Genomic DNA, 115,343 nt, shown 5'->3' on the forward strand with positions numbered 1-115,343 from the left:
TAGTAAGTGGTTGTTAAGTTTGGGTTAAGGAAGTCAAAGAGATGAAATCTAACTCTGAATCTGTAGTAAGTGGTTGTTAAGTTTGGGTTAAGGAAGTCAAAGAGATGAAATCTAACTCTGAATCTGTAGTAAGTGGTTGTTAAGTTTGGGTTAAGGAAGTCAAAGAGATGAAATCTAACTCTGAATCTATAGTAAGTGGTTGTTAAGTTTGGGTTAAGGAAGTCAAAGAGATGAAATCTAACTCTGAATCTATAGTAAGTGGTTGTTAAGTTTGGGTTAAGGAAGTCAAAGAGATGAAATCTAACTCTGAATCTGTAGTAAGTGGTTGTTAAGTTTGGGTTAAGGAAGTCAAAGAGATGAAATCTAACTCTGAATCTGTAGTAAGTGGTTGTTAAGTTTAACTGAAGTTGAACTATATTCAGGGATTTGAGTGTGATTTTTTATTTGGTCGCCAGTTAATTCAACTAAGGTTAAACTTGTGAGAGTTTGTAATAATATAACTATATTTATTGGATTTTAAGTTCAACTTAAATTTAACTAAAGGGGAGGGGATCTAAATGCAAGTCTATAATATGGAATTTTTAAACATATGGTTGATTGGGATTTTGATATTTTCTTAACTATTAGAATAATAGCTTTTAATTTTTTATTAAATATACGACTTTAGAACTTCCTTTATTGTAAAAATAATCAATAAAAGTAATTAAATTCATTTAATTGTAATTCATAAACATTTATGTGGGTCAAATGAATACGAAAACAGACTTTAACTAAATGTAAAAAAAAGGGACTGTGTTCTATTTGAAACTGAAAGAAAGTTTGATAAGCTGAATTGTAAATATAACCAATGTTTTTACACTATCAATGAAGTGGAAGTGAAGCGATGACTAAAACAATTATTTTTGATTTTGATGGCACTCTAGTTGAATCAGGACAGGTAGTATTTGATCTTTTTAATAGCTTTGCTGATAAATATAAGTACAATAGAATGCCTCAAGAACAAAGCGATTATATTCGTACAATTACATTTAAGGAACGCTTTAAAAAGTTTAATGTTCCATTATTTAAAATTCCGATGTTAACGATTGATATTGTAAAGAAGTACAAAGAAATGATTCCAGATCTTGAGACAATTGGAGACATTAAACGTGTGTTACACGAGTTGAAAGAAGAAGGGTTTAAGTTAATTCTTGTTTCCGCAAATTCGAAAGAAAATATTAGAAAATTCTTAGAACTGAATAAGATGGATTATTTTGAAGAAATCCTTACTTCTCATCGATTCTTTGGAAGGCATGTCACACTCAATAATTACATAAAAAAAACAAAGACACCAAATAAAGATGTTATATTTGTCGGTGATGAACATCGTGACATTGTAGCCTGTAAGAAAAGTAATATCAAAATTATATCAGTGACATGGGGGTATGATTTCGAGGTGCTTTTAAATGAAGCAAATCCTGATTTCATTGTAAGAAAACCAGAAGAAATCTTAAGCGTTATTCAAGAGGTTGTCTAAATGATTACTTTGTTCCTAGTGAGTGGTGTTTTTGCGATTATCTGTTATAAGTATGATCCAAAATCACCGCCTTTAAGATGGGTAGTATTTCTTTTGATTTGTGGTTCATTAGCTGGTTTATCCCGTGCTATCATTGAAACTTTTATACCTGCTTTAAATAGGAATGATATAAATTCAGAGTGGATTAACACATTACTATATTATTTAAGGATTATAACGGGATTTGTTTCTATCTATTTTTGTCCATATGGCATTTTGATGCATGCAATTATATATAGTACAAAGCTTAAAGCCAAAATCACAAGGGTTTTAAAGTGCGCGTTATTAATTCCTATACTATTTATGCTTAAGACAACTGTCTACGTACCTGACATCATACCTGATTTTGATAACATGATCTACTGGGCTGTTCCTTATATCATTATTGCTTGTATTCTTCACCTTTATGGATACTTTACGGAAAAGGACAGACAACAAAAAAAAAGTCGATTTATAACATTATCTCTGATGTTTCCAGTGATATTATCAGCTCTTATTTTAAATTATATTATGCGTGTATTTAATAGTGGCAATCAAGAATGGCGATATATTATTTTTTTCATTGTCGCTTCATTCTTTGTCTTTATTTGGAAAGCTCTTAGTGCAGCTGGTTCTTTGAATGGAATTAAGCTTAGGTATGAAAGACAAGCACATGAAAGAACAAGACAAGCAGTCAACCAGGGGGCAGCTTTAATAAATCATGCTATAAAGAACCAGATATATAAGATTGATACTAGCTTACATACTATTGATTTAAGTCATTTAGATGACTCATCTAAAAAGTCTGTTCAAATTATTGATAGAAGTGCAAAACATTTAATGGAGATCATAGAACGAATGCACCATAAGACTCAAGAGATTAAAATTGTTAAGAGTAAAAATAGTTTGATCGATCTTCTAGAGGCCAGTTTAGAAAATGAAAAATCAGAGTTGGATAAAAAGAGTATAGAGGTTACTAAAGTATATACAGTCAAAGAACCTTACGTTTTTTGCGATAAAACACATACATTTGAGGTGTTTTTAAATATACTAAGAAATTCAATTGAAGCAGTAGAGGGAGATGGAAAGATTAAGATCTCAATCTTACAAAAAAACACTAAGAATGTAATGGTGCGCTTTTCGGATAATGGAATTGGTATTCCTCAAGATCACTTAAGGCATGTTACTGATCCATTTTTTAGTACTAAACAAAATAAAAGTAAAAATTATGGTATGGGCTTAAATCAGTGTAATGAGGTCATGTATAAGACAGGTGGTAGTCTTAAAATAGATAGTAAGGTCAATGAAGGTACAACACTCACGCTAATATTTCCAATACATTTGAAAAAGGATGATGTATATGAAGAACATGATTCGCGTCGTGCTAATTGAAGATGATCCAGATTGGCTCAGTATCATGGAAAATATCATTGGAAAAGAAGAAGACATGATGCTAGTAGGGTGTGCCCAAACACAAAGAGAAGGTATAACACTTTCTCATGCTCTAAGCAATATTGATATATTCCTTGTAGATATTAATTTATCCGGTGCTAATCTCGATGGGATATATACGGCATTAGAGTTAAAACGTAGCAAGACATCTAAAGTTATTATGTTAACATCTCTGTCAGACGAGGAAGTTATTCAGCAAGCTTTTACAGCCGGAGCAACAAATTATATTTTAAAAAAGGATGCTGTTCGTATACCTGAAATTATTCGTTCTACCTACCATACTGAAACGAATCCAGTCGAGGTGTTGTTAAAAGACTATCGCCGTATGAAGACAGAAGAGCAGCTTAAGGATTTAACAAATGCAGAAAGAGAAATTTTTGAATATATTGAAAAAGGATACTCTCGTAAAAAAATTACGCTAGAGACACATAAATCCGACAATACACTGAAAACACATTTTAAAAACATCTTCAAAAAATTATCGGTATCTAATACAAAAGATCTTATAAATAAAGTGAAAACTGGCGGCCTAAAGTGACTTGTTAAATTAACAAGTCGCTTTTTTTGTTTGCAAAAAGGGTGATATTTCGTCACCCCTTGTTTAAAAAAGGGTGAAAAAATATCACCCCATTTCCAAAATAGGGTGATGAAAAATCACAGTATGCAAGTTTTCAGAACTTATATATCCTATATTTAGGAGTTACTTTTCATGGATTCTAGAAGGTCTGTAAAAAGCTTTCTTTCCTTTTCTCCCATTTGTTCAAATGCTTTTATTACGGGAGATAGGTTAGTTAATACAGGTATTATGTCTGTTGTAAGTAAGCTCAAAATGACTTTGATTTCTGATGGTGACAAGTCATTTAGGATGTTAAATAATTGTTCTTTATTTGGGTTATCTGTTTTAAATTCTTTTGAAATATCATCTGGAAGCACGTCATATAGGGTAACTCCTAATGCCTTACAAATCCTTATTAACGTTTTAATATCAGAAGTTGAATGACCGTTTTCGATCTTGCTTATCGTACCTTGTGAAGTATTAGAAAGCTCGGCTAATGTAGTAGTCGACATAAATATAGACTTTCTAAAGCTTTTAATGTTATTTCCAAGTTCGAGGTTAAATTGATCCATAAATTCATCCACCAATTGCAAAATTTTTTAATTTTATTATATCAGAAATAAACAAAGGGTGTTTTTGGTAAAAAATATTAAAAATAGAATAAAAAGTGTTGACTAAACTATTCGATATAGAATATACTGTGTTCAAGGAGGTGCTGGAAATAAAGACCATACGAGAAAAAAGGAAAGAGAGAAATTGGAGCCAAACCTATCTAGCTCAATTATCAGGAGTCCCGCAACCTACTATTTCTCAAATCGAAAATGGGACTCGTCAATATCCTACGTTTGAAAATATGAAGAAAATCGCAGAGGCATTGGATCTTAAGTTAGAAGATATTTTCTTACCGCGTCACAAGGATATGAACTAAGTTTTAGAATATTTAACGAGGGGCGATGAACATGGAAGCACAAAAGCGACTAGCATTCTATGATATATCAGATGCACGGGCGAAAAGTGCCAAAACCTTTGATGGAAAGTTGTATACGTTAAAAGGAGGGGTAGCTGTAGAAAAAGGAACGGGCGATGTCAAACGTGTAGCTGATATTTATTATGAAGTACGCTCAGTAATGGATCAGGCTCATACCATCGTCGCCAAGCGCAGAAAAAAAGATGAAGAATTGAAGGAAGTTTTACAAAAGACCTGTTAGTTCTTAGATGCAGCATACAAGCGATTTTGAAACGTGCCGAGAGCACGAGAAGTAGTACCTTGACAATTACATATTGCGTGCCTCCCCTAAACGGATCACAAGGGGGTGAAGGTATACGATAATAAAAAGGTTCGATGAGTGCGTCCTAAAACTCATCGGTGATCTAGCACCAAAACAGTGACGGTGTATCCATGATCTGTGAAGAGTGGTGGCGTGAGGGTGAATCCGAAGAAGCGACAACATTCCAAACAGTAGATACACGAGGTTCTTCGTACATGCCGAAAACGTTGTGCATTATTGGGCTTAGTGAAAACTATGCATGCCAATATAGGGTTTGCCCTTCCAGCCAGAAACGGGTATATATTTCCTTTCATAGCCTTGAAAAGACAGAGATGATCGCTAAACCTATGGTAAAATATTACTCTCGGTAGGCTTCAGAATCGCTTGTTATGTCTGAATATTAAGAGCAAAGGAGAATGGTTATGAAAAACAAAAAATGGTTACTTTCTGCCGTGGCAGGAATCGTTGTGGCTCTTGGAATAGGCACAGCGTTTGTCTCTTCCTACAATTCAAGTGAAGTGAAAGGAAATGGTGAACTAGAAGAATTACATCCACTAGAAATGAAAAAATTCATGAAAGAAGATGGTACAGGATTCGTTCTCTATTCTTTTAATGCAAACAAACGAGAAGTAAATATGAATGAGGTGAAAAAAGCTTTAAAGGAAAATGAGGTCGATGGAAAAGAAATATACAGCAATGATCCACTCTACGATCAAGATAAAGATCAAAGTTATTATGGTTTAACACAATATCCTGATACTTTAGCTGTCTATAAAAATGGAAAACTAAAACAACAAATTGAGTTTAATGATTACGATCCATCTCAGTTAAAAACAGAACTTTCTCATTTTATTGAAACCTCAAAAGAACTGTATTTCGAAGAATAAGAGATTTGCTTTGAAAGGTGGTGTTATCTTGACGATCTCCCAAAAGGAATTAAAGAAATCCAAAGATCTCGTAGAAAAGTTGCTGAAAGTCAATGGAAACAAATACAATGACTGGCTACATCAACAACACCAACAGTTTATTGAAGAAAATCAGGATTTAATTCTTCAAGCATTAAGTGCCTTTACAGGTGAAGAAGAGGAGGAGGAAAAAAACGAACCGAAAACAGCTGAACAAGTTCCTGTAAGACCACAAAGTATTCCCGTAACGCAAAATTTATGAAAAGAGGAGTGAAATACATGTTAGATTTATTAAATAGCGTGGATGTGACGCAGTTAACTTCGCATTTAACCCTTGGGGCGGCCGATGGTATGAACGGCCTCATCGAAAGTGGAAAGTCTATTATCAAATGGTTGCAGCGTATTGCGATGGTTGCCGCAGCTCTTGGCTTTTGTATAGGTGGTTATCACTTAATTTTAGGTGGAGAACGAGGTCGTCATAAATGTATCGCATGGTTTGTTGGAGGCGCAGTTGGTTTAGTGGTTGTTATGGGTGCTTATGCATTAGCTGAAGGTGTTAATACAAATATCCGATTCGGAAGCTAAGAAAGCTATACAGTTAATTGTATAGCTTTTTTCTATGCTCATTTTTAGACGAAAGGAATGGAGAAACATGCTGTCTGTCATGTTTATAAAAAGTGAGACAAAAGAGTTAAAGCCATTTCAAAAGTTATCGATTCCAGAAGCATGCGAGATAACAGAAACAGTAGAAACACAGTATCGACGTACTAGAAAAAAGGCTCATGCCGATTTTTTTATCCTCGATGAAGAAGATCAAGAGGTATATGCAGGAACATTGTCCATTGGATCGGGGCATGCTCGTCATGTAGTCGATCATATTAAGAAAAAGTTAAGTTCTTTAAAAATGGACGATATACAGGAAGCTCGAAAGAGAAGTTTTGTTGAACAATTGGAAAAGGAAGTACCGGACCATCTGAAAACAACAGATGGTTCGTTTTCTTTAGAGGAAGAAAAAGAGAATCATATGCAAACGACTCAAACACCTGTCCTTTCTATTCGTAATCGAAGGTTGATCTATGGAGGAGGGATTTTATCCCTTCTTATCCTTTCAGCAACGTGTTTTTCGACGGTAGCTACTTCTCAAGATCGAGCTGAAACCATTCAAGGTTTACAAAAACAAGTCAAACTCGAACAAAAAATAACAGGGACTTATGAAAGAGCACTCTTAGGGGATTCAGAAGGGGCTTTAAAACAGCTTTCTTCTATTGATCAACAAAGCCTTACGAAAGAACAAAAAAACGTTTATATGAGTCTTCTCGTCGATCAAAAAAAGTATAAGGAAGCTGTTAAGCTTCAGGGAAACCATCCAGAAGTAGTGGAAAGCGTGATTTCAAAGAAGGGAGATGTTCAGGCGTTAAAAGAGTTTCAACAAACGTTTCCTTCGCCAAATGGAGCCTTTGATCTTGCCTATCACGAACAACGATGGGAGGACATGATGAGCCAATCAGGAGTAGACATGACCGACAAACGATATGAAATGAAGGCTTATGGCTATTTGAAGTTAGATAAAGTAAAGGAGGCCAAAGAAGAGGCAGCACATATTCAAAACCAAAAATTGAATCAAAAAATAGAAACCTATGAAAAAACGAAAAAGGAGATAGAAGAAACGAAAAAACAAGTGGATGAAGAGAACAAGAAAGAAAAAAAGGATGAAAACAAAATCAAGTCGTTAACGGATCAACAAAAGAAACAAGAAGAACTCCTAAAAAATCTATAAGAAAGGATGAACAGGATGTATACACAAACAAAAGTGAAGAACCAGAAGCAAGCCTTTGTCGTAGGGGTCGAGTACTATGAAGAAGATTTATTCCTCGAAATTGAATTAGGCAGCTTTCATACCACTCAACTTCATGCCCAACGCATTGCGAACAGTGTTCATAATGTCATTCTTTTAGAAAATCAGATTGTACTTATCTTTAAAAATGCCGATTCAATCATTCTTACAGATGATTTTCTAAAATATGCGTTTAAGTTTCGATTATGCACAAAGCCAACGATGCCACCTCTAGATATCTCCAAGCTTACTCAACAAGAAAAAGACGACTTAGTTTGTAATGAAGCCTATATGGTGACAGAAGAGGATATGAAAGAGGTACAATGGGACATTAACACGGCTTTTCGTTACCTTCAACACAAGTATGAGGCAAGAGATCAAACGTTCTTTTCTCTTTCATCGAGTGCCTACTATGTCATTCCTACTTCTGAAGAGATTGACCAGGGGGGAATAAGAAATGCAACCTAATAAATCCATCAAATATGTGGTCGCTGAAAAACAAGTACTTATTCCTTTAAGTGCTTGTTTTTTTGTGTCTATTCTACTCATCTTAAACTTTTTGTTTAACATGATGCGGAATCTTGTTCAAACAACGTTTAGCGATGTATTTGAACCGCAGCCGTTTCATTTGGACACATCTTTTTTGACAGAGATTCATCTTCAACAGTACTCGCCTTTATATGGAGCCATGTGTCTAGTAGCTGCCTTATTAACGGCCAAATTCGCTTACAACATTCGATCTAACTTCAAAGATTTAAACCACAATCAAAAAGGGTCGGGACGCTTTACAACAAGATATGAACTGAAAAAGCAATATCGAAAAGTACCTGAAAAAACGACAACGTATCAAGGTGGAGGTGGCGTACCTGTTTCACGTATTCAAACCTATGACCTCATTCAAACATGGAAAGAGTACAAAGCTTTAAAGGGAATACAGAAGCTTCTCCATACACATCGATTCTTTACAAAGAAAAGCTACATGCTGATTGATGACACACCCGTTAATAATTTGATCATTGGGATTACACGATCAGGAAAAGGGGAAACCTTTGTTTTCCCAACAATTGATATCTATTCACGAGCTGAGAAACAACCTTCTCTTATCTTAAATGATCCAAAGGGAGAGCTCCTTGCAGCTTCTAAAAAAACGTTAGAGGAAAGAGGCTATCACGTTGAAGTTTTAAACTTACTCAATCCATTAGAATCGATGAGTTATAACCTGTTAGAAATGATTAAAGAAACATATAAAGATGGTGATTATTCAACAGCTCAAGCATTATGTAACACGTTATCCTATACCCTTTACTACAATCCAAATGCGAAAGATCCGTTCTGGCAACAATGTGCCATGAGTTTATGTAACGCTATGATTCTCGCTGTTACAGATAAGTGTATTAAGGAAAAGGCAGAGAATAAAATCACCATGTACACGGTGGCAAATATGTTGTCAGAGTTGGGATCAAAAGAGATTGTCATTAATAAACAAGGTGATACCCAAAATGCGTTAGACATGTACTTTGATGGTCTTCCAACAGAAAGTGTCGCCAAAATGCAGTATGCCACATCGAACTTTTCAAAAGGCACGACAAGAGGCGGAATCTTTACTCAAACGATGAATGGATTATCTATTTTTACGTTTGATGAAATCGCCAAGATGACCTCTAAAAACAGCGTCGATTTAAAGCGTGTGGGCTTTGGAAAAACCATCAAAGGAACAGCAGCACCTCTTACTCGCTTAGAAATGACCTTTCCAGATGGTCAAACAGAAACCATTAAAACGGACGCCAAAGGACTATTTGAAGTCAACTTTACAAGTGAAGTAAAGCAGAATGATGAAATTATTCTAGCTGAAAAGATGAGTGATAAAATTGTTACTTCATCGAGACTTGAAACTGTTATTAGGGTAGATAAAATCACAAAAGAGACAGGAGCTACAACGTTTACAGTGGAGAAACAGCATCCAACCATCCATGTAAAGGAAGTAACATATTTTATAAAACCAATCGCCATTTTTATGGTCACACCAGATTATGATTCAAGTAACCATGTAATAGCCTCTATTTTTGTCCGACAGTTATATTATGTGCTTTCTAAGAATGCCTCATTGGCACGAGGAAACAAGTGTCATCGAGAAGTAGTGGTGTTGTTAGATGAATTCGGCAACATGCCGGCAATCGAAGGAATGTCCAACATTATCACGGTTTGTTTAGGACGAAATATACGTTTCAACTTAGTGATTCAAGCTTATGCGCAACTAAAAAATAAATATGGAGATGATGCTGAAACGATTGAAGGAAACTGTGGGAATACCATCTATATTTTGACTAATAACTATGAAACAGCTAAAACCATCTCGCAAAAATTAGGAGACGGTACCATCAATTCTACCTCTCGAAGTGGAAAAGGATTATCAACAGATAAAAGTAAAACAGAGGGAGTTGATGGGAAACCGTTATTAACGCCAAATGAATTAATGGAACTTAAAGAAGGAGAAAGCGTGGTTGTACGTGTTGTAAAACGTCAAGACAAATCACGTAGACGCATTAAAGCTCACCCAATTTATAACACTAAAAAAACAGCTCTTAAATATCGATGGGAGTATCTTGGAGATGACTTTAATACAGATCGCTCCATTTTAGATATCGATATTGAATCATTGCATAAGGAAGTAGATCCACGAAAGTTAATTATCGCCAACTTCTTTACCTTTCAACAAAAACAACAAAAAAAGGAGTCGGTTAAAAAAGAGCAGGAATCACTTGATACCCCATTCTCCTCTATGACTTATGAAAACTGGGGAACTAAATCAGTCAAAGAGTTTTTTAGTGAAGATCCTAGCGTCTTTGAAATTCTGAAAACAGAGTTGCCAGGTGTTATGAATAAAACAATTGAAGAAATCCAACAGCAAGCAATGGATGACTTCGTAGATGAGTTTAAGATACTATCTCAAAACGATCAACTGGATTCTAATGTGTATCAACTTGTTGAAACGAAAATTGAGACAACGCTTGCTAAGTTACAGGGCGAAGTTGAAACACAGGAAGCCTAACATAAAAAAGGAGGAGAAAAAATGAATAGTGTTTCAAAGGAATTAGAGCGTATTTTAGAGGACTATGCACCGATTGTGAAGGAAGGGCAACAGGTGTTAATTGGCTTGCTAGATGGCACTATATATTTGGAAAAAGGGCAGGAAGGAGAAGCACCTGTCCAAATTCGTGTTTCTCCTCTAGATGAACGATTAGAAATAACCGTTGATACGTTGTTTCAAGGCATGTAATACGTGCATAAGGAGATGAGCAGATGAAGGATGAAGAAATTCTTGAAAAGCTACATGAGTTTTCGGAGTATTTAGATGTTGGAAATATCCTCACTTATTTATTACGGAAATTGGGTTGGGGATGTATTCAAGTTCTTTCATTTCTAGTAGATGGATTAGAAGGGATTACAGATAGTATCTTAGGAGTTAAGACATTTTTTAATTCACCCGATATTCAAGACTTTATTACGAAGATTCAACCATTTTTATATGTATTACTGGCTTTTTCCTTTCTGTATATCGGCTACATGTTAATTATTCAGAAAAAAGTCAATCGGGAACAAATAATGATTAACATTTTTATTTCAATGGCAGTCTTACTTTTACTAAACACAAGCATGTTAAAGGCGGATAAATTTACCGATCAAGCCATTGAAGCCGTGGATTTAAATGAAAAAGGAACCGTAAGTGAAAAGATTATTAAAAGCAATATAACGGATGTAGCGCAGTTCGATCTTACCAAGTGGAAAAGTCCCGAATTAAAAGAACCAAATAAAGTACCACAAAAAAATATCATGGTGATTGATATTACAGAAAAAATAGATGGGAAGTTTGAAGTATCTAAAGGAAAGTCATTATCAGACAAAGGAAAGAAGATAGTAGAAAATAAAGCAGCTTTGACACCCGATGGAAAAGAAGGATTAGTTGAATTAGATAATGGATGGTTTGATTTCTTTCCAGAACTTTATTACCGATGGTCATGGAACTTCTGGACAATTGCGATTTCCCTATTTGTTATAGGGATGACGTTGTTATTTACGTCTATTAAGTTAGCAAAATTATGTTACGAGCTAGGATTCAATGCGATTTTAGCCCAATTAGTTGCGCCTGCCGATGTAGCAGATGGACAGAAGTTAAAAGCCGTTCTGAAAAACATCCTAAATACATTTCTCGTAACGATTATGATCTTTATATCCATGAAGGTGTATTTGATGGGAACCGTTTTTATTAGCGATAAGCTAGAAGGTATTCCGTACCTTATTGCATTAATCGCCTTTAGTATTGCCGTCGTAGATGGCCCAATTATGTGTGAACGTCTCTTTGGGATTGATGCAGGATTAAAAAGTGGTTGGGGTGCTCTGGCAGGAGGATTTGCGATGGCAAAAGGTCTTGAAAGTGGCATAAATATGATGGGCAGAACAGCAAAAGGAGGAGCCAACCTTGCCAAAGGAATTGGTGGTATAGGAAAAGGTCTTGGGAGTGGTGCTCTTCAAACAGCAGCAGGAGTTGGAGGTCTTGGAAAAGGGTTAGCTACACAAGGAAATAAAGAAAAACAGCCGGCTCTGCATGAAGAAATGAAAAAGGCAGGAATGGCAGGTGAGAAAGGAAACGCTACTTCTAAAGGTCAAAACGCAGGAAATGATCAGAAAGCTTCACAACAGGGATTATCCTCTACTGAAAAACAAGAAGGGGGCAAAAATACTGAAGGGAATTCTTCGGAAGGAAAAGGAGCAGGTCAAGGAAGTTCTTTACAGGATGAGATGCAAGCAGCAGGTGTTTCCACTGATAGTCAGGGATCAACTTCCTCTGTAGAAGGCGGAAATACATCTCTACATGATGAAATGCAGGCTTCTGGCTATAGTGAAAGTGCAAATGAAGGTACTGGATCTTCTGTAGAAGGTGGAAGTGCTTCTCTACATGATGAAATGCAGGCTTCTGGCTATAGTGAAAGTGCAAATGAAGGTACTGGATCTTCTGTAGAAGGTGGAAGTGCTTCTCTACATGATGAAATGCAGGCTTCTGGCCAGAGTGGAAGCACAAATGGAGGCAGCTCCTCTGTAGGGAAAGCAAGTGCTCCTCTTCATGGTGAAATGCAAGCCTCTGGTCAGAGTGGAGGAACAAATGGAGGCAGCTCTTCTATAGGAAGTACAAGTACGCCTGTTCATGAAGAAATCCAAGCTTCCGGTTACGGCGGAAGTACAAGTGAAGGCGGATCTTCTATAGGAAGTACAAATACACCTGTTCATGAAGAAATTCAAACTTCCGGTTATGGTGGAAGTACAAGTGAAGGTGGCTCTTCTGTAGAAAACGTAAGCTATCCTACACCAACAAGAGGACCTTCTGTTTCCATGCCAAAAGGGATGGATCAAGCACAAGCACAAGTGGCAGCTACAGAGGAACCTCGTCAAGTAAAACAACCAATTGAACAAGATACCGTTCCTGCTTCAACAGAAGACATTCCAATGCCACATCAACATCGAACAGAAACACGTAATATTGCACAAGTGGTACGGGATAATGTCAAAGAGAGCGTAGGAAAGGTAAAAGAACGTATTGATAACTCACAAACAATCCATAAAACAAAACGTTCTTATCAAATTGGGCGAAATACCGGACGAGATTTACGAAACCTTGGATCAAAAAAGCGAAATAAACAAGATGAGAAGTAACAGGAGTTACTTCTCTTTTTTATGGAAAGGAGAAGGATTATGGGAAACTATAACATTCCGAAAGAAATCTCTACGGAATTAAAGATTAATAAATCTCTTTATCTCTTTGATTTGTTGTTTATTATTGGCTTACTGATGGTCACGATGATGTTACGCTTTTTTATTCATCCAACGCTTCAAATTCCCTTTTACATCTTCATGGGCGTATTTGGGCTATTGATGATCGTTAGACCAAGTACGAACCCTAAAAAACGGATGTATGAGGCGTTATTGCTTACATTGGTACGAAAGAAGAGCACGTATTGTGCAATAGATCGAGATCAAGAATAAAGGAGGGTATGATTGATGGCATTATTTGATGAAAGAATCCTAGAAAAAGAGAAACCTATTTTAAAAGAAAAAAAGACAAGTACATCCCTTCTCTTTGATGAAAAGGAACTGGATAAACAGATTGCTCGTACAAAGAAAAAGAATCCTTTTTCTCTGTTACAACCTTCAAAGGTCAAAAAGGAAAAAGAGAAGCTACCGGAGGTAAAGAAAAGTGTGGCTGACATCATTCCCATTATCGATCAAACGGATAGTGGGTTATTTCAACTAAAGGATGAGGGAGGCTTTTTTGGGATCTGGCAGCTTCAGAGTACAGATATCAATGCCATGCATGACCAAGAGGCAGGACGCAATATCTATACATTGGCGAAAACATACCAGGGCGATAAAGATTCATTTAAAATTATCTCATTAAACTTGCCTGTTTCAACACAAAAGCAACAACAGTATCTTGAGAAAAAGATTCGAGAGGCTAACAATGCGTTATCGCTCCGATTCTTACGAAAGAAATTAAAAGAACTTCAATATTTAGAATGGGGGCGAACCAATCGAGAATACTTTCTTTTCCTATATGGACCGACTGAACTTGCTGTAAAAGAGCGAAAAGATCAATTTATGCGAGATATTCAACTGGCTGTCCCTCTGTTACCTGTTTCGGATGAAAAACAAATGAACCTTCTTTACAAACTCTACAATCAAAACGCCAAGCTTGGTAATAAACAATAAGAAAGGATGATAAAAGCATGATAACTTTACCTTTTGGTAAAAAAGAGAAAACACCTCAAGAGATCAAGCAGAAAAAAGGATACAATCCTTATTTTGTGGCACAGATTCAACCACAAGGAGGCGTGAGCTTTAAAGAAAACCTCGTTCGGAACGGAGATGGATATTCAACTTGCATTCATATTTATGAGTACCCAACGAACGTGAATGATTTTTGGCTGGAACCGATCATGAATATGCCCAATGCCATTACGACCTTAGATGTGGTAAGCGATGAACGAAAACAAGTCGTAGAAGCCATTAATAAAAATATGTCCGAACAAAATGCACGGCATGTAAATGCCAAAGAAAACATTGATCGTATGGATGCCCAAGAACAGTATTTAGATATGAAAGAGCTATACCGTCAAGTCACGAATGGTGAAGTGATCAAACGAATACACCTTCGCATTTATATTGCAGAAAAAACGATTCCTGACTTAGAAAAGCGATTAAAAGAAGTCATTCATCACCTTGAAACGCATAACTTCAGAGGATCCATTTTCTTAAATGAACAAGAGTATGAGTGGGAATCATTAGTGACGCATTTTGACATACAGAAGAAATACCCTAATAAGCGAAAAGGAAAGGAAATCCCCGCATTAGCACTAGCCGGAGGGTTTCCTTTTCATTTTACTCACTTAGATGATCCATACGGCACGTATCAAGGAACAACCCGTACAGGTGGCAGCGTCATCTTTGATTTGTTTCATAAAGACCAACAACGAAAAAGTTATAATGCGGTGTTGATGGGCTTAATGGGCGCAGGTAAATCCACGTTTTTAAAGAAAGTCACCACAGATAATGCGATTAAAGGCTATAAGATTCGAGGATTCGATATTGTAGGAGAGTTCGAAAGTCTCGTCAGAGAATTAGGAGGAAAACAGATTGCCCTAGATGGATCGGAAGGGCAAATTAATCCTTTACAGGTATTTAAAACACATGAGCACGAAATAAACAGTTTTACGCAGCACCTATCCAAACTAACTGTTTTTTATCGTTTTATTGCACCAGAAGCAAAAGACGATGAATTAAAAGAGTATGAAAAGCTACTTCGTAAACTTTATATTCAAAAACAGTTATGGAACGATGAAAAAGGCGCAAGCAATCACATTACAGGGCGTTCACCAGAAGCCTATCCAACGTTCAGTGAGTTTCTACACCTCATTCGACAAGAGTTATATACCAATGAGGAAACAAGAGAACACCATCCGAACTTAGGAGAGTATCGAAAACGTAGACTTGAGCTAATCGAGCTGAACATTGAAAACTTGGTTGAAACATACGCTCATTTGTTTGATGGGATTTCTACCATTGAAGATTTCAACGATGAACAAGTCGTATTTTTCTCCATCCGTCATTTATCAAAATTAAAAGATGAAATTGCACAAGCACAGCTTTTCAACGTCATGAGTTTATTATGGGATGGTATGCTGCAGAATGGTGAACCTCAACTAGCTGCCTATACAAAAGGGACGTTAGCCTTTGAAGATGCCATTCGTTACTTAATTGTGATCGACGAGGCTCATCACATAGTCAACACGAAAAGAGGCAATGAACATGCCTTAGATTTCCTAACAGAGTTCAGTCGAGAAGCACGTAAATACTTTGCAGGTTTGATCTACGCCAGTCATTTAATCAGTGACTTTGTGCCAGACGGTTCGGAACAAACAGCGATTGAAAAAATTAAAAAGCTTTTTGATTTAACACAATATAAATTCATCATGCAGCAAGATGATAATAACTTAGATACGATTCAACGAGTGTTTAAAACAGGGATTACGGACAGCGAATTGGCTGAAATTCCGAAGCTACCAATTGGGGATGTGCTGCTTTGTATTAAGTCCGTAAAAAACATTCTCTTTCATATTGAAATCGATGAGGAAGAAAAAGTGCTGTACGGTGGAGGTGCATAAGTCTTGCATATCGTTTTACAGCTCATTCCAAAAAAATATTTGATTGGAGGCACGTTGATCCTGTTAGGATTATCGGGCCTCTTAATCATGAGTACGATTGTAGCGATTACAGGTGAATTTGAAAAAGATAGTCAACAAAGTGAGGTAACAGAGATTGAAGGTGGGGGCATTGGCGTAGGAACGGCTAATGTGTCACCGCAGGTCATGAATTATCAACCCTTGCTTGAAAAGTACGCACAAAAACATGGGCTAGATGCTTCCTATGTGCCAATTATGATGGCACTCATGATGCAAGAAAGTGGAGGAAGAGGAAACGATCCCATGCAATCCTCTGAGTCTAAATGTGGAAGCGTAGGGTGTATTCAGAATCCTGAAGCGTCTATCGATCAAGGCGTAAAGCATTTTAAAGATGTGTTAGAAAAAGCGAAATACGATTTAAAGCTTTGTCTTCAGTCGTACAATTTTGGCCCTGGCTTTATCAATTTTGTTATGAAAAATGGTGGTCAGTACACAAAAGAATTAGCGATTAAATTTTCTCAAATCCAATATCAAAAGGTAAAACATACAGGGAATTATCATTGCGTAAGACCTGAAGCTATACCCTATAACGCATGTTATGGGGATTTTTTGTATACGGATGCCGTGCTGAAATATTACACAGGAACGATTACAGCTGACGGAAAACCGGCTGCTCCTGCGAGTAGTGGAAGTGGTGGTAAATCGGGTGTAAAAGTGATTGACGCAGGCAAAACGTTGATTGGTAAAACACGTTATGTATTTGGTGGTGGACGTTCTCAATCTGATATTAACGCAGGACGTTTTGATTGTTCAAGTTTCGTCAGATGGGCATTCGAGCAAGTAGGAGTGAATGTCGGTCCAATGTCAGGGGTAACAACCGATACACTCAAAACACAAGGGCAAGCAATCAATCCAAAAGACATGAAGCCTGGAGATGTGGTGTTTTTTGATACCTATAAGATAGACGGACACGTCGGCATATATGTTGGAAATAATCAGTTTTTAGGCTGCCAAGGAAAAACAGGTGTAGCCATCGCAAGTATGGCAAAAGGAACGTATTTTGGTGAACGATTTAATGGAAGAGTAAAACGATTTTAAAAGGAGAAAAGGCGATGAAAAATAAAGCAGCACTACTATTTGGAGCGCTTGCCGTTGTGGTGGCAGGCGTGACCATTTTCAATATCTACCTTAACCATAATATCTCCAACACAACAGCTTCGAAACAAATTCAAGTCACAAATGACAGCTTAAAAGAAGAAAATAAAGAGTTAAAAAAACAACTAAGTGAAGTTCGCCCTTCTGCCCAAGAACAACAAAAACGAGATTACTTGAATACGGTGAATCAATTCATCGATGTGTCTTATCATCGTGAAAAAGAGGGATTTGAGGAACGGAAGAAGGTCGCAAAATCGATCATGGACAAAGAGCTTTACGAGCAATTTTATCCTTCTGAAAAGTTCGTATATGGAGATAGTTACACTTCGATTCCAAACGATTTACAGCTTTATGTACAACAATATGATGGAGGGCAAGAAGAGGTTGAAGTCATTGCAGAATTTACAAATCATCTTGTCATAAAAGATGAAAACGTCGACGACCAGACGCATGACATTATTAAAGTTTCTCTACGAAAAGAAGAGAATAAATGGATGGTTTATAGTATCGAAGAATTGAAAACAGAAATCATGAAATGAGGTGGTAGAAGTGGCATTTAAAAAGCAATTGGAAGATTATCGATTTAATTTAAATCGCAATCGGTCATGGAAGTATACAGCGATGTTGATTTTTTTCTTTATCGGTTTTTTATCCTTACTGACATCGAAATTTTATTTAAAAACAGAAGATCCGTTGTATCATACGAATACCTATGAGGCGGTTTATTCTGACATAACAGGAACCGTAACCATTGAAAATCGTGTGTATCATCCGGCTAACAATTCACTGGATATGGTCATCAAAATGGATCAACCCGATGAAGAGGAAGTAAGCTTTGTCGCACAAGAAAAAGCGAATCCAAACATCAAATTACCCGTTCAGTTATTGTATGAAGATGATGGCTATTATGTCGTAAGAATCAGCGATTTGTCTTCAAATTGGGAAGCACTCGCCTTTGATCTGTATCAAGAAAATGAAGAAAAAGAAACGGTAAACGTGGATGACGTAACGAGTGATTCAGAAACAGGTTCAACAGAGGATATAGATGCTCATGCGTTAATTACCACGCTCTATTCTGACCAACGAAAAACGAAAAGTGAAGAAAGAAAAGGAACCAAAAACAAACAAGATTATGCACTTTTAGTCAATGAGTTAGAAAAAGATTTTGTCAAAAAGAAAATGAAAAACTATGAAAAAGCAATTAAGGTAGAAGTCAAACATAAGCGTCAAACGCAACAAGAAATGAACGAGTTACAACGTGATATGAAGTACCAAGTACAGGAGGAAAAAGCCGATACGGAATCAAAAATTGCGATGAAAAAGGATGCCATTCAATCAAGTGATGCAAGCATTCAGCTTTATAAAGATGAACAAAAAAGCTTACAAGAAAAGCTCCAAAAATTGAATGAAAAGCAACAAGATTTAGCCATGAAGTGAAAAAACACATTGGGACGTTGAGGGGACATTTACGAATTTGAGGGGGCGTTGAGGGGGTTAGTGGCAAATTTGTTGAAACGTCTGAGGGGACGTTGAAGGGTCGGATAGTTGATTTGAGGGTACGCTGAGGGGGTTCTTGGAGAACTTCTTGTGATATCACGGTTTTGCTAGGCTCTGCCTAGCCTATCACGCTTCGTGATAGCAAAAACCCCTTATGCTCTTCTCTCTATTATTTGAGGAACACCCCAAATTTCAGGGAAGGAATGAATATAGTGGATATAATCATACGAAATATTAAATCAGCAGCAGTTAAAGAAATTGATGAATTAGCAAAAGAACACAAGGTATCAAGGCAAGAATTTTTAAAAAGTCAGCTTGAAACGCTGGCTTTTTTCCGTAAACAAACAGACCGTGAAAATGAGCTTGAAAACTTGATTGAAAAGAATATTAAGATGATGGAAAAGTGTGCTGTTTCTATGGAAAACATGAATCATATTTTGCTTGAAATGATTGGAGATCCAGAAGAATAATACAGATCCCTTAGAAACATTCAATTGGGTTAACGGAGGTAAACAGATGTGCTAGAAAAAACAAATGGTTCAACAGTTGTACCAGGCGTTGTATTAAAAACAAAATTCATTACAGCTTCTCATAAAGCCTTTCAAGAGTATGTTGATTATGTTGATCGTGAAGAAGCAAAAAGAGAACTTGGAGCGCATGAGAAATTGTTTTCTCTTTATCAGGATTATATGGATAATCCTGATAAGACTTCCTCCTTATTTACCCAACATTCTGAACGATTGACAGGGGAACAGAAAGAAGAATTAAAAAAAGGTTTTGAGAAAGCGCAAAGAAATAACAGTATTATGTGGCAAGATGTCATTACATTTCATAATCCTTGGCTTGAAGAACAGGGTTTATATGACTCACGTACCCATACAGTGGATGAAAAAAAGTTAATGCAAATAACAAGACAATCCATGAACAAAATGCTTGAAAGGGAAAAGTTAGATGGTTCAGCTATTTGGTCAGCAGCTATACACCACAACACGGACAATATCCATATTCATATTGCAACAGTTGAACCAGATCCTACACGTAGTCGGGGAAAAAGAAAGCCAAAAACATTGGATGTCATGAAGTCAACCGTTGTTAATCAAATTATGGATCGAGGAGAAAATCAGAATAGAATTAATCACTTAATCCGTAAAGAAATGGTTGGCCAAAAGAAACAGGATTCTTCTTTTGCATGGCGCAATCGAGAATTAAAACCCTTGTTTTTAATGGTCTATAATCATCTTCCTCAAGATAAAAGGCAGTGGCAATATGGCTACAATACCATTAAGCCACTGAAACCTTATATTGATACATTGAGTGAAAAATATATTAAAAAATATCATCAAAAAGAGTATCAGCAATTAATAAAGAACTTAGATAAAGAAGTAAAAGAATTAAAGAAAGCATATGGAGAGGGAACGAGGGATAAAGGACGCTACGAAAAATATAAGCAAACGAAAATAGATGATTTATATAAGCGAATGGGAAATGCATTTTTGCAAGAAATGAAAGCTTATGATCGAAAGCAGCAAGACGTAAAACGCCTGTTGGATAGAAAGCAATCTGGAAATCAAACAGTGAGATATAAGCAGCAAGTACCTGTACATTTTTCACTTCGGAAAATAGAAAAAGCGTTTAAAAGTGACTATGAAAGTTGGAAAAACCAACAGCATTATGAACGAATGCAACGTGCAACAGAACGTGATCGTAACCAACAAAACGACTATGAAAGGGGATATTAACCGATGGAGAAGCAACGAATGAAGTTAGCTATTGAAGATGAGTCAAAAGCGTATATTGAATCATTTAAAGAGGAGCATGGATTACGCTACACCGGTGATGCCATTGCACAAATTTGTAAAGAACATGAAGCAGCTAAAAACAATGAATGGTCATTAAAGTATATTACGGAAGTAGTGAGTCATCATCTCCATGAGTCCTTAAAAAATGAGTTTCAAACTTTACGAGAAGAGATTCATGTATTAAAAGGTGAGATGACAAAAACAAAACTAGGAGCGAACGCAGCAGATAAAAATACACAAATTTTAATTGAATATATGAACGGTCTTTTCTTCCATCATGGATTTAAAGGATTGATGACCACTAGTATGCAGGAGATGGATAGTACAAGAGTAGCGAGAGAAACAGTTGAGAAACGAATTGCGAATCAGCGTCAAAAACGGATTGATTGGGAAGAATCGAGAGGGAAACAACAATCTCATTGATTGTTTCATATAAAAAGAGATTTAACTACTAAAAGGAGGAATTAATCATTATGCTTTTTAACAAAGATTTAGTGTTAGCTTCGATTAAAGCTGTTGGAGAGGATCATGCTATTGTTCAGTATCGAGATCAGGAAGTAGAGGTGAATTTAAGTCCAGAAGAAGCGAAGGAGTTTCATCAATATGTGGTGCATCAAGAGAATATGTTGGTGCCTATGAATATTAAAACACAGAAGCTTTTTGTGGATTTAGAGGAACCTTGGTATGAACAAGAATTAGAAGAGCTCAAGGGGATCTCCTATGAAGAAGAGGAGGAAGAAAATGAGTAGAACCTATGCGAAAAAATCCATCGAAGATAAGCGTAAAGAGGTGGAAGAGTTAACGAATGGGATGGAGAAAAAGGTTGAGCAGCATTTTCATTCTGTCGAAGAATTAAAAGACTACTTATCTTTTATGGGTAAGTTTTATCAGTACTCCATGTTGAATTCGGCTCTCATCCAAAAACAGTTTAGAGGTGCGCAAGCTGTTGGGTCATTTAAGTTTTGGAAAGATAAAGGGTTCTCTGTCAATAAAGGAGAGAATGGTATTAAAATTCTTGTACCAAACAAAACCGTTCCCAAATTTAAGGATGAAAAAGGAAAATGGAAGTCGGTTAATAAAGCCACTCCTCAAGAAAAAAAACTCATTCAAGAGGGGAAAAATGAAGTCACTCAAGGTCAACTATATTTTTCAGTCGGCAATACGTTTGATATTAGTCAAACGAATGCGAAAGCAAGTGATTTACCTAAGATATTTCCCAATCGTTGGTTAGAAGGAAACGTGGAGGACTACACGGTGCTTTATAAAGGGATGGAAGCCATTGCGAAAAAAAACGGTATTTCCATCATTGCACCTAAAGAAGAACTGGGCAGCGCAAAAGGCGCGTGTTATCCACTAACGAAGGAGGTTGCGTTAAATCCTCGTAACTCTGAACGTCAAAATGTAAAGACGCTTCTTCACGAAATGACGCATGCTAAGCTGCATACGGCTGAATCAAGAGCAAACTATACGGATGCGGAAAGAGAATTTCAAGCAGAAATGACAGCTTATACGGTTTCTTCTTATTTTGGGATTGATACGAGCGAGTATTCGCTTAATTACCTGTCACACTGGACAAAAGGAAAGAGCTTTGAAGATAAAACTAAGCTTTTAAAAGAAGTACATGAAACGTCCTTTGGCTTTATTGAAACAATAGAAGAAACGTTGGTAAAAGAACGAGAAAAAAATCATTCTTCAGAAAAAAAGGATGAAAAACAGCAGCAGACAGATCCTCTTTCTTCTGAAAATGAGAAGGGGATCATCAATGATCAAGTTCAAGAACCACCTCTTACTTTTCAAGAACGTGTTGAATTGGATAATCAAATGCAATTCCAAACACCTACAGATACCATCCAAGAGAAAAAAGAAGAACAGGAAATCAAAAGGAAAGGGAGCTTAAAAAGCTCCCTTTTTTATCGTCCAAATACTACTTTAATGGAGGAATATACGATGAAAAAAATTACGTCTCTTTCAAATGATCAATTTAAAGCGCTTGTTTCTAATAAACGAGAATTAAAGAAGTTTATGAAGCACCCACAAAATGAAAAAATTGAGGCAGATTGGGCGAACATTAGTGAGAAACAGCTGGAAGACATCCCTTCTGGTTCTGTTTATTTAACACAATCAGCTCTAGGAGAGAAAAAACCACAGGTTTTACTTGTTTCTACGGATGAAAAAGGACAAAAACAAGCCTATAAAAGTGAAGCAACAGTGGATTTTTTGAGAAGTCATGATGTGAATCCTGTTTTAGAGAAAGATCGAGAAACGCAGCTTAAAACAAGCTATCTTACATTTTTACAAGCCCATGAAAAAGAAAAGCCTCAAGATATTGATAGCATGTTAGCCCGTGTGAATGCAGAAAACGATTATGTCATGTTGAAATCAAGTGCCTTAAAGGAAAAACAATTCACCTCTGACCAATTGAAAGGTATGGAGAATGAGCTTTCTCATCAGTTTCAAGCACGTAAACAGACACAAGAGAAGGACCGATATCAAGAAGATTATAAACAAGAAGTACTAGAAGCTATGCAGCAGCCTAGTGAAGAAACACAGTATAAGCAGCTATTTAAACAAAACTTGTTAGCCCAACTAGGCATATCAGATGAAAAAGCTTCTTCTAAAGAAGCGAAAGAGGAAGCTAAAGCAGAAAAGGGTCCTGTCGAAAAGCAGCTCAAGCAAGAAACACCTCAAGAGAAAGAACAACGTTTGGCCAAAATGAAGGAGTTTGAACAAAAGCATTCCTTTGATAAGGTGTACAAATTGAAAAAAGAGGTGCTGCAGGAATTAAAAGAGCTGAATTTGACTGATTCTCAACGTCAGAAGTTAGCGAAGCTTGAAAAGGCGTTGGACACAGAGAAAAAGGATCACGATAAGCAGAAAAAAGAAGAGAAATCGCAAAGTGGATTTACAAAGTTTTTTGCACGGAACAGTGGAGCATTTTCTTCAAAGAAACGGGACCAGACACAAGAAATGGAACGATAAAACAAGCAAAAGGTGAAAAGAAATGAGAGGGCTGAAAAGCCCTCTTTTTTCATAGGGTGAAAGAGAAGGAGGGATTAGGTGGGAGAACGAAAACACGTCAATGAGGGGGAAATCATGAAAGCGCGAGATGTTGATTTGTTGTCGTATCTGGAAGCCAAAGGCGAAACCTTTGTAAAAGAAGGAAAGTATTATCGTCATACGGAACATGATAGCTTACTCATCAAAGGAAATATGTACGCTTGGAATAGCCGGAATGAAACAGGGTATGGAGCGATCAGTTTCGCTCGAATGTATTATGGGATGTCCTTTCCACAAGCTGTATTAGATATTAATAAAGGCAATTATAAAGAGCTTTCACAGTCACATGGGCAACCGTCGGTTTCACCATCAAAAGAGCCTTTTCGCTATCCAAAAGAGTTAGAAGTAAAGGATCAAAGCAAAATAAAGGATTATCTCATAAGGGAACGTAAAATAGATTCTCGGTTGGTTGACTGGCTTCTTCAAAAAGATTTAATCGCCCAGGACAAACGGAACAATGTGGTGTTTAAATGGCGTGAACATGGAGGTAAAGGAAAAGTAATTGGGGCGGATCGACAAGGCACAGCTTCGATAAGTAATAAGCGTGGTTCCTTTAAACAAGTCTTACCGAACGATAACCCCCATACAGGCTTTTCAGTTGACGTTGGTCGCCCAAATAAAATTCATTTTTTTGAAAGTCCAATTGATTTGCTTTCTTATTGGAGTATACAAGAAAACCAATTGCAGAATACACGCCTTATTAGTATGAATGGCTTAAAGCCTAAAACGGTTGCTCAATCTTATATCGAAGCTCGAAGAGAAGGCTTAGGCATCAAAGAAATGGTATTAGCTGTCGATAATGACCAAGGGGGAAAAGAATTTATTGACAAAATGAACCAAATCGTTAATGCTGATTTAATAAGAGCAGATATTCCAAAGGGAGCGAAAGATTGGAACGACGCATTAAAGAAGAATGGAAAAAACATTCAACCTGTAGCATCACGTCTCCGGAATAAACAAACTGAACAGGAGCTTTCAATGAATGGATAAAGTGTTTCAAGGTGTATTTTACCTCTTTCTTATCATGATTTTAGTGAAACTTTCTCAATTTGCTTACCGTGTCCTTCGTGAACGGAGGTACATGAAAGAGTTAGCCCAATCGGGCATGCCCTATATTGATAAAATGGATGGTTATCAATTCGAAATTTACTTGCAGGCTCTTTTCCAACAGCTAGGATATAAACCACAAGTGACCAAAAAGTCTGGTGACTTTGGGGCTGATTTAGTGATGAAAGGCAAAGAAAAGATTGTCATTCAAGCTAAACGATACGGAATTAAAAATCGAGTCAGTATTTCAGCTGTACAAGAAGTGTATGGGGCAAAAGCGTATTATAAAGCGAATCAGGCGTGGGTTGTAACCAATAGTTATTTCACAAAACAAGCAAAAGAGCTTGCAGCTGCATGTGGTGTGACTTTAGTGGATCGTGCGGATCTTCAAAAGTTTATTAATGAAGTCAATCCTGTTTTCAAGGCAGGAGAAATCTTTGAAAATATCACACCAGAACCTCGTAAGTGTCCGAAATGTGGGCAGGATCTAGTCGTACGAGATGGGAATGGTACTCGTTTTTTTGGTTGTTCCTCTTTCCCTTCTTGTCGTCATACAGAGAAAATTAACAAGGAAGTAAGTAAGAGCAGACCTTCAGTATAGTAAGGTCTGTTTTTTCTTGCTCTAAATAGGTGCTGAAATTTAGTTATACGCAAAATACAAGTTAATTTCGTCAGAGAGCGTTTCTCTGCATGTCAAAAGCGTTGATTAACTAGGTTTGTATTCAGAAATGATTGTCTCGAGAAAGCACCTTTCTAATTAGAAGGTGTTTTTTCGTTTCTTATAAAAATATAAAAAAGAGGAGAGTTTTTATGAAGAACATTTTTTGATAATATTTAAAATCAAGATGATGGTTGCTAACGTATTAATTTGTTAAACAATGAAAAGACAACTTTCCTTCAATGCCAAGGGAGCATACCATTTTAAGGTAGCTTTCTTAATTTGCTGTAAATAAGGTGGTCAAACGTTCCACGCTTATTTAAAAATAAAAAACCAAAACAAAACTTAAAACCCAATCAATAAATAGGAAGAGATACTTCCTTTAATATAGAAAGCATAGTAATGGCGTCTTTTTAAACATCAAAAAATATTCGTAAAATAAACTATACGTACGAACAACTTTTAAATGTCACACTTAAGTTATTATATTACCAACGCTTTACAAAAGTATATATTTTCATATAATGGTTAATAGAGTGAAAAATCACGGTTTGGTTGGTAGTCCAGACGTATTAGTTGAATCATACTAATATTAGTAGCCTTCCCCCCTCGGGATGTCCATCACTCTGTTATATAGTTAGAGGGGGTTTTCTGATGAAATTAACACTTTACTTTGATGGCCAGTTTTGGGTAGGAATTGTTGAAGATAATCAAGATGGGGTTTTAAAAGTTTGTAAACATATTTTTGGCAAAGAGCCAAAAGATGAAGAAGTATTATACTTTGTAAACCACATAATGATGAGATTACTTGAACGGGTTACAACAGGTGTAAAGGTTAATCAAAAGAAAGAACAGCATATAAATCCTAAACGATTAGCACGTGCTGTAGGAAAGGAAATGAAGCAAAAAGGCGCTTCTACCAAAGCTCAAGAGGCACTGAAATTAGAGCTTGAAGATAGAAAAGTAAAGCGAAAAGTGCTTTCTCGCGAGCAACGAGAAGAGGAAAAAGAAAAGAAAAGACAATTAAAGGTAGAAAAGCGCAAGAAAAAACACCGTGGAAGATAAAAAACATCCTATACGGTGTTTTTTCTATAACAGCTATTACTTTAACTAGTATGTGTCAAATTTTGTCTTACACGAATTAAATAATCAGTAAAATTATTCTTTTCTTTTATGCTAAACCCTTTAAGAGCTATATCTTCCACTTGTTCGTGTATAAACCAAAGTTTAGCTAGAATTTCTTTTCCCTTTTGAGTTATATATATTTTCTCACCATTATCTGTTACTAATTCATTTAAAATGAGTATATTTAAGGTTTCTGTAATAGAATCCTCGTCGTAACCAATTAGTTCTTTTAATTCAGTTTTTTGGAGTTTTTCATTGGAGTTTAATACCATAAGAAGAATAATTTGATTAGCGTTATATTCACTAATACTTTTTAGCTTTTTATCGTATAAATTCTTAATTATTTCTAAAGTTTCCCCCATTTCTCTTCCAATAGAGTTATTAATTTTCTCAGTTAACATAGTAATTGCCTCTTTCATTTTTAATTCATATATACTAATCCCAGCTGCTACACCAACATTTAAAGACTCTACTGAGCTTGACATTGGAATCTGAATAAGTTTATCAGCATTTTCTTTAATATCCTTAGAAATCCCATTAGTTTCATTTCCAAGAACAAGTGCAATGGGCTTTTTGGCTAATTCAAAAATAGATTGTATAGAGTCCCCATATGGACTAGTTGCAATTACTTGATATCCTCTTTTTTTTAATAAGTCTATAGTTTCTTTGGGAGAAGAAAGCTTTAGAAAACTTGAATTAAATACAGATCCTCTCGAAGAATCTATAGTTTTTTGATAAAACGGATCAAACTCCTTATTAGTGGTAACAAATTCATTTATGCCATAAGCATTGGCGGTACGAATTATTGTTCCAATATTTCCATGATCCTGTACTCCATCAAATACTATCGTAAAGTCTGTTAGTATCGTTTTCTTTGAATAGTTAGCTACACCTATACATGGAATTACATAATTAGTACCTGAAATTTTCTTTAACAACCCTTCGGAAACCCTAAAAATAGTAGTGTTATATTGGTCATAATCAGTAGCATCTAATTTTTCACTAATAAAAATATGGTCAATGTTTACGTTGAAATTAATGGCCCAGTCCAGTTGTATGGCTCCATATAACAAAAATCTGTTAGTTTTATTACGAAATTTACTTTGCGATAATTCCCTCGCTTCTTGAATAAAAGGGTTTTTCAGTTTTTCAATCTTCTCTATATTCCTCACTATAAATCAATCCTTTGGATAACGTACAATATTTACTTTTCTACCAATTTAAGAACTTAATAAATGTACTTCTTAGTCAACAATCTTAATTGTATTAATTAACAATAAAATACATTATATTACTTTAATGGTATATATTCAAATTTTTTTTAGTTCTGATAAAGAATTCAATAGATAAATTTACGTAATTGTAGGTAAAATTAACTATTAAGCATACCTCTGTTAGGTTTTTATTATATAAATATATTTTTTATATTAAAAAAACATGATTTTATTCCATTGAAACGTTAAATTTTATTATTATAAAAAATAAACACCAACCAGGGAATTAGTAATATAATATCAATTTTAAAGAAAAATATTGATAAAATTAGAAAAATGATACATAATTTCCCATGTTGTGATTTTTCAAACGGAAAAGGAGTGAGTAAAATGGCCTACTTAAATATCATTAATGATAATTTGGAGATTTATGATATGAATAATATTTCTCTGATTATGAGAAAATTTGGTATTGAGATTGGTAAGTTTGATATAAATGAATTAGTTTTAGAATACCAAAAGAAAGATACTTTAAATGAAAATGAGAGAAACAAATTAATAAGTTCTTATTCTCATATAGTAGAAAAATTCAAAGATAAATCTGGATACCGTTCGGATGTAGTATGTTTTTATCCTGAATTTGAACATTTAGATTTTATACTTAAAAAGTTTTCGCCTATTCATTTTCATTATGAAAATGAATACTGGTATTTTGTTGATGGTGAAGCTAAATTTGGATTTTTAGGCACCGACGGCACAAAGTTCGAAGTAGTAGTGCAGAAAGGTGAATATATTCAAGTACCTGAAGGGTTATGGCAATGGTTTGAATTAACTGACAAGAGAAGAATGAAATCTATGCGATTTTTTTATTCAACTAATTCAATTCCTTTGCGTTCAGCTATTAAAGTTTAATCATCTTCAATATAGAATAGGTGAACAATTATTTATGGAGAGTTTTTCTAATAATTTTACTATAGAAGCAATTTGTGCTGTTAGAGCCTCATACAAATATGAATTAAAAGATTCTTATTCAGAATCAATTATTGAATTCTTACCAAAAGCTCAAAAAAATTGTGAAATACTTAACAAAATTTCAAGAGGAAAGTTTTCGCGAACCATTTTATTAAGAAGTTTATTCTTTCGAAAGGTAATGATTGAGGCAGCTCACTCAGTAAGTCAAATAATCATACTGAATGCTGGATTAGATCCTAAACCCTTATCTATTGATTCGTTAAAAAAAAGCACCAAGATTTTCTATGTTGATAGTTCTTATTTATGTGATTTTACAAAAAATATTTTTAATCAACTGAATATTTGTGTTAACAATATCAATTTTATACCTTATAGCTTTAATGGCGATTCGGTAAAGCTAATAGAAGAACTAAAGAAAGTTGAAGTAGATTTCTCTTCTCCAACTTTAATCTTATGGGAGGGAGCCTCCTACTATTTTGAACCTGAAATAATATATCAGTTGATTTCAAATATTTCAAAAGAGTTCGAAAAATTAAATTTCGCTTTTGATTTCCTTAATAAGTGTGATTATTTTAAAAATAACGCTCCTATCACATTGGCAATAAAGAAGAAATTAGAGTTTCTAGAATCTATTGGAGAACCATGGAAAGGTTTCGTTGAACTAAGGAAAATGCTAATGATATTAAACAAGTGTGGGTTCCATAGTATAGAGGTAAAGTCTAGAGAGAAGTTAGAAGAAGAGCTATTAAATTATGTAAAGATGACCAAGGGTCAAAGGTTTTTTGCAAACATATCAAATTATTAAATTTGAAAAGAGGGATTGAATGTCGATTATTGGAACAGATAGCAAAACATTCGTAAAAAAACTAATGGAAGAAGTAACTAATGATCAGATTGAGAAAGCAGAGAAAATCACTTTAGAACTTGAAGAAGGGGAGGAACTCCCTGAATTTGTTATAAAGCATTGGCTTAATTTTGCTGTTTATTATGAAAAAGCAGCAACATATTTTATTGGTGATTGGTTAAAATCGACCAAGGAAGTAGATGCCCTTGTGAACTTTGCTCACCAAATAGAAGATGAAGCTAATCATTATGTGTGGTTAAGAAAGCACCTTGCTGATTATGTACCTAATCCTGATAGCTTTGTTCCCCCAAAAGAATGGCAGTATTTAATGGAAGAATATTATCCTGGTTTAGAGCATTTAGTGGAGCGACTGGCAGCACATAATATTGCTTCAGAAAGCTCGGTTTTAGGATTTATGGAGTTTGCTCAAGATCGCTTTCCGGAATCTATTAAAAAAACCGTAGAGAAGGTTGCGAAAGACGAACTTTTTCATGTTTCTTTTGGAAAAAAACTTTTAGAGAAATATTGTACAACGCCAGAACTTCAGGAGCGTGCATATAAAGCAACACGTGAAGCAATGGAAATAATGAAAAATGCTAGAAAGGTCTTTGTCAACATATAAAAATAAATAATAGGAGCGTTTTTATGGGAAAAGTAGTTGTTACAGGAATTGGGGTTGTAGCACCAAATGGAATTGGAATAGATACATATTGGAGAAACCTTATTTCTGGAAAATCTTATATAGAAAAAAGTGATTTTATGGAAAACTTAGGTTTCAACAGTAAGGTAGCATCTACTATAAAAAATTTTAATCTGGAAGAATACAACGTAAAAAAGCTCTTTCCTTCTTTAGAAAAGGAAGATAAATTTGTGCAATATGGAGTACTGTCAGGGAAATTATCATTAGACGATTCCTTATTAGATTATAAGAATTTAAAAAAAGAGGAATGTGGGGTAATCTTTGCTTCAGCAATAGGCGGAACCACAAGTGTTGCAAAAACATTTGAAGATTTAAGTGATTATGGTAAGTCTCCTATTACTTATAAGCCAATAGGTCCTAACTTTTATAATTCAGGAATGTTTAATCACAGTGCGTCCCTCCTTTCAAAAAGCTATGGTTTTGAAGGATACTGCATGTCGCTTTCTACAGGCTGTACAGCAGGATTAGATGCTTTAGGTCTAGGTTATGAAGCAATAAAAAATGGAGAAGCTTCAGTCATGTTGGTCGGAAGCTCTGAAGCCCCCCATGTGGGATTCACTTACGCTACTTTAGACATCATAGGATCATTATCAGTTGCTGAAGGTGATCCAAGCAGAGCTTCAAGACCCTTTGATAAAAAAAGAGCTGGATTTGTAATAGGAGAAGGGGCATCTTTTTTAGTATTGGAAAATGAAGCTCATGCAATTAAACGTGGTGCAAAAATTTATGGAGAGATTACAAGCTTTTATAGTTTAAGCAACGCTCACCATATGACCGATTTAAAGGCAGATGGAGAATCAATGAGTGAGGTAATAAATAGAGCTTTAACTTTGGGTGAAGTATTACCAAGTGACATCGATTACATAAATGCTCACGGAAGTTCAACTCCACAAAACGATTTATTTGAAACAAACGCATATAAGAATGTATTTGGGGATAGAGCGTACGATATACCTATCAGTTCAACAAAATCTATGATTGGTCATTCCCTATCTTCAGCTAGCTTAATGGGCGCAACATCAGCATTAATGAGTATAAAAACTTCAAAGATTCATCCTACTATTAATTATGAGTTTGAAGATGAACAATGTGATTTAAACTATGTACCTAATCATTTCGTTGAAAAAGAAGTTAATACAGCTTTAGTTACTGCTAGTGGATTTGGAGGAATACATTCAGCTGCGATTTTTAAAAAATATGGAGGTATCCCTCTGTGAAAAGAAGAGTTGTAATAACTGGAATTGGTCTAGTTACACCATCCGGCATAGGAAAAAAGCAGTTTTGGTCATCAATTAAAGAGAATCAACTAAATATAGATAAGATTACGAGATTTAATACAGATAAATTCCCAGTAAAATTAGCTGCTGAAGTGAAAAATTTTAATGTGGAAGAATATGTTCCAAGGCGTTTGAAAATTAAAACCGATAGATTTACACACTATGCTCTAGGAGCTTCTAAACTTGCCTTAAATGATAGCTTATTAGAATTGGATAAAGTAGATCCGTTTAAGGTTGGAGTCTTTTTTGGTAATAACTCCGGAGGTTGGGATATTTGTGAAAGAGGTTTCTATGAGTACTATTCTCAGGGTCCGTTAATGGTAAATCCATGGCAAGCAACTGCTTGGTTTCCAACAGCCCCTCAAGGGTACGTTACTATATCTAATGGAATTAAAGGATATAGTAAGAGTTTTATAAGCGATAGAGCGAGTGGAGCAAGTGCTATGTATTTTGCTACCCGTTCAATAGAGATGGGGCATAATGACATAGTATTAGCTGGTGGAACAGAAGCACCAATTACGGCCTTTGGGATTAATTGTTATTACGGTACAGGAGATCTTTCTTCTATAGAAGATCCAAAAAACGCGTACAAGCCCTTTAGTCATAAGAATACAGGATTAGTTCTAGGAGAAGGAAGTACGGTCTTAATATTAGAAGAAATGGAACATGCAATTAAACGTGATGCACAAATTTATGGTGAAATTTTGGGATCTACAGCTTCTAAAAATAACGATAACCATAACAATAGCCATACTTATCTCAAAAACCTTAAGTCCACTTTAGAGAAAAGTGAGTTGGCTGCTTCTGAGATAGACTTAATCTTTCCAGAGGGTTCAGGATTAAATGTTACTGATACTTTAGAGTTAGAAGCTTTGAATGAATTGTTTAAAAAGGATAACTCACACTTACCATTAAGTATCCCTAAAAGTAATTATGGACATTTATATGGTGCTAGTTTTTCTACAGAGATTGCTTGTGGATTATTAAGTATACAAAATAAGCAGATGCCACCTTTTTTTAGACTTAGTGGGATTTTAAATAACAACATTAATCCAATTATTGGGGTGGAAAATAAAGAAACACAAAATTTTCTAGTCAATTCTATTGCTCGAGATGGAGTAAATATATCGATGGTAATTAAAAAGGTAATCTAAAGGAGGAGATGGGAAATGATTTTTGAAGCAATTAAAGAAATTTTATTAGAACTAGGGATACCTGAAGAAGAAATTAAAGAAGAAGCATTATTAAAAAGCGATCTAGCCTTAGATTCTACTGAAACCGTTCAGATTGCGTTAGAAATGAAACGCCATTTTAATGCAGTTATCAAATTAGAATCGAATCAAGATTTCTCTATAAGAGCTGTCATAGAGATGGTAAATAATCAATTAACAGAAAAAGTGAAAGCATAATAGGAGGAAAATAAAATGAAATTAGAACAAAAATCGGTCGTGAGAAATTACTTTACTCAGGCTTACTCAGAAAAAACTCCATCTAAACATGAATGGACGGCGGGTACAGCATCACCAGAGTTAATTGAATTAGTGTGGAACCAAAATATAAAAAAAGGATCTAAAGTAATTGAAGTTGGATGTGGTATTGGTACCGAGGCAGTTTTTTTAGCTGTTAGAGATATGGAAGTATCAGCAGTCGATATTTCAGAATCAGCTATAAAAACTGCTAAACAATTAGCTGATGTTTATGGGGTAAATGTTGATTTCCGTGTTGCTGATGCTCTTTCTCTACCATTTGATAATAACGAATTTGATGTTTTTTGTGATCAAGGTTGCTTTCATCATCTAACTAATGAAGAAAGACCTCTTTATGTTAAAGAAATTTTAAGAGTCCTAAAACCGGGTGGGATGTTAGTACTGCGTTGTTTCTCGGATAAGATTCCAGGTGGCCCCCAACCACGTCGCATTAGTTCTTCGGAGTTGATTGATACTTTTGCAGAAAGCTTCAATCTAGAGCATATGGAAAGAGTACTCTCTTTTTCGACTGAACAAAGGCAGTTACCTCTAGGATGGTCAACAATCTGGTTTAAAGCTTAAAAGAAATTGATTATAGGGACGGGAATAGACTTAGAACCTATAGCTCGTATCGAGAATTTAACTAAAAGATACGAGGATAGTGAACTAGAAATGATTTTTACTAAAGATGAATTGAAGCAGTGTAGAACAGCTTTGAATCCTGGACTATATTATACTATATGTTTTTCTACAAAGGAGTCTGTGGGGAAATCCCTTGGTACAGGTCTCTCAGATATAAATTGGATTGATATTGAAGCTATAATTTTCAAGGATAAAGTAAGAGTGAATTTGTACAATAATGCGGAAAGAATATTGAAATTAAATCGAATAACAAAAATAGTAATTAATTGGGAAATAATCGACCGACACGTTTTGACTACAGCAATTGCTTCAAGATAAATTATATAAAGGTTTGATCTTTTGAAATGTCTATGAATAATATTATAACTAAAAAATCGAATAACGTAGCAGTACATTTCCTGGAAAAACATTTGAAAAACTTGCCTAATAAAATAGCCTATATATACGAAGAAGATTATGTAACATTCAAACAAGTTTACGAAAATGTAAACAAAATGGCTGCACTTTTAAAAGATTTAGGAATCAGAAAAAAAAATAAAGTTTGTATATTTATTCCTGATTCTATGGATTTTATTTATACGTTTTGGGGATCTATCTGGATAGGTTCAGTTCCAATTCCTATAAATATCTTGTGTACAGAAAAAGACATTAACAACATCCTTAATGATTCCCAAGCAGATTTAATTATAACCAGCAAAGAATATGTCAACAAAATACCATCATCCACTATAAAGGTTTTTATAGTGGATGATAAGGAAAGTTTAACTAATAAGCTATCCAAAATAAGAGGTTCTATTTCCCCTGAACCTTGTAATGAAAAAGATATAGCATTCTGTTTGTATACATCAGGAAGTACGAGTGAGCCAAAAGGTGTAATACATAAGCATGAAAGTATGATTATTTCTGCCACTTCATATGCCGAAAAAACTATTGAATTAAATAGAAGAGATATTATCTATTCAGCTGTACAAATGCCGTTCGCTTATGGTCTAGGAAATAGTTTATATATGCCATTATTCGTAGGGGCCACAAGTATAATATCATCTTCTAGTAACGTATTCGATATTATATCTGAAGTGAATAAGTATAAACCTACTGTGTTTTTCGGAATCCCATCCATATATTCTCATATTTTATCTGTAAACCATATTCAAAAATTTTGCCCTTCAAATATTAGACTATTTTTGTCTGCGGGAGAGCAACTTCCAAAAGTTATTTGGGATGATTGGTTTCGTACTTTTAATGCAGAAATTTATGAAGGTATAGGATCTACAGAAATGTTGCATATATACATATGTAATAAGAAGGGAGCTTGTAAACCGGGAAGTTCAGGAAGGCCTATCTATGGATATGTAGCCACTTTATATGATGACAATGGGGAAAAGGTAAAACAAGAGGAAGTCGGAGAGTTGTACATTCAAGGTGATAGTATGATGAAAGAGTACTCTAACTATTCAATCGAATATGAAGAAGGAAAAGGTTATAGAACTGGTGACAAATATTCAATTGATTCGGATGGTTTCTACCATTATATCGGAAGAAGTGACAATACTTTTAAAATAAACGGTAAATGGATTATGCCTTCAGAAATAGAAAATTGTATATTGTCGCATACGGATATTTCTGATGTTGTAGTGTGTCCTGAAAGGGACAAGCGAACTGGCACAATAACTATAAAGTGTTATTACTGTACTTATAAAAATATTATAGATACAAAAAAGTTAGAGAGAGAAATTAAAGTATTAATTCGTTCAAAGTTATCTTCAGATAAAGTGCCGAAGCATTTACAAAAAGTTAATAAAATTCCTAGAAATCAAAATGGAAAAGTGAACAGGAAATTATTGAATGAATACTGAGAGGAGATTTAAAAAGCTCATGAATTATAAAGTACATGAAAGTGACATAACTCCACTAACAGACAAAGGTGGGGAAGTGAGAGTCTTATTGTCGCCTAGAACAGTGAAATCTACTCAATTAATTATGGGTGTGGCTACAATTCCACCTGGAGAAATTGTTAAAGAACACCTCCATGATTATGGGGAGGAGTGTTTTTACGTACAAAAAGGTACCGGTAAACTTATTTTAAGAAATTTAGATCAACTAAATTTTAAAGCTGGAGATGCCTTAATTATTCCTCAAGGTACCATCCATTCAATTGAAAATATAGGAGAAGAGGACATTGAAGTAGTGTTTGCAACAGCCCCTTTAGCACCTACGGCACGTGAAGGGCACAGAAATTTATAAAGGAGAGATATTAATGAAAAACATCATGGTTGAAGCTCCAGAAGTTTCAAGAAGCTTTTTTAATTTAACTAATTCTGTTACAGAGTATTCAAAAATTGATTTAAAAACAAAAGAACTTATATTAATAGGAATATTTACTACCAATAGGGGGATACGAGGAATCAATACCCATGTTATTCGTGCACTTGAAGCAGGAGCTACTAAAGAAGAAGTATTAGGGGCAATTTTATTAGCTTTACCAGCAGTAGGTATATCTAACGTTACATTGGCCTTCGAAAAAGCACTAGAAATTATTTCTCAAAAAGAAGGGGAATAAATTGGTCAAAATAATTGATTTAAGTGTAAAAATAGAAAATTCCTTATCCGAACCAATGAAAGTAGAATTAAAAAGACTATCTCATAAAAAAGGTGCAAAACAGTTTTGTAGAAAAGTCGCTTGGAATAAAAATTCACCATTAAAAATTAGAATTTTCCAACTTATTAAACACCTATTAGGGCATGGAAAGATAAAACATACTGATTTTCCAAATCAAGAATTTCTAGCTTTAGATACGGTTACGATGCCAACTCACATGGGAACACATCTTGATGCACCTATTCACTATGGTTCTACTTGTGAAGGAGAAATAGCAAAATCAGTGGATCAATTACCATTAGATTGGTTTTATCGTCCAGCAGTCAAAATAGATATGACTAATAAAAAACCGGGAGAAACTATTACTAAAAATGATATAGAATGTTATCTCCAACAAATAAATTATCAATTAAACCCGTATGACATAGTTCTTATATGGACTGGAGTAGATAAACTTTGGGGAACTAGAGAATACTTTACACACGCTCCCGGAATGGGAAGAGATGCAGTTGAATGGTTAATTAGTAAAGGTATTAAAGTTATAGGTATTGATACTTATGGATTTGATAAGCCCTTTGGAATTATGTTACAGGAGTTTTGGAAAACACATAATACAAATGCTTTATGGCCTTGTCACTTCTATGGGAGAGAAAAAGAATATATTCAAATAGAAAGATTGACTAATCTAGAACAATTGCCTGAGAGTGATTTTATAGTCTCCTGTTTTCCATTACGATTAAGTGGGGCAGATGCTAGTTGGATTAGGGCGGTTGGAATTTTTGATTAAGAGAGGAATGTAAGTATGGGGTATACTAAGAACTCAATTCATATTAAACAAGATTTTGATACAGTATTTGATAAGACAAATGATATTAACAACTGGACCAACTTATTTACTGAGTATCAAGAATCAAAAGTATTAAAAAGAGAAAAGAATGAGATACTATTTCAGCTTTCTACATTTCCTGAAAAAAATAAGCCCTCCAGAACATGGATTTCACGACGTATTATTGATAAAGAAAATAAAGAAGCAACTGCAGAACGGTTGGATCCTAAGTTTCCTTTTAAGTTCATGCATATCCATTGGACATATAATATTATTTCAGATAACGAGGTAGAAATGACTTGGGTTCAGAAGTTCCAAGTGGATTCAAAATGCCCTTTAAGTGAGGAAGAAATGGAAACATTCCTTAATGAGAATACGAAAGTACAAATGAAATCTATAAAAAGTAAATTAGAACAACTTAGCACAAAATCAATCTAATAGTTTTTAATAAAGGAGAACTTAAATGCCATATATAAAATTTAGTGGTGTTAATATTTATTACGAAACTATTAACTTTAATAATCTTTCTACAGAAAATGTTTCCTTATTAATTCACGGTGCTGGAGGCAGTAGTGTTCACTGGTATCCTTTAATAAAAAAACTGAGAAGCGATATTCCTATTATAACAGTAGATTTACCAGGACATGGGATATCGGAAGGTTTGGTATTAGAGGATATAAGATGTGTTAATGAATTTATTCTCTATTTAAGCAGAAAGTTGAAAATTAATAAATTTAATCTAATAGGACATTCTTTAGGAGGACTTATAGCTTTAAATTTCACAATTAATTATCCACGTCTTGTAAATAAAATAGCTTTAATATGTAGTTCCGACTATATTAACTTGCATCCTGATTTCTTGATGCAAGCAAGGAAGAATTCTTGGGATATGAAAATACAAAGGAACGGCTTATCTCCTAATATACCGCCAGAAAAAGTTCATTTAATTTTAGACGAACTATATAAAATTAGGATGAATGAAAAACATACTGATTTTATGAATACCAGTAATTATAATCTAAGAAACCTATCTCACTTAATCAAAAATAAAGTGATAATAATAACGAGCAAAAATGACATTATTATATCACCTAGACATTCTAGAAACTTAGCAAAAAAAATACAAAATTCCCAACTTGTCGAACTAGCAGTTGGTAGTCATTATGTCCATGTTGAATACCCAAATTTAATAGCAGAGAAGCTAAATATATTTCTCAAATGATCAATGTAAGTATGCTTACTACAAATTAATAAGGTATCACTATAAGATTAATTATTACTAGGAGAAGTATTGTAATGTTATGTATTTGTTCAAAACATGTAAAGGATGGTATTAGCCATTTTAAAACCCCTCATGTAAACCGAATTAATTTCTTTGCAAAGTGTAGGTTTTGTGATCAAAAAGCTATATTTGGAATATATCTTTTAAACGAAAATGAGTGGCGCTCTAGAGCTAGAATGGTAAAAAATAAATAATAAATCTTAAATAAGTGCAAAAATAAGGAGAAAAACATACATGACACTAAAAACACAAAGTATAACTATGGAAGCAGTATGCGCTATACGTTCTCAATATTCCGAAGAATTAAGAGACAATTATTCTTCCCGTCTTTTATTAAATCTACCTAACGCTATAAAAGGAAGAGAGATATTAGATAATGGTTCTAACAATATGTTCTCTAGAAGCGTTGTTCTAAGAAGCTTATATTTCAGAGACCTCTTAAAGAAGCAAAAAGATAATTTTGAGCAATTAATTATCTTGAGTGCAGGCTTAGATTTGAGTGTATTAGATATCGCTGGATGGGAAGAAAAGAAGGTATTTAGCATAGACCATCCTTATTCACAAGAATTTTGTAAAGAGGTTATAGAAAAGGCAGAAATAGACACATCATTTTACGACTTTATTCCTTTCGATTTAACAGATGAACTTACTAATTTAATAAGTTTATTAGAAAAGGAAGGCCTTGATACTAAACTTAATACCCTTATTATCTGGGAAGGAGCTACTTATTATTTTACTCCTCAACATGTTTATGAAGTTCTCGAGTATTTTTCTAGAAATTTAGAAAGTATTACCTTTGTATGTGATTTTTTAAATAAAGATTCATATTTAAAAGATGGAAAACCAGCCAACATATATGTAGAAAAAAATTTAAAATTTCTTGAAGAAATAGGAGAACCGTGGAGAGGGCTATTTTCGCCTACTGAATTAAAAGCACAGCTAAAATGTTACGGTTTTAACGAAATTGAGATGATACCAAGAGAAGATATAGAAAAAGATTTTATGAAAGAAGTAAAAATGGGCTTTAATAAAATGTTTTTTATGGAGGCAAAAAAGAAAAAGTTAAATGAGTAGGTAAGTCATATAATCTCCTTCAACTTGTAAGAAAATATTATTCCCTACATTATATTAAGTAAAATGAATCCAAATAAAAATTATTAGAAAAGGAAGAATATGATTATGAATACTCAAAAAATTAACTCTGAGCAAATTAGTACTTATTATCAAGAGAAATATTCAAAATTTAAGCCGTCAGAATACGAATGGACAGTTGGTACCGCTTCTCCAGAATTAGTTAAGATGGTTGAAGAAGAAGTAATTCCTAAAGGTTCTCAAGTATTAGACATTGGCTGTGGAGTTGGAACTGAATCAGTATTTATGGCTTTAAGAGGATGTAATGTTATTGGACTAGAAATATCCAAGGATGCCATAGAAAAAGCTAAACAATTAGCGAATTTTTATGGAGTTGACGTTGATTGGAAAGTTGCAGATGTTTTGAATATGCCATTAAAAGATAACAGTATAGATGTAATTACAGATCGTGGTTGCTTTCACTGTATGCGACCTGAACAAAGAGAGGCTTTTGCTAACGAGATAAATCGAGTTTTAAAACCAGGAGGTTTATTTACGATGCGATGTTTTTCTAGTCAAACATCGGGAGCCCCTCAATCTATTGAAGTTAATGAATTTATTAAGCATAACTTTGGGGTATCTAGCAGTGAAATTTGGGAGACTTTTAACCATCATTTCATTTGTGAAAAGATGGAGTTAATCACATCCAAAAAAGACCATGTAAACTCAACCTATGGTTGGAGTTGCTTATGGTATAAGAAATAAATATTTAAGTATATATTTATATAAGATCTTAAATGTTTAAACTGGATATGCATATAAAACAAAACCGGTATAAAAAGATTTTGGAAAAGTATCTGAACACCTGAAAACATTTAAATAAAGTATGTAGATAGTATAAAAATGTTGCTTCTAAGTTAGAGGCTAAGTATGGATTAAAGTTAAAATAAACACTCAATGCATTAATTTATCTGTCCGATAGAAGATAATAATTTGATGTATTGAGTGTTTTATTTTTTAATCTTTAACAACCCTAATTGTAACTGATACCAAAATAAAACCAGCAATACAGTATCTAACTTGGATTCAAAGGAGGTATTAATTACCTTATAGTTAAAAATTCTTTTTCTTCAAATATAAAAATATGTCGTTCTATTTTTATCAACGTAGATAAATTATGAAACCTTATTTCTTTTAGATTATAAATTAACGTTACCATATAAAAAAATATATTTAAAATTAATATTATTAATAAAAGTAATATCTAACGTATTTTATTGAAAGTAGTGTTAGTTATTACACATCTTGTAGAAAAACTATGTATTTGTCGTCACTAACTGTAAATAGTAAAACCTTAATAATAAATTAAATAATTTAATATTTACTTAACGAATAATAAAACGTAGACAAGGTTATTTTCCATAAATATAGTGAATGACAACATTTTTTTAAAAGGTATATGTATATGAATCTACAAATCTGGCCAGACTAATAACGTATTCCCCCTATTCCAATAAATTTGAAAATCCTTTGCATATTTGCAAAGGATTCTTTTTTGTTCACTTAATGATGAGATTATAAATCGAACTTACTTTTTTAACTTATTTGCTTAAAATATTTGGATCAGGTTAATTGGCTACAAACACCACATAACAAAGCCAATGTACAAGAGTCCAAAAGAGACAAATAAAATATATTTTAATATATGCAGGCGTTTTTGAGACGTCATATTTGCTTCATTACTTTTCACTTCTTGATTCATTTCTAGTTACCTCTCACTTTGATCGAAAATATACACATTTGATTTAAAACTAATATTTAAAACGAGCCCCATCAAACACATGCTGCTCATAAGAGAACTGCCCCCATAGCTTATAAAAGGTAAAGGGATGCCTGTAATAGGAAGAAGACCTATACACATTCCTACATTCTCAAGAACATGGAAGAAAATAACGGATATAATTCCTGTACAAATGTACGTAGAATATTTATCTTTTGTATGAAATGCGACCGTTATAATTTGATAAATTAATACCATAAACAAAAGGAGAACCAAACTTGTTCCCACGAATCCATAGTTCTCTCCAATTGCACTAAAAATGAAATCTGAATGCTTTTCCGGAACATACACAGCATAATGGGAGGTATCTCGCCCTGATATAGAACCCGAACCAATTGCCTTTACAACCTGCAAGTAGTTGTAGGAAAGACTTCCAGCATATGATTCTGGATCAAACCACGCATAAATACGATCAAACTGGTAGGGGTGTAAATGAAGATATTTTTCTAGGATTGTCGCATGATTCAGTACCATATATAAAATGATAGAAGCGACTACTCCCATAGAAGTAAAAATAGGAAGAATGAGCTTCCAGGTGACACCTGAAATAAATAACATCATAAAAAATAAAAAAATCATTACGAGTGCTGTTCCCAAATCGGGTTGTTGCATAATCAAAAGTATCGGGATAGAAAGAGTTGCACCCAATTTTCCAATCAGCAGCAAATCACTCCTGACATCTCTAACTCTAAATTTTTCATTGTGTTGTTGAATTACTTTACTAAACGCTAATATTAATGAGATTTTCATGAACTCGGAAGGCTGTATGGAACCAATTCCAGGAAGCACAAACCAACTTTTCGCATTGTTTTTGAGAGGAGCAATACTTGTGGGCGAAATAATTAGCAAAATAAGAATAAAAATAGTGAAACCGTAGAAAAACCACGTGATCCGATTCAATTGGTCTTCATCAGGCCTCATCATCATGAAGATAATGACTCCGCCTACAATGTACCATTCCACTTGTTTAACGACGAAGTTTGTTGTGTACTGGCCTGTTTGCTGGGCATTAAAAATAGCGACACAACTAATAATAAAAAATAACAAAAGGGTGAAAGCAAGCCCATAATTAAAGCTTTCTGATTTCTTACGTTCCATTTGTAAAACACCATTTCTATATAGATTTGTTGAGATCAATAATTAGACGCTTCAAGCTTAAAATAGTTTTCAATTTTCGAGGGAAATTCACTTATATATATCGTAATTCGTTTGATTCAACTTAATGAGAAATACCCAAAGAAATAGCGAGTCTATTCCTGAGGGTATTAACCTGTCTATTTAATTTAGTTTTTTCTCTCTGTTATCGTAAATAATGATTTTATAAGGATCACCTTTTATTTTGGCCTTCATGTCTTTTGTTTGAAGGAATTCATCAATAACTTCCTCAAGTTCATTGGCAAACTGCTTATCCTTTTCAGAATGACTTAATGAGGTGTAGATGAGTAGTTGTGGTTCAGCATGAACAGAATAGCCGATCGTTTCCACATGATATTTCTCTTTCCCTACTAAATCCTCACCAACTTCATTAATAATATCTCCCCATTTCCCTTCTTGATCACGTTTCTTGAGGTTTATTTTATATACTTTGATTGACATTTTTTCTTCTTTGTTTTTAACGAGCACATTGTTAACTATTTGTTTAATCTCTTCAATATGGTTCTCAGTATCAGGTACCTCAAGTTCCACTTTCACATCTTGATCAAACCCTCCAATAGTGGAAGATAACACATGGTAATTATGTTCTTTCAATTCTGTATTAATCTCATGATCAATTTTATCGTATTTTTCTTGACGAGGATCAGGTTTATACTCATATTCAGAAGGGTCATATCTTGTAATCTTGACTTTATAACCGTCATAATGACGTGCTTCTAACCTATTTCTTACAATCTTACGAATATCACCTTTTACGCTCTTAAAGTATTTTTCTGTTCCCGTTACAGATATCTCAATCTGTTTTTTTCCGCCGTAATAAGTTTGACCTAAAGAATCAATTTTATATCCTTTTTTCTCAAGCTCTTTATACAATACATCAGATACAGGCTCTTGTTTAAACAGCTCTCCTAAGTAAGGGATTTTGGCAGCCACTTGGGCCATTGCTGGAGAAACAAATGCTGAACTAATGAATGCCCCACTCAAAATGACAAGTGCAATGCCACAGTAAGCAATATTTCTTAGAGAGCGATTTTGTTTCTTGAAGAATACATCTTTTTCAAATTTTACTGATTCTGATTGTTCCAATTGGTCAATGGCTTCTAAAAGTCGCTGTTTATGTTTTTGTTTTCGGTTTGATTTCCAGACCAATTCTTCATTCAATTTTTCCAGTGAACTATCATCCATAAAAGAATTAAACCGTTTCTTCATATACATATCCGTCCTTTACTAACTGCTTTCTCAAAGCAGGAATTGCTCTGAACTGTGTAGATTTTACTTTGCTTTCAGACCATCCTAGGATAGTAGCTGTATCTTTAACAGAAAACCCCTGCACTTTTCGTAGTACAATGACCTTTCTGTGGGCTTCTTTAAGCTTTTCTAACGCTTGATACAGTTCTAGAGAGGTTTCTTTCAACTCAATCATCTCTTGAGGTAGAGGATTATTGTCTGTTTTAGAAAGAACAAAATCTTTCAAAAGACTTAAGGGTTTTTGTTTCCTAAAATAATCCATGGTAACATTATGTGCAATACGGAACAGCCACGTCTTTTCGCTAGAATTTTTCTGAAAGGAATCATAAGAAAGGTAAGCTTTTACAAATGTTTCATGCGTTAAATCTTCAGCTTGCTGATAATCTTTCACCAGCATTAAAATAAATTTTAATATGGCGTCGCTATGGTCGTCATACCAACGCTCGATTTCGTCTTTTTTTATATTTTCCAATATCCTGACCATCCTTTTAACCAATATTCGTTACTTAGACGAGAGTTTTTCAAAAAAAGTTGTGTTTTTTATACAAAAAATAAAAAAACTCTCTTATTTGAGAGTTTTTAATAAAGATCTTCATACTTTTCCGTACCTGTTTTGTAAAATGAAAATATAGATACATTTTTTAAAACTTTCATTTATGCAATAGGATTGTGCGAAATTGCTATGTAAAGATTGCATAACTGGTGCAACCTTTGAGTAAACTACTTGAGAAGTCTTTCAGGACTCCACTTACAACCTAATATTTATCAGTAGAAAAAGCCATCTTTCCCAAAGATGGCTTTTTCGCCTTTTATTTAAGCTTTTAGTTGCTTAACTCCTTCTTTTACGTTCCATACAATAACACCAAACATAATGAGAATGATTAAAATACTACCACCACTAACTAATATAGAATTAGGTGTCTGTGTTCCAGCTAATTTTGCAGATATGTAATAACTGATTCCTATCACGATAAGGGTCGCAGTTGGTATTAAATGAGATATAAATGCTCTTTTTCCATGCTGCTTCATTTCTTTATAGCCAAATATTAGTGTAATAAGTGGAAAAACAATTGGAGCAAAAAACAAACTAAAATAGTTTAATGCAGACAAAAGACTACGATTAGAGAACATACCTGTTCCTCCCTTTACTTTAATTTTACCTTGCAAAGAATGATCACCTTTTATTAACTCATCAAGACTAATTTCGAATAGTTCACTGAGCAGGATTAGATTTTGAATGTCCGGGTATCCTTTTCCACTTTCCCATTTATAAATTGCTTGTCTGGTAACATTCATTTTTTGACCTAACTGCTCTTGTGAAAGATTTTCGTTTTTACGTATCTTTCTGATTTGTTCAGCAAGTTTCATCTTAACTGCCTCCTTCACATTCAGTTTATGATTTTAATCAATATAAAGCTATAAACCCTTGGTATACATGTGACAACGCTTAGTTTACATTGAGAAAAAGATCACTATTTAGCAAAAAACATTCGCTGAAATAAAAATATGATTTAAAAAAGTTGTTGTAGAAAACAACTTTTTTAAATCATATTCATTTCCTTATTATACCACTAGAAAGAACCGATATATGGTGTCTTTTGAGGAAAAACGATTATAAATAGCTAGTTACCATAATGTGCGCTCTAGGAAGTTTGAATTAGTTTTCCACTTTAGTAATTTAGATTAAAAGATAAATGTTACCATTAATAATACAAGAATATTCTAGGAGGTATTTTAAATTAATGGATAAAGAGAATAAAAACAGCATAAATGATGTTGAAGATCATTTAAATAAGGTTTCAGGAAATCCGACGAAAATCAATACATCAGGAGTTCCTAAAGGAATACGTATAATAGGATACTTTTTTATAACATTTTTTGTGTTATTGATTTTAACTGCTTTTTTTACTTCAGTTCTTAAATAAAACGTTAGTTTAAATATATATGTCTAAGTAAAAAAGGTAGTGACGTGTTTATAAAAGTTTAAAAATTAATACTTTGAAGGGATTAAAATTGTGAAAAGATTATTATTTATTCTTAGCATTGTAATAATAGTCCTTATTATAAATGGACGCAGTAATAACTCTGTAAAGGCAATAAAAGCAGATTATGTTGATATTGGTTTAGGGCAAAGTTTATATGAGGGATATGATAAAGTTGAGCGAGAAAGGGTTCAGTCGCTTGTTAATTCATATAATCAAATCGAATATATAGGACAAACCAACCAACAACTGAATCTTGATAAGACAATATCAATAACATTTGTCTATCATGATAAAATTTCAGGAACTTTAATGATAGATGATAAAGGGATTTGTCATACAGATGATAGCGCAAAAAACTATCAAATTGCTTCAAACAACGATACATATGAACAAGCTTTAAAGATATACAAAGATTTGAAACAAGAGTATTAAAATTATGGAATATAAAAGCAGAAAGTATGGATTTTTTTAAAAGCTACGTGTATCACAAACAGGGTTACGGATTATGCGAAATAAAAAGTGGCAACTTCTCATACCAAGTTGCCACTTTTCATAACTTTAAATACTTTTTAACTTGTTTTGTTTAGGTACTTGATTCTTGTATTTTTTCTCGTAATTAGTAAACATCGAGATATTTGTTAGCACTCCCATTGCTAGCATTAATAATGTGAGGGAAGAACCACCAAAGCTTACAAAAGGTAATGTTACACCTGTGATAGGAAGAATACCTGTTACTGCTCCAAGGTTAACAAATGCTTGAATACCAATCATAACTGAAATACCTATAGCTAATAATGCTCCAAATGGATCGTTACACCTTCTTGCTATTTTTAGTCCTTGTAAAATAATAAAAAATAGTAACCCTAAGACAAGAAGTACTCCCCAAAAACCTAACTCCTCAGCAATTACAGCCATAATAAAATCCGTATGTGATTCAGGAAGATAACCAGCTTTTTGAATACCTTGTCCCAATCCTTGACCTTGCAGCCCACCAGTTCCTATAGATAAGTAAGAATTAACAAGTTGATACCCATCTCCCTGTTGATCTCTAAAAGGATGTAAAAACCCTGTAAAACGGGCTAAACGAACAGGGGAGAATACCGTATCGATATGACCTGTTACTAATAAAACAAATAGCATAACAATAACGCCTATTACTCCTAATAAGGCAATCTTTATCATTGATTTTCTTGAGATACCTGAACATAAGACAATCGCTGCGACAATACCCAAGATGAGGAGAATACCACCATAGTCAGGCTGCATCGCAATCAAGAAACAAATAAAAAGTACAATGACAATAGGTGGAATAATAGAACGCTTTAAATCATTGATATACTCTTGCTTATTCGTAAAGACAGCTGCTAAATATACGATAATTGTGAGTTTGGTTAACTCTAATGGTTGTATCCTAATTGGACCAAGTACGAGCCAACTTGTTGCATTTCCGGCTGTATGTCCAAAAACAAGTACCAAAGCCAAAAGTGCAATGACAGCTACTAACAAGATTTTTAATATTTTTTTTTCTTGATATATTTTATAAGGAATAAAAGCTGTCACACAAAAAAAGAAAAATCCTGCTATAAGAGCAAGTTTTTGCTTTTGATAAAAGTAATCTCCTGCTACTCCATATCGACTAATAGCAGTTACCATGCTTGCACTGTAGACCATTACCAAACCAATAAGGCATAGAACGACTAAAGCCGCGATGAACTTGTAATCATAACACCTTATAATTTTCTTTAACATAAAACTTCCTCATTTCTTGCAAATATAGAAAATCACAATACTTTTAAAAAAAGATACTTAATAAATTATATAAACCAAATCCTGAACTTGCTGCTATTGCCGTGATCCCTGTTGCTTTATTTCTGGTAGTTAAATAATAGTTTACGGCATGTAGTATAAAAGCAATGGAGACAACTAATATAGCTGCTTCGTACCACACAGAACTATTTAAATACCACCCTAAGCTCATAAAAATAAGAAGAAGAGCTAAAGAGATACCTCTTATTTTACTTTCTGTAATAACATCTACGTACTTCATATAACACTCCTATTATTCTATGGAATTACGTTTTTTTACTTTTGTGCTAGCAAATAGTTAAACTTCCTTTAAAAATGGACTACTTATTAAGGTATATCTAGAAGTAAAACTCTTATAAGAGATCTCTGTGAAAGTATTTCCTTTTTTTATTAAAAGTGTGTGATGTTTATCGTCTTTTTCTGTTAAGGTGTACCCTTTCTTTTTCATCATTTCGATGTATGTATCTAAATGTCCTTTAGGTACTAGATACATAATGTTATTATCAACATCTGTCGTTTCAGCTATATCTTTATCTTTAAATTCTAATTGGTACATCGCTTTAGCATTTGCTATAGGTCGGTTGTCACCAAAGATATGCTCCCAGTTAATAAAGATAACGGAGAGTACGATAATGGTTGATATAAGAATAGCTAAAAATAATACCAAAATCTTTTTTGCTTTATCCATTATTTCGTTCCTTTCAGAGTTAATTACTAATGTCATTTAGGAAATAAACACATACAATTATTACATAAATTAGAAAATATTTAAATTTATATTTTGAAATATATTTAATTCTGTTTTTTTCTTTGAAAAATATCTTGTTTTGGATGCACAAAAATAAGCAATGCACCATTTTGCATGCATTGCTTATCCTTTATAAATTGCTTCGTAAACTACATATGCAATGAACAAAGCTATAAAAGTAATTCCTATTTCTATAAACAATCCGCAGATTATACCTTCAACACATATTTGGCCATTATAAAAAGACACTCCCACAGTTACCATCCCTATATATAACGGTGTTAAAGTATATGTTTGTATGTGTCTTTCTAGTTAACATAAAACGTATTATCGGAAATCAAATAGAAAGAAGCCTTTTTAACTTCTTTCTATTTGATTTCTATTTAATATAGTTAGCATGTGGATCATACATATATTCCACTTAACAATAAAGTGCTCGTAAATAATGTAGTTGTTCCTATCACCATAAATGCACTACTTTCAATTCAATTCTTTCTCTTACATGAGAATATCCCCCATAAAATAAAGATAATTGCAGAGAATATCAATATAACTCCTAAGCCTATATTCAAATTCCTCTCGTCCCCTGAAATATAATAAAATACACTTTTATCTCTCTTTACCAAAATTAAGGCTATATACATTAATAACGGATAAACAAATGAATTTAGTTTTTTTGTAAAATTCATTATATTATTTCATTTCCATAATGTGTTTTCAAAGTTTCTATATTATGTTAAGTTATTAATGTTTTTACTTTTACATAAATAAATATACAACTAGAGAAAGAGTGATTTTTTGTTAAAAACTGTAGAAAAACCAGCTATATTGGAAATTGAACGTGATGAAATAAAGGATTTGAATGTGCTGCTTAACGAGCTGATATGTAAATACAACAGTTCGGATAATGAAGAATTTATACAGAATTCTTGTATATATGCACATTTATTACCAGAGAGAATAAAGTTGTTTCTAAATGACTTTAGACTAACCGAGGAGAAGGCTGCCTGTGTAATAAAGGGGTACCCCGTAGATAATAATGAAATTGGATCAACTCCACCACATTGGAGAGAAAGTGCAAAATCTAAAGGTACATTAAAACAAGAAATTCTATTCGTTTTATATAGTTCTATACTAGGTGACGTTTTTGGGTGGTCCACAGAACAAGAAGGAAAATTAATTCAAGATGTTTTGCCAATTAAAGGTGATGAAAACAAGCAATTAAATTCTGCAAGTGAGGAATTAATATTTTGGCATACCGAAGATTCATTTCAACAGCACGCTCCGGATTATTTAGGTTTATTCTGCTTGAAAAACTTTGAAAATGCTGCTACTACTTTTGCTTCTATTAGTTCGGTAGACATCAGTGGTAAGGATAAGGAAATTTTATTTGAGGAACGTTTTGTTATTAAACCAGATAATGCTCATCAACAGGAAAACAATCTGTCAGCTGAAAGTTTTAATACTCCAAAACCAACTAAAACTTCACTTTTGTATGGTGATAAAAACTCTCCTTATTTACGTATAGATCCTTATTTTATGGACAGATCAGAAGAAACCTATGAGGAAAAATCAGCACTAGATAATTTAATTGAAGAATTTGATAAAGTAATTGATGATGTTATTTTAGAGCCAGGAGATGCACTTTTTGTCGATAATTTCAGAGGAATTCATGGGAGAAAACCATTTTATGCTAAATATAATGGCGATGATAGATGGCTTAAAAGAGTTAGAATTGCTAGGGATTTAAGAAAATCAAGAGGTTTAAGAAAATCAGGTAATGACAGAATTATAAAATAAAACCTAAAAACAAGGTAATAACATCATATATTACCTTGTTTTTATATTTATATTAATTTCTTAAAAGGAGAAAATTTTAGAATGAAAAAAACTAACTTGCCAGTTCCTCCAAATTTAATACTATTAATAGGTGTTATTTCTATTTCTTTCTCATCTATATTTATTAAATGGTCTATAGCTCCCGCATCAATATTAGGGATGTACAGATTATTATTTACAGTAATAATATTACTTCCTTTTTTACCTTGGAACCAGCTTAATCTAGTTCTTAAAGATATAAATAGGAAAGATTGGTTTCTTTTAATAGTATCTGGTTTATTTTTAGGTCTGCATTTTCTATTTTGGATGGATTCTTTCAAATACACAACCGTTGCAAGTTCAATGATTTTGACAACTTTGGAGCCTGTCTTTGTAATGATCGGAGCATCTTTCATTTTCAAAGAAAAAACCAATTTTATAGGAGTTCTAAGCATACTTATTGCTATATCAGGTTCAATAATCATTGCATCTGGTGATATAAGCCTTTCTTCAGGGGCCTTGTATGGTGATTTGCTGTCCATATTAGGGACATTAGCAGTAGCGATTCACATGATTGCTGGACAAGACCTATGTAGAAAAATTCCTCCTTCAATATATAGCTTCTTTGTATTTTTAATTGGCGGTCTTGTATTATTTATCTATAACGTAGTCAACCATGTATCACTGACTAATTATGCTCCTAATGATTGGTGGATATTTATATTACTTGCCTTAATCCCTAACATTTTTGGACATGCATTATTTAACTGGTTATTGAAGTACGTAGATGCAACCACTATTTCAATGAGTATCCTAGGAGAACCCATTGGCGCAATAATTTTGGCTTATTTTCTATTAGGAGAAGCAACGACATTAACACAGATAATAGGGGGATTATTAGCTATAATCGGTGTTAGTATATTTCTTAAATATAAATCAGCTTCTAATATTAAAGTAAATGAAGAAATTTTAAACAGCTCAAAATAAACAAGGATTATACTTTTAAGACCAAAAAACAGTCTGTCTCTGATAGACTGTTTTTGTTGTTAATCTGTATACTCTATACAAAGTTAGTCAACATAATGTTCCTTACAGGAACCAATCTCCCTTTTTCCTATTTAGGCAAAGTGGATTTATTTACCTATAATTACTTTCTACAGGTGCCCCCAAATTATCTAAATCTTGACTGATATTTAAGATAATTAGGTAATTCCATTCTCCCTTACGCTTCCCTAAATTTACTACTTGATGAATTTCTACTTGATCATTTTCATATTCTCTAGCTGCTTCACACATTTCCCTTAAAGTACTGCCAAACTCTGTGTTATCCCAATTTCTTACCGTCAAATCAATATAAGATTGGCTCTTTTTAAAATTCATATCTCATTCACCTCTATCACTAAAAATAACATTAAAGTAATAGTTTAGGTAAAAAACTTAGTTACGTCGGGTAGGCAGGCACTCTCACGAGCGCCCGCCCCCCTAAGAACCGTACGTGACAGATTTCCCGTCATACGGCTCAAGCCTTCTTTTTATCCGAACAACTTATTTAATACATGGTACATGTACTAATTTAGCCAATTTACCTGTAGAAACCTCTAGGTTTCTCACTGTAACTTTCTCTCCATTTTGTAGAGTCTGCTTACACATTGCACAACGATATCCTTGTTTTCTTGCGAGTTTCATCCTATCGAATGTATTTTCACTATTAAAGACCTTACGGTCTCGCTTTTCCCAATATTCTTTTAGACTAGGATTATCTGGGCTATTTTTATAGGCTACCATGACATGTCGTTCTATCTTAATCCAGGACATTTTTAACAATTGAATGTTAGTAAGTGGACATGTAAGAATCCATCTATTATTTCCACCGTGGTAGGGTTTCCTAAAATAACGCTTTGTAATCCATTTCCACGACTTTTTTTTGTGTAAATGTTTAAGGTGTTTGACTAATTTAGAGAAAATATAATTGTCCATATAGCTAAACGTCTGTTTGGATACGACATGTTTCCAATACTGCCCGTAACCTCTAATAATAGGGTTTAAGACACGTATAATTTCTTTTACTGGTCGTCCTCTCATCATTGTGAACGTATCTTTTATCTTGTTTTTAGCTTTTTGAATACTGTCTTTACTAGGTTTGATAAATAACTTCTTTCCTTGTCCTGTCTTGTATTGACGCAGCGAAAAGCCTAGAAAATCAAACCCGTCCTCAATGTGTGTAACTCTCGTTTTCTCTTGGCTAAGATTAATTCCTCGCTTTTGTAAGTACGGAGTGAGTTTCCCATACATGCTTTCAGCCTGTTCCTTTGTTTCTGTTACGATGACAAAGTCATCTGCATAGAGAACGCGTCCTATCTTACATTTTGGGTCGATTACGTACCCTCCATTTGGTTTGTATGTCTTTTTATAGACAATACCAATTTCTTCTTCCATACCGCATAAGGCGATATTAGCTAGAAGGGGAGACACCAAACCACCTTGAGGGGTTCCTTCTGTTGTCGTATGAAGCATGTCATGTTCTACGTATCCCATTTCAAGCCACCTTTTAATGAGAGTGTTTCCTGGAAACATAGACGTCTGTTTCGTTATCCACTTATGATTAAGATGGTATGCGTGATAGGTAAGTGTTCTCGACAGCATTACCTGTGACGATACTTACTTTTCCCCCACCTCACACCGTACGTGCAAGTTTCCCTGCATACGGCGTTCCATCAAGCTATTTTATTATTATCCTCTGAAGCCATTGAAATGGCTTCTAGTTTACAATATGCCCTTAAAGTATTCAGCTTTTTAAACTTTTGCTTGTTATGAATAAGGTTAATGTGCTTGTTTATTACTGTTTCAGATGTTGCATGAATAAGTCTATGGATATCTTTATGAACAATTATTAAATTATCGTATTCATCCGTTCCACCTAATTTAATAGGTATTTTGTGATGTGCGTGCACATCTTTAACTTCAAGTTCCATTCCAGTTAGTTCACATTTAAAACTGCACATCGACGCACGAGCTATACGATTATCGTTGTATTGTATGCTTCGTTCTTTGACGTAGTTTTTCGCAAGTTCTATGACTTTAATATCGGTTTGATTTTTCAGTGCCTTGGTAGATTTCTGTCTACCTTTGTTTGTATAATCACATGTGTCTTGCGAAAAGCACATGATGTTCTGCGAATGCACATAGTGAATAGGGAATATGGAAATTCCACTAATCGTCCATGTTTTTGCATCGCATTTTCCATAGAATTTTTCAAAAATATTGTTCTTTTTCTTAACCTTTTCATATTTAGATAACTTTTTCAGACGGTTGAACATCATCCTATATACAGGGTAAGCAATTTCTCCAAAGTCTTTCCAGACGTGAGTTGCGGACTTATAGTAAACATGGAGTCCTAATATGATTGCGTTTAATCGCTTAATGTTTTCAGGCGAAGGTTTCTTCTGGATTTTCTTAACTTGTTCCGTTAATTGTTTCCTGATTCTAACCTTAGCTTTCGACTTAACATGAGAGTACGCAACATATTTTCCACTCTTTTTAACTGCTCTAATTTCAAATCCGAGAAAATCCGAAGGATTTCTTTTTAAGTTAATGACTTTGGATTTGTCAGGGCTTATATCTAAACTAAGTCTTTGTTTCAACCAATCTTTGACTGCATGATATATGTTCTGAGCCTGTTTATGAGTTTTGCACATAATCTTAAAGTCGTCTGCATATCTAATGATGAAAATCTTTTTCAATTTTGTTTTGTTGATAGCTCTATATCTGTTTGAGTCATTTGAATAGTTAGATTTGGTTTTGAACGTTTCCCACTGTGAGCTAATCCACCAATCTAGTTCGTTAAGAACTATGTTAGAGAGAAGGGGACTAAGGATTCCACCTTGCGGTGTTCCCTTGGTTGGAATACCTTCTCCCGCGATTGGGGCTTTCAACATTGATTTAATAACCGATAGAAGTTTTCTATCATGGATACCTAGCGAGTACATTTGTTTAATCAATTTGTTATGGCTTACGTTATCAAAGAACCCCTTAATATCGATGTCCACAACATGATAAAAATGACCTACATTAACCAATGAACTCATTCTTACCAGAGCATGATTTGTACTTCTGTTAGGTCTGAACCCATAACTATGTGGATGGAATTTCGCTTCACATATAGGCTCTAGAACTTGTTTAATCGATTGTTGAATCAGTCTGTCTATCATCGTGGGAATACCTAACGGTCTTTTTTCTTTGCTATTTTCCTTAGGGATATGAACCCTTCTGACTTCATCTGGACTGAAGTTGTTAAGCTTATTACGTACTTGCTCGACGTATTCATCAATATTATTTTCTTTAATATTTTGGATGGTTAGTCCATCAGTTCCAGCTGTTTTTGAACCAGTATTTGATTTTATCATTCTGAAAGCGAGCTTAATGTTGTTATCCAATTGGATTACATCCATCAGTTTTTTGAATTTCTTGTTTTCACTCGATTTCTGATAGAGTTCATCAAATATGGGCGTCATATCGTAGTAATCTGAATACCTGTATTTGTTCATAAGCCTTCTATTGGGACACCTCCTAGGAGATGCTTTCCCTGTCATACTCGAAGATAGAAGTTCAACTATTGTATGAGTTACTAATAAAATAAGATTGACTAGTGCCCCTCCCTCAACTGTGATTAGCAGTTTCATCGGTACTATGGCACCACTTTCACTAGAATAAAGTATCTTATACCGTAAGGTTTTCAATACACCTGTTCGAGGCTAATCGTTTTTCTTCCGAAGAAGACCTCAGTTTCTAGTTTCTGACGTTCCACAGTTCCTAGTATAGATAGTAGTTAGGTGCTTCCTATAAGCCCGTTGGCACATTGTTTTCATTGTTAAACACAGAGTGTTTCATAGCTTCGATTTTTACTTCACTCCACCAACTACCTCAGTGTGAGGCAAGAAATCCATCTCAGGAAATCCCTAGGTTAAGGACCTGTACATTCGGAAGTTCGTCGGTTCTAAAAGAACATTCTCACCATGTACTATCACCACCCGATTACTCTGACCTAATGTTGAATTCCATTAGATTTCATCGACTTTACCCAGCTACTAAACAGTCCGAAATTAGCCTTTCTTCCTGCACATGGGAGTATCAGTGTAGAGGTTTCAGCTCAACATGACGGCTTTCATTCCCTCTATCAGAATTGCAGTTTATTACTAAATCATCCCAATCAATATTTCTATTGAAATTTCAGATTAACGTCACGCACCAAAGCATCCTAGAAAGTCTCCCTCAAACACCCACTTTTTCTTGCTGTTGGTGTTAAGCTTATTAAAAAGGTTGCTTATCGCATCATGTGTGCTTCGTTTAGGACGAAAACCGTAGGAAGTAGGCTCAAACTTAACCTCCCATTGAGGTTCGAGTGCGTTTTTTACTACGTTTTGATAGACTCGATCTCGCATTGTCGGAATGCCCAAAGGTCTTAGCTTTCCGTTTTTCTTAGGGATAAATGTTCTTTTGGCTGGCTTTGGACGATGTCGAAAGACATTGTATTTAACTAGCTGTTGATAAAATTTTATACGTTCATTTGATTTTGAGACCATGTAGCCATCTACACCAGGTGTACGCTTACCGTTGTTTTGTTGTGTTACTCTGCGAATAGAAAGCAGTAGATTTGCTTTACTCCGGAGGAGTAAACGTTGAAGTTTCCTTACTTTTCTTCGTTGTTTTTGTTGTTCGGCACGATAAATTCTTTGTCGTAACTTCATTACATATTTTTGTATAATACTCCAATCAATAGAGTACCAATCTTTATGCGAGACGTGCGCCGACGCTCGTAGAGAGGTATTCATAAGAGCACGCTCCTTTTCGTTAGAAGATAGCCACAAATTTATTTTCGTGTTGAAGACCAATGAGAAGTGGGCGCTCTTTCGAGCCTGTCATTGTCCATAAAGACAACAGTATCCGTCCAGTTATACAGTATTCCTGCTTTCCTGTTCTCTTTCGAGATAACGGCTTTCGCTTTTTCTCATATCCCATACCCTCTGCCACATCGTTTGACTTTGCAGTCATCCTACTGCTTACGCAGATAACATAGGGCTTACCAAGTTCCACTTTTTACAGATACGATAGGGGTAGGCAGATTCTTTACTCCGGGTAAGATGCGGGACGCATTAGAGTAGCATTATGATTCTACTTTTCCTCTTACCAAGACCCAAGCGAGACTTATGCATTATCTTGAGTTAACCTTGACGAAGCTTACAAACCTTCACTTTCGTTTACCATACCTATCTTCTCCTAGCAGTGTTCTGGACCATGCATTTGTCCTCTGTTTCCGCATTTCCTCATGCAACCGACAGACTCGTTACCAAGAATGCCGTTTCGGATGGAGATCGTCTTTGCGTCTAGATGAGTAGCGTTAGCTACACTGTAAGAAAGCGACTTCTTGTCGCACCATAATCCAGATTCTCGGCACAAAAAGAGCTTGAACTTATTAATCCAAGCTCTTTTTTCTATGTAATTCTTAAATCAAAAATGAAACTGTTCACTAATGATTTTTGCTACTTCTTTTGCACTTAAATCTGTATTATCTATCTTAATGTAGTTTGGATGTTTTATTTCACCATTGAAGGAATTCAATCTATACTCCTCCATTGATTGCTTTAAGTCATTCTCTGACCATTCAATATCGCGTTTAGAAGGTTTGTGTTCCAGCCTATTAGGAGTTTTATTTCTTTCAAGCCTTTTGTCTAAATTGGCTTCAAGCTCTACAAAATAGACAGTTCCTCCTCTAGACTCGAAAAGTTGAGAAACTTGGTTAACGTAGTCCCAATCATCTTTTAAATCAAATGCCCAAACATACGTGAAAATCATACCAGGTAGACTACTTTTTGATACTTCTTCGAATATCTCCTGACGAAACAAACTTACTAATCTTTTTCCCTCTTCTGTTCCATAATCAAAAAAGTGTCCGACCAAATCTATAGTCATATGGTTATGAAACAATTTTAAATCAGTGATCTTGGCTAATTCTTGTCCAACAGTCATTTTACCAACTGCTTGAGGTCCAAATATAAGAACAAATTTCATATTCACTCTCCCTAACATATCCTAAATGGTTTTTATAATTATAGCTTGGAATATATAACTATATAATATCATTTTTTCTATATTTTAGCTTTGAATATCGTATACAAATCTAGTTAACATAATCACTCTTTCCGGAACACACAAAAAAAAAGAACCCTTATGGGAGTAGGGTTCTCGATGAGGCCTTGTTTCTTCTTTATGCAGCTTTTTATACATCCTTGATATAACAACTATTTTCCTTACAGGTGATTGAAGAAATGATGTATAAAAAGTGCACGTTTTATACATATGCTCAATCGGAAAAATGTAGTCTTTATAGAAAAATGTGTTATTATTTATTTACTAATATTTCTACCTCATGACAAATATTAGCTGTAAAAAGCAACCTCGCTTGCCAATTGTCGAGGTTGCTTTTTATTTTTTTTACATAAAGGGCTTTACTAAGCCTACAGATGAAATTGAGTTTAATGTTTAGAAGGAGTATGAATATGAGAAAGTATGATGGAATAGATTTTGAAAAGATTGCGCTTCAAATGCAGGAGCAAGTTGAACAGGAGCCTCACAACGTAAAGCTAAGAAATGAGCTTGCTATAGTGCTTATGGAGACAAATGAATATGAAGAAGCATTTTTCCAACTACAAACTGCTGCTAAAATTAAACCTTCTGTTCAAACCCTTTATAATTTAGCCTATTTTTATTTTACAGAAGGAAAACCAATTATAGAGACTACGAGTAATACTAAAGAAACACAAGGTTTTGAAAAAGAGGCAGAAGAAGAATCCATGTCTTATACATGGGAAATGGCAGATAAAGAAGCATTTGATATAGTGGAAGATTTATTGAAAAATAAACCTGAGCATTATTTTATCTATAACTTAATGGGTGAGATGTACATAAAAAAAGATAAGTATGAAGAAGCGATAAATGTATTAAAAGAAGGTATCCACTTAACACCTTCACTAGAAAATCTAAATAATCTTGGGTTATGTTACTACCAAAAAGGAATGTTACCTGAAGCTGCTGAGTGTTTTCATAAAGCGCACCCACTACGATCCTGTAACAACTATAGTTTGTTTCCGTTACTTAGCTATGGAATTTGTCTAGCACAACTAGGAAGGGGATCAGAAGCAAGAGAAGTTGCAAAAGAATTACTTATGTTGAGCGAAAGAGAGGAAGAGGAATTAGAGTCGAGTATAGCAGAGATATATTATATTCTGGGAGATTATGAGGAGTTTGTTAACATCTACTCTAAGTTAGATTGGGATTTTTATTCAGAAGAATTTCTTCCGGCTTATTTTTATTCTTTGTGGAAGCTTTCAAAAACAAAAGAAATTGAGGAACTTGCCTCTAAGACTATCCGAAGAAAAGAAAAAGAGATGAAAGAAGTCATTCAAGATCCAGATGAGGAAGAAGATTTTAAAGAAGAATATGAAGAAGTAACAATAGAAGAGATTGCTTTCATTAAAAATGCAATTAGAGAAGTTTATAAAGGCAAAGCCCCTATTATAGATTATAAGCCTGAAGTAGAAACCAGATGTTATTTGTATGGCTGTTTTAGACATACAAATACAAACCCTAACTATTTTTCTATATAAGATGCAGCAAATCTTTGAGGTCAAATAGGAAAAATTACTGTTGCAGGTTCTTTTATATGTAAAGGAGGTTTTATATGAGTGAGATTTGGATTCAACAAGAGCAGTTAAATGCGGAGTTTGATGAAATGGTGGGGCACTATGTTCAATTGGAAGGACCTATTGATTCTGTTTACTTTATATCTGAAACAATGGAAAGCGTTGACGATAGGGATGAACAAAGGGAATTCTTATGCGATTTCTTAATTAAGCAGGATAGGTATCCTTTATATCTTACATTCCTTTGTGATGATATGATGGCAGAGGAGTTTGAAGAGGAATTTAATCAATTAGGTATAGAATATAGGTATGAATTATTAGAGGAAAAACAGGCCTACTATACATTTTTTAAACGGGTTACCTATCACCCTCGACGCTTTACTTTACTAATTAAAGACGCGCGTATATTATCCTTAGCATTAGAACATACCTTTTACCTTGCTAATATGAACCAATTTTATTCACTTTCTTACTCTGAAAATATAAGATTTGAGCTCAAGAGAGTTAAGGAATGGGGCAGATGGAAAAACGTATCTATCCCTATTTTTAAAACGGAAGAAGATACTACATTCATAACTATTTTCCATGATGGAGCAGGGTTTTTCTTGTTTTCAAACGAGGATAGATATTCATCCATACAAAAAGTGTGCTCAACCTTCCCAGAAGACTCAAGAGTAGTACAAATTAATGACCAATTAATAGATTAAGATGAAGAGGTTGAGTTTAGTGTCTTTCAGGGTGTTTCTTATTCTGGGGTTAATAAATACAAGCCCAATAAAATAGCACCAAAACAGTATATGCAACATTCTTTTTTCGTTAACAGAGTATTAAGTACAAGAATAAATTTGTTTCAACGTTTACATATAAATAGTTTAAATAAATGGTAAATATTTAAAAATAAGAAAGTGAGAACAAATGGATTTTATTTTTAATTTTATAGATGAATTTATTGAATCAATCGTTATAATGTGGCTCGTGTCGTTTGTATTAGAAAAACTGGATGTCTATCGGTTAGAAAAGAAGGTTAAATGGAAATTAATCTTTACACTCTCAATTGTAGTAGGGATTATATTTTCAATAATTGACTTATTTTAATAAGAACTTATTCAAATTTAGCTAGTGAGATCACACTTATCCGTAATAGATCGAAGAGAGATTTTCTATTTAAGATAATAACTATTAAATCAGGGGATTAAAAATGAACAAGAGATTAAAAAAGAAAATAGCTAAAAACCAGGAAAAAGGAACAGAAAAGATATTTAAGTACGCTGCTTACGGTGATTTAGGAAAGATAAAGAAACTGTTGGATTTCGGAATAGACATTAATACAAGAGATCAAGGTGGGTATACGATGCTTCATTGGGCCACACAAGAAAGTCATTTAGATCTTATTAGGTTCCTAATATCAGAAGGCTCTAACATTCATTTAAAAGATGAAGAGGGATTTACACCATTGTATATAGCTGCAGGGGAAGGTTATATAGAAATTATTGAATGGTTAATTGAAAATGGAGCAAATATTGAAGTCAAGAGCAATGATGGTACAACACCTTTAATTATTGCTTGTTGTTACAATCACAAAGAAGCTGTTGAACTATTATTAAAAAACGGAGTAAATAAAGACACAAAAGATGATGATGGAAAAACGGCTATGTTTTATGCGAAAGAGTATGGTAATAAGGAAATTGCTAATCTTCTAGGGAATTCGGACACTTATTAGATAATTAAGTTTCTTCAATCTGTTTTTGGACTTTTTAGATTAAAATAGGTCTCCCTTTTAATTACGCTTAAACCTAGCTATTGTTCTTTTTATGTTTTTTCAGAATGGAGTAGTTACATGCAAACACACAAGGGAGAAACCCTAGTATGGAAATGGTATGGAGTAAAGGTTCTTTATAAACACATAGTTAGTGGAAAGCCCACTCCAGAGAAAATTGACACAAATTATAATGAACATCAAATATTTGAAGAAAGTATTTTATTAATTAAAGCCCAGTCGTTCGATCAAGCTTACGAACTTGCAGAACAAGAAGCAAAGGGACATGAGGATAGTTATACAAATGTTTATGATCAACTTGTAGAGTTTAAATACATAGAAAGTTTAGATGCTTTCGAGCTATTTGAAGACGAAGAGCTAGCAAGTGGAACAGAAGTATATTCTAGGTTTGTACATACTTCTAAGGGAGAAAAATTCTCTGATTTTCTAACTAGATATTACCCAGAAGTTGTTGAAGGTGAGGAAGAACAGATAAAAAGAAACTTCATCTTAAGAAACCGAGATTTTAACTGAGTATTAATACTAAAAATCTATATATCATATATGGGCCTGGAATACTTAGTCGCTGTTCTAGACAACAAAAAGAAGCGTTTAAAATGGACGCTTCTTCTTCCTCATACAATGTTATACTTCTCTGAGTATTACTTCTAACTGCTCTTTAATATTTGCTTCTAGGTCATATTTTGATAAATCGTATAGAGTTCCTATACCTTTACGGCCTCCACTAAAGTAATACCACAACTGTATATAGTACACATATGCATCCTCTTCATTTGTGAAACCATCGAAGTTTATAGAAACTTGAGAACGATACTCGCCTTCTAGGCAATGATTAGAAGTTAAATCTGGTAACTGGTCTCCATCAATGTCTCTACAAACCCATATTTTTAAATTCTTCTTTCCGTTGCACTCAAATTTACTTGTGTATTCCTTTTCAATAGCCTCACTATATTTTCCGCCTAACTTTTCTAACGCGATTATATGACTTTTTAAGTCTTCATTTATTTCATTTGCTGGTACTTCAACGTATCTATCAGATGCTTCGTCCTGTTGCTTAGCTGTAAACAAAAGTTTAAATTTGTTAAACAAAATCTCACCACCTAATTAAGGGATAATAGGAAACTTCATTTTCTTTATGATAATCTTGCTAAGATTTCTCTACCATGTAAAACCTATAAAAAAAGCTAACCCTTAAAGAAGCACTAATAAATTACTCGTTATCTTTTAATTCTTTTAGGAAATCGGGATCTATCCAAACTTCCTCAACCTCGTATCCATCCAAATCATCTTCTTCAGGATTATATTCCTTAATCATATTTAAAAACTCATTAAAAGAAGATGCAACGTAATATAGATCCTGGATATCCATTTGATTCTCATCAAAATCTAACTCTATGTCGTGATCCCATAAGAAAATAGCTCCATATTTTTCTGTATTCAAGTTTAGACATACAATATTCCCACCAACATCGCGGCCAATTGGAACACAACCTTTAGGTATTCTATTCTCGAATATAGCATAACAAGATAAAATATCACTTATGTCTTCTACTCTTGTACCAAAGAAGGAAGATAGGATAAAGGATTCTATTTCTTCGAATGGAAGTTCAACTATATTATCTTCTACTTCCCCACCATTATATTTCCTTAGAAAATTCACATACTCCTCTGGAAACGATGCACCTACCTTTTTTTCTACTCTCTCCATATCTTTATGATTAAACTTTCTAGAGTTAGATTTAATACCAATCAACCTCTTGTCCTCCTCAAACAACACCATATTCATTCCATTGATCATGATTGTAGTATTTATTAGCTATTCCAATAATTCCCCTATTCTTCGTGTTCCTCATACTTCGGGAGGGGGGTAATACATATCCATCCAATAGGAAAATTTTTATTTGTCTCTACTTCATTCATTATCGCGTCTTCTTCTAATCCAAATATAATTCCTTTGTATTTTACTGATTCATAACAACTTGCTTCCCAATCTACATGCCAGTTTTCTGGGTTAGGGTCCACCTCTAACAAATCGCTTCCTACTCCATATTGAGTTAAAAACTTACCTTTAAATCCTTTAAACATGCAGATTTGATTTACTTTTTTTGTTTGTTCATCTATAAAAAAGGACATGTGTTTAGTTAGATAAACTGTACAATCGTGTCTTTTTTCACTTTTATATGGTTGCACCAGACTTTCTAGCAAAACTTCTTCAGACATGCCTAAAAGAAAAATGCCTACCCTTTCTCCTTCTACAACAATTCCATCTAAATGGCTTTTCATTAAATAACTCCTTATTCAAAATCACTTTATAAAAGTCCAGCTTTTACACATGTACTATCCTGAACTAGATAGTATTTACAGAAAAAATGATTCGAAAATTATAAAACTAAGACCAAGACCTAAAAACCCTAAAAGTATAGAGGCCATATTAAGTAACCATCTATTATTAGATCTAACAAGCCAAGTTCCAACAACTGCTACAGTTAAGTCTTTTGAAACTGTTTCATTAACATGTAAAACTTCAGGTAGGACATAAATGGATAAATAAAAAACAATAACTAATATCAAAGAGTTTCTAATTAAGATGAACAATATAAGTACACTCCATTAAACATTTTTAAATATAAGGTTTTATAACCAAGATTGAATTTGTACATTTGGTCATCCCAGTCGTGACCATGTATTTCACATAAGATTGATTGTATTATGTCAATAATTTCTCTCTTATGGGTTCTAATTTTCTAAATTTCTTATGATAAGATTGCCGTTGTAACAAACTTTCCACTAACTTAAGAGCATCCTCTTTTCTATTGGCTTTTACATAGCTCTCAATAACTTCTGTAAATTGTTCATCATATGGGAATTTCTCTTCTTGAACAAGTTCAAAAGCTTTATCAAAACAAAGGGTAGCATTGTTATAATCCTTCAAATAAAGGTATGTTCCTCCATTTCCAGCATATAGACTTGCGAGTTCTTCGTTATTTAAGGTTGAAAGCTTTAGACCTTCATTCCTAATCTCAAGTGCTTTTTCGTATTCTTTTTCCATTTCAGCAATAATAGCTGCATTGTGAAAGTGCTTAAACTTTGTTCGCTTTTTCTTAGGACGAGTGATCTTAAAGATAATCAAAATGACAATTAAATCTCTTATTACTAAAGAGGCGTCATAAGCGAGGTTCTCAACGCTATATTTTGCTATAGTCCTATATACTAGATGAACCACATCATAAATAAGAGAGAAATATAACATATAAAGAAGAAATTTTTTCAATTCGTTCCCGACTTTCTATTATTAAGTTCCTTTATTATACATGATGTATGGTAAAATGAGTCGATAATATGACAAATGAAGAAATTTATGGAACTCAATCATTCTACTAAACTAATAATGCCACTAAAAGATTGAATGCGAGGAAATAAGCATGAATGACTATCCTAGAGCAGGCTTAAGATTAAGGAGTGAGCCTGGCGTAGACCCAGAAGTAAGAATAGTGTGCATTAACTTTTGCAGATGGTTAAGAACGCAAATGGGGTTTCCTATCCGAGTTGTTATTTACCTAAAAAAAGATGTTCAAATTAAGAACCGAACGACAAAGGAGTTGGTAACAGCCACTTTCTTTGCTCCCTACGAAAAAGATGTTGAACCATATATCCGTATTGCTACTGGGGATTATAAAGACTTGATTAGAGAAAGAGGAAAAATAGATGCCTTGTATGCGATGTTAGACAGCATTGCTCATGAACTTTGTCATTATCAACAGTGGTTGGAAGATAGGGAATTAGAGGAGGAAGAAGCTGAAGAGAAAGGGTCTCAACTAGTTGATGAATATGCCGAAAACATTGATTCCATTTTAGATTTCTAACCATCTTCAATAACATTTTATAAAGGCTCGAAGTACCTAGAATATACCCTGATTAAAGGGGAGGAGATAGAATGAACCCAACTATTGTAGATGAACTCATAAAGGAGCTTTCCTTACTCGATTCAAACGAGGAATATGTTGAATTAGCAGTTGATTTAAACGATATTTACGAAAGTAGTAATAAACTTGATCGATTGATTACAGATACTCTTAGTTCTTCACTAGACCATGAGAAGCTAATAGATCAATTAATTAAAATAGAGGTCGAGCTTGATCATATTAATTGGCATTATAAAAGCTTGAAAAAGGAATTAAAACAATTACTCAACACATAAAGCGAAAGAAGGTACAGATTTTGAAAAAAGGTGCTATAAAATTCTTGTTATATTTTCTAGTCTTTTTTGGAGGTAATTTAATTATTAATATATTATTTAAGTCTCAGGCTGATTTCCTAACGGCATTCTCTACTGCTTTTGGGGTTGCATTTAGCATAGCTGCTATCGAGATTTATACAAGAAGAAAATCCAAGGCGGTGTAATATAATAGCCTTGGGTTTTCATTTCCGATAACTATTTTTACGTTAAATATGAGGTGTAATCATGCAATATTTATTGTAGGAGCGTAGAGCTGATAGTGAAGCGCTAAGGTGAGTCTAAAAATAGCTAAGAATAAAGGAGATACTTTATGTCTGAGTATAAAGTTAAATTAAAGAAAACTTGGGAAGATGAAACCCTACTTGAATTAAATATGATTGTCACTTCTCCCCATTGCAAAGCAAATATTTATTTTCACACCACTATTGAAGATCTTAAACAGTTGAAAGATAATCTAATCTTATTTTCAAACTTAAAACGAAAAGAATATCAATGGATTCAAGGGGAAGATAAGGAAAGTGCTGCTCACTATGTACAAGTTAGATTCTTTCATTTTAACAATCAAGGGCATATCGGAGTCGAGTTTGTACTTGATAATAAGCTAGATATTCCAGATAGAACACGCGTGAATTTTTATCTTGTTACTGAATTAAACCAAATTGATGATTTTATATATAAACTAGAAGGATTAATTAAGGGGATTACAGATAGTCTAGAAAGTATATCAGAAGCAAGAGTATGAAGCTTCGGAACATTAAATTAAAGAAGGTGAAGTTTTGAAAAAAGAATTTTATCAGGGAGATAGTTTTTGGAGCGACGATAGCGAATATAAGCGTATAGATTATCCGATAAATGATGAAATTATAAAGCAAGCTGAAGTTATTTTAGGTGTTAAGTTACCTAGTTCATTATTGGATTTACTGAAAATAAGAAATGGTGGGGGATTAAACTACCCATACTTTATGTTACCTGATGGTGATGTAGAAAGTATTCCTTACGGAGGAAGAGCAAGCATTAGTTCAATTGATCCTATACATTTCGAAAATGATGATATAAGTATCTTGTCTTCCAAAGAACTATTAAAGGAAGTTAAACTCACCGGTGAATTTGTGGTTTTATGGACGGATTTTCACTATTGGGTCGTGTTGGATTATCGTAATAGATCACAAGATCCTGCTGTAATGTATATTGCAGAAAACTACTCAGCTTCAACAGACGATACTACAGAATGGGAGTATATCAAAATAGCAGACACTTTCGATAATTTTCTAAAGCAATTATTTCGTGTGTCCCTATTAAATCCAAAACAATTAAAAAGTAGTTACAGTCGCAAATAATGATTAAACTAAACCATCTTTTTATAAACTACATGTTTTACCCAAAATAGGATGCTTTACTTTAGCAAGTAGAAAAGGCCTTCAATTGAAGGGCCTTTTTTATATCGAAAATTAGTATTAAGGCAACTGCTTTTATGTAGTGTGAAAATGATGAAATATGGGAAAAGGAGAGGGTTAGTATGAAGATAGTTACTTTAACGGAAAATGAAATTTCTTCCCTAAAACAATTATATGGAGACATTCACTTTAATGATATCACACTTATAGATAAATTCTTTGTAAAAGGCGCTCTAGATCGGTTTAATCGAATTTTAAGTGAAGAGGAAGCACAACAGTTGCTAACTAATAAATACCAAAATAGGCTTGATGAAACTAATTACATAAATTGTTTTAATAAAATTTTTGAATTATGTGCTAAACAGGAGGTGTACGTACATTGTGCGGATCTATTTCATAATAGCGTAACCTCTTATAAAAGAATTCTTCCCAGAAAGGAATACCGTTATATTTTATTACTAAAGCAGGTCATAAAAGGAGAATTTATTCGAACGAATGATAGGAGAGTTTTAGAATTTTTATTTAGACTCTCGTTAGATACAAGCAGCTTCTCAAATTTTTTCTTTCCATCAATCTCTACAGTAATAATAGGTAATTATGATATGTCAATCCCGGTTTTCTGTAAAGATCATCAAACCATAACAAAATTAGAAAATATAGCTCATACATCAGGATTGTATATTAGAAGATAAATGATATTGTGATGAGGAATAGTTTATGAAATATACGATATAGAAATTTTGTATTGGTGTCGTTAAAAAATATCAACTCAAAGAAACCCCTTGATTTTATTCATTAACTTTTTTAAACAAAATTAAATACATAGTCCGTAAAAGTATACGTTTAGGGACTTTTGTTTTAGATATAAAATCTATCGTTTCCATTGTTCAATTAAGTTTGAAAATAAATGACGAACGTCTTCTAAAAACTATACACTTTTACGAACGTTTCTGATAGGAAAATAGATTAAGCTAATGGTTTGCCGTTGTTAAACATGACTGTTAGAACCTATATTCTTAAGAGTTAGTTTGTAGATCTCCTTCAACAAATAAATAAAACAGTTTTTGTGCTCGCTTTAGGGTTTATAAGTATGAAATAACAAGAGGATTATCAATACATGGAGTAAATATATTCATTATTTCACTTTATCTATCAATCTCGTATAAACAACGTCAAAAAGGAGAATAATGTTTAAAGAGGAGAAAAGATAAAGGGGTTGATTTTTAATGAAAAATAATGTGTTTAACGAAAATGGTCCAATTTTACGTGATGAAATGCTGGCTGAATTGTTTTTGGATCAAACGATGAACGACTTCAAAAGAAGTAAGATCCTTAAGGAAATAGACCAGTCTTTAAAGAATAAAGATAAACAAGCTTTTTTACGTTTAACAGAAGAACTTAAATCTGTATCTTAATAAAAACGATGTAATATAGAAGAAATTCATTAAAAAGAAGCCTTCTTTTTTAAAGACTGAGGCTTCTTTTTATTTCTTTTTAAATCAACATAAGTAATATTTCTAAAATCAAAAAAGAACCAAGATGACTCATTAAAATGAGCATAAACAGGCAATAAAATAAAAGAAATTACTTTCATTACTAAGGGTCATTTCTTTTATTCCTAAAAGTCCTGGAGGTTATATTAAATTCCAACAGGTATTCTCACTAAATTCTAGAAATATTAATTATCAAAATTCCGTATAAATATTTCCAATTGTGATAAAGTAAGGTGATTAAATGGAACGAAAGAAGTTTATTGAACACATTGATAAGTTAATAGAACAATCTGATGCGTGGAGAAAGGATGCAGAGAAAAGGGAAGACTTGAACAGTGCATGTTTTTACCAAGGCGAGGTCAAAGCTTATGAGAGAGTAAAGAGATTGGTTAATCAGCAGTTACATGCATAAATAAAAATTACAACCCTAACTCAGAAATGAGGAAGGTTTGCCTTATTTCTTTTTCTAGTTTACATAAGATAAATTATAGGAACCGATTAAAATAAATTTCATTATTTAAATTTGGAATTTATTTTAGTTGATCTAATTTTACTCTCTGCATTATACGCTTTACTCTTTGCTTTTGCTACTTCTGTTTTAAATATAGAATCCTCTATATTTAGATACTTTTCTTCACATCAAATTCTCGTCATTCACACAAGGAAACGCAACCTTCTGCCGAACTTCTGAAGTGAGTTGATTTGCAGTTATCGTATCACCCACTAACCTTATCTGGAAATTGAGCATAGTAATAATTTTGTGGGACTAATTCCTGCAGTAGCCGTCAGTCGTGTCTTTAGATAAACCTCATGAATGATTCTTTTGTAATTTATAAACATCATATAAGAGTATTAAAAGCTAGTATAATGGTCTTAAAATAGAATTCTAATGAAATAATCTATTATTAATTATGCGTTAAGTTCAATGTTTAAGCTCTTTCTTGGCACTAGTTGATCTATAAAAGAGATTGTAGTCCTCATTTATACAGTGTACAATTACACGTTCATCAATATCTGATTTTTGGTTCTGATGCATAAATTTTTAACACACCCGCAACTAATCTCCAATTTTTAGAAATTCTGATACCATTACTCTAAAAAAAGCGCATGATTAGTATGAAAAACCAATATTTCTAATTAAAGCCTACTGTAAACAGTCCTCCCTTATCTGCTGATCTGCCTATTGTACTATTAAAAGCGTTTTAGTTTTTAATGACGTTCGTAATTTGTTTTTTTACTTAAAAGAACGATAGAAATGGTAGATTTGTTATATAAAAGGAAAGTCAGTAAACGTATACTTTGTTGAACACAATTCATTCATAGAACTAATTGCAAATTTAGTATCATAGGGTTTTTGAGAATACATAATTATATATTAGCTGGGACAAGTGTTTTGACTGTAGTATTTAGTGTGTTTAGCTACATTAAGCGCCTTCTTGTTACATGCAGGAGTGGTTTGGTAATTTCTTTTTGCGCCTAGCTATCTAAAATTTGCTCTAACGGGGAAAGATATTTCTCAAAGTGCACGTCCTGAATTTAGGGTATAATGATCTAGTTTAACGCCCTGAATTTCAAGGTAAATCATCCTACTAAAATATTTTTTTGGTATTTTTACCTAATTATTTAGTTCATATGATATTCTATTTATATATTAATAAGCAAGGATGGATAATATGTTGAAAAATTCTATAAATGTTCCTAATCCTATAATAGATGCAGCGATTAACGGCAACTTAGTATTCTTTATTGGTTCAGGTTTTTCTAAGGACTTTGGTTATCCCGATTGGAAAGGACTTGTGGAAGGTATCTTAGGTAATCTTATTTATGAGGATTCCGGATACGAGCCATACCGGACTCTCCTTAAAAGTGGAAAGATGACAGTATTAGATGTTTTAGAACAAATCAAAAATGAAAAAAGAGTTATTGGAGATGCAATACATAATACTTTCTCCTATGATAAAAGTAAGAATCATCTCTTAGAGAAGCATAAAAAGTTATTTAGTATCTCGAAAAAAATCATTACAACTAATTATGATAAACTACTTGAGAATGCCACTGAAGAAGATATATCTTCGTTTTCGTACAATAATACCCATATGGTGGCTCAACTACCTTCTAAAAACGCCTATATATATAAGATACATGGAGATTATTTAGAGGCTGACAATTGTATTTTATTGAAAGAAGATTATGAAAATTTATACAGTAAAGATAATGCTGCACTTACACAGTTTAAAAATATAATAATTAATAATTGTGTCGTTTTTATAGGTTTTAGTATGAGCGACCCCTATGTAACTAATCTTTTTGAATATATTAATGAAATATTTCATGGTTACCACGCGAAAAGTTATATTGTAACAGTAAATGACGACGACTTTTCTAAATATAATGTTAAAAGAATCAAGTTAGAAAATTATGATCAGATTAACCTGTTTTTAGACAGTTTATCGAATCTAGCTGGAAGTAATTCGAATTTAATTTCTTCTATTAAGAGCCAGGATAAAAAACAAGAAGTCCATCAAGAGTTATTTGGACAAATTTATAAGCTACTAGCTGACTTGGTTTTAATAAGAACATTAAATCCTCTTCCATTGTACTTAAGGTCATTCGAATCAATCAAAAAATATCTGAATGAATTAAAATTAAATGTTCCTGAAGAATTAGTGATCTCATGTAAGCCCCTTTTTGACAGTTATGAGAGTGTAAATGAAAAAGTAAGTGAGGAAATTAGTGATAAACTGCACAATGACATTCTATCTAGCACAGCTGATCTAGCAGAATCAATTTTACTTGAAGATTTAAAACCGAAAGTCAGAGATACTATAGATTTCTTGGGTGTAAATGCTCTTTGTTTTTCTGACAATATTTTATTTAAAGCGCAAGACCTACTTAAACTAATGTTTGTTTGTGTAGATGATGAGGTAGAATTTGATAAAGAATCACATGAAAATCTGCTGATTTTGCGTGACGAATTGTACCGTATGATATGGGAAGAACTTTCAAAAGAGAATTAACGAAAGAACCAGTTATAACACACTTCTCAAATTAGTTTTTAAATATTACAGATAATTCGTCATCTACTGACGGTACAAAAAGTTTGTATTTAACTAAAGCAGATCAAACAGTATGGATATAAAACCCTGCGGGTTCTGAAAATGAGTTATAAAGAAAACAACAATATGGTGAGAATTATAAAGCTTGGGATGATTTATTAAATGAAATCTACGTTGTATTAAAAATACAATTATCTTTTTCAGAAATGAGTAAACTTCAAGCTGATCAACCTCAATGGATTAAGTCTAGGGATACAGCTGCTCAAAAAACCTTTAATGAAGAAGCTGGAGGTATTTTTATCTCAAGCTGAACAAGTTCGTACATTATGGGAAGTTACTAAAGACTGTTGCTACTTTTTAATTAATAAATATATGAAGTAATTAATAAACTGAGATAGACTTCACTGAGGAGTCTATCTTTCTTTGTAGAATAAGGTTATTAGTAAAGTCAAAGGAGTTTATTTATGTCTAAAAAATATACTGAGGATAACTACAAAGAGTGGGAAGACCTTTATAATGAAGGTAAGAATTACGTAGAGATTGGAGCTTCATTTAATGCAGATCCATCATATATTAGAAAGGTTTTAATTCAAAAAGGCGTTGCTACTAGAAACCCTGTTAGATTTACGGAAGAGGACTTTTTAATGTGGGAAAGGCTATACCAAGATGGAAGATCCTTTGATGCTGTAGGTAAAGAATACGAGGTTTCTGGGGGTTATGTGAGAAAGATATTGAAAAAAAGAGGGGTTGAGGCCCGATCAAAATCTTCATTTTCCGAAGAAGATTTTAATAGATGGGTGGCGTTATACAATGAAGGGGTCTCCATAAAGGATAGTGCTTTAGAATATAAATCAGATTTTAGAACAATTAAAAAAAAGATTGAACCCCATGTGAAAATACGAGTTAACGGTGCAAAAATAAGTAAGGAAGAAAAAGAAGAATGGATTGATCTTTACCAATACGGGTTTAGCATTAATGAGATTGGAAAACTGTATGATATTAGCAGGCAAGTGGTAACAATATTTTTGAACAGTAATGATGTTGATACTTCACGCGGCATAAATATGACTGCTGATTTAATAAGGGAATGGGAAGAAAAACATTTAGGAGGATGGTCTATACATAAAATTGCTGTTACATATGGATGTGATTCGAGTACAGTTAAGAGTTATTTTGATAAAAATAATATTGAATATACTCTAAGGGAGGCCATAGTACCTGATCCTCCAACTGAAGAGGAGTTGAAAAGGTGGGAACAGATGTATAGTGAGAGAGTTTCAGCAGATAAAATAGCCGAAATTGAAGGTGTAGATAGGAAAAGAATTCGTTATTTCCTAAATAAGATGGGGGTTGAATTAAGAACATCAAATGAGGCTAAACTATCTAAACCCCATCTGTTAAATGCTGAACCTTCTTATATTCAAAAGCAAGTTATCATAGGAAGTCTTTTAGGTGATGGCTGTGCCGATACAAGAGGAAGATTAATAATTGGTCATTCTGAAAAGCAAGTAGAGTGGTTAGAGCAAAAAAGAGATTGGCTAGGTGAACTCGTTTATGACAATGGTATTAAACGATCAGTTAAGAACGGTTATAAAATAGGAAGTATTAAGTACACTCTGAATACTGTTCCAAATCAGTTTATTAAGAAACTAAGGGCAGAATCGTACCTATCAACTGGAGGGAGAGATATATCCTCGTTAATTCCTCACGTAGATGCTTTAGCGTTGGCTGTTTTATTTGGGGATGATGGCCATTATATGAATAGAGGAAGAGGATCTGGAGGTATAAGTACTTATGGATTTTCTGAAGAACAAAACGCATTATTAGCAGAACATTTACACACTAAACTAAACATTGACTGTAAAGTTTCTAGACATAAAAAAGTTTTTGAAGATAAAGGTAAAAAATTTTATTATGGTATTTATATTCGGAGTTCAGGAATGCAAGTAATGAGAGAGCTTATAGCACCATACTTGCCAAATTCGATGAAATACAAAATAGGGTTAAACAGGTAAACGAGATACGAAACATATCCTTAGTGTTATTATTTGAGTGGTAAAGTTTTACTTCAATCTTGAGTTTAGGTAACATAGCAGTAGGAAAAGTCGATGTAATTAGCTTATATTACCATAATCATTTGCATACACTAAAGTATTCAATAAATACAAAGATGGTATGCAGGTGAGCAAAAAGGGGAACATTGCTACCAACAGATTTTTCGCCAATTTTAAAGGCATTTCTCATTTATCATGTTAACTAGTATGTTAGAATGAGATCTTTATTTCTTGAATTTTTTTAATATTATTAACTTATACGTTATAATATAATTACATACACATTTAGTGTAATTGCACTTTTTCTAGGAAAGAGCAGCCTGTATATGATGGTTGCTCTTTTAGTATTTGTATGGAAGAGATTCAACAAAAGGAGCTAGTAATTAACTTGGTTTAGAGAATTCACACTAAGAGATGTAAGAAAGAAAAGAATTAAAAATGAAATAAGAAAAGATTATTATGTTAAATATAATTTTCATTTAATTTTTTTAAGGCTATAGCTGACAATACTATTCTCTATTTTGAAGTAGTTGTTTCTTATGTTAGGTAACATAGACGTTGTATATAGCAATATCTTTTTGGGAGGGAAAATACAGTTTATAAGTTATTGGAAAAAATAATTTTATGTGAGGAAATATTACTAAAAAGGTAATAGAGAATTCGGAGTTCATGGAAATGAACTTGAGGGCTGGGAGGATTAGGTTTAGAAAAAATAATTTTTATAACCGGTATAACGGAAACTTCATTACATGAAGGCAATGAGTTTAAATGAAAAATCAACATATTCTTTAAGGGTTGAAATTAGAAGCGAAGGGAAATTTTTTACCCAAGATAAAACTTCTTTGAACTGAATAAATAGTTCCTTCTCAAAGGAATATCTAGGTTTATGAAACAATATATAAATTGAAATTTGAAAAATTTATACTACTTTGATTAAGTAAGGTAAAATAGAGAATTATTGGGGAAATTCCTCATCTATATTTTAACTATTATTATTTACGGAGGTCACTAATGACAGATAATGTTTTTAATGTATTCAATACTAAAGCTACGGCTGTGGAGAAAACTCCAGATAGAGAGTATTTGGTTAATAAAGCGTTAAACGGTGAGTATAACCTGCTTATTGATCAAGCTAGATATCCTTTGCAAAATCTTCCTTTAATTTTTTCTAATTATAATTTAACTCCAGATTACCAAAGGAAGAGAGTATGGGATACTAAAAGGAAGTCCAAATTAATTGAAAGTTGCTTAGTGAATGTTCCTATCCCGCCGGTCTTTCTATACGAGACGGATTTTAACAAGTATGAAGTAATGGATGGATTACAAAGAATTTCAACAATAATAAGTTTCTATAACAATGATTTTAAGTTAGAAGGATTGGAGTTATGGAGTGAAATTAATGGACTTGGTTATAATGAGCTGCCTGAAGAACTAAGAAACCTGATTAATCGTCGTTACCTATCTGCAATTATTATTTTGAAAGAATCAAACAAAAGTAAAGAGAGAGAAATGGAATTAAAGCAATTTGTATTTGAAAGGCTAAATACTGGAGGAATGGAACTCTCGCCACATGAGATTCGAAATGCACTTCACCCTTCAAGTTTTAATAATATGATTAATGATATTGCAGAAAGTCCTAAATTTAAATTAATGATTAGCAATTCTGAAGATGAACTCATTCGTATGGAAGATAGAGAGTTAATTTTAAGGTTTTTTGCATTTAAGAGTGCCATCTATTGTAATTATAGAAAGGGAATAAAAGTTACTTTAGATAATTATGCTATTGAAGCCAAAGATTTTAAAGAAGATGAAGTTGATTACGCACATGATTATTTTATAAGCATTATCGACTCAGTATATGAAGTTTATGGAGAAAAAGCATTCAAAAAAAGTTCAAAAAGTAAGTTTGAAAAAATGATTTTTGATACTGTAATGCTTGCTTTCTCAAAACTTGTAGATAATGGGGTGGATTTAAGTTTGTTAAATAAGGTAAATGCAGTAGAAAAGAAAAACGAGTTATTCAAAAATAGAAAGGATGCATTCAACGGAAAATATACAGCTTTAGTCAATGTGGAAAATAGAGTAAATATTATGTATGAATTTTTAATTGGAGAAATTAATGAATGAGCAAAGAGTTTGCCTTCGAGGCCTATGAAGAGTTAAATAAATCATTGATGTTAAAAGATTTTTATCAATCTGATCGATTAGAGAAAATAATCGTTAAGAATTATATTCTTTCTTTCTATACAATTTGGGAGACTTACGCTAAAAAGAAGGTTTATGACACTTATATTGATTATGATTATCTATTGCATACAGAAGATTTCATAAAAAAATATTTAAAGAAAAGTTTTGGTAAGCAGTACCTCTCAAATATGTTCTTGAAAGATCTTAAAGATACAAAGGTAAAAAAAGATATTTTATGTCAATCGAACAATCTTACTTGGAGTGAGTTTGAGGAATTATTGTTAATGATTGATTTTGACAAAAATTCTCTAACGGAATTTATAGATGAGTCTCAAGATCTAGCTAGTTTGGTGGAAACTTTAAAAAACCTCGGCTTAATGCCTGTACAAGATACTATTGGAAGTAGCACCTCAGATTCTGTTAAGGGCTACCTCTCTCTTGTAGTAAATATACGAAATACAATTTCCCATACATATAAAATGGAAATTGATGAAAAGTTGAATACCAAGCAAATGATATTATTAATTCACTTGTTTAAATGCCTTATCGGCGTAATTGAACAATATTTCGATAGTGAAATTTCTAAAAAATACCTTGATGCTAATATTGCTGAACAAGTAATGCCAGTACTTAGCGTAGTTAAAGGGTGCAATTCATCTGGGACACAAGAGGCAATACTAGAAGTTGAACTGACAGATGAAAAAATCAATCTTTCTAATGAAAAATTAATTATTCAGAGCTCTTCGAACAAGGGATATTGTGACATAACTGGTATAAGAATTGGTGATGTAAAGTTAAGAAAATTACCTTTACGTAGAACTTGTACTATCTCGGTGAGACCTACTATTAAAATTAGGAAGAGTGGTCAATACCATTTATGTATTGGTGTTCAAAAGGAATCCGAAGGCGTTAATATTATCCAGTATGTCTTAGGCGAAACAAATTCATAGAATAAAAGAATTTATTTTAAACTAAAGTAATAATCTAAAAATGTAGAACTTGTTGTGAAAAGTTAATTCTAATAAGTTCTACATTTTTAATTTCTAAAAGCTTGTTTTTTTCTCCACACTAATAAGTATTTTAATAAATATAATCTAGCAAAAGCTAAATTCCAGACTATAATCTTATAAATATATATAAATCTTAAAAAATGCTAAAAAAATAATGGAGACGATTAAAAAACCTTTGCTTAAAACAGAAGAAAAGTTTTTTACATCATTTTCCATAATTATAAATAATCTTTGACTGTTATCTTGAAACTGCTCATCCTTTAAATGAAGTCCAAAACTTTTTAACATAATCTTTTTCTACAGCAATCTGCAGCTGATCGTAATCAAGTGACTTGTTTTCCATGCATTGTAGCAAACGCGTATTTCTATTTTCTAGCCGTACAATATCTTCTTCTGATGGAAGACGGTTAGACTTTTTGGAATTTTCCCCTTTATGACAGTAAACTAAATTCCATAGATCATCAGAAAACATATAAGACCACGGTATAACATGATCAACAGAGACATCCGTATCATTAATGACTTCACCACAATAAAAGCATTTGCGTTGGCCATCTTCAAACATTAAATCAAGGTGCTTATGAAATTTTTTTAGAGAGGCCCTTTTAATGTTATCTTCATCTATTGCTCTTACCTTTCTCGAAATCTTTGGACTATAATTAAATCCTTCTAGCATTTGTGTCCACCTATAATTTATAAAGGTAACTAGAAAATCACTATGTTCTTTAAGCTTCAGTACATTCTGCTTACTAAAAGCCACAATTCTATTGCTACTATCTAAATTGTATATTTCATAGGTATATCCATTAAGTTCTTTAAACCGCCAACATACATTTTCCCTTAATGTATTTGTTATATTTTTCACTGTTTTTTCATATTGTTTTTCTAATTTAAGTGAGTAAAAGTCTATCTTCTCAAATCTTATTGGCTGTAAATTTCCTCTCTTACAAAAAAACTCTTGAATCAGTTCTTTAGTAGACGTAATTATCTTAGGCGGTTTCTTGAAACTAGGACTTTGTATAAGATCGAAGTAAATGGTTTGATTCCAATAATACTTTAAACAAAGTTTCGCTATCTCACCAAAATCAAAAGCAATAGTTTCCACTTCAGTATCTTCATTAATGTTTAGAGATAACTCCACTAGCGCCTTACTCCATGCCATTTTATACGTATTGTCAAAATTACAATTTAGTATTAAGTCATGCCATTGTTTAATATAACTATCCACTGTGTTCCCTCTCAGTTTAAATAAAATAATTAGTCAGATTCACTCTTTATAATGTGGAATTGCCATTGTAGCCACTCTATTCCATAGAGAAAAGCGCGACTAATGAGGTGATTCCATCTTTACTATTTGTGATAATGCAATAGGGATGCCCTATTTCTTCATTGCACCCCTTTCTCATATGCTCGCCCTATTACTATTTAAGAACCACTTATATGTGTCAATCTTTCCTTGAAATATGCCTCTAATTTTTTATTACGGCAATATACATAGCAACCTTTCATCCCACGGGAAAGTAATGTCTTATAGACATTTTTTACGAGCTCAGTTAGCTGTTCATTATCATTTTTCAATCCTCTTTTCCCCATTTTATCTTTATACTCAGAATAATCCGCGTATAGATAGCCTGAGGCATTATCATACTTAAGGTCATTGCCTATTATTATACCAACGTAATCGAATTCAAGACCTTGTGAAGTATGTACACAGCCAATTTGATTTATTCCATCTGCTTTTATAGCCCACGTAGTGGATAAAGAACGTGCATTCCAAGGCATACTAAAATGATGTTCAGCTATTTTTACATCATTTATTTCTCCATTTCCATTGCCTTGCTTTTGAGATGTCCAGTCCCAAGCATACCCAGCTAACATTCTTGCATTGTATCCTTCATCATTTTTTTCTTTAACCTTCGCATATACCTCTTGAGGTGTATCCAAGACCTTAAATTCAAATGCTTGTTTATCCCACCCGTTGAAATTTCCCGTTTCTTCTATCTGAAGTGCGTCTTTTGTCCAATTAATGAATCCATCTGCTCCAGCACATCTAAATTGAGCTTCTAACTCAACTTCATGGACCTCTGAATCATATTGAGCTGCTACTCGTTTAATTTCATCTACGGTTCCTATGTCTTCCGGTCGAATTCTTTGTGTATCATCAACAAAGAAGATACTGGTTTGAGCAGTTTTTATCATATCTTCAACTTGATTTTCTCCCTTGTATTGAAAGGCACCTTTTCTTTTTAAGCGATGTGCTTCATCAATAATCAGTACATCGAAAGAATTAGACTTGCAGTTATAATATTGTCCTGATCCTGAAAATAACCCTTTTATACGTGCTCTATCCATCGGATTTTCTTTAATTAACCTTTCAAGCATTACTTCTCTAAAGGAGGCATTAGGAGCTATAAATTTAGCATTAAAACCTCTATTAAGTAGCGTTCCTAATGAATTTATTGAGATAACGGATTTTCCAGTACCTGGTCCACCCTTTACAATTATTGTTTTTTTAGTTTCTTGTTGGGTAACTAAACTCATAATGGTTTCATAAGCTACTTTTTGTTCATCTAGTAAAACAAACTCCTGATTTCCTTTGAACAAACCACTAACATGATCAATTAATTTCTGGGAAGGTCTTATTTTTCCTGTTGCGATAGTATGAAGGATATCCATTCCATCGCCCTCTCCTACGAGGTTGAAAAGATGTTCTTGTAGGTTTTTATAATCATTTGAAAAGAAGATAGGAGACTCTTCAACATAATCGCTGTACTGTTCTTCTTTGAGAGGTTCCGGTTCTCTTTCAATATAATTGTGTAGATAAGCACAGGAGTATCCATTTAAATTATTCGTATGTATGCCTTCATTTAAATTAATTAGGTGCTCCTTATAGGACCAAGCTTGATATGAAGGATGTGCTACCTGTTTGTTTCCACCACCCACATATGTGATAACATCCTTTTTCTCTGTTGCATTAGCAGAACTCCACTGCTTTAGTTCTATAATGACAAAATTTTCATTTCCCTTTTTATCAAGGCCGGCTACGATGAAGTCTACCCTCATTCTTGTATTGGGAATATTAAACTCGATAAAGATCCCACAGTCGTCAGCTATACCAGAATTACGGATGATCCTCTCCATAAATTGCATTGAATTATTCCACGATGTCTTTTCAGAAGATCCTGGATATCGGCCTGTCTTTTCTTTAAAAGCTTTTTCTATATTTGTTGTAATCTCATTGGCGTCTACAGCGTTTCTAAATTCTATTGCATTACTTACATAAATAATCACTAAACATACACCCCGCAATTAGTCTTCTAAACTATTAGTAATGAACCACTTTCAAATTCTATAACTCATTGTATTTTTTGTTACTTCCATACGCTTTTTCTACTGGATATTTTTCAGCATTTTTCTGAAGTTTTGCCTCCGCGGCTTTTTCTAGATCAACATTTAGCTCTTCACTTAGCATCAGCAAATAAATCAATACATCAGCCATTTCATCTTTTATATTGTCAATGTTTTTAGCAATTGCTTCTTTGTCACTCTTCCATTGAAAATTTTCAAGAAGTTCACTTGCCTCTAATGATAAAGAAATGGCTAAATCCTTAGTATTGTGAAACTTCCCCCATCCACGATCATCTCTGAATTTTATAGCTCTTTCTTGTAAATGCTTCATTGTTCTGCTCCTTTAAGAGATATACCATATACTCGCTTGAGCTCAGAAAAATTAATTTCTATGCCTATATTCTCTAGACGCTCTTTACGCTGATCATATAATTTTCTTAGTAGTTTTTCCTTATCTGCATCCGTGCCTAAATGGATAAGACGATGACACAATGGGCAAAGGCTTATTAGGTTTGCTTGTTGGTCTAAGTCGTATTGAAACTCACCTTGCTTCCCCATTGGGATGAGGTGATGTGATTCAACGTAAGGCATGTTAGTAGACTTTGAAATAAAAGTTTTATGAGATGAATCAATTTCACATGTATAATTTGAAAGCATCAATGCCTTCGAGGCTTTAGCTGCATTTCGTATCCATTGCTTTTTACCGCCTTTATTAACTATTGGCTCAGGTCGATCTTTTTTCTCCTCTTCCTCATAGACATCTTGAGGTTTTTTAGAAACAGCAGACTTCTGAACTGCTAATTGAAACTCTTCTTCACTGAACTTATCCTCTGGATATAAGCCATCTTCATATAACAATATGTAATCATTAAACTGTTCTATAGACCGGTTACCAATGAGCCCTATTACTTCCCTATAAGTCAGTAGTAATCCCTGTAAATCATTAATAATTTCTTCTTCACTTGGTAAATTATCAATGTCATAATAACGACCAAAAATGTGTCCTAGCTCATATCCTCTGGCAAGATCACCTTTACCCTTTAAGTCAATGTTTAAAAGCTTCATGTTATAAGGTACAGTATTAAGTTTATCTCGAACAATAGAAGCTGTTTTTCGAATTTTTTCTCTACCTATTTTTGTTCCGTACTTATCTTTAAAATAGGTCCATCCCTGGTTTAAACTAATATACACTCCACCTCCATCAGCATTGAACAAATAGACAATATAGTAACCCCTGGTAGCCGAGATAGTTAAATCTTTTATAAAGATACAAAGCCATGGTATCTCCGCCCACTGACCTTGTCCAACTGAGCCGACCAAATGATATACATTAGGGTCTAGGCTAGCCCCTTTGATTAGGGCTTGTTTCATTTTATTCCTCAAAACCTCTCCCATGAAGTGCCCTTTTAAGCTTTCTGTTTTAGCTTGTTGATACTCGCTCATAACACTATTCAACATATTACGGATCTGTAAATCAAAATCACTAGTAACGGTATGACCAATACTTCGATCAATTTTGCTTTTATTCAACGTCAATTCCTCCTATGGTTGCATACTTAAATACTTGATTTATTCTTGATTTGTTAGGATTTTATAAGATTGTAATTCATGTTTGAAACTCATATATATTCTCTCTGGAGCCTTTTTACTATGGGAATATCAGCAGGAGCAAAATCAAACCCTGCTAATTCTTTTATAGTAATCCATTTTACATCATCATGAACAATTGGTGTGACCTCGCCATTCACAATCTCTGCCCAATAGAATAATAGATGAATGGGCTGATCTTTGAAGCCATATACATTGTCGTCATAAAAAGAGCCAATTTCTACTTCTACTCGTAACTCTTCTCTTATCTCCCTTACTAAACACTCTTCAGGGGTTTCACCAGGTTCCAACTTACCGCCAGGGAATTCCCATTTGCCGGCCAAAGGGTCTTTTGAATGCCTTTGAGCGATTAATAGTTGATCTTTCTCTTTTATAATTGCAGCCACAACTTTCTTCATAAGAACACCTTCTTTAAATTTCCTGTATGGTTTTTCCTTTATTTTACCTGAATACAGTGTTCGTTCTCAATGCGGGCGATTTTGTTAATTGCCATTACTCCTAATGATCTTGTTGTTTTGTCACAAAGGCTACCCTTTTTAACCTTTTAGAAATAAACAGAAAAAAATCACTTGTTCGAATTTACTTTAATCTCCATAAAAAGTAACAAATTTAAATTCAAAAGGAAATTATTGCTATGATAATAAGTATGGCTCTTTTAATATAACTATAGGAATACAGTGAATAATAGTTATATTCTCCGGTAAAAACTTAAAAGATGCTAATTAGTTTCAATATATATAGGGGGAGAAAAGAATAAAAAAAATGTTATTTGCTATGGCTATGTGTGGAATGTTGGTTGCTTGCTCAAGTACCACAGAAGACACTGCAACTAGTGAGGAAGTAAAGAAAGAGGAAACAAAGCCACAAAAAGAAACTAAACCTGAAGAGGATATGACCAATACAGAATCAAAAGAAATAACATCAAAAACTGGGGAACCTAAAGAAGAAAAAGAGCCTTCTACTGTAGATGAAAGTCAATTCAATATGTACGCTGGAAGCTTGACAGGTGGTCCGTTCATTACTACCACTGAGTTACAAGATGGAAACAAAGCTATTGTTAAATATGCTGATTCATTCGCAACCTACAAAGTAGAAAATCCAAATAGCTCTGTAACAGAAGATGATTACAAGATGTATTTTGAAAGTGGAGACGCAATTCAAAAGATCATGGTAGGAGAGCCAGCGAGATTGCTAAAACAATTTAAAGGTTTAGAATCAGTATCACTAACTTTACCGTTTGAAGGCAAAATATACTCTACAGAAATTACACGAGAAGAGTTGAACAGCTACTTAGGTTTTAAGATTGAGAGTTTAGGTGAAGATAGTGAGGCATGGAGAACTAAGTTTTCAGATGAATATATTTATAACGAGACTAAACGACAAGAGATGTTTAATAAGTTTGTGAAGACTCAATAATAACTCATCAGAGTGAGTATAAAAAGACATTATGCACCGGGCTTCTAGAGGATTCTTCTAGGGTTGCAATATAAAATGATGTCGAGAGAGAGAAAAGAAATGATAGATTTTTTAGATGTTATTGGTTTATTAGAATTTATAGTGTTTTTAATTTGGGGAATTGTTAGAGCTATACGAAAGAAGAAAGCTAAAAAATATTTCTTAATCTCTGTTGGCAGTTTAATTCTTTTTTTAGTTTTTGCAGTTATTGGTGGACAACAAATGCAAAAATAAAAGGAAGCGCAACAAGCTAAAGAGGCTAAAATGCAAGCTGAAAGAGAAACAAGAATTGAGAAGAAAACAGCCACTACAGCTAGTGCAACTGCAAAGCCTACGCTTAAGTTTGTAGAAGAAGCAGGAATCATTTATAAAATGGTAGGGGAAACAAGAAGTGCAGATGTTGATATGACTAAAGCCAAATTCATTAAAACAAGCGTTATGAAAGTTTATCTTACTACTAAGATGAAAGATCATGTTTACATGTATGCTGATGTAGATAAATCGGGAGAATGGGTTCAAGCAACATTTGATCATAAAGACAGTGTAGTTAAGAAAGTGGAGATGAGCCCCAACCTAGAAAAGGCTCAAGCTCAACAACAGCAGCAACAATCTCAGACAGTGTACTTTAAAAACTGTACGTAGGCTAGGGCAGCAGGAGCAGCACCTGTTTACCAAGGACAACCGGGTTACGCTAAACATCTAGACCTTGATGGTGATGGATGTGATCAGTAATAACTCATTAAAATGAGCAGAAACAGGTAATATAATAAAAGAAGACCTCAAGTACTGGAGGTCTTCTTTTATTCCTCTAGGTTCCATCTCTTTTTCCTCATTTCGATATTATCACTTTGTATTATTAATCTTATTAACAGATAGGTATAGTTTCTGTTATCTGGTATATATTCTTAAATTTATCCAACATTAACTACTTTTTCTAGTAAGATATTGAAATTTAGAGTATAATGTCCTTACCTGAGAGGAAGGGAGGAGAAGCTGTGAACGTGGGGGATGTTTACTCTCTACTTCAGGAAGTAAGTTTCCTTAAATCATATTTAGATGTGATTACTTTTGTTTTGTTCATTGGTATTTTCATTTGTTCAAGTATCTGGATCCCTATGCAATTCAAGGGAAAGCACCTTGCTAACAAGGGACTAAAACTAGATAATGAGATCAAACGTCTGGAAATTCTGACAAAAGAAAAAAAGATACCTGGACCAAAAAAAGGGCCCAAGAACAAGACTAAGTAACGTCTAGTACTAAGGCAATTTACAAACTGAAATTTAGAGAATACTTATCAAAATAAGTAACATAAACTACTGGTGAGGGTAGCTGGAACTATCCTCGCTAGAATGTTACTTTTTAGATAGTATAACACGTTCACAAATAAATATGCTTAGTTGGAACAAACTACTAATTTTATGGATGTTGACACTACTGATGTCTATCTTAGCATTCCAAACTTCTCAATCTACCCTTGCACGTACAACGCTGTTATTAAGTATCGTAGCTTCAGTTTTAGTTATTGTAGCTTATTACTTAATTCAGTATCGGAATAGAAATGACAAGGAGGGAAGAGAAAGTTAAAAGGGAAAGATGACAGGATTGGGTTATCTTTTAGAGATCGCTTAGCAAAAAGAAGAGTTTTAAGGATTATTATTTGAAAAATATTTATAATCAATAGGTGAAATTAGGATACTTTTAGAGAATTCTACATTCCAGATAATAATGAGTTATCTGGAATGTATGAGGTAATTTAAGGAATTGGCATTACAGATAATTCTATATTATCTGTAATGTACAGGGGAATCTAAAGAGCACAAACCCTTGATAATACAGAGTTTGTCCGTACTGCACAGGATACTTCTAGAGAATTCTACATTGCAGATAATTCTATATTATCTGCAATGTACGGGGGAATCTAAAGAGCACAAACCCTTGATAATACAGAGTTTGTCCGTACTGTACAGGATACTTCTAGGCAATTCTACATTCCAGATAACTCATTGTTATCTGGAATGTATGAAGTAATCTAAGGAATTGGCATTACAGATAATATAGAATTATTTGTAATGCCAATAGAACACTGGGGAGCATTTAGAATAATATAAAAGAATCTTCAATAGAAATTCATAAAATTTTCTATTGAAAACATTAAATTTAAGTTAAATTCAGAAATATAGTTTCTGAATTTAGTTACTACCACCTTAGACTATGAAGTAATATATTCAGAAACCCTAATGATGTACAATACAACATCTAAATGATAAAACTTATTCTCTTAATACAAATCTAAGGGGACATATTCGTTTTGAAGATCTTCTAATGAACAAAAAGGACGTAACTGTTTAGGCAGTTGCGTTCTTTTTGTTAAGAGTGAGAAAGTAGCACATTTACTATTTTAATGAATGGAATAAATATAAAATTCTATTTTATCCATTTTATATTTAAAATAACATGTAAAAAATGTATAAAATATAGGTAATTAAAATCGAATCTTTTTTATTATAATATGTTAATATTTATATATATTTGAAAATATTGAGGTGGAGAAAATGATTACTGTTTTAAGTGCATTTGGTATGTGGACATTAGGAGCTGCATCAGGGGGAGTAGTTGGGAATCTTTCTTACGATGGGGTCAAGAAGCTTAACAAATCTTTTAAAGAACGTTTTAAGAAATACTATAAAAGCGAAGAAGAAGCAGAGGTTCATTTAGAATTAATGAGTACAGCACAATCCACTAATCCTAAAAAACCTTTTAGAGATGTCGAAGATACATTTGAAGATATTATGAGTACAGAACTACCGAAAGGTTTTATAGAAGAGTTTAAAGAGTGGATATTAGAGAACCAAGAAGTTTTACTAAATTCTGTTCAAAATAATTCTAATAGCTTTAATATAGGCTCACAAAGTGCTCAGGGCGATATAAATAATGTTAATGGAACTCAAATAGTTAACAGAGGAACAACTGGAGTAAGAAATGAATGAATTTTGACATTAACCAACAGCAAGCTGGAACTATAAATAATGTTAATGGTGCTCAAATCCACTATCATGATCATCTCATCATAATAGATCCTGTAGAAATGGCGAACTTAATCGATAGTTTTTATAGTCACGTAGATGGTTTCTGTGAAGCTATCCAAGATACCAGTAGTTTGAAAAGAACTAAAATAGAAAAGAAAAATGAATTAAACGGTATGAGTAACTATTATTATGAAACATCAATAAAGGAATATTTTATAAGTTTTATGCAAGTAAAGGAATTTCTCGGCGATCCAATAAATATTAAACATAAGAGAAGATACAATTATATTAGAAGGGAAATTAATTCAAAGCTTGCTGCTTATAAAGAAAGGTTTCCTAACTTTGATCAAGCTATAGAACATCTCACATCTAATTATATTGAAAGAATTAATGGAGATTTTGAAAAAAAGGAACTTGTACGAACATTTATTGCATATATGTATTTCATGTGCGAAATTGGCAAAACAATTGATGAGGAGGGGGAGGTTTAAATTCTAATACCTGATAAGCATCTTGATCCTACCAAATCTCTGTTATTCAGAACGGGTAAATTAATTGAAATTCTTCAAGAAGAAGATTTTCAGCGCTTTAAAGAAGTATTTGAAAAATATAAAGTAAGGAATAGAAATGCTGATTTTATGAGTTTCGTTCTATCATTGAATCTATTGTTTAGCTTAGGTAAAATTGAGTACATTAAAGAAAAAGATGTAATAGGATTGATTAAAAATGAAACTTAACAAACTTTATAGTTCGCACCCAGAGTATTTTGAAACAATAAACTTTAACAAGGGTTTAAATATTGTTTTAGCTGAAGTTAGAGATCCAAGTAACACTTCGCGTTCAACGCATGATTTAGGAAAGTCATTACTTGCTTCCTTGATTGATTACTGTTTATTAAAAGAAATAAAGAAGGATTTCTTTCTTTATAAACATTATGATAGGTTCGAAGAATTTACCTTTTATTTAGAAATTGCTTTGGATAATGGTCACTTTTGTACTATTAAGAGATCAGTAAAAAGAAAGTCGAAAATTTTTATCAATGTATCTTCTGAGGAGAAAACTTATAATTTTAATTCCCTATGGGATTTTAATGAAGGTATTAAAAAGGCAAAAGAATATTTAGATAAGCTTTTATCCTTTGAAATCCTACCCAATAAGAGTTATAGAACCTTAATATCTTATTTCTTAAGGGACCAAGCAAGTTTTATGGATGTATTTAGGCTTTCTAAGTTTTCAAGAAGTAATGATATTGAATGGAAACCAATTGTAGCTGAACTACTTGGAATAGATTCTAAGAATATTATTACTAAATATACTCTTGATAATCAAACATCTCAAATAAATTCTGATATTAAAAAAGCATCAAAAAATGAATTACAGTCAAAGGAACAAGAAGATAAATTCAAAACAGTTTTGAGAATTAAGAAAGAGCTTGTAAATCAAAAGGAAACCGAGCTTAATAGTTTAAATTTTAAAAAGAGTGATAATGATAAAATCGAAAAATTAGTTAATTATCTTGATAAAAGAATTCAAGTTTTATTAAAAGAAAACTATTACAAGGCATCACAAATAAAAAACGCAGAAGATGCTTTAATAAATTATGAGGAAATAAATTTAGAAGAAATACAAAATTTATATAAGGAAATAGGTGTGTATTTTCAAGGACAGATCGTGAGAGATTATAAAGATTTAATAGAGTTCAATAATCAAATTTTTGAAGAAAGAAATGAGATACTGAAAGAAATTTTGAAAGAATCAAGACAAAAATATGAGATGAATTCTAAAGAAATTAAAATTTTAAATGATGAAAAGAGCAATTATTTAACCTATATAACAAGTAAAGATTCATTTGAGAAGCTTTATTTGTTAGAAAAAGAAATAATTGATCTTAAAGTTCAAGTTGAGCAATTAGAAGAAAAACTAAGTAATATTGATACTACTCATAATTTAGAAATAGAGAAACAAAATGTTGAAACTAATATATCTAAAGCAGTATTGGAATTAAAAAAGGATATTTACAAGGAGAATCATATACTAAATTCAATAAGAAAACATTTTTCTGATATTATTGTTAGAGTATTAGGTGATGCTGCCACAATAAGTGTTTCTCTTAATAATAAAAAAAATATTGAGTTTAAACCTGAAATATTTGATTTAGAATTAAATTCTGAAAGTAGTAAAGATAAAGGTACAACTTATAAAAAATTGATGTGTTGTGCCTTTGACTTAGCATTATTAGCTACATATTCTAATAATAGATTCTTTCATTTTGTCTACCACGATAGTATATTTGATGGTTTGGATAAGAGGCAAAAAGAAAATTTGATACAAGTAATAAATTACTATATTAGTAAATATAACATCCAATACATTTTTTCAACTATAGAAGACGAACTTCCACCTTCTTTATCTCACTTTGAAGTGAAAATGGGCTTAGTAAGTAGTAATGTGGTCATAAAGACACTTCATGATTACGGTAATGAAGGAAGATTGTTCAAAATGGATTCTTTTTAAGTTATCTTAAATAAGAATACTAAATACTGGTATACATGTAACGTAAAGAACGATACCTAAAATTAAAAGTTCATAAAGTATTGAGCAAATACAAAGATATTGGTAGTAATGATTAAGTAGTTTAAATGAGGTGATCCTATTTTTGGACATGAATTTGGGATAAATCCGACAGTTCTAATTACAAGTAGCCCAGAGTTTGCAAATGATTTTACTGATGCAGGTTTTTATGGAATAGGTTATATAAGTATTCCTGATCATGTATTAGAAAATAAAACTCTAGAAATTGGATTAATCTTTGATAATAATAACTATGCAGAGAAGGCCTTTGCAAACTTAATGGGATGGATCAACGCATCGGATAACGACGGCGATGCAGTAGGATTTGATTTTGTGGAATCCCGAGACGGTAGTTATACAATATGTATCTATCCAGAAACTGATAGATTAATGGAGAGAAATATCCCACATCTATTGAAAAATTGGATAAATCCTACAGTAGCTTCTGTGACTTATTGCAAAAAGATTGATCATGTAAGTGATAATTATATTAAGTTTAAAAAAGCTGCGAAATTTTCAAGTTTGAAAATACACTTGATAAAAAACAATAGTTTGATCAATGGAGGATCATTTGTAAAAAAGAATATAAACTTTTTTTTTGAAGATACCATTCCTTCAGATTCTATACTTTATGGAATTTTTCACTCTCGAAACCAGCAGTTAGATAGCAAATTGAAAGAAAGTAGAACAGAATTCAAGAAAAAAATTAAAGAAGATTTAAATGAAAGAAGAATGGAAAAGATAAAGTATTTCTTTCCTATATCTTACGAAAAAATTAATAACAACGAGAAGCTAAAGGGTATTATTACTGAGTTAAAAATTAAATACCCTTACTCTTCCATCATACAAGCTATTTGTAATATAGTTTTAGATTACAGGTTAGCTAGGGAAAATCATCAGGAAATAATAGCCAACAAAGAAAATTTTCATATTAATATTCTAAATTATTTATTAGAGAATTATGAAGATTTTAACAGTCAGTTTCCGGATTTTAATCAGATAAAAATAGAAGATATTGAGAAACAAATAGAACTTGATTCTAATAATTGTGAGAATTTATTAAAGGAGGAGTAATTTATGGAACCAACAATAGTCGGTGCTTTCACAGGTTGGGTCATTAACGGAGTTGTATCTGGTATAACAGCTAATTTAACTTATGATAAAATGAAACAACTTAAACCTAAATTTGTAGAGAGGTTTAAAGCTTTTTTTGACAGCTCTGAACAAACTGAAGAATACTTTAAGTGTATTGGGGAAACAGTTTCAAAAAATGTTAATAAACCAATTAGAGATATAGAGGACTCATATGAGTTAGTTGCTAAACAGAACCTTCCAGATTCCTTTATTTCAATTTTTAGAGAATGGATATTAGAAAATAAAGAAGATATTAATAAAATGGCTTCATCACTTAATGCAAACTCATTAAATATCGGAACTCAGAATGCAGGAAGAGATATTATAAATGTACAAGGCAGACAAACCATAAATAACTATGGTGGTGATAAGTGAGGCCAAGTGGTACTATGCACCAAGAAGCTCAAAGAGATATTTATAATGTTTCCGGAGACTTAACAATCAATAACTATTATTTAGATGAAAAGAAAAAGATCCTGATAAAAGATACTGCTAAGAATCAGGAAACCATTAATTACGTTAAAAACCTAAATATTTCATTTGAGGAAAAAAAGATAATAAATAGAAAAGTTTATTTTGAGGAATTAGACATTGCATTAAAGGAAGACAAACAGGTTCTTATTTTTGGAGAGCCTGGGGTAGGAAAAACAGCAATATTAAATGAAATTTCTTTAAATAAAGAAGCAATTTATGTTTCAATGAAGAACATGTCTCCACTTAGAATGATGCACTATTTAATAAATAGCATTTCAGTAAAGTTAGGCTTAGAGTTCGATAATGATTGCAACATAGAAGCATCTATGTTGCAATTTGAAGAGCTTCTAGCGAAGACGGAATTGCTTTTTCTCATTGATGACTGCGAAGCTTATCTGGAATTTGTAGCCAGTATAATTGATGTAGAAAAGTTTAGGAATAACTTTATTTTTGTTTCTAGAAATAAAAATGTCATTTCTAAATATCCAATTCAAAAAGTGCATATTAAGCCATTAAATGAAGAAGAAATTAGGGAATTTCTATTTTTACATAATGTAAACTTAAAAACAGCAACTTTAAATGAAGTTATAGATGCTTCAAATGGAAATCCTTTATTTTTATATTATTTTATTAAGTATCAAATAACACCAATACCAAGAGGATTGCAGGCATTTCAAGAAGCTATCTGGAATAATATTGATGATGTACAAAAGAATATCCTGAGTTTAGTGTCGGTTTGTATCTTTCCAATTGAATTAAATATCTTGAATTTAACTATCAACCGACTTCACAATATTAAATTGAATCCTCTACAATTCAATAAAGAGTTAGCAAAGATATCAGCTTTACTCACAATTAATGACGGTAAATATGAGTTATTTCACCCTTTCTTTTCAGACTTTATTAAGCAGAAACTCGATAACTCTGGACTAAGTAATTGGTATAAAGAGGAACTAGGAAAAATATTTTTTGATAAAGGGAATTATATTGATGCTATCCCTCTCTTGATGGACATTAATGATAAGGATATTTATCCAGAGTTGCTTAATGTATTTCCCCATTATATAGAATGGGGATATTGGGATCTTGCTATTTCAGTGCTAAACAAATTTCTTACTTTAAATGAAGATAAACTATCAGTAGAATATGGTTATGCTCATTACCATTTGAGCAATTGTTATAGACATCAGGGAGTTATATATTTAACCAGAACACATATAGATGAGGCTATAAGAGTATTTACTGAAATTGAGAACCAAGATTGGCTTTCAATAGCCCTTATTTGGAAAGCTTTAGATTGGGCTGAGGAAGGCAAATTAAAAGAAGCACATAAACTAGCTAATGAGATATTTCTAAATAAACCTTCTAATGAACACATCGAGGCCACTTTATTAATAAATTTAGCTAAACTGTACATTGAGACACTAGATTTTGAAAATGGTGCTGAGGCATCTAAAAAGGCTTATGAGATATTTAAGAAATATAAGGACACAAAAGGCTTGATTACAAGCTTAGTGAATTTATCGGTTTGTTTGGTTAAATTAAATCAGCTTGATGTAGCTTTAGATTATAGCAATTCATTATTAGATTTTGCTACTGATAATGATGATGAGATGTTGGAAGGAATAGTACTAAATACGATTACTATTTGTCACAGGAAATTGGGGAATATGGCTGAGGCTAAAAAAGCCTGTATGCAGTGTATAAAGATTTGGAGCAGACAAAACCAAAAGCAGAAAGTAGCTATGAATATTATAAACTTAGGTAACGTCTACAGGGACGAAAAAAACTACCTAGAAGCTGAAACCTACTATCAAGAAGGACTAGAGTTAGCTATAGAGATTAATTTTCAAAAAGAACAAGGCCGAGCGTATGAATTATTATCAAATATTTATAGAGAGCAAGAGAGATATGAAGAGGCTATTAGTTTCGCAATAAAAGCTATAGAAAAAAGTGAAGCTGCTGGTGATTATTATAGAGTTGCCGAAGCGTTTATTGAAAAGGCAATAAGCTATGAAAAAATTGGAGAATATGAGAATGCTATTAGTGCTTATCAAGAATCTATAGAACTCTATCTAGAAACAAAAACATATAATGAAATAATTTATCCTCTAATTAATATTATAAAATTATATACTATATTAGAAGAAAGTGAAGGATTAAAGTATCAATATGAACAAACCCTTTCTCTCATTAAGGAAGAAATCTTAACTGTAAATTGTGAGGAAATTGAACGACTATTGAAAGCAATTAAGAATAATTACAGTAAGAACAAGTATCTTAATCTATATGAACTGCTTCTTATTAAAACAATTGAGAAAAACTATTACATCTCTTCTAGATTGATATTAAGCTTTATTTCAGATTGCAAAGAGAATTTAAAGTTAGGAAGAGAAAAGTTCAAAGATTTTTGTATAGAATTAACAAAACATCTTAACATTGAAAGGTATCAAAACATTTTAGCGTTGTGTTTTGAACAATCTGGAGTTTTGCTAGACTATGATGAACTATCTTACCTATTTGAAAGCGTAGTTTATAACTTAAGAGGTATTCATTATAGGGAATTAACTGATGGAGATATATTAATTACATTTTCATGGTTCTCTGGAAAGATGTTTCAAATTAGAGCGAACAGTGAGAACCTACAAGAGTTAAAAGTAAGTATAGCTATAGCGCTTATTTTAAAGTCGAACGAAATCTTATTCAATAAGTGTATAAAATTATATAAAGAAGATAATTTCACAATTTATGTTATTAATCAGTCAGTATTGAATGAAAACGTAAAGGAACTACCTACTGAAGCAATCGATTATGAAAGACCAGCAATTTTTTTCGAAAGAGAGACACTCGATACTTTTCAACCAATTATATTGTTAGATGATTATGGTAAGTTAACAGATTACACACTGAATCCAGAAAATAAAGCATTTGTTTGGGTACTAATAATGTTATTTGAAATTGTCTATAGTCATTTTACCCATAGTGATTTGGGAAAAGCAGACAATGAAATATTTAGAAAAACTTTTATTAATAATGTTTTGGATGTATTTATTATAGATGATATTGAAGATCCTCATAAGGAAGTTCTTAGAGATATCTTAGATGCTGGACTTTATGACTTAAAGAATGAATGAAATGAAACTATTGTACCTATTGCCCGAAGACAATCTATAAATAAGTCTCTGTTTAATAACAGAGACTTATCAAATGAGTACTCAAGAAATTCATCTAGAATATAGAACTAAGGGAATATTTTTTGGACAACCACAAACATATAAAGAAACATTTCCCCTTACATAGAACGGATATATCTTTCTATAAATCCTCAAATTATAATATTGTTTTCAATATGCTTCACCCATTAACAGAAAAACGAATTAAAGGAAATGAAATTCCAATATAATTGCTGAGATTACTTGAGACATACCTGAAAATTTTATTATAAACTATTACAGCTCATAAAGTTACTCCGATCTCTCACCTTAATACGTGTTAATAAATAAAATATTACTTTAGTATCAATTTTATCTATATAAGTAGTTTTATTGTATCGTTTTTTGTTATAAAATGTATATAATTAGACAGAAATATAGGTTATAAATCTATTGGTTAGGAACAAATAACTATTAAAGGTGAAGAGATGAAAAAATTTTACGGATGGGCTGGTACTATATCAGAATTTATTAATATTGAGGAAAAGCAAGGAGCAAACCCAAAAAATAAGAAATTTCATGAGCTAATGACCGATTTTATTAATGGCGTTAAAAAAGATTTAAATCTTGAAAATTTTGAGGTTCAACAAGGGAATATTGAATCATGGAAGAGTACATATAAATTATTTAAGAATACACTTAAAAAAGTGATATCGCTTAATCCTTCTTTGGAAGATACTGCGTGGGTAGTAGCAGAGTATGTTATACCAGGGAGTTCAGGACTTAGAACAGATTTCATTTTGATTTTACCTAATAATCACATATATGTAATAGAGTTTAAAGGTAGTAACATAACAGACGGTGAAATGAGTAGGTTTACAGACTACATTAATGATATTAAACATTTTCACAGCTATAGTAAAAATTCAGTAATCTTACCTTGGTTATTATTTTGGACAACAACTAACACATCTAAAGTTGATTCTTCGATGTTAGATATAAGTATAGAAGCAAGAAAAGAGGGAATTTATAAAGATTTAGCTATAGATATAGTAGAAAAATCAGAGTTGACTAAAACAAATGTTATTGAACCAAGAAAATGGGTGGAAGGTCACTTTCAACCTCATCCTGGAATTCTTATTGAGGGAATAGATTTGCTTGTAAATAGAAGAATTCCAGATCTATACATCAATCGAAGTGATAATGTAATAAATTGCATTGAATTAATTAAAAAGGCATGTGATTATTGTGAACAGAGAAAAAAACATGCTCTCATTGTTGTAAAAGGTGTACCAGGGGCTGGGAAGACTATGGTGGGGTTTGGAACTCTAGGAGAGTCACGTGATATTGGAAACAGCATATATATAACGGGGAACGGGCCCTTAGATGTACTTCTAAGATTAAAAGTAGTTGATGCTGTGATAGAGGATCGTAAGAAAAGACGAATAGAAGAAAAAACATTGGTTTCTCAAGAATTAGTTACAAATATCTTTGAATATGTGATTAAATTAGTTGAATTACATAATATCAACCCTCATGATATTAATGTGCAACTATTAAAAGATCTTATTTTTAAAGGTATATATAATCAAAATCAAGTTGCAGTAGATCCCATACCTATCTATACAATAGAATTAGTTAAAGAGCTTTTAGTAAGGCTGGTAAATGAATTAGGAATCCCACATGCTATACTTAATTCATTTACCTTAGATCATATAAATAGTATGTTGATAGAGCATGATAGAAGAATTGCTGAAGATTTTGCAAGATCTACAATTATGGGTATGAGAGCTTTTGAGAGCTCAAATGTCACTTTCCCGATTGTTATATTTGATGAAGCGCAGAGAGTATGGGAACATCAAATTGAAAATTTATTTAAAAAAATTGCAGACCAGGAATGGGGAGTGTTAATCGCCTTAATTGGAGAAGGTCAAATAATTAACAAAAAAGAAGTTGGAACTATTGATAAATGGTTAGAAAATGCAGTAGCACAGAAAGGAAGTTGGTTATTTTTACTTCCAAATAACATATCTCACAACTTTAACCATGACCGAAGATTTTTTTCTAGGAAAGAATTACTTTTAGATGTAAGCATAAGGTCCTTATATTGGAGTGAATGGCATCGCTGGATAGATTGTATTTTTAAATCAGAAAATTCAAAAGCTAAAAGTTTAATATATCAATTAGGTAGTTTTGAGATTGCAATAACTGGTAGTCGTGAAATAGCAGAAAGATTTGCTAAAGATTATTTCTACGCAGAGGATAATCATTCTTATGGGTGGATTGGTTCTTCTACTGGATTTCGTGGAAGAAAAACCGATGGATTGTTTCCTTTATTTGTCAGAACAGCAGATAGTGAAAAGGTTTATGGCCCATGGTTTAGTGGAAAAAGCAATGAATTGAAAATAATGATAAGTGAATTTGCATGTCAGGGTCTTGAGTTAGATTTAGTGTTATTAAGATGGGGGAACGATTTGATTGTTAACGAGGAAGATTGTTTAGTTGTTAGTGAAAATATACTTAACGACGAAAAAAAATATATTTTTGATAAGTACAGAGTCTTGTTAACTAGAGCTAGAAAAAAGCTTGTAATCTGGTGTGAAAATGATAAGACCAGAGACTTTTTGATTAAATGTGGAGCAAAAGACCTTGATATTTATTATAAGGAAGATTTGACATAAAGGAGGCAATTTGGAAAGAGTGCAGAAGAGAAATATTTAAAGAGCTTAAGCGAGGCATGTTCGTGACATTGATGCACAAATTTGAAATAAATATAGAAAAAATATTTGTTTTCTTCATATTCAAAATGACTTTCTGATAACGATGGGGAATCTATAATTACATATCCAAACTCTGTAATTATTGAAGGTAAGAAGCTACTTTTTTCGAGTGCAAAAATAGCTTCTTATCAAAGTTTATATTTATATATCGTATATATATCTAAAACTCAAATACCATGATGTTTAAAAGTCTTGATCTTTCCAAATCAGCCCAATTTCTTGTTCACGCTGCAAAACCTTCTCTAGATAACGTTCCGTTGTTTTACGGTCACTATGGCCCAGCTCCTTTTGAATTAAGAAGATGTCTGCTCCCTGCTGCCGACTATAGATCGCATAAAAATGACGAAAATAATGAGGCGTAATCCTGTCATTCCGTTCTTTTACGAAAGGTAATTCTGTTCGTTCAATGATACGGGCAATATAATTACTTAAGTTTTTATATTGATAATACCCACCATCTTTAGTTGGAAACACTGGACCTTTATCACTTGAATTTAATGCTATACTGACATGACGTCGTTCTCGAAAAGCAAGAATGCGTTCATATAGGGATGGATGAAGTAACTTATCGAATTTTTTCCCAGCCTTACCTACTCCTCTTAATCGATAGTGGCCACTTAAACTGTCTAAATATACATCTCCCCACGAAGCTTTGGCTATTTCCTGTACACGCAATCCGGTCATAGCCAACATTGTTAATAATCCATAATTAATGGAATGATCTTTGTAGTAGTCTAGAAGCTGTTTAACTTCATGGTAGTACAAATCTCGATTTGGAATTTCTTGCTCAGATAGTGACGTGCTTAAGATTTCTTTATATAACGAATGCTGAATATATTTCGTTTCATGTAACCATTTCATAAAACTTTTTAAAATCGTCATTTTTGTGTCTAAAGTTGCAGGTGAATAAGGTTTCCCTCCCTTACCTAACAATGCGGTGCTTAAATAATTCTGGTAGTTCCGTATATGCCAAGGACGTAGGTTTTTAAAAATAGTTTCATCTATATAATTGTCTACATCTTGGCGTAGGAACGATTCACTTTCTACAGCATACTGATAAAACTGCAACAAAATTCGTAAGTATTCGGTTTTTGTATTTTCTTTTCGTTCTCGATCCTTTCGAATATGCTTTCGTTGATGGACATAGTAGTACATCATTTCTTCATCCGTAAAATCACTAAACATATCTTCATTTTTTCGCTGGTGATGCTCATTTCTTTCTTCTAAGGCATCGTAGTATGTAGTGTCCAGCATTAGTGAAACGATTTTATTGAAATCTCCTTTTCTTTCCCTTACTTCTGCTCCTATATGTACTAACGAGAAATTTTGCATAAAACCTCTCCTTTCGTAAAACATGCCATCTTATTTATAGTTCTCCCTTGTATTAAGATATTTTCTTCTCTATGTGTGGGTTAAGTTTGTATTTATATAGATGTAGACGGTAAATAACCTTTAAAACGTATTAATAATATCAATAACAATATTTAAACTACTAATTATTTTAATTAATTATCTAATGTTTCTATAATTAAATACTTGTTTAAAATTATTTATTATACCTATTACTTATTAATTGTAACTTATTTAAAAGTAAAAGTGTAAACTTACTTTTTATAAGAATAGTTTATTATTTATATCATTTGTAGAAAAATCTCCTATTTGTCATCACTTAGAGTAAATAATAAAACATAAATATTTATAAGTTAGTTATAACATTTACATATTGATTATAAAAACTTTTAAACTCTAACTATATGTATATATGATATAATTAATTATTAGATGAAGAAAAAAGAATAGGAGTGTATGTTATGATTGATAATCCTACTAAAATTATTACTATTGAAGATGTGATGGAGATGTTATCTATTTCATCAAAGAAAACGATTTATACATATATTCAGCAAGGAAAATTAAATCCTATTAATAAAGATGACTGGCATATCGAAGGACGCTATGAATTTGATATCGAAGATGTCGTTCGTTTGCAAGAAGAATTAAAGAAGCCTGGACTTACGACAAAAGAGGTAGCCCAGCAACTTGATATCTCGGTTACAACGGTCAATAAATATATTAAGCAAGAGCTGTTACCAGCATTCCAAGAAGAATATCGAGGAATTAATTGTTATTTTGTCAATGAAGAAGATTTAGAAGAATTTAAGCGTACACATGAAGTTGGGCGCAAACCGAGTAAGCGTCATTTCTATCATGCTGAACAAAATGTGGCTTTATTTCAGCTTTTTGTAAAAAAAGGTGAAGAAAAAGAGCAGTTTGCACGTATCATCTCGGTAGAAGATCCAATTATGGCTGTTACAGAGCAACATGAAGAGATAACAGTAGAAGAATTACTTGATCGAGGCTATGAAGCAGCCTATAAAATTGAATCAAAAAAACCGATTACGAAAGAAGGCTATGCAACATTTGCTTTTAAGCAAACAGCTTATGCAAAATCACAACTTTATAAGCTTATGGATTTATTTTATCAGTACCTAAGTCCAACTAACATGAGAATTACGCCACAAGAAGAGAAAGAACAATTTATAGTTGAAATCAAACCTGTACTGTTGACAGAATCAGCTCAAGAAATCATTGAATTATTAGAGTCGGTTCTTGTCTCAGGAAAGATTAATAAACGTAGCCGTGGCATTTATATTGATAGCGATTTGGAAGTGGTACGTGTAAAGCTATCAAGCGATTTGAAAGAAGAATTGCAACAAAAAGCGAAAGAGCTAGGTAAAAGAAATATTGAAGAATTGTTACTATATGCTGTACAAAAATTATAAAATACAGATAATCAATATAAGCTATTCGTATATGCTGAACTATCTATGTGAATAGCTTATATCTTAAGTGCGTAAAATACTTAAGAAGCCGTGAGGCATCATTGGATAAAGTCGAAAAGTAAAAACTACCTTCTTTCACAAGTTGGTAGTTTTTACTATATTCATTCATATATAATATATCTTTTCTCAAGTTAGGATGAGAGCCTTTATTGATATAGTTTACTTCGGAGTATTACCTTTATGGCTTATAGTTTACGTATTAGCTAATTTGTCACGATCTTCCGAAAGTGGTGGTTCCTCCAGCCAACCATTATTTATCATCATCTTTGCACCATCTTCTGCATATTTAGCAATTTCTGCAGCCAACCGGACATAATCGACAGATAGATCCTTTCTTATACTGGTTGCCATCGATGCGCCATATAGCCCTATACTGAGACCAATCAAAGCTGTTGTCATAAACATCATCATTTTATCGGAAAAAGGAGGGATTTTTGAATCGGTTATTTCGTTATCCCAAGTCATAGGTACTGGCAAGTCATCGTCTTTTAATACAGAACCAAATATCTCTGTATGTTTAGACGCAATTTCTTTTCCACGTACCATAAACCTTCCTACTTCCTTTGACTGAGCGACTTGACTAAATCCTATCATTACAGCTTTCCCCATAGCGTTCTTTTGTAAGTTTAAGAAAAGATTTGTAATTTCAATTGCTGATAAAGGTCTTTTGTGACCGAACCAACCAGACATAAACGTTTGATCCTCAACAAACCTTACTTCTTGAGGAGGGCTCAGGTACGGTGAACGGATGAATAACCCTTTTGACAATAATAAATTTTTAGTTAAACTATCAAATTCACTAAGTTCACGAATACACTCAGAAAAATATGTGTCTACATCCGATCGTACAGATGCTGCCTTCGCAACAGCGTAAAAATTAAGAGCCATGGCCCCCATACTAGAGCTGAAATATAACATGAAGCTATCCGAGAACAATTTTGGAGCAGCAGTATTTACGTCTTCTTTTACAACAAACCCTTGTGGTAAAGGAAATTTCTCTTTATGAAAAATAGTAGTTAATTTCTGTAAATGAATTTGTGTTAATTCTAAACCTTTATCTAGAATAGTTTGTACTTGGTTGTCTTCCACAACTTTCAAGAAATGGGTGAATAAACAGTGACACATGCTGCTATTCATGTAAGATGACCACAGTTGTGCAATTTCTGCAGCACTCAATTTAACATTATGTTCGGTTCCCATGTACTTATCTCCTTGCAAATATAATTTGCCTTTAGTATGTGAAATCACTCTGTAAGTATTCTTAAAACACTCCCTTTTACTTTTGTAGCAAAGAGGATTTAGTTAGAGGATACCTTTTCTTTATTTGAATCAAATTATATTTTATGGAGAAATTATAAAAAATCATTATCACTAAAAAATTACCTCTTTTGAGGAGAGACTACGCTTTCTTTTTCATATGTCGTGCAATAGATTCTACAGTTGAATTGCAATATTTTTCATAATAAAAACCAGCCTAAAGAGAATTTATATTCAATAATATAATTATTTTAGGCTGAAAAGGACCCTAGAAGATATGATTGGACTTGTTATTGCTATTATCGTATTTAACTTATTTGCATTTACCACAAATAAAAAATTAACAGGGAATCAGATTTTTCATATTTGGACATTTACTATTGCTTTTCAACATATGTTTGATGTTTTTATCGATTTAAAATATCACGCCTACTGGTATTTTACAAAACAAGCTGATTGGAAAGGAATCCTTGTCCATACTGTACTGCTTCCACCTGTCAACATGATTTTTCTTAATTGGTACCCTTTTAAAAGACCTATTAAGAAAAAAATTTGCTACTTTATCTTTTGGTTAGTAGGTATTTTACTTTATGAACTCCTTACATTACTTCCTGAACCCTGGGGGTACTTTCATTATGGCTGGTGGAATTTAGGTTACTCAGCTATTATTGATCCTTTTCTCCTCTTAATTATGCTAGGGTGCTATAAGTGGATACGTAAGCTTGAAAATAACCTATTAGAATGTAAGTAATAGGAAAACGCCACTTTAATATAAAAAAGAAAAACTCCTGAATTGTCAAGAGCTTTTCTTTTTTTAGCTTTGAAATGTAGAGTATTCTATTTAGACTTACAAGGATTATGGAATCTATTCATGACAGATACTTCAAACGACAGGTAATTACTTCCTCAACTAGTTATAAGTCATTAAAAGGTAATAACGTGTGGTACAATGAAAAGCAAACCTTCTTCCCTTTAAAAGGTAGACGGCTTATTTATACCTTATATATTATAACTATGAGGAGAAGTGCCTTGTGAAATTACTAAATGTCCAACGATTACAAACGGTTAAAGATAAAATTATTCAACAAAAAGAGGAACTTGCAGATAGGAAGAAACAAGACCTTGCGGAGTTCCATGATATTCATACAGAACTAACACCTTTTCGCCTTGATCTATTAACGATTTACGCCCAAGCAATTATTTCAGATAAAGAGACGGCTGCTATTCTCATTAAAAATTGGGCGGGGAAAATGGCCAATGTACTAGTAGAACGTGACCTTCCTTTAAACCTTGCTTTAGAAGAAATTAGTTACTACCGGGACATCATTGGAGATATGATACTAGAAGAATTGGATAAGCAAGAGGTTTCCATTAAAGAGTTTTACTCTATTATCTCCCACTTTAATTCAATTATTGATTGTGCTACACAGTATATTAGTAAGACTTATCTTAACGATTATAAGCAAAACATTAGATATGCTCAGTATGCCATTGATGAGCTCTCTGTACCGATTGTTCGTATGACTGAAACAGTTGGTATTCTGCCTTTAGTAGGTGATTTGGATACAAAACGAGCTCAAATCTTGATAGAAAACGCATTAACAAAAAGTAGTGAATACCATTTAGCTTGGCTCATTATGGATTTATCTGCTGTTCCTATTATTGATACCATGGTAGCAGATCAATTATTTAAAGTTATAGATGGTTTGGGACTTATAGGGGTAAAAGTTGTGCTTAGTGGTATACGTTCAGAAATTGCTCAAACGATGGTAGGCCTAGGAATTAAAGTTGACCATGTTAAAACTTTTGCAAGCTTACATCAAGCTGTAGCTTACACAAATGCTCTCAATACAATAGCTTAAATAATATGAGCATAGATTAAAGTAAGCTTAAAGTAATACAAATAATACAACAATGAGTAAATCTATAGATTCTGTAATATAAGAGAACTATAAGTTTTTTTACCCATAAATATAATGAAAAAGAGCTTTTACGATAAAGCTCTTTTTTTGTTCATAAAAAGACACTACAAGTATATAAGTAATACCTACCATAGCTTAATTGCGTAATTTACTCCTTATCCAACTTAATATCAACAAACACAAAGGAAACAAAACGCCATACGTAATTGAATACGATATCCACGTAGAAGATATAAAATTACCTAGGTATGTGTTATTAGAAATAAAAAGAATGGAACAAACAAATATGAGCATACCAAGTGGAAACGTTAGAATCTTATATTCTTGGACCTTTAATATTTCAGATAAGGCTTGAGTTAATACAAAAAAGCAAATGGCTACTTTAAAAAACAAACTGATAAACCAAATAATAGCTATAACAACCTCAATATGATTAAAAAAGCTAAGTTGCAAAGTCTGCCCTAACATATAGCTTGGATAAAGCTGCATTTTCAAAACAGCAAAACCCGAAACAGCTAATGCAAATATAGAGATAACAATTAATAAAAAGAGGCCTGCCGTAACCCCTTCTATATAAGCTTGGGTAGCCTTTTCTTTCTTTGTTACATAGGGAAAAAGAAAAAGAAGAATAACCGTTTCTAGCGTATAGGATATGATTGAAAAATTCCCTTTTATGATTAGGTAGGTCCCTTTCTCAAACAAGGGTTGGAGATTCTCAAATGTAGCGTTAGATACGTTTGAAAAGATAAGCAAGAGGTACAGGCCTATAAACCATGGAAAAAGGATTTGAGCAGAACGTACGATGGTTTCTAGTCCTAACCTAACCCCGATAATAACAACTAGTAGGAAAGCGATAATAACATACTCAATGGGTGTTTCCGTGATAATAATCGTCACCATAAAAGATCCCATCTCATAAATCATTAAGAGAAGGTCAACAAATATATAAAATAAAAAAGAACCCCCAAGTATTTTTCCTAACCATTTGCCACTAACCCTTTCTAAAAACTCCATAAGGCTATTTGTTTTAAGCTGATTTCCCAGTTTAGCATACAAAAAGGCCAGTAACATCCCTTCACATAAGCTGAGTAATCCAACAATCCACATACTGTGACCTGCTTCTTTTATAATAAGCGCTGGGACATACAAAACGGCATCCCCTACGATAAATAGAATCGTAATAATAAAAAACTGTTTTGAACTAATATGAATGGTATTCATTTGATATGTATCACTCTTCATATGTGTTTGCACCTTCTAAGAATCTTTAAGGTAAAAGTTTATTTGGATAATGAAAGACTGTGGTTAAGCCATTTAAAATATTAGGAACCTGTATGTGTAGTACATCTAAACTGGATAGAATCAAGGAGAAGCACAAGAAAAGCAAGAAAATTAAACGCTCCTTCTTTGAACTGCCTGCTTTAAAAAGATGTTTCTCTGAAATTACGCCTATAGTTCCAAGTAATAAAACAGAAAGAACCATAATTTTTTCCTACCTTTTCTTTATTACGTGATGTAAATACGTTTCCATTCATCAACAAACAATATATTACGTTTATTTTTTCCTATAAACACAGATTTATACTGTTTACTAAAGGTAGAGTAAAGTAAGTAGCTTTATCTAATACCTTCTATTTAGTAATGCTCTTCTTTGTAAATTGAAGAGCATAAAAAGAGAAAAAACATCTTTTCTCCAAGGTGTTTTTTAGAAAGAAATAAATAAACTATGAAAAATTCACTTAAGTACCTGCTTTTCCTAATCGGTGGAGTTATTTAGGTTATCCTCTTACTATTTTCTATCTAAGCTAATCTTGCCCATCTCTATAGATACAATTCTATGCGTATAGCAAAGCAAAAAAAACTTATATAAATGACTGCCTATATTATGAATTGGCTCGTTCTTTGAATGAAAGTACTTTGCTATGAGCAAACTATCCAAGACACCGTGAGGTATCACATAAGTAATTCTACTATACTCCGTTTACAAGAACAGAAAAACCAACCTCTAGAGCTCACAGGTTGGTTCTTCCTATGCATTTGTAGTTACCATAACAGATGTTATCGGTAAAAGGTCAGTTATTTAATTTCTTTTTCTATAAATAAAGAAATTCTCCCTATATTGAAATTATTATTTCGTGTTATAATTATATGTGAAATAATAATTTCAATTTTTGATGGTACAGGGGGATTTTTTTATGAAAATTCAAGAAGAAACATTACTTTCTGAAAAGACTAAAAAGTCTGCGAGTTTATTTAACAAAGCATGCGAGGTAATTCCAGGAGGAGTTACAGCAAACATTAAATACTTTAATCCTCATCCATTAATGATGGAGAAAGGGAAAGGAAGTAAGCTTTTGGATGTGGATGGAAACGAATATATTGATTATCTCCTATGTTATGGTGCTCTCATCTTAGGTCATGGACATCAGCAAGTATTTGAGGCTGTAACGAAGCAAATGATGGAGTCAGGTACAACTATTTTCGGTACACCACATAAAATGGAAACGACGATGGCAGAAAAATTGGTTGAATTGTATCCTGGTATTGAAATGGTTCGCTATACAAATTCTGGATTAGAAGCTACACTTTTAGCTATTCGTACAGCAGTTGCCTATACAGGTAAAGAAAAAATTGCGAAATTTGAAGGTCACTATCATGGAGGATATGATCAAGTTTTAGTCAGTGTGAATCCTGATATAGATCAAGCAGGGGAGGCAACAACCCCTAAAGCAGTAGGAGAATCAAGAGGACTGCCAGACTATTATCTTGAAAATACTGTGATTCTTCCATTTAATGATCTAGAAGCAACAGAAAAGATCTTAAAAGCTCATGCTCATGAATTGGCAGGTGTAATTTTAGAACCTATCCAAGGTGGATTTATTCCAGCTGATCAAGATTTTATGACGGGTCTCCGCAAGATTACAGAGGAACTTAATATTGTGTTGATTTTTGATGAAGTAAAGACAGGTTTTAGAATTTCCCTTGGTGGAGCACAAAAAGTCTATGGAGTTAAACCAGATATTACTGCTTTAGGAAAAGTACTTGGCGGAGGTTTTCCTGTGGGAGCTATTGGTGGTAAAAAAGAAATTATGATGATTAGTTCTGCCAGGGATGGGCGCGATATTTTAACAGCTGGAGCAGAGAATAAGAATAAACAAGATCCTCTATACCATAGTGGAACATACAATGGTCATCCAACTATACTTGCGGCAGGTTTAGCTACAATTAATGTATTGGAGCAGAAAGGTACAATGGACCAATTATTTGCAAATACTCGATTGTTAAGGGATCAATTAGAAGAAATATATAAATCCCACGGGTTGACTATGCAAACAGTTGGTATGGGTAGTATTTTTAATATTATTCTTGGTGAAGGTAATATCAAAAATTATCGCGATATGAATAAAGCAGATACAAAACTACGCGAAAAAATTGATTATGAGTTATTAAAACTAGGTGTTTATACAAAACCTCTTAATCGTTATTCTATGTCTGTTGTTCATACAAAAGAAGATATTCAGCGTACAGTAGCAGCACATGACCAAGCAATTCAGCGTGTAATCACTAAATAAAGTATCAATTTACTAAGAGCTATAACGACTATGCACATGCATAATTTGTTATAGCTCTTATTTTTATTACATGCTTCAATGTAATATGTGAATGTTTTCGGAAAAGAATAGACTAATTGTTATTGGTGATATTTTCAAAATCTTAAAGGTATAAACTAGAGGGGTATTCTAAAACTGATCAATTTTTTGAAGGGCATTTTAGTTTATAATGATGGATATATAATTGAAAATAATTTTTTATTACACATAACTTGATTAGAATGAAGGAGATTATTAAATGAAGAATGTTTATAAACATATTGCAGAACAGATGCCTACTATGAGTAAATCAAATTTGAGGATAGCTAAATACATTTTAGAAAATCCTAATACAGTTCCTTTTTTAACGGGGGATAAGTTAGCCAAGATTACAGGGGTTAGTCCTGCGACTGTTGTACGTTTTGCTACTTTTTTAGGATGTTCCGGTTATCCAGAACTTCAACAATATATGCAAAGTTCTGCCCAACGACAGTTGACAACAACTGAGAGGTTAAAAATATCCAAAGAAGTATATAAAGATCAGGATCAAAGCGTATACGATATCTTTTTAGACGATATTTCAAACATTAGATCCACTTTAGATGGACTAGATATTGAGGTTTTTAAAAATGCGGTAGAGAGCCTACTTAAAGCTAAAAGGGTATATATTGTGGCAAATAGAAGTGCTACAGCTTTAGGTGTATTTTTACAGTACTATTTGCAATTTCTTTTAGAACAAGTCGAGCTTATTCATTCAATTGAGAATGTATCAGAACGTATATATGATTTAAATGAAGATGATGTAGTAATTGGAATCAGTTTTGCAAGATATACGGAAAGTACAATAAAAGTTTTTTCGTATGCAAAAGAAAAAGAAGCAACAACTGTTGCAATAACAGATAATCTATTATCGCCTCTAATACCTTATGCAGATATCCCATTAACAGCATCTAGTCAAATGCCGACTTTTATTGATTCATTCGTAGCTCCACTTAGTCTCATAAATGCACTAATTATATCTGTAGGAAAAGAAAAAGAAGAAAATTTCCAAGATAAACTAGAGTCCCTTGAACAACTATGGGATAAATTTAATATTTTTCATAAAATTTAATTGAGCACTCACAGGAAAAACTATTGATCGCTGATAAGTCAGTAGTTTTTTTCTGTTTTTAAGCTATATACGATATACACCTTTAGTTAACATAATATTTTTTTGAATTCATAAAAAAGAATCCATTAGTTTTAAAAAAACAAAGAAGAAGTATTATAGGATTTATCTTCAATTAATAAAATGATTAACCTATAATACAATGTAAGAATTGTAGATACAGAACTATTTTAATCGAGGGGCGATAATAAGATGGAAAACTTTTATTTGTTCGTGATTACATGCATATTTCTAATTATTTTACCTGGTCCAGATACTGCTATCATGACAAAAAACACTCTTACTGGTGGCAAACAGGGAGGGTTTAAGACAATGCTTGGGATTTGTTGTGCGCTATCTATTCACACACTAACTGCTATTGCAGGACTTTCGGCAATTATTGCGAAATCAGCTCTGTTATTTTCTATCTTTAAATATATTGGTGCGGTGTACTTAATTTATTTAGGTATCAAGTCATTATGGACATTAAGAAATCAAGAAACAACTGAAACGGTTGTCGAAAGTAAGTATAAGAATAAGTCTTCTTTTAAACAAGGTTTCCTTACCAATCTACTAAATCCAAAAATAGCTGTTTTTTTCTTAACCTTTCTACCACAGTTTGTGAATCCTGAAAGACATACTTTTATGCCATTTCTTATACTTGGGATAACTTATATTGTATTAACTGTCGTGTGGTATTTATTTTATATCTATTTACTTAACCAGATTAGTGCGTTTATGAAGAAGCCTAAGACACAAAAGGTTATTGAGGGAATAACAGGTACTATATTAATAGGATTTGGTATAAAACTCGCTCTGGAAAAAGCTCGTACATAAATAGTTCTAATTTCAACTATTAGTAGAGGATATAAAGTGTGTGCTCTACACACCTCTAATTAACATAATATGATTTATTAGGAGGTCAACTTTTTTCTTCCTATTTACAAAAAGAGGTTCCCTTATATTTTAGAGGAGCACCTTAGTTCTAGAAACCATTCATAATTAATTATAGATTATAAGTTTCACTTTAAAAAATAGCTGTTTTATTCGTTTTCCTATTGTGCATAATAACTCCAAAAAAAATTAAATAATTGTAAAATAAAAAAGCTTTACGAAATCTTTCGCAAAGCTTTTGTCATCCTCTATGTTATCGGATTACTCTTTTTATTTCTTCTATATTTAACCCAGTAAACTTTGCAATGTCGTCTAAAGGCATACCATTCTCATGCATGCTGCGAATCAATCGAATTTTCCCTTCTTCTAATCCTTCTTCACGGGCATGTGCTAATTTAGCTTGCTCATCAAGTAATAGTTTTTCACGCGCTTCGTATGCGCTTCGGAAAGAAGAATCGTGACTCATATTTTCCCATTTATCCATCGCTTTTTGTAAAATTGGATCTTGATTCATCGCAATCTCCTCCAACGTTTGAGTTAAATGTTCATCTTCATGAGCTGGTAACAATAATATCCAACGAACGAATGCATTTTCCCACGGGTTAACCTTTTCTTGCCTCCATTGTTTCACAAGCTTTGGAATTTCCACAAAATGAATTTCAATATCATCACTTAAAACACGTTGCTTTGTTGTGTCCCACAGCTGCCCTGTCGTTTGAAATTCTTCATCTAAAGAGAATAAAATAAAATCCAACAAATTAATGGTGATGGTTTTTCGTAAGGCGCGGTAAGGCATCCCCTCTTGCATTTGGGACGTATATAATTTACTCCAATAATATAAAGAGCGTTTAACCATATCATGCGTATTACGAAGTTGGATTTCTATATTCACTTGTGTTCCGTTGTTCAATGTAGCTAATAAATCTAGAATAGATAACTTGTCATCTTCGTAAGCCTTGTGAAGATGTGGGTCTTCCAATTGAAGAGATGTAATAGGTGCTTCTAGAGACTTTTCTAAAACAGCGTTTAAAAAGCCTGCTAAGATATCCTCGCTGCCTTTTGTACCAAATAATTGTTTAAAAGCAAAATCAATTCGTAAATTTACTAATTTTGTGGACATGAATTTCTCTTCCTATCTTTCTTATTTCTTACTCTTATTTTATAAGATAGAAGGATGTGTTTGCAAATGTTGAAAAGAAAACTAACCTGTTTTCATGATTATCACACTAAAAGTTATTTTGGATTGATATAATCTCAAAGGTTGCTATGGTATTCATGATAAACAAGGTACAGCGTTAACCCTGGCTTACCCATGAACGTTAATAGAAAGCAACGTTCATGGTCGCTTTTTATTAAACCCTTTATTACATATCTTTCTAAAACAATTTTTTCTTCTCAAACTAACCGTGCAGGATAACATAATAAATTTGTTGTATAAATACGTAGTAAGTGTTATGACCAAATCGAACTTACGTTCTTCAACTTGATTAGCTATAATTTATTGAAATCTAAATAAAATTTTAAAAGAGGTGTTTTTCATGGTTTTAGGAATTTATCCTTATTTAATTATGAACGGTAATGGGCAAGAAGCTGTCAAATTTTACGAGAAGGCACTGGATGCAAAAGTTATTGGTGTTCAAACTTTCGGAGAAATGCCCAGCAATCCAGAATTCCCCACTCCTATAGAAGCAGTAGATCGTGTAATGAATGCACATTTAAAAGTTGGTAATACGGATTTAATGCTTTCTGATACATTCCCAGGTCAACCATACCAAATTGGATCACAAGTGACGGTAGCTATTACTATAGACAGCGTAGAAAAATCAAAAGAAGTATTCCAAAAACTACAAGAAGGTGGGCAAATAGAAATGCCACTTCAAGAAACTTTTTGGAGTCCATCATATGGACAATTAACAGACAAATTCGGTATTACTTGGCAAATTTCAACACAAATTGATAGATGAAAATTTAATTGTTCAACTAGATCAAATATTTTATTGGACTAAAGGGTACATTAATTCAATAAAGTATATCTAAATACAGTCAATTTTACTTTATAGAAAAACCACTAGAATTGGGGTGCAGTTCAATTCTAGTGGTTTCCTGTTTAAAAATCGTTATATTCTTCTAAGTCGTCATCGTCTAATGAGCCAGATATATTTGCTAAATCTGCAATCTTTCCTTCTTTGAGTTGGGGAACCTCTGAAGGCTCTTCTTCTTTGAAGGAATCGTTTCCTACAAAACCTGTTGTTTTTGCTAATGTTTTTAAATCAGCTAATTCACTCTTAATATGTTCAAGCATTTCGTAGGTTTTTGTGTCTTCCATTGCTTTGCTTTCAGTAGATGAATCTTCTAGATCACGAAGAATTAAAGATGAAATATAATCCCCTAACTTACGCGATTTAGCATATGTAGCTAGTTGATTATAAACTTCATCACTCAATCGATTTGTCTTAATCGTAAACGCATTTTGACGCTCTGACATTCCTATCACCTACGTTGTTAGGATTTAACGGCTTTCTTCTCTGCTGCTTGCTTCTTTTGAACGTAACCAATACTACGAATCTCTAAGCCAAATAAATTTAAATGGCGGCTATCTTGTGGAACCTTATGATACTTCTCTGTACGTTCTTCTCCAATTTTTTCACGCATACTATTCATGATAGGGACTTCTAAAGTAGGAGCTACCCCACCGCAGTATACATACTTACGCAGTTTATTTGCTGGTGGTGGTGCGACATCATTTAATTTAGCCAATAAGATTTCCACATAGTCTCGTAGTGAAGATTTGATTATGCTTGTTAAATCAATAGATTCACCTGTATTCTCGTTTTTCAATACAAACTTTTGCTTGCTGTAGTTATCAAGAATAAATTGATCAAAGGCACGTAAGTCTGTAAATAATTCTAAGAACTTCTCTTTGCGCAATTTATCAATATGGGCTAAATACGGAATGCCTTCAATGCTCTGGAACGATTCACGGCTATTCGCAGCTTTCAGCCCTTCCGGTAGAATAACGACATCAATAGATCCGCCACCAATGTCTACCATCACTGTTTCACATTCTGCATACTCATTTGCATCTTCACGATTTTCAAGGGTTAAGTCTTTTTTTAACGCAAAACGTGCGCTTTCTCCCTCTTTCAAGCACGCACTTTCTTCTACTACTACCTTTAACGTATTTTCAAAACCAGGCGTGTGCACGGTAAACGTATGGTCGCCTAAGAAGCGATTAGCCATAGCTTTTTGAGCCGCCCCAAATGTGCTCTCTTTCTTAAGGAGCCAGATTGGTAACATCGTAGAAAAATAGTCAATTTCAATTGTGTTGTCCTTTTTATCTTTCGCATGTAAAGCATGGTAGTACGCAATTGCAGCTAAAAAGGTGATGTATGGAATATGACTTGTAATTTTATTATGTAATTTATTAATGTGATTGTTAGCAAGCAATTGACTTGCGGCAATGTCACCTACTAAGAAATAACGCTCTTTCTCTTCACCCTTAATGGTTGTAGAAAGTAAAATACGCTTCTTAAATTCTTCTGGAGCCGTAACAGCATCTGTAAAAAAAGAATCTGCAGCTTCTTTTTGAAGTTCAACTACATTCGTTGGGAAATCAAATAGATACCCATCCATAATGTTCATATCAACAGAGTTCCCGCAATCTTTATTAAAACGTGAAATTTTCATTCTTAAACACCTCATTTTTTAAGTTGAACTTATATTCAACTTATTGTACTTGATGTAGGATAAATATTCAATATGTGGGAGCAACTTAATTATCTACAAAACCTTACATCTATCAACAATATTTAGATTTAATACCTTATGTACCTTATTTTATAGCTTCAACTTAAAAAGAGCCCGCATCAAAAAATGATGCAGGCTCTCCTCTCTTACAACAAAATAATTATCATGTTCATTTGCCCTTGTGAGGCCCTTTCGTTACGTATATCGATTCATAACGAGAGTACCGTTCGTTAAATCACAATACCTACTTTTCAATTCGGGTAATACATTTGTTGAAGTCGCCGTTACGTCTTTCAAAACCGAACCAGTCCCTTCATCAAGTTAAGTATTTAACCTTTTACAGTAGCCTATAAAATTCTTACATTGACTCTGTACTATTTGTTTACCACCTATATATACTCTAAAACATCTTTTTTACTTTCTATTTTACAGCCTCTTTTAGTTCTTTCCCTCTTTTTATTACAAATTGGTCAACTTCACGACTTTTTAAAAATAATTTCTTACCTTATGAATAAATCATTCTTTTTTTACACATCTTAACGATACAAACTGTAAAGGAGTTGTATAAAATGGCAAACAATAAAAATAACAACACAAATGAACTATTGGTATATGGTGCTCAACAAGCAATCGACCAAATGAAATATGAAATCGCTAGTGAATTTGGAGTAAACCTTGGTCCTGATACAACTGCACGTGCAAATGGATCAGTAGGTGGAGAGATTACAAAACGCCTTGTGCAAATGGCTGAACAACAACTTGGTGGCAGTAACATCCGATAATGTAATCGTTCTAGCTAAACGTGTATGTAAAGAAGAAATGGGTTTCCATTTCTTCTTTTTTTTATTGTTATGTATTTTCCATTACTTCCACCTGAAAGGAACATACGTTTGACCTTTTCTCAAAACATATGATATATTCTTAATCTACATACCCTATAAAAAGAGATGAGGTCGTGACATATGAAAAAAGCTGAATTTATTGATGCAGTTGCTTCAAAGTCAGAGTTAACAAAACAAGATGCAAAAAAAGCTGTAGACGCCTTATTTGAAACGATTTCTACAACGCTTGCAAAAGGCGAAAAAGTTCAACTAGTAGGACTGGGAACATTCGAAGTACGTGAACGTTCACAGCGTACAGGACGTAATCCTCAAACTGGGGAAGAAATGACAATCGCAGCAACAAAGGTTCCAGGTTTCAAAGCAGGAAAAGAGTTTAAAGAAGCTGTTAAATAAAGAGCACTTATATAAAGCCTCCAGAAATCCATTCTGGAGGCTTTACATGATGTCTATCTTGATCTCATTAAATGGCGTAACAGAGAGGTAGATCCAAGGGAAAATCAACTTGTTCGATGGTTATTATTACTTGAAGCATCCGAAGATGAAGAAATCACTCAGGTATTGGAGGAGATTGCGATGCAAGAAGATCAAGTATTAGAGAAAGCAATGGACGAGTGGGAACTTGTTAGCCAAGATCCAGCAGTGCTACTAGCATATGAAGCACGAAGAAAAGAATTATTAGATGAAAAGTCAGCTTTAAAACGAGCTGAGAAACTTGGAGAAGAAAAAGGAAAACAAATAGGTGAAGAAATAGGCGAAAAGAAAGGTATCCTAAAGGTGGCCTTAAGTATGATTCAAAAGGGTTTAGATACCCAAACAATCGCTGAATTTACACACCTTACACCAGAAGAAATTGATAAATTACGTCACCAATAATCATAATTAAAAAAGGGACTGCCTAACAAATTAATTTGTTAGGCAGTCCCTTTTTTAACTTCCTTATTATCAGTACATCTAATTTAAAGTTTATTGTAATTGAGTTAGCTTATCTTTATTATGCAGCGTACTAAATGTTATTGCGTACTATAGTAGGAAAATATAAGTCTTATATTTTTTATTAACTTGAAGACCTTTTCTTATATATCCCCTTTTAAGTTGCACTAGCATTTTTCTTTTTTTTCACAGGTAAGCCGTACTTACTAGAGTTTTCTTTTATCTTTTTTGCGATTTCTTGTGCTTCTTCTTTCGTCATTTTCATACAAAAGACTCCTCTCATGTTCTAGTATTATAAGTTTTTTCCACTATCTCAAAAAATATACATGCTCTTCCCTCCCCTGCCATATACATGTTTTAGGTATGTACAAAAAGTCATTGTCCTAGAGATAATTTTAGATTTTAGGAGTGATTATGTGAGAGTAGAAGAGAAGAAAAGAAAAATACGAAGTGACAAAAAACGAGATGTAAAACCATCACTTCCGATTGATCTTAAAGAATGTGTTTATCGATTGTCTTACATTACGAATACACCTGTAAAAAATGTAATTGAATCGATTTGTATATCAGGCCTTGCTTCTTCAAAAGTAATGGACTACCTATCAAATTATTTTAGAAGAGGATTTAGCTTTGGTAGCACTGTGTATATGGGAGATATGTCCAAAGAGCCAATTAGACATCTATACAAGAATATTGAGAAAGAGCGTGTCTCTACGCGCTTAAAAGATGGACATGGAGAAACGTATGATGTTCTGAAACGCTTAGCTTATGCTTTAGATTGTTCTCCTGCATTAGCAGCATCTTTTTTAATTGAAGCGAGTATAAGGAACTCTGATTTTGTTGATGAATACATGACTCGGCATTTAGAAGAAGAATTGGATCAGGGAAGAGTAAAGGAGTTAAAAGAGGTGTTAAAATTCATCAATAAAAATAACCCTTATAAGGAAGAGTACAGTTTACACAATTTAATTTCTTATATTATGGATGAATTAAAAGTAGGAGCAACCAGCTTAGGGTCTTCTGTACAAAACTGGTTAGAAAGTATACAGCATAAAAAGTAGGTCGACTTAAAAAACCTTTGAATTTACGATTCAAAGGTTTTTTGCTTGTCTTTTATTTCGTTAAATAAAATTTTTGCGCCTAACGGACTTAGAACCATGTTATTTGCATACCTACGGTTCTCAGGTGTTACCTCACCCGTAACCACACATTTATCATATTCTTTATATTTTTTTATTTCTATATGATCGTCTTCCAATAAAATTTCTACAGAATCGTCCTGACCTATATTCAGTTCTTTTCTTAGTTCAATGGGAATTACTATACGCCCCACTGCATCTATCTTTCTCAACGTACTTAGTCCTTTCATGCTGACTCTCCTTTTATATGTTCATAAGCACAACTTTCATATTATACTATAAATGTATAAATTAACCTATAGCAATTTTATAAAACAGAGTTCAAGGTACAAGTTTATAATTTTTTCTTAAATTGCTCTTTTACATAAATACATGTGCGATCATGCTCACGGGAAAAGAAATGATCCTGTTTGGGATACACTTTTACTCCACAAGAGGGACAGTCAAAGAAACCCACATTAATACCTTGAGAATACCTTGAGTCACTTCATGAGCATAAAATTCACCAGCCGTTTCGAACATTACCACATGATTTGCTTTCTCAATCTTTGCTCTCATAAATTCATCTCCCACCTTATTTTGAGTACATTACCATGATAAGGGTTACTACGGCATCTGCTCAAGAAATAGCATCTATAGCAGAAGAACAATCTGCATCTTCAAATGAGCTAACACGTCATACGGACCACTTATCTAAATTGATTATTGAGTTAGATAATGCAGTAGAAAGTTTTCAAGTTGAAATAAATTCTTGAAAGAGTCATTGGAGATTAAAAAAATATATGAGATTGCTTTAAGCATTTAGTAAGGAGGTTATTGTTGCTAAAAAAACAAGAGATTAAAAAATTACTTAAGTACTGTGGGAAGATCCTTTTTGGATAGTGAATTGATGAACGAGAATGTGTAAATAAAGTTCTGTCAACCTTACTCCTTTACTAACAGTTATAATATGACGAGAAGAATTGTATGAGGTTAGGAACAAATGATATATTTCAGCATACTTTTAGGGAATATAAGGTACCATATGAAGTGAAAAGCTCCTTTTATTACTTTTTATAGGTAATAGGTAAGTAAAATATTTATTGATATTTTTAAAAAATAGGTTAAAATATCTAATTGTATAAAAATGTTCAATATACTACTAAAATGTTCAATATAATGAATTCTGTAAAAATTGAGCGATGAATCATTATGGGGACAACTTAATAATGAGAAGCTAGTAGTGCAGCCAACCATTTTTTATGGTTGGTTTTTTTGTTTTTAAAATAAAAAGTAGCTTGTATTAAGTAACTAAACTAATTTTAGTTTATGATTTTTTATTCTCGCTATAAGAAAGGAAAAGTTATGAGGTCATATTATTTATCATTATCAATACTTATAGTCTCACTTTTATGTAGTGTGGTGGGATTAATTTATTTTTCATCAGGTTTCTTTTCTATTTTAAACCTTTTCATACTAACAGTATCTTTAA

Annotated in this window: 119 protein-coding genes and 3 pseudogenes (1 of these 122 running past the window's edge); 91 read left to right on the forward strand and 31 right to left on the reverse strand. The window is 33.0% G+C overall.

Annotated features, from left to right (window positions below; genetic code table 11):
- Nucleotides 1–883 precede the first annotated feature (883 nt).
- From ACH6EI_RS24000 to ACH6EI_RS24010, 3 genes are read left to right on the forward strand one after another with little or no spacing between them, the layout of a single operon-like run.
- Nucleotides 884–1,516, forward strand: a complete 633-nt coding sequence (locus ACH6EI_RS24000; protein ID WP_108674873.1) for an HAD-IA family hydrolase — start codon at nucleotides 884–886, stop codon at nucleotides 1,514–1,516.
- Nucleotides 1,517–2,926 carry a sensor histidine kinase gene (locus tag ACH6EI_RS24005; RefSeq protein ID WP_108674874.1) on the forward strand — a complete coding sequence of 470 codons (1,410 nt, stop codon included), beginning with the start codon at nucleotides 1,517–1,519 and terminating at the stop codon, nucleotides 2,924–2,926.
- The gene (locus ACH6EI_RS24010; protein ID WP_189643538.1) at nucleotides 2,895–3,524 is read left to right on the forward strand and encodes a response regulator transcription factor; all 630 of its coding nucleotides are present in this window, start codon (nucleotides 2,895–2,897) and stop codon (nucleotides 3,522–3,524) included. Before ACH6EI_RS24005 ends, ACH6EI_RS24010 begins: the two co-directional genes overlap by 32 nt.
- Before the next feature lie 155 nt (nucleotides 3,525–3,679).
- Here ACH6EI_RS24010 and ACH6EI_RS24015 read toward each other — a convergent pair whose 3' ends face one another.
- Nucleotides 3,680–4,114: a helix-turn-helix domain-containing protein gene (locus tag ACH6EI_RS24015; RefSeq protein WP_108674876.1), complete on the reverse strand. Its 435-nt coding sequence runs from the start codon at nucleotides 4,112–4,114 to the stop codon at nucleotides 3,680–3,682.
- 140 nt (nucleotides 4,115–4,254) lie between these two features.
- On the opposite strand from ACH6EI_RS24015, the gene ACH6EI_RS24020 reads away from it, so the two are divergent.
- From ACH6EI_RS24020 to ACH6EI_RS24135, 24 genes are all read left to right on the forward strand, one after another.
- On the forward strand, nucleotides 4,255–4,470 hold the full coding sequence (locus tag ACH6EI_RS24020; protein WP_226313332.1) for a helix-turn-helix transcriptional regulator: 216 nt from the start codon (nucleotides 4,255–4,257) through the stop codon (nucleotides 4,468–4,470).
- 31 nt (nucleotides 4,471–4,501) lie between these two features.
- Entirely contained in the window at nucleotides 4,502–4,750 is a 249-nt protein-coding gene (locus tag ACH6EI_RS24025) for a hypothetical protein (RefSeq protein ID WP_029325370.1), read from the forward strand.
- Nucleotides 4,751–5,232: 482 nt separating this feature from the next.
- Nucleotides 5,233–5,697 (forward strand): hypothetical protein, encoded by a 465-nt coding sequence (locus ACH6EI_RS24030; RefSeq protein WP_108674877.1) that lies wholly within the window; start codon nucleotides 5,233–5,235, stop codon nucleotides 5,695–5,697.
- Between the two features lie 28 nt (nucleotides 5,698–5,725).
- On the forward strand, nucleotides 5,726–5,977 hold the full coding sequence (locus tag ACH6EI_RS24035) for a hypothetical protein (protein WP_108674878.1): 252 nt from the start codon (nucleotides 5,726–5,728) through the stop codon (nucleotides 5,975–5,977).
- 17 nt (nucleotides 5,978–5,994) lie between these two features.
- A complete protein-coding gene (locus ACH6EI_RS24040) occupies nucleotides 5,995–6,300 on the forward strand; it encodes a hypothetical protein (RefSeq protein ID WP_099331424.1) in 306 nt (101 codons plus the stop codon).
- 67 nt (nucleotides 6,301–6,367) lie between these two features.
- Nucleotides 6,368–7,492: a hypothetical protein gene (locus tag ACH6EI_RS24045; protein ID WP_108674879.1), complete on the forward strand. Its 1,125-nt coding sequence runs from the start codon at nucleotides 6,368–6,370 to the stop codon at nucleotides 7,490–7,492.
- Between the two features lie 15 nt (nucleotides 7,493–7,507).
- On the forward strand, nucleotides 7,508–8,017 hold the full coding sequence (locus ACH6EI_RS24050) for a hypothetical protein (protein WP_108674880.1): 510 nt from the start codon (nucleotides 7,508–7,510) through the stop codon (nucleotides 8,015–8,017).
- Nucleotides 8,007–10,598, forward strand: a complete 2,592-nt coding sequence (locus ACH6EI_RS24055; protein WP_108674881.1) for a VirD4-like conjugal transfer protein, CD1115 family — start codon at nucleotides 8,007–8,009, stop codon at nucleotides 10,596–10,598. The genes ACH6EI_RS24050 and ACH6EI_RS24055 overlap by 11 nt, the downstream gene beginning before the upstream one ends.
- Before the next feature lie 21 nt (nucleotides 10,599–10,619).
- Complete coding sequence (locus ACH6EI_RS24060; RefSeq protein WP_108674882.1) at nucleotides 10,620–10,826, forward strand: hypothetical protein; 207 nt, start codon at nucleotides 10,620–10,622, stop codon at nucleotides 10,824–10,826.
- 23 nt (nucleotides 10,827–10,849) lie between these two features.
- Entirely contained in the window at nucleotides 10,850–13,255 is a 2,406-nt protein-coding gene (locus ACH6EI_RS24065) for a pLS20_p028 family conjugation system transmembrane protein (RefSeq protein ID WP_108674883.1), read from the forward strand.
- 39 nt (nucleotides 13,256–13,294) lie between these two features.
- Nucleotides 13,295–13,585: a DUF5592 family protein gene (locus tag ACH6EI_RS24070; protein WP_099331418.1), complete on the forward strand. Its 291-nt coding sequence runs from the start codon at nucleotides 13,295–13,297 to the stop codon at nucleotides 13,583–13,585.
- Between the two features lie 15 nt (nucleotides 13,586–13,600).
- A complete protein-coding gene (locus ACH6EI_RS24075; RefSeq protein WP_108674884.1) occupies nucleotides 13,601–14,308 on the forward strand; it encodes a hypothetical protein in 708 nt (235 codons plus the stop codon).
- Between the two features lie 17 nt (nucleotides 14,309–14,325).
- Nucleotides 14,326–16,260 carry a VirB4 family type IV secretion system protein gene (locus ACH6EI_RS24080; RefSeq protein WP_397378223.1) on the forward strand — a complete coding sequence of 645 codons (1,935 nt, stop codon included), beginning with the start codon at nucleotides 14,326–14,328 and terminating at the stop codon, nucleotides 16,258–16,260.
- 3 nt (nucleotides 16,261–16,263) lie between these two features.
- Nucleotides 16,264–17,376, forward strand: coding sequence for a bifunctional lytic transglycosylase/C40 family peptidase (locus ACH6EI_RS24085; RefSeq protein WP_108674886.1), 1,113 nt, complete (start codon nucleotides 16,264–16,266; stop codon nucleotides 17,374–17,376).
- 14 nt (nucleotides 17,377–17,390) lie between these two features.
- Complete coding sequence (locus tag ACH6EI_RS24090; RefSeq protein WP_108674887.1) at nucleotides 17,391–17,972, forward strand: MerR family transcriptional regulator; 582 nt, start codon at nucleotides 17,391–17,393, stop codon at nucleotides 17,970–17,972.
- 10 nt (nucleotides 17,973–17,982) lie between these two features.
- Entirely contained in the window at nucleotides 17,983–18,870 is an 888-nt protein-coding gene (locus tag ACH6EI_RS24095; RefSeq protein WP_397378227.1) for a hypothetical protein, read from the forward strand.
- A gap of 272 nt (nucleotides 18,871–19,142) precedes the next feature.
- On the forward strand, nucleotides 19,143–19,400 hold the full coding sequence (locus ACH6EI_RS24100) for a hypothetical protein (protein ID WP_098434028.1): 258 nt from the start codon (nucleotides 19,143–19,145) through the stop codon (nucleotides 19,398–19,400).
- A 48-nt stretch (nucleotides 19,401–19,448) separates the two neighbouring features.
- Nucleotides 19,449–20,669 carry a MobP2 family relaxase gene (mobP2, locus tag ACH6EI_RS24105; RefSeq protein WP_397378229.1) on the forward strand — a complete coding sequence of 407 codons (1,221 nt, stop codon included), beginning with the start codon at nucleotides 19,449–19,451 and terminating at the stop codon, nucleotides 20,667–20,669.
- Nucleotides 20,670–20,672: 3 nt separating this feature from the next.
- Complete coding sequence (locus ACH6EI_RS24110; RefSeq protein ID WP_108674893.1) at nucleotides 20,673–21,152, forward strand: hypothetical protein; 480 nt, start codon at nucleotides 20,673–20,675, stop codon at nucleotides 21,150–21,152.
- Nucleotides 21,153–21,202: 50 nt separating this feature from the next.
- Nucleotides 21,203–21,478 carry a hypothetical protein gene (locus ACH6EI_RS24115; RefSeq protein WP_108674894.1) on the forward strand — a complete coding sequence of 92 codons (276 nt, stop codon included), beginning with the start codon at nucleotides 21,203–21,205 and terminating at the stop codon, nucleotides 21,476–21,478.
- Nucleotides 21,471–23,708: an ArdC-like ssDNA-binding domain-containing protein gene (locus ACH6EI_RS24120; protein WP_108674895.1), complete on the forward strand. Its 2,238-nt coding sequence runs from the start codon at nucleotides 21,471–21,473 to the stop codon at nucleotides 23,706–23,708. Before ACH6EI_RS24115 ends, ACH6EI_RS24120 begins: the two co-directional genes overlap by 8 nt.
- A 114-nt stretch (nucleotides 23,709–23,822) precedes the next feature.
- Nucleotides 23,823–24,776: a toprim domain-containing protein gene (locus ACH6EI_RS24125; RefSeq protein WP_108675002.1), complete on the forward strand. Its 954-nt coding sequence runs from the start codon at nucleotides 23,823–23,825 to the stop codon at nucleotides 24,774–24,776.
- Nucleotides 24,769–25,434 (forward strand): restriction endonuclease, encoded by a 666-nt coding sequence (locus tag ACH6EI_RS24130; protein WP_108674896.1) that lies wholly within the window; start codon nucleotides 24,769–24,771, stop codon nucleotides 25,432–25,434. Before ACH6EI_RS24125 ends, ACH6EI_RS24130 begins: the two co-directional genes overlap by 8 nt.
- A 711-nt stretch (nucleotides 25,435–26,145) precedes the next feature.
- A complete protein-coding gene (locus tag ACH6EI_RS24135; protein ID WP_108674897.1) occupies nucleotides 26,146–26,556 on the forward strand; it encodes a YjdF family protein in 411 nt (136 codons plus the stop codon).
- 41 nt (nucleotides 26,557–26,597) lie between these two features.
- On the opposite strand, the gene ACH6EI_RS24140 is transcribed toward ACH6EI_RS24135, so the two are convergent.
- Nucleotides 26,598–27,788: a TrmH family RNA methyltransferase gene (locus tag ACH6EI_RS24140; protein ID WP_189643542.1), complete on the reverse strand. Its 1,191-nt coding sequence runs from the start codon at nucleotides 27,786–27,788 to the stop codon at nucleotides 26,598–26,600.
- A 432-nt stretch (nucleotides 27,789–28,220) separates the two neighbouring features.
- Between ACH6EI_RS24140 and ACH6EI_RS24145 the strand changes: the two genes are divergently transcribed.
- The 16 genes from ACH6EI_RS24145 (at nucleotide 28,221) to ACH6EI_RS24220 (ending at nucleotide 40,274) form a co-directional block, all read left to right on the forward strand.
- A complete protein-coding gene (locus ACH6EI_RS24145) occupies nucleotides 28,221–28,742 on the forward strand; it encodes a cupin domain-containing protein (RefSeq protein ID WP_397378234.1) in 522 nt (173 codons plus the stop codon).
- Between the two features lie 34 nt (nucleotides 28,743–28,776).
- Nucleotides 28,777–29,607, forward strand: coding sequence for a class I SAM-dependent methyltransferase (locus ACH6EI_RS24150; protein ID WP_098563552.1), 831 nt, complete (start codon nucleotides 28,777–28,779; stop codon nucleotides 29,605–29,607).
- Nucleotides 29,608–29,626: 19 nt separating this feature from the next.
- Entirely contained in the window at nucleotides 29,627–30,268 is a 642-nt protein-coding gene (locus tag ACH6EI_RS24155; protein ID WP_108674900.1) for a ferritin-like domain-containing protein, read from the forward strand.
- 23 nt (nucleotides 30,269–30,291) lie between these two features.
- Complete coding sequence (locus tag ACH6EI_RS24160; protein WP_108674901.1) at nucleotides 30,292–31,563, forward strand: beta-ketoacyl-[acyl-carrier-protein] synthase family protein; 1,272 nt, start codon at nucleotides 30,292–30,294, stop codon at nucleotides 31,561–31,563.
- Nucleotides 31,560–32,777, forward strand: coding sequence for a beta-ketoacyl-[acyl-carrier-protein] synthase family protein (locus ACH6EI_RS24165; protein WP_108674902.1), 1,218 nt, complete (start codon nucleotides 31,560–31,562; stop codon nucleotides 32,775–32,777). The genes ACH6EI_RS24160 and ACH6EI_RS24165 overlap by 4 nt, the downstream gene beginning before the upstream one ends.
- Before the next feature lie 15 nt (nucleotides 32,778–32,792).
- A complete protein-coding gene (locus tag ACH6EI_RS24170; protein WP_098563548.1) occupies nucleotides 32,793–33,032 on the forward strand; it encodes an acyl carrier protein in 240 nt (79 codons plus the stop codon).
- Nucleotides 33,033–33,047: 15 nt separating this feature from the next.
- The gene (locus ACH6EI_RS24175; RefSeq protein WP_108674903.1) at nucleotides 33,048–33,671 is read left to right on the forward strand and encodes a class I SAM-dependent methyltransferase; all 624 of its coding nucleotides are present in this window, start codon (nucleotides 33,048–33,050) and stop codon (nucleotides 33,669–33,671) included.
- 6 nt (nucleotides 33,672–33,677) lie between these two features.
- Nucleotides 33,678–34,049: a holo-ACP synthase gene (locus tag ACH6EI_RS24180; RefSeq protein WP_108674904.1), complete on the forward strand. Its 372-nt coding sequence runs from the start codon at nucleotides 33,678–33,680 to the stop codon at nucleotides 34,047–34,049.
- Between the two features lie 26 nt (nucleotides 34,050–34,075).
- Complete coding sequence (locus ACH6EI_RS24185) at nucleotides 34,076–35,587, forward strand: AMP-binding protein (protein ID WP_108674905.1); 1,512 nt, start codon at nucleotides 34,076–34,078, stop codon at nucleotides 35,585–35,587.
- Between the two features lie 19 nt (nucleotides 35,588–35,606).
- Nucleotides 35,607–35,975, forward strand: a complete 369-nt coding sequence (locus tag ACH6EI_RS24190) for a cupin domain-containing protein (RefSeq protein ID WP_189643546.1) — start codon at nucleotides 35,607–35,609, stop codon at nucleotides 35,973–35,975.
- Between the two features lie 13 nt (nucleotides 35,976–35,988).
- Nucleotides 35,989–36,291, forward strand: coding sequence for a carboxymuconolactone decarboxylase family protein (locus tag ACH6EI_RS24195; protein WP_108674907.1), 303 nt, complete (start codon nucleotides 35,989–35,991; stop codon nucleotides 36,289–36,291).
- Between the two features lies 1 nt (nucleotide 36,292).
- Nucleotides 36,293–37,117, forward strand: a complete 825-nt coding sequence (locus ACH6EI_RS24200; RefSeq protein WP_108674908.1) for a cyclase family protein — start codon at nucleotides 36,293–36,295, stop codon at nucleotides 37,115–37,117.
- Nucleotides 37,118–37,132: 15 nt separating this feature from the next.
- Complete coding sequence (locus ACH6EI_RS24205; protein WP_108674909.1) at nucleotides 37,133–37,594, forward strand: SRPBCC family protein; 462 nt, start codon at nucleotides 37,133–37,135, stop codon at nucleotides 37,592–37,594.
- 25 nt (nucleotides 37,595–37,619) lie between these two features.
- On the forward strand, nucleotides 37,620–38,378 hold the full coding sequence (locus ACH6EI_RS24210) for an alpha/beta fold hydrolase (protein ID WP_108674910.1): 759 nt from the start codon (nucleotides 37,620–37,622) through the stop codon (nucleotides 38,376–38,378).
- A gap of 294 nt (nucleotides 38,379–38,672) precedes the next feature.
- Nucleotides 38,673–39,512 (forward strand): class I SAM-dependent methyltransferase, encoded by an 840-nt coding sequence (locus tag ACH6EI_RS24215; protein ID WP_098563538.1) that lies wholly within the window; start codon nucleotides 38,673–38,675, stop codon nucleotides 39,510–39,512.
- A 105-nt stretch (nucleotides 39,513–39,617) separates the two neighbouring features.
- Complete coding sequence (locus tag ACH6EI_RS24220; protein ID WP_189643549.1) at nucleotides 39,618–40,274, forward strand: class I SAM-dependent methyltransferase; 657 nt, start codon at nucleotides 39,618–39,620, stop codon at nucleotides 40,272–40,274.
- Nucleotides 40,275–41,277: 1,003 nt separating this feature from the next.
- Here ACH6EI_RS24220 and ACH6EI_RS24225 read toward each other — a convergent pair.
- From ACH6EI_RS24225 to ACH6EI_RS24240, 4 genes are all read right to left on the reverse strand, one after another.
- Complete coding sequence (locus tag ACH6EI_RS24225; protein WP_397378241.1) at nucleotides 41,278–42,447, reverse strand: FtsW/RodA/SpoVE family cell cycle protein; 1,170 nt, start codon at nucleotides 42,445–42,447, stop codon at nucleotides 41,278–41,280.
- A gap of 180 nt (nucleotides 42,448–42,627) precedes the next feature.
- Nucleotides 42,628–43,713: a DUF4030 domain-containing protein gene (locus ACH6EI_RS24230; protein WP_108674913.1), complete on the reverse strand. Its 1,086-nt coding sequence runs from the start codon at nucleotides 43,711–43,713 to the stop codon at nucleotides 42,628–42,630.
- Complete coding sequence (locus tag ACH6EI_RS24235) at nucleotides 43,697–44,224, reverse strand: RNA polymerase sigma factor (RefSeq protein ID WP_108674914.1); 528 nt, start codon at nucleotides 44,222–44,224, stop codon at nucleotides 43,697–43,699. The genes ACH6EI_RS24230 and ACH6EI_RS24235 overlap by 17 nt, the downstream gene beginning before the upstream one ends.
- Before the next feature lie 341 nt (nucleotides 44,225–44,565).
- A complete protein-coding gene (locus ACH6EI_RS24240) occupies nucleotides 44,566–45,120 on the reverse strand; it encodes a helix-turn-helix transcriptional regulator (RefSeq protein ID WP_053074095.1) in 555 nt (184 codons plus the stop codon).
- Nucleotides 45,121–45,494: 374 nt separating this feature from the next.
- Here ACH6EI_RS24240 and ACH6EI_RS24245 point away from each other — a divergent pair, with 374 nt between their 5' ends.
- Together ACH6EI_RS24245 and ACH6EI_RS24250 are read left to right on the forward strand one after the other, a co-directional pair.
- Nucleotides 45,495–45,677: a hypothetical protein gene (locus tag ACH6EI_RS24245; RefSeq protein WP_048022071.1), complete on the forward strand. Its 183-nt coding sequence runs from the start codon at nucleotides 45,495–45,497 to the stop codon at nucleotides 45,675–45,677.
- Nucleotides 45,678–45,767: 90 nt separating this feature from the next.
- Nucleotides 45,768–46,169: a hypothetical protein gene (locus ACH6EI_RS24250; RefSeq protein WP_048022069.1), complete on the forward strand. Its 402-nt coding sequence runs from the start codon at nucleotides 45,768–45,770 to the stop codon at nucleotides 46,167–46,169.
- 126 nt (nucleotides 46,170–46,295) lie between these two features.
- On the opposite strand, the gene ftsW is transcribed toward ACH6EI_RS24250, so the two are convergent.
- The 3 genes from ftsW to ACH6EI_RS24265 are packed head-to-tail and all read right to left on the reverse strand — an operon-like array spanning nucleotide 46,296 to nucleotide 48,231.
- Nucleotides 46,296–47,486 (reverse strand): putative lipid II flippase FtsW, encoded by a 1,191-nt coding sequence (ftsW, locus tag ACH6EI_RS24255; protein WP_048022067.1) that lies wholly within the window; start codon nucleotides 47,484–47,486, stop codon nucleotides 46,296–46,298.
- Between the two features lie 43 nt (nucleotides 47,487–47,529).
- Nucleotides 47,530–47,784 (reverse strand): hypothetical protein, encoded by a 255-nt coding sequence (locus ACH6EI_RS24260; RefSeq protein ID WP_048022065.1) that lies wholly within the window; start codon nucleotides 47,782–47,784, stop codon nucleotides 47,530–47,532.
- Nucleotides 47,785–47,841: 57 nt separating this feature from the next.
- Nucleotides 47,842–48,231: a hypothetical protein gene (locus tag ACH6EI_RS24265; protein ID WP_048022063.1), complete on the reverse strand. Its 390-nt coding sequence runs from the start codon at nucleotides 48,229–48,231 to the stop codon at nucleotides 47,842–47,844.
- Between the two features lie 858 nt (nucleotides 48,232–49,089).
- Here ACH6EI_RS24265 and gntD point away from each other — a divergent pair.
- Both gntD and ACH6EI_RS24275 read left to right on the forward strand, forming a co-directional pair.
- A complete protein-coding gene (gene gntD, locus ACH6EI_RS24270; RefSeq protein ID WP_397378245.1) occupies nucleotides 49,090–50,091 on the forward strand; it encodes a guanitoxin biosynthesis L-enduracididine beta-hydroxylase GntD in 1,002 nt (333 codons plus the stop codon).
- A gap of 81 nt (nucleotides 50,092–50,172) precedes the next feature.
- Nucleotides 50,173–51,096 (forward strand): DMT family transporter, encoded by a 924-nt coding sequence (locus ACH6EI_RS24275; RefSeq protein ID WP_397378247.1) that lies wholly within the window; start codon nucleotides 50,173–50,175, stop codon nucleotides 51,094–51,096.
- A gap of 150 nt (nucleotides 51,097–51,246) precedes the next feature.
- Here the strand turns inward: ACH6EI_RS24275 and ACH6EI_RS24280 are convergent, their stop codons facing one another.
- From ACH6EI_RS24280 to ACH6EI_RS24300, 5 genes and pseudogenes are all read right to left on the reverse strand, one after another.
- Nucleotides 51,247–51,489, reverse strand: coding sequence for a hypothetical protein (locus ACH6EI_RS24280; protein ID WP_221818467.1), 243 nt, complete (start codon nucleotides 51,487–51,489; stop codon nucleotides 51,247–51,249).
- Nucleotides 51,490–51,654: 165 nt separating this feature from the next.
- Entirely contained in the window at nucleotides 51,655–52,752 is a 1,098-nt protein-coding gene (locus ACH6EI_RS24285) for a group II intron maturase-specific domain-containing protein (RefSeq protein ID WP_397378249.1), read from the reverse strand.
- Nucleotides 52,753–52,823: 71 nt separating this feature from the next.
- Nucleotides 52,824–54,653, reverse strand: a complete 1,830-nt coding sequence (ltrA, locus tag ACH6EI_RS24290) for a group II intron reverse transcriptase/maturase (RefSeq protein ID WP_397378326.1) — start codon at nucleotides 54,651–54,653, stop codon at nucleotides 52,824–52,826.
- Nucleotides 54,654–55,355: 702 nt separating this feature from the next.
- Nucleotides 55,356–55,937, reverse strand: a pseudogene (locus ACH6EI_RS24295) (reverse transcriptase N-terminal domain-containing protein); the annotation flags it as partial.
- A gap of 676 nt (nucleotides 55,938–56,613) precedes the next feature.
- Entirely contained in the window at nucleotides 56,614–57,174 is a 561-nt protein-coding gene (locus ACH6EI_RS24300; RefSeq protein WP_264134079.1) for an AAA family ATPase, read from the reverse strand.
- Between the two features lie 488 nt (nucleotides 57,175–57,662).
- On the opposite strand from ACH6EI_RS24300, the gene ACH6EI_RS24305 reads away from it, so the two are divergent.
- From ACH6EI_RS24305 to ACH6EI_RS24320, 4 genes are all read left to right on the forward strand, one after another.
- Nucleotides 57,663–58,769, forward strand: a complete 1,107-nt coding sequence (locus tag ACH6EI_RS24305) for a tetratricopeptide repeat protein (RefSeq protein WP_189643551.1) — start codon at nucleotides 57,663–57,665, stop codon at nucleotides 58,767–58,769.
- A 74-nt stretch (nucleotides 58,770–58,843) separates the two neighbouring features.
- Nucleotides 58,844–59,512: a hypothetical protein gene (locus ACH6EI_RS24310; protein WP_108674918.1), complete on the forward strand. Its 669-nt coding sequence runs from the start codon at nucleotides 58,844–58,846 to the stop codon at nucleotides 59,510–59,512.
- A 491-nt stretch (nucleotides 59,513–60,003) separates the two neighbouring features.
- Nucleotides 60,004–60,525, forward strand: coding sequence for an ankyrin repeat domain-containing protein (locus ACH6EI_RS24315; RefSeq protein ID WP_108674920.1), 522 nt, complete (start codon nucleotides 60,004–60,006; stop codon nucleotides 60,523–60,525).
- A 117-nt stretch (nucleotides 60,526–60,642) separates the two neighbouring features.
- On the forward strand, nucleotides 60,643–61,095 hold the full coding sequence (locus ACH6EI_RS24320) for a DUF4288 domain-containing protein (RefSeq protein WP_108674921.1): 453 nt from the start codon (nucleotides 60,643–60,645) through the stop codon (nucleotides 61,093–61,095).
- Between the two features lie 111 nt (nucleotides 61,096–61,206).
- Here the strand turns inward: ACH6EI_RS24320 and ACH6EI_RS24325 are convergent, their stop codons facing one another.
- The 4 genes from ACH6EI_RS24325 to ACH6EI_RS24340 all read right to left on the reverse strand — a co-directional run bounded on the left by ACH6EI_RS24325 (nucleotide 61,207) and on the right by ACH6EI_RS24340 (nucleotide 63,853).
- The gene (locus tag ACH6EI_RS24325) at nucleotides 61,207–61,671 is read right to left on the reverse strand and encodes a hypothetical protein (RefSeq protein ID WP_108674922.1); all 465 of its coding nucleotides are present in this window, start codon (nucleotides 61,669–61,671) and stop codon (nucleotides 61,207–61,209) included.
- A 121-nt stretch (nucleotides 61,672–61,792) separates the two neighbouring features.
- Nucleotides 61,793–62,335 carry an SMI1/KNR4 family protein gene (locus tag ACH6EI_RS24330; RefSeq protein ID WP_189643553.1) on the reverse strand — a complete coding sequence of 181 codons (543 nt, stop codon included), beginning with the start codon at nucleotides 62,333–62,335 and terminating at the stop codon, nucleotides 61,793–61,795.
- An 80-nt stretch (nucleotides 62,336–62,415) separates the two neighbouring features.
- Nucleotides 62,416–62,865 carry a hypothetical protein gene (locus tag ACH6EI_RS24335; protein WP_108674924.1) on the reverse strand — a complete coding sequence of 150 codons (450 nt, stop codon included), beginning with the start codon at nucleotides 62,863–62,865 and terminating at the stop codon, nucleotides 62,416–62,418.
- Nucleotides 62,866–63,289: 424 nt separating this feature from the next.
- On the reverse strand, nucleotides 63,290–63,853 hold the full coding sequence (locus ACH6EI_RS24340) for a hypothetical protein (protein WP_108674926.1): 564 nt from the start codon (nucleotides 63,851–63,853) through the stop codon (nucleotides 63,290–63,292).
- 151 nt (nucleotides 63,854–64,004) lie between these two features.
- On the opposite strand from ACH6EI_RS24340, the gene ACH6EI_RS24345 reads away from it, so the two are divergent.
- The 13 genes and pseudogenes from ACH6EI_RS24345 to ACH6EI_RS24405 all read left to right on the forward strand — a co-directional run bounded on the left by ACH6EI_RS24345 (nucleotide 64,005) and on the right by ACH6EI_RS24405 (nucleotide 75,953).
- Nucleotides 64,005–64,445 (forward strand): hypothetical protein, encoded by a 441-nt coding sequence (locus tag ACH6EI_RS24345; RefSeq protein WP_108674927.1) that lies wholly within the window; start codon nucleotides 64,005–64,007, stop codon nucleotides 64,443–64,445.
- 71 nt (nucleotides 64,446–64,516) lie between these two features.
- Complete coding sequence (locus ACH6EI_RS24350) at nucleotides 64,517–64,780, forward strand: hypothetical protein (RefSeq protein WP_108674928.1); 264 nt, start codon at nucleotides 64,517–64,519, stop codon at nucleotides 64,778–64,780.
- Nucleotides 64,781–64,800: 20 nt separating this feature from the next.
- The gene (locus ACH6EI_RS24355) at nucleotides 64,801–64,983 is read left to right on the forward strand and encodes a hypothetical protein (RefSeq protein WP_397378256.1); all 183 of its coding nucleotides are present in this window, start codon (nucleotides 64,801–64,803) and stop codon (nucleotides 64,981–64,983) included.
- Between the two features lie 146 nt (nucleotides 64,984–65,129).
- Nucleotides 65,130–65,561, forward strand: a complete 432-nt coding sequence (locus ACH6EI_RS24360) for a hypothetical protein (protein WP_048022152.1) — start codon at nucleotides 65,130–65,132, stop codon at nucleotides 65,559–65,561.
- Nucleotides 65,562–65,595: 34 nt separating this feature from the next.
- The gene (locus ACH6EI_RS24365; protein ID WP_108674929.1) at nucleotides 65,596–66,156 is read left to right on the forward strand and encodes an SMI1/KNR4 family protein; all 561 of its coding nucleotides are present in this window, start codon (nucleotides 65,596–65,598) and stop codon (nucleotides 66,154–66,156) included.
- Between the two features lie 179 nt (nucleotides 66,157–66,335).
- On the forward strand, nucleotides 66,336–66,905 hold the full coding sequence (locus tag ACH6EI_RS24370) for a hypothetical protein (RefSeq protein WP_108674930.1): 570 nt from the start codon (nucleotides 66,336–66,338) through the stop codon (nucleotides 66,903–66,905).
- Nucleotides 66,906–67,439: 534 nt separating this feature from the next.
- Nucleotides 67,440–67,628 carry an IDEAL domain-containing protein gene (locus ACH6EI_RS24375; RefSeq protein WP_108674977.1) on the forward strand — a complete coding sequence of 63 codons (189 nt, stop codon included), beginning with the start codon at nucleotides 67,440–67,442 and terminating at the stop codon, nucleotides 67,626–67,628.
- 319 nt (nucleotides 67,629–67,947) lie between these two features.
- Nucleotides 67,948–68,118: a hypothetical protein gene (locus ACH6EI_RS24380; protein ID WP_189643565.1), complete on the forward strand. Its 171-nt coding sequence runs from the start codon at nucleotides 67,948–67,950 to the stop codon at nucleotides 68,116–68,118.
- A gap of 1,261 nt (nucleotides 68,119–69,379) precedes the next feature.
- On the forward strand, nucleotides 69,380–70,723 hold the full coding sequence (locus ACH6EI_RS24385) for an SIR2 family protein (protein WP_397378260.1): 1,344 nt from the start codon (nucleotides 69,380–69,382) through the stop codon (nucleotides 70,721–70,723).
- Nucleotides 70,724–70,893: 170 nt separating this feature from the next.
- Nucleotides 70,894–71,073: pseudogene (locus ACH6EI_RS24390) on the forward strand (lysozyme inhibitor LprI family protein); the annotation flags it as partial.
- Between the two features lie 153 nt (nucleotides 71,074–71,226).
- Nucleotides 71,227–72,777, forward strand: coding sequence for a hypothetical protein (locus ACH6EI_RS24395; protein WP_397378262.1), 1,551 nt, complete (start codon nucleotides 71,227–71,229; stop codon nucleotides 72,775–72,777).
- A gap of 1,050 nt (nucleotides 72,778–73,827) precedes the next feature.
- Entirely contained in the window at nucleotides 73,828–74,943 is a 1,116-nt protein-coding gene (locus ACH6EI_RS24400; protein WP_397378264.1) for a GmrSD restriction endonuclease domain-containing protein, read from the forward strand.
- Nucleotides 74,940–75,953 (forward strand): hypothetical protein, encoded by a 1,014-nt coding sequence (locus ACH6EI_RS24405; protein WP_397378266.1) that lies wholly within the window; start codon nucleotides 74,940–74,942, stop codon nucleotides 75,951–75,953. Before ACH6EI_RS24400 ends, ACH6EI_RS24405 begins: the two co-directional genes overlap by 4 nt.
- A 313-nt stretch (nucleotides 75,954–76,266) precedes the next feature.
- Here ACH6EI_RS24405 and ACH6EI_RS24410 read toward each other — a convergent pair whose 3' ends face one another.
- The 5 genes from ACH6EI_RS24410 to mutT form a co-directional block, all read right to left on the reverse strand.
- Nucleotides 76,267–77,241: an HNH endonuclease domain-containing protein gene (locus ACH6EI_RS24410; protein ID WP_397378268.1), complete on the reverse strand. Its 975-nt coding sequence runs from the start codon at nucleotides 77,239–77,241 to the stop codon at nucleotides 76,267–76,269.
- Between the two features lie 197 nt (nucleotides 77,242–77,438).
- The gene (locus ACH6EI_RS24415; RefSeq protein ID WP_397378270.1) at nucleotides 77,439–79,304 is read right to left on the reverse strand and encodes a DNA/RNA helicase domain-containing protein; all 1,866 of its coding nucleotides are present in this window, start codon (nucleotides 79,302–79,304) and stop codon (nucleotides 77,439–77,441) included.
- Nucleotides 79,305–79,362: 58 nt separating this feature from the next.
- Nucleotides 79,363–79,692, reverse strand: coding sequence for a nucleotide pyrophosphohydrolase (locus ACH6EI_RS24420; RefSeq protein ID WP_397378272.1), 330 nt, complete (start codon nucleotides 79,690–79,692; stop codon nucleotides 79,363–79,365).
- On the reverse strand, nucleotides 79,689–80,819 hold the full coding sequence (locus ACH6EI_RS24425) for an MrcB family domain-containing protein (RefSeq protein WP_397378328.1): 1,131 nt from the start codon (nucleotides 80,817–80,819) through the stop codon (nucleotides 79,689–79,691). The genes ACH6EI_RS24420 and ACH6EI_RS24425 overlap by 4 nt, the downstream gene beginning before the upstream one ends.
- Nucleotides 80,820–80,980: 161 nt before the next feature.
- Entirely contained in the window at nucleotides 80,981–81,367 is a 387-nt protein-coding gene (gene mutT, locus ACH6EI_RS24430) for an 8-oxo-dGTP diphosphatase MutT (protein WP_397378274.1), read from the reverse strand.
- Between the two features lie 364 nt (nucleotides 81,368–81,731).
- On the opposite strand from mutT, the gene ACH6EI_RS24435 reads away from it, so the two are divergent.
- The 14 genes and pseudogenes from ACH6EI_RS24435 to ACH6EI_RS24500 all read left to right on the forward strand — a co-directional run bounded on the left by ACH6EI_RS24435 (nucleotide 81,732) and on the right by ACH6EI_RS24500 (nucleotide 95,462).
- Nucleotides 81,732–82,385 (forward strand): hypothetical protein, encoded by a 654-nt coding sequence (locus tag ACH6EI_RS24435; protein ID WP_397378276.1) that lies wholly within the window; start codon nucleotides 81,732–81,734, stop codon nucleotides 82,383–82,385.
- A gap of 63 nt (nucleotides 82,386–82,448) precedes the next feature.
- Nucleotides 82,449–82,658, forward strand: coding sequence for a hypothetical protein (locus ACH6EI_RS24440; protein WP_397378278.1), 210 nt, complete (start codon nucleotides 82,449–82,451; stop codon nucleotides 82,656–82,658).
- Between the two features lie 30 nt (nucleotides 82,659–82,688).
- Nucleotides 82,689–83,066: a hypothetical protein gene (locus ACH6EI_RS24445; RefSeq protein WP_397378280.1), complete on the forward strand. Its 378-nt coding sequence runs from the start codon at nucleotides 82,689–82,691 to the stop codon at nucleotides 83,064–83,066.
- A gap of 12 nt (nucleotides 83,067–83,078) precedes the next feature.
- Nucleotides 83,079–83,156 (forward strand): annotated as a pseudogene (locus ACH6EI_RS24450) (excalibur calcium-binding domain-containing protein); the annotation flags it as partial.
- 263 nt (nucleotides 83,157–83,419) lie between these two features.
- On the forward strand, nucleotides 83,420–83,671 hold the full coding sequence (locus ACH6EI_RS24455) for a hypothetical protein (RefSeq protein ID WP_397378282.1): 252 nt from the start codon (nucleotides 83,420–83,422) through the stop codon (nucleotides 83,669–83,671).
- A gap of 190 nt (nucleotides 83,672–83,861) precedes the next feature.
- Nucleotides 83,862–84,008, forward strand: coding sequence for a hypothetical protein (locus ACH6EI_RS24460; RefSeq protein ID WP_397378284.1), 147 nt, complete (start codon nucleotides 83,862–83,864; stop codon nucleotides 84,006–84,008).
- Nucleotides 84,009–84,976: 968 nt separating this feature from the next.
- Nucleotides 84,977–85,411 carry a hypothetical protein gene (locus ACH6EI_RS24465; protein ID WP_397378286.1) on the forward strand — a complete coding sequence of 145 codons (435 nt, stop codon included), beginning with the start codon at nucleotides 84,977–84,979 and terminating at the stop codon, nucleotides 85,409–85,411.
- The gene (locus ACH6EI_RS24470) at nucleotides 85,408–85,941 is read left to right on the forward strand and encodes an ABC-three component system protein (protein WP_397378287.1); all 534 of its coding nucleotides are present in this window, start codon (nucleotides 85,408–85,410) and stop codon (nucleotides 85,939–85,941) included. Before ACH6EI_RS24465 ends, ACH6EI_RS24470 begins: the two co-directional genes overlap by 4 nt.
- Before the next feature lie 6 nt (nucleotides 85,942–85,947).
- Nucleotides 85,948–86,187: an ABC-three component system middle component 6 gene (locus ACH6EI_RS24475; RefSeq protein ID WP_397378330.1), complete on the forward strand. Its 240-nt coding sequence runs from the start codon at nucleotides 85,948–85,950 to the stop codon at nucleotides 86,185–86,187.
- Nucleotides 86,177–87,964 (forward strand): DUF2326 domain-containing protein, encoded by a 1,788-nt coding sequence (locus tag ACH6EI_RS24480; RefSeq protein WP_397378289.1) that lies wholly within the window; start codon nucleotides 86,177–86,179, stop codon nucleotides 87,962–87,964. Before ACH6EI_RS24475 ends, ACH6EI_RS24480 begins: the two co-directional genes overlap by 11 nt.
- 336 nt (nucleotides 87,965–88,300) lie before the next feature.
- Nucleotides 88,301–89,095, forward strand: coding sequence for a hypothetical protein (locus tag ACH6EI_RS24485; RefSeq protein WP_397378290.1), 795 nt, complete (start codon nucleotides 88,301–88,303; stop codon nucleotides 89,093–89,095).
- A 3-nt stretch (nucleotides 89,096–89,098) separates the two neighbouring features.
- Nucleotides 89,099–89,530 (forward strand): hypothetical protein, encoded by a 432-nt coding sequence (locus ACH6EI_RS24490; RefSeq protein ID WP_397378292.1) that lies wholly within the window; start codon nucleotides 89,099–89,101, stop codon nucleotides 89,528–89,530.
- Nucleotides 89,527–92,763, forward strand: coding sequence for a tetratricopeptide repeat protein (locus tag ACH6EI_RS24495; RefSeq protein ID WP_397378294.1), 3,237 nt, complete (start codon nucleotides 89,527–89,529; stop codon nucleotides 92,761–92,763). Before ACH6EI_RS24490 ends, ACH6EI_RS24495 begins: the two co-directional genes overlap by 4 nt.
- A gap of 506 nt (nucleotides 92,764–93,269) precedes the next feature.
- Nucleotides 93,270–95,462: a DNA/RNA helicase domain-containing protein gene (locus ACH6EI_RS24500; protein ID WP_397378296.1), complete on the forward strand. Its 2,193-nt coding sequence runs from the start codon at nucleotides 93,270–93,272 to the stop codon at nucleotides 95,460–95,462.
- Nucleotides 95,463–95,744: 282 nt separating this feature from the next.
- On the opposite strand, the gene ACH6EI_RS24505 is transcribed toward ACH6EI_RS24500, so the two are convergent.
- Nucleotides 95,745–96,893: a tyrosine-type recombinase/integrase gene (locus ACH6EI_RS24505; RefSeq protein ID WP_397378298.1), complete on the reverse strand. Its 1,149-nt coding sequence runs from the start codon at nucleotides 96,891–96,893 to the stop codon at nucleotides 95,745–95,747.
- A gap of 479 nt (nucleotides 96,894–97,372) precedes the next feature.
- Here ACH6EI_RS24505 and ACH6EI_RS24510 point away from each other — a divergent pair, with 479 nt between their 5' ends.
- A complete protein-coding gene (locus ACH6EI_RS24510; RefSeq protein ID WP_155017629.1) occupies nucleotides 97,373–98,344 on the forward strand; it encodes a helix-turn-helix domain-containing protein in 972 nt (323 codons plus the stop codon).
- 252 nt (nucleotides 98,345–98,596) lie between these two features.
- Here the strand turns inward: ACH6EI_RS24510 and ACH6EI_RS24515 are convergent, their stop codons facing one another.
- Nucleotides 98,597–99,604, reverse strand: a complete 1,008-nt coding sequence (locus ACH6EI_RS24515) for a DUF3231 family protein (RefSeq protein WP_108674965.1) — start codon at nucleotides 99,602–99,604, stop codon at nucleotides 98,597–98,599.
- 334 nt (nucleotides 99,605–99,938) lie between these two features.
- Here ACH6EI_RS24515 and ACH6EI_RS24520 point away from each other — a divergent pair, with 334 nt between their 5' ends.
- Both ACH6EI_RS24520 and ACH6EI_RS24525 read left to right on the forward strand, forming a co-directional pair.
- Nucleotides 99,939–100,412, forward strand: a complete 474-nt coding sequence (locus ACH6EI_RS24520) for a hypothetical protein (protein ID WP_108674964.1) — start codon at nucleotides 99,939–99,941, stop codon at nucleotides 100,410–100,412.
- A 280-nt stretch (nucleotides 100,413–100,692) separates the two neighbouring features.
- Entirely contained in the window at nucleotides 100,693–101,523 is an 831-nt protein-coding gene (locus ACH6EI_RS24525) for an STAS domain-containing protein (RefSeq protein ID WP_397378301.1), read from the forward strand.
- Nucleotides 101,524–101,718: 195 nt separating this feature from the next.
- Here the strand turns inward: ACH6EI_RS24525 and ACH6EI_RS24530 are convergent, their stop codons facing one another.
- Nucleotides 101,719–102,825: a GerAB/ArcD/ProY family transporter gene (locus tag ACH6EI_RS24530; RefSeq protein ID WP_155017628.1), complete on the reverse strand. Its 1,107-nt coding sequence runs from the start codon at nucleotides 102,823–102,825 to the stop codon at nucleotides 101,719–101,721.
- Nucleotides 102,826–103,778: 953 nt separating this feature from the next.
- Between ACH6EI_RS24530 and ACH6EI_RS24535 the strand changes: the two genes are divergently transcribed.
- The 3 genes from ACH6EI_RS24535 (at nucleotide 103,779) to ACH6EI_RS24545 (ending at nucleotide 107,157) form a co-directional block, all read left to right on the forward strand.
- Entirely contained in the window at nucleotides 103,779–105,155 is a 1,377-nt protein-coding gene (locus ACH6EI_RS24535; RefSeq protein WP_155017627.1) for an aspartate aminotransferase family protein, read from the forward strand.
- A gap of 277 nt (nucleotides 105,156–105,432) precedes the next feature.
- A complete protein-coding gene (locus tag ACH6EI_RS24540; protein ID WP_155017626.1) occupies nucleotides 105,433–106,284 on the forward strand; it encodes a MurR/RpiR family transcriptional regulator in 852 nt (283 codons plus the stop codon).
- 249 nt (nucleotides 106,285–106,533) lie between these two features.
- On the forward strand, nucleotides 106,534–107,157 hold the full coding sequence (locus ACH6EI_RS24545) for a LysE family translocator (protein WP_155017625.1): 624 nt from the start codon (nucleotides 106,534–106,536) through the stop codon (nucleotides 107,155–107,157).
- A 310-nt stretch (nucleotides 107,158–107,467) separates the two neighbouring features.
- On the opposite strand, the gene ACH6EI_RS24550 is transcribed toward ACH6EI_RS24545, so the two are convergent.
- Complete coding sequence (locus ACH6EI_RS24550) at nucleotides 107,468–108,334, reverse strand: Rpn family recombination-promoting nuclease/putative transposase (protein WP_397378304.1); 867 nt, start codon at nucleotides 108,332–108,334, stop codon at nucleotides 107,468–107,470.
- A 418-nt stretch (nucleotides 108,335–108,752) separates the two neighbouring features.
- Between ACH6EI_RS24550 and ACH6EI_RS24555 the strand changes: the two genes are divergently transcribed.
- Nucleotides 108,753–109,178 (forward strand): VOC family protein, encoded by a 426-nt coding sequence (locus ACH6EI_RS24555; protein WP_155017624.1) that lies wholly within the window; start codon nucleotides 108,753–108,755, stop codon nucleotides 109,176–109,178.
- A gap of 143 nt (nucleotides 109,179–109,321) precedes the next feature.
- Here the strand turns inward: ACH6EI_RS24555 and ACH6EI_RS24560 are convergent, their stop codons facing one another.
- Nucleotides 109,322–109,699: a hypothetical protein gene (locus ACH6EI_RS24560; RefSeq protein ID WP_155017623.1), complete on the reverse strand. Its 378-nt coding sequence runs from the start codon at nucleotides 109,697–109,699 to the stop codon at nucleotides 109,322–109,324.
- A 17-nt stretch (nucleotides 109,700–109,716) separates the two neighbouring features.
- Complete coding sequence (locus ACH6EI_RS24565; protein ID WP_155017622.1) at nucleotides 109,717–110,901, reverse strand: Alp7A family actin-like protein; 1,185 nt, start codon at nucleotides 110,899–110,901, stop codon at nucleotides 109,717–109,719.
- A 629-nt stretch (nucleotides 110,902–111,530) separates the two neighbouring features.
- On the opposite strand from ACH6EI_RS24565, the gene ACH6EI_RS24570 reads away from it, so the two are divergent.
- The 4 genes from ACH6EI_RS24570 (at nucleotide 111,531) to ACH6EI_RS24585 (ending at nucleotide 113,794) form a co-directional block, all read left to right on the forward strand.
- Nucleotides 111,531–111,743 carry an alpha/beta-type small acid-soluble spore protein gene (locus ACH6EI_RS24570; RefSeq protein WP_108674954.1) on the forward strand — a complete coding sequence of 71 codons (213 nt, stop codon included), beginning with the start codon at nucleotides 111,531–111,533 and terminating at the stop codon, nucleotides 111,741–111,743.
- 180 nt (nucleotides 111,744–111,923) lie between these two features.
- Nucleotides 111,924–112,196: an HU family DNA-binding protein gene (locus tag ACH6EI_RS24575; RefSeq protein WP_108674953.1), complete on the forward strand. Its 273-nt coding sequence runs from the start codon at nucleotides 111,924–111,926 to the stop codon at nucleotides 112,194–112,196.
- Between the two features lie 33 nt (nucleotides 112,197–112,229).
- The gene (locus tag ACH6EI_RS24580) at nucleotides 112,230–112,676 is read left to right on the forward strand and encodes an Rpn family recombination-promoting nuclease/putative transposase (protein ID WP_108674952.1); all 447 of its coding nucleotides are present in this window, start codon (nucleotides 112,230–112,232) and stop codon (nucleotides 112,674–112,676) included.
- 473 nt (nucleotides 112,677–113,149) lie between these two features.
- Nucleotides 113,150–113,794 (forward strand): hypothetical protein, encoded by a 645-nt coding sequence (locus tag ACH6EI_RS24585; protein ID WP_108674951.1) that lies wholly within the window; start codon nucleotides 113,150–113,152, stop codon nucleotides 113,792–113,794.
- Between the two features lie 23 nt (nucleotides 113,795–113,817).
- Here the strand turns inward: ACH6EI_RS24585 and ACH6EI_RS24590 are convergent, their stop codons facing one another.
- Complete coding sequence (locus tag ACH6EI_RS24590) at nucleotides 113,818–114,102, reverse strand: AbrB/MazE/SpoVT family DNA-binding domain-containing protein (RefSeq protein WP_108674950.1); 285 nt, start codon at nucleotides 114,100–114,102, stop codon at nucleotides 113,818–113,820.
- Between the two features lie 193 nt (nucleotides 114,103–114,295).
- Nucleotides 114,296–114,430 (reverse strand): hypothetical protein, encoded by a 135-nt coding sequence (locus ACH6EI_RS24595; RefSeq protein WP_264158855.1) that lies wholly within the window; start codon nucleotides 114,428–114,430, stop codon nucleotides 114,296–114,298.
- Nucleotides 114,431–114,465: 35 nt separating this feature from the next.
- On the opposite strand from ACH6EI_RS24595, the gene ACH6EI_RS24600 reads away from it, so the two are divergent.
- On the forward strand, nucleotides 114,466–114,627 hold the full coding sequence (locus tag ACH6EI_RS24600) for a hypothetical protein (protein ID WP_189643559.1): 162 nt from the start codon (nucleotides 114,466–114,468) through the stop codon (nucleotides 114,625–114,627).
- A 646-nt stretch (nucleotides 114,628–115,273) separates the two neighbouring features.
- Nucleotides 115,274–115,343: the 5' portion of a hypothetical protein gene (locus ACH6EI_RS24605; RefSeq protein WP_145983843.1), read on the forward strand. Its footprint extends 662 nt past the window's final position; only the first 70 of its 732 coding nucleotides appear in the window; its start codon is at nucleotides 115,274–115,276; its stop codon lies off the right edge, out of view.

This window comes from Priestia sp. JSM ZJ58, from assembly GCF_044383985.1.
Lineage (GTDB): Bacteria > Bacillota > Bacilli > Bacillales > Bacillaceae_H > Priestia > Priestia zanthoxyli.

What these genes read in the sequence shown, in the direction of transcription:
- ACH6EI_RS24205 (WP_108674909.1), top strand. Translation starts at nt 37,133, where the DNA reads ATGGGGTATACTAAGAACTCAATTCATATTAAACAAGATTTTGATACA.
- ACH6EI_RS24075 (WP_108674884.1), top strand. Translation starts at nt 13,601, where the DNA reads ATGGCATTATTTGATGAAAGAATCCTAGAAAAAGAGAAACCTATTTTA.
- mutT (WP_397378274.1), bottom strand. Translation starts at nt 81,367, where the DNA reads ATGAAGAAAGTTGTGGCTGCAATTATAAAAGAGAAAGATCAACTATTA.
- ACH6EI_RS24435 (WP_397378276.1), top strand. Translation starts at nt 81,732, where the DNA reads ATGTTATTTGCTATGGCTATGTGTGGAATGTTGGTTGCTTGCTCAAGT.
- ACH6EI_RS24025 (WP_029325370.1), top strand. Translation starts at nt 4,502, where the DNA reads ATGGAAGCACAAAAGCGACTAGCATTCTATGATATATCAGATGCACGG.
- ACH6EI_RS24030 (WP_108674877.1), top strand. Translation starts at nt 5,233, where the DNA reads ATGAAAAACAAAAAATGGTTACTTTCTGCCGTGGCAGGAATCGTTGTG.
- ACH6EI_RS24360 (WP_048022152.1), top strand. Translation starts at nt 65,130, where the DNA reads ATGTCTGAGTATAAAGTTAAATTAAAGAAAACTTGGGAAGATGAAACC.
- ftsW (WP_048022067.1), bottom strand. Translation starts at nt 47,486, where the DNA reads ATGTTAAAGAAAATTATAAGGTGTTATGATTACAAGTTCATCGCGGCT.
- ACH6EI_RS24230 (WP_108674913.1), bottom strand. Translation starts at nt 43,713, where the DNA reads ATGAAGAAACGGTTTAATTCTTTTATGGATGATAGTTCACTGGAAAAA.
- ACH6EI_RS24285 (WP_397378249.1), bottom strand. Translation starts at nt 52,752, where the DNA reads ATGCTGTCGAGAACACTTACCTATCACGCATACCATCTTAATCATAAG.
- ACH6EI_RS24485 (WP_397378290.1), top strand. Translation starts at nt 88,301, where the DNA reads ATGGGATGGATCAACGCATCGGATAACGACGGCGATGCAGTAGGATTT.
- ACH6EI_RS24315 (WP_108674920.1), top strand. Translation starts at nt 60,004, where the DNA reads ATGAACAAGAGATTAAAAAAGAAAATAGCTAAAAACCAGGAAAAAGGA.
- ACH6EI_RS24320 (WP_108674921.1), top strand. Translation starts at nt 60,643, where the DNA reads ATGCAAACACACAAGGGAGAAACCCTAGTATGGAAATGGTATGGAGTA.
- ACH6EI_RS24545 (WP_155017625.1), top strand. Translation starts at nt 106,534, where the DNA reads ATGGAAAACTTTTATTTGTTCGTGATTACATGCATATTTCTAATTATT.
- ACH6EI_RS24385 (WP_397378260.1), top strand. Translation starts at nt 69,380, where the DNA reads ATGTTGAAAAATTCTATAAATGTTCCTAATCCTATAATAGATGCAGCG.
- ltrA (WP_397378326.1), bottom strand. Translation starts at nt 54,653, where the DNA reads ATGAACAAATACAGGTATTCAGATTACTACGATATGACGCCCATATTT.
- ACH6EI_RS24080 (WP_397378223.1), top strand. Translation starts at nt 14,326, where the DNA reads ATGATAACTTTACCTTTTGGTAAAAAAGAGAAAACACCTCAAGAGATC.
- ACH6EI_RS24215 (WP_098563538.1), top strand. Translation starts at nt 38,673, where the DNA reads ATGACACTAAAAACACAAAGTATAACTATGGAAGCAGTATGCGCTATA.
- ACH6EI_RS24535 (WP_155017627.1), top strand. Translation starts at nt 103,779, where the DNA reads ATGAAAATTCAAGAAGAAACATTACTTTCTGAAAAGACTAAAAAGTCT.
- ACH6EI_RS24240 (WP_053074095.1), bottom strand. Translation starts at nt 45,120, where the DNA reads ATGAAACTTGCTGAACAAATCAGAAAGATACGTAAAAACGAAAATCTT.
- ACH6EI_RS24305 (WP_189643551.1), top strand. Translation starts at nt 57,663, where the DNA reads ATGAGAAAGTATGATGGAATAGATTTTGAAAAGATTGCGCTTCAAATG.
- ACH6EI_RS24590 (WP_108674950.1), bottom strand. Translation starts at nt 114,102, where the DNA reads ATGAAAGGACTAAGTACGTTGAGAAAGATAGATGCAGTGGGGCGTATA.
- ACH6EI_RS24150 (WP_098563552.1), top strand. Translation starts at nt 28,777, where the DNA reads ATGGAGAGTTTTTCTAATAATTTTACTATAGAAGCAATTTGTGCTGTT.
- ACH6EI_RS24015 (WP_108674876.1), bottom strand. Translation starts at nt 4,114, where the DNA reads ATGGATCAATTTAACCTCGAACTTGGAAATAACATTAAAAGCTTTAGA.
- ACH6EI_RS24145 (WP_397378234.1), top strand. Translation starts at nt 28,221, where the DNA reads ATGGCCTACTTAAATATCATTAATGATAATTTGGAGATTTATGATATG.
- ACH6EI_RS24465 (WP_397378286.1), top strand. Translation starts at nt 84,977, where the DNA reads ATGATTACTGTTTTAAGTGCATTTGGTATGTGGACATTAGGAGCTGCA.
- ACH6EI_RS24375 (WP_108674977.1), top strand. Translation starts at nt 67,440, where the DNA reads ATGAAAAATAATGTGTTTAACGAAAATGGTCCAATTTTACGTGATGAA.
- ACH6EI_RS24445 (WP_397378280.1), top strand. Translation starts at nt 82,689, where the DNA reads ATGCAAGCTGAAAGAGAAACAAGAATTGAGAAGAAAACAGCCACTACA.
- ACH6EI_RS24245 (WP_048022071.1), top strand. Translation starts at nt 45,495, where the DNA reads ATGGATAAAGAGAATAAAAACAGCATAAATGATGTTGAAGATCATTTA.
- ACH6EI_RS24350 (WP_108674928.1), top strand. Translation starts at nt 64,517, where the DNA reads ATGAACCCAACTATTGTAGATGAACTCATAAAGGAGCTTTCCTTACTC.
- ACH6EI_RS24370 (WP_108674930.1), top strand. Translation starts at nt 66,336, where the DNA reads ATGAAGATAGTTACTTTAACGGAAAATGAAATTTCTTCCCTAAAACAA.
- ACH6EI_RS24540 (WP_155017626.1), top strand. Translation starts at nt 105,433, where the DNA reads ATGAAGAATGTTTATAAACATATTGCAGAACAGATGCCTACTATGAGT.
- ACH6EI_RS24170 (WP_098563548.1), top strand. Translation starts at nt 32,793, where the DNA reads ATGATTTTTGAAGCAATTAAAGAAATTTTATTAGAACTAGGGATACCT.
- ACH6EI_RS24130 (WP_108674896.1), top strand. Translation starts at nt 24,769, where the DNA reads ATGGATAAAGTGTTTCAAGGTGTATTTTACCTCTTTCTTATCATGATT.
- ACH6EI_RS24260 (WP_048022065.1), bottom strand. Translation starts at nt 47,784, where the DNA reads ATGAAGTACGTAGATGTTATTACAGAAAGTAAAATAAGAGGTATCTCT.
- ACH6EI_RS24185 (WP_108674905.1), top strand. Translation starts at nt 34,076, where the DNA reads ATGTCTATGAATAATATTATAACTAAAAAATCGAATAACGTAGCAGTA.
- ACH6EI_RS24275 (WP_397378247.1), top strand. Translation starts at nt 50,173, where the DNA reads ATGAAAAAAACTAACTTGCCAGTTCCTCCAAATTTAATACTATTAATA.
- ACH6EI_RS24000 (WP_108674873.1), top strand. Translation starts at nt 884, where the DNA reads ATGACTAAAACAATTATTTTTGATTTTGATGGCACTCTAGTTGAATCA.
- ACH6EI_RS24115 (WP_108674894.1), top strand. Translation starts at nt 21,203, where the DNA reads ATGCTTTTTAACAAAGATTTAGTGTTAGCTTCGATTAAAGCTGTTGGA.
- ACH6EI_RS24480 (WP_397378289.1), top strand. Translation starts at nt 86,177, where the DNA reads ATGAAACTTAACAAACTTTATAGTTCGCACCCAGAGTATTTTGAAACA.
- ACH6EI_RS24125 (WP_108675002.1), top strand. Translation starts at nt 23,823, where the DNA reads ATGAAAGCGCGAGATGTTGATTTGTTGTCGTATCTGGAAGCCAAAGGC.
- ACH6EI_RS24220 (WP_189643549.1), top strand. Translation starts at nt 39,618, where the DNA reads ATGAATACTCAAAAAATTAACTCTGAGCAAATTAGTACTTATTATCAA.
- ACH6EI_RS24060 (WP_108674882.1), top strand. Translation starts at nt 10,620, where the DNA reads ATGAATAGTGTTTCAAAGGAATTAGAGCGTATTTTAGAGGACTATGCA.
- ACH6EI_RS24395 (WP_397378262.1), top strand. Translation starts at nt 71,227, where the DNA reads ATGTCTAAAAAATATACTGAGGATAACTACAAAGAGTGGGAAGACCTT.
- ACH6EI_RS24055 (WP_108674881.1), top strand. Translation starts at nt 8,007, where the DNA reads ATGCAACCTAATAAATCCATCAAATATGTGGTCGCTGAAAAACAAGTA.
- ACH6EI_RS24210 (WP_108674910.1), top strand. Translation starts at nt 37,620, where the DNA reads ATGCCATATATAAAATTTAGTGGTGTTAATATTTATTACGAAACTATT.
- ACH6EI_RS24550 (WP_397378304.1), bottom strand. Translation starts at nt 108,334, where the DNA reads ATGTCCACAAAATTAGTAAATTTACGAATTGATTTTGCTTTTAAACAA.
- ACH6EI_RS24565 (WP_155017622.1), bottom strand. Translation starts at nt 110,901, where the DNA reads ATGAAAATTTCACGTTTTAATAAAGATTGCGGGAACTCTGTTGATATG.
- ACH6EI_RS24600 (WP_189643559.1), top strand. Translation starts at nt 114,466, where the DNA reads ATGATAAGGGTTACTACGGCATCTGCTCAAGAAATAGCATCTATAGCA.
- ACH6EI_RS24070 (WP_099331418.1), top strand. Translation starts at nt 13,295, where the DNA reads ATGGGAAACTATAACATTCCGAAAGAAATCTCTACGGAATTAAAGATT.
- ACH6EI_RS24155 (WP_108674900.1), top strand. Translation starts at nt 29,627, where the DNA reads ATGTCGATTATTGGAACAGATAGCAAAACATTCGTAAAAAAACTAATG.
- ACH6EI_RS24420 (WP_397378272.1), bottom strand. Translation starts at nt 79,692, where the DNA reads ATGAAGCATTTACAAGAAAGAGCTATAAAATTCAGAGATGATCGTGGA.
- ACH6EI_RS24345 (WP_108674927.1), top strand. Translation starts at nt 64,005, where the DNA reads ATGAATGACTATCCTAGAGCAGGCTTAAGATTAAGGAGTGAGCCTGGC.
- ACH6EI_RS24175 (WP_108674903.1), top strand. Translation starts at nt 33,048, where the DNA reads ATGAAATTAGAACAAAAATCGGTCGTGAGAAATTACTTTACTCAGGCT.
- ACH6EI_RS24265 (WP_048022063.1), bottom strand. Translation starts at nt 48,231, where the DNA reads ATGGATAAAGCAAAAAAGATTTTGGTATTATTTTTAGCTATTCTTATA.
- ACH6EI_RS24225 (WP_397378241.1), bottom strand. Translation starts at nt 42,447, where the DNA reads ATGGAACGTAAGAAATCAGAAAGCTTTAATTATGGGCTTGCTTTCACC.
- ACH6EI_RS24510 (WP_155017629.1), top strand. Translation starts at nt 97,373, where the DNA reads ATGATTGATAATCCTACTAAAATTATTACTATTGAAGATGTGATGGAG.
- ACH6EI_RS24490 (WP_397378292.1), top strand. Translation starts at nt 89,099, where the DNA reads ATGGAACCAACAATAGTCGGTGCTTTCACAGGTTGGGTCATTAACGGA.
- ACH6EI_RS24190 (WP_189643546.1), top strand. Translation starts at nt 35,607, where the DNA reads ATGAATTATAAAGTACATGAAAGTGACATAACTCCACTAACAGACAAA.
- ACH6EI_RS24570 (WP_108674954.1), top strand. Translation starts at nt 111,531, where the DNA reads ATGGCAAACAATAAAAATAACAACACAAATGAACTATTGGTATATGGT.
- ACH6EI_RS24400 (WP_397378264.1), top strand. Translation starts at nt 73,828, where the DNA reads ATGACAGATAATGTTTTTAATGTATTCAATACTAAAGCTACGGCTGTG.
- ACH6EI_RS24380 (WP_189643565.1), top strand. Translation starts at nt 67,948, where the DNA reads ATGGAACGAAAGAAGTTTATTGAACACATTGATAAGTTAATAGAACAA.
- ACH6EI_RS24470 (WP_397378287.1), top strand. Translation starts at nt 85,408, where the DNA reads ATGAATTTTGACATTAACCAACAGCAAGCTGGAACTATAAATAATGTT.
- ACH6EI_RS24010 (WP_189643538.1), top strand. Translation starts at nt 2,895, where the DNA reads ATGAAGAACATGATTCGCGTCGTGCTAATTGAAGATGATCCAGATTGG.
- ACH6EI_RS24040 (WP_099331424.1), top strand. Translation starts at nt 5,995, where the DNA reads ATGTTAGATTTATTAAATAGCGTGGATGTGACGCAGTTAACTTCGCAT.
- ACH6EI_RS24160 (WP_108674901.1), top strand. Translation starts at nt 30,292, where the DNA reads ATGGGAAAAGTAGTTGTTACAGGAATTGGGGTTGTAGCACCAAATGGA.
- ACH6EI_RS24500 (WP_397378296.1), top strand. Translation starts at nt 93,270, where the DNA reads ATGAAAAAATTTTACGGATGGGCTGGTACTATATCAGAATTTATTAAT.
- ACH6EI_RS24520 (WP_108674964.1), top strand. Translation starts at nt 99,939, where the DNA reads ATGATTGGACTTGTTATTGCTATTATCGTATTTAACTTATTTGCATTT.
- ACH6EI_RS24045 (WP_108674879.1), top strand. Translation starts at nt 6,368, where the DNA reads ATGCTGTCTGTCATGTTTATAAAAAGTGAGACAAAAGAGTTAAAGCCA.
- ACH6EI_RS24300 (WP_264134079.1), bottom strand. Translation starts at nt 57,174, where the DNA reads ATGAAATTTGTTCTTATATTTGGACCTCAAGCAGTTGGTAAAATGACT.
- ACH6EI_RS24050 (WP_108674880.1), top strand. Translation starts at nt 7,508, where the DNA reads ATGTATACACAAACAAAAGTGAAGAACCAGAAGCAAGCCTTTGTCGTA.
- ACH6EI_RS24505 (WP_397378298.1), bottom strand. Translation starts at nt 96,893, where the DNA reads ATGCAAAATTTCTCGTTAGTACATATAGGAGCAGAAGTAAGGGAAAGA.
- ACH6EI_RS24405 (WP_397378266.1), top strand. Translation starts at nt 74,940, where the DNA reads ATGAGCAAAGAGTTTGCCTTCGAGGCCTATGAAGAGTTAAATAAATCA.
- ACH6EI_RS24110 (WP_108674893.1), top strand. Translation starts at nt 20,673, where the DNA reads ATGGAGAAGCAACGAATGAAGTTAGCTATTGAAGATGAGTCAAAAGCG.
- ACH6EI_RS24310 (WP_108674918.1), top strand. Translation starts at nt 58,844, where the DNA reads ATGAGTGAGATTTGGATTCAACAAGAGCAGTTAAATGCGGAGTTTGAT.
- ACH6EI_RS24135 (WP_108674897.1), top strand. Translation starts at nt 26,146, where the DNA reads ATGAAATTAACACTTTACTTTGATGGCCAGTTTTGGGTAGGAATTGTT.
- ACH6EI_RS24005 (WP_108674874.1), top strand. Translation starts at nt 1,517, where the DNA reads ATGATTACTTTGTTCCTAGTGAGTGGTGTTTTTGCGATTATCTGTTAT.
- ACH6EI_RS24280 (WP_221818467.1), bottom strand. Translation starts at nt 51,489, where the DNA reads ATGAATTTTAAAAAGAGCCAATCTTATATTGATTTGACGGTAAGAAAT.
- ACH6EI_RS24515 (WP_108674965.1), bottom strand. Translation starts at nt 99,604, where the DNA reads ATGGGAACCGAACATAATGTTAAATTGAGTGCTGCAGAAATTGCACAA.
- ACH6EI_RS24335 (WP_108674924.1), bottom strand. Translation starts at nt 62,865, where the DNA reads ATGAAAAGCCATTTAGATGGAATTGTTGTAGAAGGAGAAAGGGTAGGC.
- ACH6EI_RS24090 (WP_108674887.1), top strand. Translation starts at nt 17,391, where the DNA reads ATGAAAAATAAAGCAGCACTACTATTTGGAGCGCTTGCCGTTGTGGTG.
- ACH6EI_RS24530 (WP_155017628.1), bottom strand. Translation starts at nt 102,825, where the DNA reads ATGAAGAGTGATACATATCAAATGAATACCATTCATATTAGTTCAAAA.
- ACH6EI_RS24575 (WP_108674953.1), top strand. Translation starts at nt 111,924, where the DNA reads ATGAAAAAAGCTGAATTTATTGATGCAGTTGCTTCAAAGTCAGAGTTA.
- ACH6EI_RS24120 (WP_108674895.1), top strand. Translation starts at nt 21,471, where the DNA reads ATGAGTAGAACCTATGCGAAAAAATCCATCGAAGATAAGCGTAAAGAG.
- ACH6EI_RS24460 (WP_397378284.1), top strand. Translation starts at nt 83,862, where the DNA reads ATGTCTATCTTAGCATTCCAAACTTCTCAATCTACCCTTGCACGTACA.
- ACH6EI_RS24595 (WP_264158855.1), bottom strand. Translation starts at nt 114,430, where the DNA reads ATGAGAGCAAAGATTGAGAAAGCAAATCATGTGGTAATGTTCGAAACG.
- ACH6EI_RS24425 (WP_397378328.1), bottom strand. Translation starts at nt 80,819, where the DNA reads ATGTTGAATAGTGTTATGAGCGAGTATCAACAAGCTAAAACAGAAAGC.
- ACH6EI_RS24065 (WP_108674883.1), top strand. Translation starts at nt 10,850, where the DNA reads ATGAAGGATGAAGAAATTCTTGAAAAGCTACATGAGTTTTCGGAGTAT.
- ACH6EI_RS24555 (WP_155017624.1), top strand. Translation starts at nt 108,753, where the DNA reads ATGGTTTTAGGAATTTATCCTTATTTAATTATGAACGGTAATGGGCAA.
- ACH6EI_RS24195 (WP_108674907.1), top strand. Translation starts at nt 35,989, where the DNA reads ATGAAAAACATCATGGTTGAAGCTCCAGAAGTTTCAAGAAGCTTTTTT.
- ACH6EI_RS24560 (WP_155017623.1), bottom strand. Translation starts at nt 109,699, where the DNA reads ATGTCAGAGCGTCAAAATGCGTTTACGATTAAGACAAATCGATTGAGT.